This window comes from Rufibacter sp. DG15C (genome assembly GCF_001577755.1).
Taxonomy (GTDB): Bacteria; Bacteroidota; Bacteroidia; order Cytophagales; family Hymenobacteraceae; genus Nibribacter.
Genome location: NZ_CP010776.1, coordinates 288,357 through 403,699, shown reverse-complemented (window position 1 = coordinate 403,699; position 115,343 = coordinate 288,357). Strand labels below are relative to the sequence as shown.

Sequence of the window (115,343 nt, the reverse complement as noted above, 5' to 3'; positions counted from 1 at the left end):
CATTTCTCCGGTATATTCCTTCTCTATTAGACAATCTAGCAGCACAGAGCCTTTCCCGGCTCAGAAGGTTGGATTTGTGTACAACACAGCCACGGTGACGCCGGTAGGTTTTAGAGTGATGTTTGAGAAAATGTACAGAGAAACCGTAGCAGGTAGCACCACTACTGGAATTGACGCTGGTTTCTGGTCTTCTGGACGTTTACCGTACATGGGTATCTTTGACGTAGTGGTGGCTGGTAAAACTGAGCGCGTGTATGTGGTAAACGTGCACACCAAAGCAGGTTCTGCCTCAGGTGACTACACAGACAGACAGTCTGACGTGAAAGTATTGTCAGATTCTTTGAAAGCCCATTATGGCAATGTGAACCTGATTTTGTTAGGTGACTTCAATGATGATGTTTCTAAGTCTACCAGAGGTGCAAGCTTCCCATCTACGTTTGCCCCAATTGTATCTGATGTGGCTAGCTACAAAACCTTGACCTATGAGTTAAGCCAGGCAGGAGCAGTTTCACACCCAACTACCTCTGGTGGTAACTTCTTGGACCATATTGTCATCTCTAATGAGTTAGTGAGCCAGTACATTGACAATTCCATCGTGATTGAAGACCCAAGAACGTATGTCTCAGGGTATATCTCTAACACGTCAGATCACTTGCCAGTTACTGCCCGTTTTGCGTTGACTACTACCCTGGGAATTAGAGATGCAGTGAGCCGCAGCTTTGGCGTGTATCCTAACCCAACGGTTGGTAAGACAACGCTTCAATTGCCAGCCAACGTGGCCAAGCAGTCTAAGTTGAGCTTAACGCTGTACACCTCAAATGGTCAGGTGGTGTTGAGAACCACTGGCACTGAGCAGTCTTTAAGCCAGGAGATAAGCCGCGTGTTGCAGAAATCTGCCACTGGTTTATATTTAATTAAAATCCAGGCTGGTGCTGAGACCTACCAAGCCCGCGTGATTAAGAACTAATCAATCATATACATAAGTAAAAGCCTGCCAGATTTTTCTGGCAGGCTTTTTTTATGCTTCGTATTTCTGTTATTTACAAAAGTAACCAAAAGGGAGGGCAGGCGTTTTTGACCTGTTTTCCGGAAAGTAGCCCAAAAACGACTTTATGAAAAATACATCTAGCACTTCTGTCTTGGTTCTATTGCTATTCCTCTGGACAAGCTGTAGGTCTGTAGAGCAAGAGGCTGCCACCCAGACCAACAAGGGAGCCATAGCCAGCAGAGGCATGGTGGTGAGCGCGCACCCAGAGGCCTCTAAAATTGGTCTGGCTATTCTCCAGAAAGGCGGGAATGCGTATGACGCGGCGGTGGCCACGGAGTTTGCTTTAGCCGTGGCCTACCCAAGGGCGGGCAACATTGGCGGCGGCGGGTTTCTTATCTACCGGAAAAGCACCGGCGAGGTGGGCGCCCTAGACTACCGAGAGAAAGCACCTAAAGCCGCTTCCCGGGACATGTACCTAGATGCACAAGGCAATGTAAAACCCGGACTAAGCACTCTGGGGCACTTGGCGGCTGGCGTACCAGGAACGGTAGAAGGGATGGTCACCATGCACCAGAAGCTGGGAAAGCTTTCTTGGGCCGAAGTAGTGCAACCTTCCATTGACTTGGCAACAAGAGGGGTTCTCCTTACCGAGCGGGAAGCCAAAGGACTTAATGCCGCACAACAAGAGTTTCAGAAGGCTAATAACCATACGTCCCACCTGGTTAAAAGCACCGAATGGCAAAAAGGAGATACGCTTCATTTGAAGGACTTGGCACTGACGCTGACCCGCATCAGAGACAAAGGTCGGGCTGGGTTTTACGAAGGTGCAACCGCTGATTTGATTGTGCAGGAGATGAAGAAAAGCGGCGGCATCATGACGCACCAAGATTTACAAGAGTACCGAGCAATTTGGCGCACGCCGGTCCAAGGCAAGTACAAAGAATACAAGATCATCTCCATGCCGCCTCCCTCCAGCGGTGGTATTGCCCTCTTGCAGTTATTGCAAATGGTGGAGCCCTATGACTTGAAAGCTTGGGGCTGGCAGTCACCCAATACCGTGCACGTCATGGTCGAAGCCGAAAGAAGAGTTTACGCCGACCGCGCCGCTCACTTGGGAGATCCAGAATTCTACAAAGTGCCTTTGAATGGTTTGCTGGAGAAAACGTATCTACAGCAGCGCATGGCATCGTTTAATATGGACAAGGCCACACCCTCGGGACAGATACAGGCGGGCAGCCCACGCCTAGAAAGCGACCAAACTACGCATTACTCTATTGTGGACCAATGGGGCAACGCGGCCTCGGCCACCACCACCCTCAACGGTAATTACGGTTCTAAAGTAGTAGTGCAGGGTGCTGGCTTTCTGCTGAACAATCAGATGGATGATTTCAGTGTAAAGCCCGGAGTGCCCAATATGTTTGGTTTGGTAGGAGGGGAGGCCAATACCATTGCGGCCGGCAAACGCATGCTCAGTTCTATGACGCCTACCATTGTAGAGAAAAACGGAGAACTGTTCATGGTGGTGGGCACGCCCGGCGGTTCTACTATCATCACCTCGGTTTTTCAAACCGTGCTCAACATGCTGGAGCATGGTATGAGTATGCAGGAAGCGGTGGCCGCACCCAGGTTTCACCATCAATGGCTGCCAGACAGGATAGAGCATGAGCCAAGGGCTTTATCTACTACTACCAGACAAGTCTTGCAAAGCCGTGGACATCAATTACAGGAGAGACCACCCTATGGCGCTGTTGAAGGGATTTTGAGGCTGTCTTCTGGTAAATTAGAAGGTGGCGCTGACCCCAGGGGAGATGACACCGCCTTGGGATATTAATATTAGGCTTTGGTCAAGGTGGTTGGAAGGGTGTATGAACTTTAAAACATTTAATAAGGTTGGAGGGTAAATTACTGTATTCAATATTTACCTAAATCCTGAAGATGAAACTGAAACAAGTACTAGCCTTCGCTCTATTTTTAGCCGCTGGCGTGGCACAGGGCCAGAGTTTATCAGAAAGACATCAAACCATCATCCCTAGGTTATACCATCAAAACTACTTTTACTTGAATCCCGCTTTTGCCGGTTCAGAGGGTAGAAAAGAGTTGGGCATTTCTACGCATTTAAATTCCTTGGGGAGCAGCAAAACCTCTTCGGCACCTTTGTCTGTGCTGGCCTACTACCATGGGACCGTGGGTGACACTACGCGTAATGGCGTAGGGGTGGTAGCCTTGTATGACCAGTTTGGTCCTTACTGGCTGGGCAAATTAGGCTTAAGCTATACCAAGCGTTTTAGGTTTGGCACAGAAAGTAGTTTGGGGATTGGGGCAGAATTGTCTGGTAAATACATGAACGTAGACTTAGCCGAATTTTCTATGGTCAACGCCCTTAAGCCCATGGTAGGGCATGACAATGACCTTCGTCCAGATGTTAATGTTGGCCTTTGGCTGAATGTGAAAGACTTCTTTGCGGGGGCTACGTTTGCCAACCTGCTAGAACCTACCTTTAACTTGTCTGGCGCGGCAGAAGTACATGATGAGCGTGAAGTGTTCTTAACCGCTGGTTATAAATTCACACTAACCGAGGACATTGCGCTTACGCCCTCTTTGTTCTTAGATAAACCTTTGAAAGGCGGTCAAATGGCAAAACAATATTCTGCTATGGCTAATTACAAATTCCTGACTCTGGGAGCTACCCACCGGGACGGAAGACGCTTTGAGTTTGAGCAAGCACCCTGGAGCCTTAATGCCGGGGTAAACCTTACCAATGGATTCTCTTTGATGGGTTCTTATGACCTCACGGAAGGGAAGAATGGCTATGAGCCAGACCCGCAGGTGGAGGCCAGCTTGAGGATGAGATTTTAGGTAATATAATACTTTCAATTAGAAAAGGCTTGCCAGTGTTGGCAAGCCTTTTTTATGAGCCAGCACTGGCAAAACCAATTAAGGAATAGGGAGTAAAAAGAGCAGAACCAATTCTGTGACCATGGACCTTTCCTATATCTTGAATGAGTTGGGCGAAGACCGCGCCGCGTATTTTAATGCCGTGGCGCCGCCCATTATCCAGTCCAGCAATTTTGCCTGCCCAACAGTAGAAGACTTCAAGTTTGCCTTGCAACATGAGGCAGAGGTGGACTTTTACACCAGAGGCAATAATCCCACGGTAGATATTCTGGAGAAGAAGATAGCAGCCTTGGAAGGGATGGAGCACGCCATCGCGTTTGGCAGCGGCATTGCGGCGGTGTCGGCGGCGGTCTTGTCGCAGGTGAAGGCTGGTGACCATGTAGTCTGCGTAAACAAACCCTATACTTGGGCCAATGCGCTCATGAAGAAGTTCTTGCCGCGTTTTGGGGTAGAAGTGACCATGGTAGACGGCACTGATCCAGAAAACTATAGGCTGGCTACCAAGGAGAACACGGTGCTGTATTACTTGGAGAGCCCCAACTCCTTTACCTTTGAATTGCAGGACATTGCAGCCATAGCGGCCATTGCCAAGGAGAAAAGCATCTTCACCATTATAGACAACAGCTTTGCCAGTCCATTGTACCAGAATCCCGCAGCCATGGGCATTGACTTGGTGGTACACGCCGCTACCAAATACATAAGCGGGCACAGTGATGTAATGGGCGGCATCATCTGCGGATCTAGGGAAAGAATCAACCGCATCTTTGAACACGAATACATGACCCTGGGCGCGGTCCTTTCTCCGCATGATGCCTGGCTTTTGATTAGGGGCTTGCGTACGCTGCCCGTGCGGATGGAGCGCATTGCGGCCACCACCCGCCAAGTCATTGCTTTCTTAGAACAGCACCCTGAAGTGGCAAAAATTTACTGGCCGTTTTTGCCCAGCAATCCTCAGTATGAACTGGCTAAAAAGCAGATGCGCAACAATACTGGGCAGTTCACCATTCAACTTGCCACGGAAGACGTTCCTGAGATTGAGCGCTTCTGTGACAGCCTTCAGCATTTTTTGATGGCCGCCTCTTGGGGAGGACATGAGTCACTTATCTACCCAACGGTGGCATCCTATAGAGACAGCAACTACAAATCCAACCTGCCTTACAACCTCATCAGATTCTATATTGGTTTGGAAGAACCAGACTACCTGATTAAAGACTTAGAGCAGGCTTTTACTAAGATGAAGGGCTAGCCGTTTTTAGCCTGTTTTCTGGGAAATAAGCAAAAAACGCCGCCTTGTCTAGCAGAGCGGCGTTTTTTATGGGATGACTTTATATGCTGTTTATAACTCGTCTTTCAAGATGGCCACGGCCTCCTGAATATAAAGGTCTTTCTTGGCGTTTCTGGTAAAAGCACTGAAACGGGCCGAGGCAGACGTATCAGCAGCTAATTTGGCTACATCGGCTTTCAAAGTGGCCACATCCAGCTGCGGAATGTTCTTGCGCACGTCTTCCAGTTTCTTGGCTTCGGCTTGGTTCTTCTTCTCTTCGGCCATGTAGGTAGACAGTTTCAAAGAACGAAGTGTAGACTCAGATCTGTCTTTCAAGCGCATGGCACCTTGGTTAATCAAGGAGAAGGTTGAGCTATTGGTGATTCTGGCTTTAGACGAAGCTTTCAGCTTGTCTATTGGTAACGCCGGGCTCTGCCAAGTAGTGAATTTGGCCGCCGGAATCTCATCAAATGGCAAGGCATGCTCTTGTTCCTTCTCACCGTATTTCAAGTAAGAATAGGTGTCAGGTAATTGAATGTCTGGCGTAACACCACGCATTTGGGTAGTACCACCATTGATGCGGTAGTATTTCTGGGTAGTCAATTTCACATGGCCCAGTGGTTTCACGGCATTGAACGTAGCTGGCAACACTTGATCCAGGTTAAAGAACTGTTGAACGGTTCCTTTTCCATACGTTGAGCTACCAACAATCACCCCACGCTTGTAATCCTGAATAGCCGCGGCCATAATCTCAGAGGCAGAGGCGCTGTTTTCATTCACCAACACCACCAATGGCCCAGTAAACTGCACCTGTGGATCACGGTCTTCCAAAACGGCAGGGGCACCCGTGGCAGATTTCACCTGTACCACCGGACCAGACTTGATGAACAATCCTACCATGTCTACCACGTCTTGCAGTGATCCACCGCCGTTGTTGCGTAAATCCAGGATAATGCCTTGGGCGTTTTCCTGCTTTAATTTCTCAATCTCAGTGGCTACGTCATCGCCGCTGTTGCGGCCTCCGGTGCCGTTAAAGTCAGCGTAGAAGGCGGGCAGTTGAATATATCCGATTGGTTTAGGCCCGTTGATCAACAAAGATTTGGCAAAGCCTTCTTCACGCACTACCACGTCTCTAATAATAGAGATGGTTTTGATGGTGCCGTCTACTTTCTTTACCGTTAAGCGAACCTCAGTGCCTTTTTTACCACGCACCAACGTAACTGCTTTGTCTAGGCGCATGCCTTGTACATCTACCGGCTCCTTGTTTCCTTGAGCCACCTTCAAGATCATGTCACCGGCTTTCAAATCGCCTTGCATGTAAGAAGGACTGCCTGGAGTGATTTCAGAGACTTTGATGTAGCCGTCTTTTTCTGTTAAGACCGCGCCAATCCCTTCTAAGGTGCCAGAGAACTCAATGTCAAAGTCTTCTTTCTCCTTAGGGGCGAAGTACTCCGTATGTGGGTCAAATATATTGGCAAACGCATTGAAATAGGTTGAACGCCAGTCATCATTCTCCAATTGGCCCATCCGCTTGAAGAGCTCATCATAGCTTTCCTTTATTTTCTTGCGGGCATCAGCCTCAATCTCAGCCTGGGTTTTGATAGGTTCTTTGTTGCCAGTAGTGTCAGCTTTTTGCTGGCTGTCCATGGCATCAGCTACTCTAATAAGGGCTTGATACTTCAGATACTTACGCCATTCTTCTTTCAAAGCAGCCTGTGAGGTGGCAAACTTGATTTTATCTGGTTTTACCTCAATCGATTCTTCCTTGGTAAAGTCAAAAGGCTTGTCCAGAATCTCTTTGTAATAGCCTTCGGCCTCTTTTAAACGCTTGTTCAAAAGGGTCATGGACAGGTCAAAGAACTTGAAGGAACCGTTCTTGATCTCATCATCCAGCTGGGTCTGGTATTTAGCCAGTTGGTCCACGTCAGATTTGAGTAAGAACTTTTTATTATAGTCCAGACGCTCTAAATAGAGCGCGAAGGCTTTCTTGGAAAGGTTATCGTCCAGGCGCTCAGGCGAGTAGTGGGCAGAGGAAAGCCCCTGCATCAATACCTTGGCCAGTACCTCGTTCTTCTGGATGGCAGTAGGGCCGTCCTTTTCCAGAAGTTTATAGGAGGCAATCCCAAATACCACTGAGGCAGCGGCACCGTAGGCAACCAGTTTTGTTTTCAATGAGAGCATATTACAGTGATAAAGTCAGTAAATATATGCAAAAGTAGTGCCTGTTTCTAGGGGCTTTGCTTTTTCTCTTAAACGTTAGTTTAAAGTTAAAAGGTGTACACCCGTCGGCTTATTTAAACACTTCTGCAAGTGCCATTGTCCATAGCGCTAGCCTGTGTTCTAATAGTAAACAAAGGATTGGAAAGGAATGTTCTATTTTTCAGGAATGTGGCCTTAGTTGGCATGAAAGCCGCAAAATGGCAAGTTGGTGAAAAGTTTTATCAGCTGGTTATGGAAATATAGGAGTTTCTGCATCTAAAGGATATACAACCAAACATCCAATAGCCATGGAAACCAAACACAACCAACCAGAATCTTTAAATGACATGGTCTTTGAAGGCAGAAACAAAGACTATGGCGCCTATCAATTACGCAGGGCCTATCCCAAGCATCTAACCCAAGCCAGTTTCTACGCGGTGGGTTTGTTTGTTTTCCTGTTCACCTTCCCGGCCTTGGTAAATAAAGTAACTGGTAAGCACGAAAATGCATTCCCAATTGTGAAGCCACCTACCAGAGGAACTGTGCTAACTGAGATTAAATTACCGCCATTAGCTGAGGTTAAGCAAATAGAAAAGCCTGCCACTCCGCCGCCAGCCTCTGGTCCTACTATCAAGAATGTGGTTCCCAAGGTAGTGGATAATGCCCAAGCAGCAGAGGAAGACGTCCCAACTCAGGAACAATTGAAACATGCCACCGCTGGACTAACTAGCAATGAAGGAACTGGAGAACCATCAGCCAACGCCTTGCCTTTGGAGGGAGGTGCACCTGAAGGAACTGGCACTGAACCTGCGGAAACTGGTGCCGCCAAGCCAAGCTACTTTATCTCTGTGGAAAGAATGCCCGAGTTTGACGGTGGCATGAACGCCTTGATGAAGTTTGTAGGCAAGAACTTGCGCTACCCACCTGCGGCCCAAAAAAGCGGAATTGAGGGAACCGTGGTGTTAAGTTTTGTGGTAAGCCCTACCGGTGAGATTGGGGGCATTGAAGTTTTGAAAGGCTTAGGCTATGGCACCGAGGAAGAAGTGGTGCGCGTCATAAAGAAAATGCCCCGCTGGAAACCAGGCATGCAGAACGGCAACGCAGTACCGGTAAAGTTCACTTTGCCCATTAGACTACAGATGAACTAACCTTAGATCCGTCTTAAAATAGAAATCCCCGGCACCAAAAGAGGAGCCGGGGATTTCTTATGCTAATTGATGAACTTCTACTATCTGTAGATATGCTCACCACGGTTAGTACGCCACTCGTTTTCAAAGTAGTCAGCGTCTTCAGCAGAGCGAGGAGTTACCCCCATCACAATGTTGCCTTCTTTTACGCCAGACTCATATACTTTGGCGCGGTCTTCAGGAATACCAGAACCTACAAGAGCTCCTAGTAAACCACCTGTTAACCCACCAGCACCAGCACCGGCAAGACCAGCTGCCAATGGACCGGCAATCACCAATCCTAAACCTGGCAAGGCTACTGAAGTACCAATGGCTGCAATGGCACCCACAATAGCACCAAGAGTACCACCAATGGCAGAACCAGCGCCAGCACCTTCTAAGGCTTTGTCACCAAGTTCAGTATCATTGTTATGGCTATCTGAGAAGTGACGCTTGCGGGCGTCATCGCTCATAATTACGTTTACATCATCTTTAGAGTAACCGCGGCTATGCAACGCATTGTACGCACGCTCGGCACTCTCTCTATCTTTGAACATACCCGTCATCATGCGGTTGCTGCTGGTGTTTCCAGTGTGATTTTCCATAGTTCGTTGTTTAATGTTTAGTAAGTGTAACATAAGTAAAACAAATTAGCCGGCCGTTTACCGGCCAATTGATTCTTGTGAATTGATAAACGCAGGTCATCCGTATAAGTTACACTCGCTCACAAAGTCCATTCTTGCTATAATGAAAAAACGCCCGTGGTAGAGCCACGGGCGTTTTGACAGAGTTTCCGGGAAAACACCCGAAAAACAGATAGAATAAAGGGTCTTAGTTGTAGACTTTCACCATGTACACAAAGTCCTGCAATTTCTTCAATTGCTGCGGTCTTGAGGTACCGGCTAAGCTATTTGTCTTTGGCAGGTTCACCGGCTGCGGCAATCTGCTGGCCGGTAATTGCTCCAATAAAGTTAAAAGGTAGGCAGATTTCACTGCGAAGGCCGCTCCATCCACACCCAGCATCTTTCCGCTAATCACGCCAATCATATTGCCTCTGTCATCCAATAATGGACCACCGCTGTTACCAGGGTTCAACGGTATGGAGATTTGGTACGATGACGTGTCTCCGTAAACGCCAGACTTTGAGCTTAAGGTTCCGTCACCAAACACCAGGTCTTCTCTTGGATACCCGAGCGTAAACACGCGTTCGCCTAAATCACTCTCACTAGACTTGAACGAATAAGGCAGTTTACCAAAGCCGTGGAACGCGGTATCTACCACTTGCAACAAGGCCAAATCACGCACCTGGTCAGAGTAGACCTCTACTACCTTAAACTTGTCGCCGGCTTTGTTTTCAATCATCAAAGAGTCTGCGCCTTCTATCACATGATAACTGGTCACAAAGTAGCCGTCTGCCGTCAAAGCGAAGCCAGAACCTGTGAACTGGCCCGGGTTCACTGATGCTCTTGGCGTGGAAGTGGCATCCTGCAACAAGGCGTTTTGCTTGCGCTTAAGGGCGTCCACTTCGCGGCGCAATTCCACGTAACGGGCCGTCTGCTGCTGGTTAGCCGAACGCCACAACTCCATGCCCATCAAGCTGCTGAACACCGTGACAATAGCCACTGTGGCCGCTACCATCATGGTGGCAGAGTACTGTTTTAAGAAAAGACGGATGGCCGGCGTTTTGCGTGCCGGTGTGGCTACGGTGGCTGGTGCCGTTCTCGTTTGAGTTGGATTTTCGGCTTTCCACTCCTGGTGCAGACCTTTCAAGCGCTGGCGTAGCACTTTCTGCTTGCCATGAGACTGCAAGGTGGCGGTCAAGGTCTTAAAATCCTGCACCCGCTGCGCGAAAACCGGATCAGAAGCTATGCGCTCCTCCAACTGGGCCCGCTCAGAAGAGGTGACCTGGTGTTGGTGGTACCGTTCAATCAGTTCGTATAATTCCCGTTCACTCATATAGATGCTCACCCGTTAGGTAGGTGCCTGTATTTCTGATGCACGTCAGGCGGTCACATGGGCGCCTGGTAATCTGTGAAGAAGAGCTTCTTCAAACGCATGAGGCATTTGTACTTCTGGTTCTTGGCAGAGTCTGCATTGGTGTATCCAAACTTCTCTGTAATCTCAGGCATGCCCATGCCTTGAATGTAAAAGTCCTCTAGCAAGGTTTTGCAAGGCTCACCCAGTTGATCTAGGGCAGAGGCCATGGCGGCAAACTTGAGTTCATTCTCCTCTGCCTGGTCTACCTCTTCCTCTACGTGGGCCAGTTCAGACTCAGTATCTTCAATTAAACCTAAACCGTTGCTGAACCTGCTGCTTCTAGAGAGCCTTTTTAACCATAAACGTCTGCATATGGAATATAAGTACGTCTTTATCTGGCAGTTAAGTTCCAGTTGTCCGCTTTTGATCTTCTCGTAGAAGACAATGACTGCTTCCTGGTAAATATCCTTAGCGTCATCCTCAGAACCATTGTTGTTGTATACAAAATGCAGCACCATGGGGAAGTGCATCTTATACAACTGTGAAAGAGCCGATTCGTCTTCTCTCCTGATTCCTTCTATAATGTCGGCATCGGACGCTAGCGCCTTGCTACTCATGCTATGTCAATTAATACAGGTTCAGGGATTTAGTAACCCATCAGAAAAAAATAAAAAAATTTTCTGAAAACGTGGGTTACCTCCCGGGGGGTAGTGGTATGAAGGGTGAAAATTAAAGCTAAAACCCTTTAAAACCCATTAAAATGAAAAAGGTATTTTCTCTTGCCCTAGTTGCTGGTATGTTCGTTTTCGCTTCTTGCGAGTCTAAAACTGCTGAGACTACTGAAACAACTACTACTGAGACTACAACTGAAGCTACTGATGCAACTGCTACTGACGCTGCTGCAACTGACGCTACTACTACTGACACTACAGTAACTACTACTACTGACACTACTGCTACTACTACCACTACTGGTACTACTGCTCAGTAATTAACCGCGTGCCTCTGGTACGCAGTTTAAAAACGTCTCCTGTGCTTTGCATGGGAGACGTTTTTTTTGTGCCTCTTGAAACGTATGGGGCAAAAGAAACCCTCGTTTTTGGCCTGTTTTCCAGAAAACAGGCCAAAAACGAGGGTTTGAATTTTTTTAAGCGTTTTGCTTCTTGCGGCGGGCTCTCTCTTTACTAATGAGGTTGAACTCGCGGCTGCTCTGCCCGGCAATGGCGGTGTTCTCATCTGCACGGCGCAACAGGTAAGGCATCACAGCCTCCACCGGACCATATGGTACGTACTTGGCCACGTTGTACCCAGCATGCGCCAGGTTGTAGGAGAGGTTGTCACTCATGCCTAGCAGCTGCGCAAAGTAGAATCGCTCATCATTGGGCTGGATGCCGTGCTGGGCCATCAATTGCATGAGTACGTAGCAGCTATCCTCGTTGTGGGTACCGGCGCAGATGGCAATCCTGTCTGCATGCTCCACGCAAAATGTAAGAGCGGCGTTGTACAAATCATCCGTGGCTTGCTTGCTGGGGTTGATGGGGTTGCCGTAACCCTGCTGCTGCGCAGTTCTGGCTTCTTTCTCCATGTACGCGCCGCGCACCAACTTGCCGCCTAAGTAATACCCGTCCCGCACCGCATTCTCATAATCGCGTTTGATCACATCCAGCCGGTCGTGGCGGTAGAGTTGGTAGGTATTGTAAACAATAGCGCGCTCTTTATTATAAAGGGCCATCATCTCATAGGTGAGTTGGTCAATGGTCTCCTGAAACCAACTTTCCTCTGCGTCCACAAAAATTCTAACCCCGCGCTCAAAGGCCCGCTGGCAGATGGAGTTGACTCTGGCTCTGGCTTTGTCATACGCCGTCTGCTCTGCCGCAGTCAAAATCTGTCCTTTCTGCACCTTGGTCAGGATAGCGCTGTCTGCCACGCCAGTCACCTTGAAAACGGAGAAGGGAATGTGGGTGGATTTATGCGCCCGCTCAATGGTGGCAATAATCTCTTGGGCGGTATGGTCAAAGCTCTGCTCGCTGCCTTCGCCTTCTACAGAATAGTCCAGGATGGTGCCGATGTTAGACTTGCCCAAGCGCTCAATGGTTGGCGTGCATTCTTCAATGGTTTCGCCGCCGCAGAACTGTTCAAAGATGGTTTTCTTGATGAGGGTTTTTACGGGCAGATGCCACTCCAGCGCTTTCCGCATCATGGTGCCTCCCATTTTCACCAGAGAGTTGTTGTTCATGGCTGCAAACAAGAGGTAGGTCTTGTACAGCTTGGCGTTAGATTGGTCTGCAAACGCAATGGCGGTATTGTCAAATGAAACTTTAGGGTCAGGATTCATTTAATATATGCTAATTTAGACCCACAAAGATAACCAAAAACCGCTCTCTGAAAGGGAATGTTTTGCGTAAACAAAGCACCGTATTTCAGGAAAGAAAGGGTAGACATGGAGAGTAGAAAAGAAGACAATTATTTCCATCAGTTGGGCAAACTGCGCCGCAAACCCTTGGCTATTGCCGGGCCGTGCAGCGCCGAGACCCGGGAACAGGTCCTGGACACCGCCCGCCAACTGAAGGACTTACAAGTAGATATATTTAGGGCCGGGGTCTGGAAGCCCCGTTCCAAGCCCGGCACGTTTGAAGGCGTGGGCCTGGAAGGCATGGCTTGGCTGCAAGAGGTGCGCCATGAATTCGGCCTGCCCGTGGCCACCGAGGTGGCCAAACCCCAGCACATTGAATTCGCGCTCAAGCACAACATAGACGTGCTCTGGATTGGCGCGCGCACTACTGTGAACCCGTTTGCAGTGCAGGAACTAGCTGAGGCCTTGCGCGGTACCAGGGTCCCCGTGATGGTCAAGAATCCCGTGAACCCAGATTTAGCCTTGTGGGCCGGCGCCATTGAACGCCTTTGGGCCGTGGGTGTAACGGATGTAGCCGCCATCCATAGAGGTTTCTCCAGCTATGAGCCCAGCCAATACCGCAACCTTCCGCTGTGGCAGATACCGGTGCAGTTAAAAGCCCAGTATCCTAACCTGCCCATCATTGTAGACCCTAGCCACATTAGCGGCAAACCTGAGTTGATTTATCCATTGTCCCAAAAAGCGTTGGACCTGGACTTTGACGGCGTCATGATTGAGACGCACCCCAACCCTAAGGCCGCTCTTTCTGACGCCGATCAACAGATTACGCCTGCGGTGTTAGGCGAGATTCTGGCCAAACTACAAGTGCGCAGCATGCCCGACCAGGCCTTTGTGTCCCGTGCCGAAGAACTGAGAAAGAAGATTGACCGTGCCGACCGTGAGATTCTGGAAGCCTTGGCCCGCCGCATGCGCGTGGTAGAGCAGATAGGAGAGGACAAGAAAGAAAACAACGTGGCCATTTTGCAACTGGAGCGCTGGAATGAGATTTTTCTGACCCGTCCAGATTGGGCCATCCAGCTAAACCTGCATCCAGAATTCATCCAAGAACTCTACCAACTCATTCACGTGGAGTCCATCAGGATTCAGACGGAGGTGGTAAAAAAAGACAATTAAGCATTGGTCATTTTTGGCCTATTTCCCAGAAAACAAGCCAAAAACGACATTATTAGAAAGAACCGTGACAGAAGAAATTTTCATAGGAAAGGAGTCCCTGCCACAGTGGCAAGCGCTTTTATCTAACAAAGCCCACAAAACTGTGGTGGTGCTGGTAGATGAAAACACGTTGGTGCATTGCTATCCTATGCTCAAACCCTATCTCCCAGAAGGCCACCACCTGGTGCAGATTGCCAGCGGCGAAGAAAATAAGAGCCTGGCTACCTGTGAGCATGTCTGGCGAGAACTCACCAACCTGCAGCTGGACCGCTGGTCCTTGCTGGTGAACCTGGGCGGCGGCGTCCTGACAGATTTGGGCGGTTTTTGCGCCAGTTTGTATAAGCGCGGCATTCGGTTTGTGAACGTACCCACCACGTTGTTGGCGCAGGTAGATGCCAGCGTGGGCGGCAAAACGGGCATAGATTTTATGGGCTTCAAAAATCACTTAGGCGTGTTTAGAGAACCTTTGGCCGTGCTAGTGAATACAGACTTCCTGAGAACCCAGGACCTGCGCCAAACCAAATCTGGCTTCGCCGAAATGATCAAGCACTGGCTGATTGCGGATGCGGATATGTTCAAGGAGCAACGCTACATTGGCCTTTTCACCGAGAATTGGCCGGCGCTGATTGAGCATTCCATCAAGATAAAATCTAAGGTGGTGACGGCAGACCCGCTGGAAAATGACGTGCGCAAAATCCTGAACTTCGGGCACACCATTGGACATGCCGTTGAAAGTTATTTTCTGGAAAAACCCAATCAGCTATTGCTACACGGTGAGGCCATTGCTGTGGGTATGCTCTGTGAAGCCTGGCTGTCTGTCCAGAAAGGTTTGTTGCTTGCAGAAGAACTGGACCAGATAGAGACGTTCATTATGTCTATCTATGAAAAAGTGATTCTGCAGGAGAGCGATTTGCAGGCCATCAGTCAACTGTGCCTGCAAGACAAAAAGAACAGCGGCTCCACCATCAACTGCACCCTGCTGGAGAAGATAGGCAGCGCCGTGTATGATCAACCTATTACCCTGCAAGAGGTGCAGCAAGCCTTGCGCTATTACCATTCTCTATGATTTCTGCTTCTGCTGTGCGTGTCGCTCACCCTACAAAGGTGTTGACGGGGCGCGTTTCTTTGCCTGCCTCTAAAAGTGAAGCCAACCGTGCCTTGATCATTAGGGCATTGAGTGGTCAGGACTTTGCTATCCACAATCTATCAGATGCCAATGACACGGCTTTGCTGAACCGTTTGCTGTCTACACCCGCTGGCCCAGAAGTAAGCGCCGAAGACGCCGGCACCGTCATGCGTTTTTTAACGGCTTACTACGCCATCACCAACCAGGCTGTCACGCTCACAGGCACGGATCGCATGTGCCACCGGCCCATTGGGGTCTTGGTAGATGCTCTGCGTACGCTAGGCGCTAAGATTGACTATGCAGGCCAGGAAGGATTTCCGCCGTTGCAGTTGCAAGGTTTTGAGTCTTCTGGCACCAATCAACTTACAGTGCGCGCAGATGTCAGTAGTCAATATATATCGGCGTTGCTCATGGTGGCGCCTTTGCTGCCACAGGGCCTGGAATTGACCTTAGCAGGGAAAATTGGTTCTGAGCCCTACATTAGGATGACCCTGGCGCAGATGGCGCACTTTGGCGTGCAGGCTGTTTTTGAGGGGAATAAAATTTCTGTGCCGGCGCAAAATTACCAAGCCAAAGAATACACCGTGGAGTCAGACTGGTCGGCGGCCAGTTATTGGTACAGCATGGTGGCATTGGCGCAAGAAGCTGATATCTTCTTGCCAGCCTTGCGCCCAGATTCCCTGCAGGGCGACAGCGTATTGCCTGACCTGATGACGCCGTTTGGGGTGCAGACCACTTTTACGGAGGAAGGCGTTCGCCTAACCAAAGCGCCAGCACATCAAGATATCCACCGAATTGATTTCTCAGCCTGTCCAGATTTGGCGCAGACGGTGGCTGCCTTGGCTGCGGGTTTGCAGTTAGAAGTGGAGATGACGGGTTTGGAGAGCCTCAGGATAAAAGAGACCGACCGTATTCTCGCCATCCAAACCGAGCTGCCCAAACTAGGCGCCACTTTGCAGGAAACTGCACCAGGCGTTTTTAAGGTAATTCCTGGAAACCAGGCCAAAAACGAAGCCCGCATCCACACCTATGAAGACCACCGTATGGCCATGGCTTTCGCACCGCTGGCACTCAAGCAAGAGATTGTCATTGATGAGCCAAACGTGGTTAAGAAATCGTATCCAAGATTTTGGGAAGTTCTAGAGCAGGCTGGCTTTCAGATCAGTCCTGTTTAGCAAATTGCTTTCATAAGGAAATTCCTCCTTTTATAATGCCTTGGTTGCAGGCAAGTAACTGATTTTCTGGTTTATTCTGGTTTGTCCAAAACCTGAGATGAGGCAAAAAGTGAGCGGATATGAAAAGATTTTGAAACGCTTTTCGCTATAAAATTCATCAAAATTTTTATCCAGAAAATTTAAAATTCCAAAGGCTGGAAAGGGTGAAAACCTTCTTTTTTGGGCTTTTAATTCTTAATCCTAGCGGGAAGGTTTTGGCTTGATTTTCCTTAATAATCAAAAAAATCTGCATTTAAATCTCTTATAGGCTACTTATCAATCTAATCTATTGACCATCAATAAAAAGCATGAGGAATTTTAATAGAATAGGAACTATATAGATTGGTTCAATTTGTAACTAAAGTAAGATGGTAGTTGGAATCTGAGGGTTTTTGTGATTAGGTAAATGAACTTTTCCAACATGGCTTCATGTTTACCGTATAAGCAACAAAACTAACCTGAGTATGAAAGCTATGAAAAGATATAACGTATGGATGCTGAATGCCGCATTCTTGTTCGGAAGTGTTTCACTGGTATCATGTGCTAAAGAAGAGACTGCTGCACAGAAGGAAGACACTAAGAAAGTAGCTAAGTTCCTGCAGAAGGCAGTAGAGACAGATAACTTCGGGATTGTGACAGGTATCCTAGCCACAGATAAAAGTAAAGCCGAAGCCGTAGGTGATTACGGAATGACGATCTCTAACGTGCACTCTAAAACCAGCCCGGTTCTTGAGGATTTGGCTAAGAGAAAATATGTGGAGGTAAGCCAGACCTTGCCAGCCGAGAAAAAGACCCTTGTCGCCAACTTGGAGAAGTCAGATTCTCTAGCCTTTGACAAAGAGTTTATTGACGTTCAGATTGCCGCCCAGAAAGAAGCGGTAGCCTTGTATGAAGAAGCTGACAAAGAATTGAAAGATGCTGAAATCCAGTCTTTCATTGACCAAGTGTTACCAGTGCTTAAAGAGCATTTGCAAGAAGCCCAGGAGTTGAAATTGGCCATGGCCACTCCTAAATAAGGCTTTGAATAAATAAAGTGAAAAAGCCCTTCTGCCATCTGGCGGAAGGGCTTTTTTTTTATGCCAAGCGGATAGCGAGCAGATTAAACGCTGCGTATCTCTTCAAGTACTTTCTGCAGATAAGGAACCGCATACTGCAGCCTGCTCCCGTACCAACTAAACATCTCACCATCCACAATCAGCACTTTTGCCTGAGGACAGATCTCCTTAAATTCTTGAATGTGCTTTTCTTGAAACGGAAACGGCTCTGAGGACAGCAGGATAACTTGCGGGTTAAGGGCAGCTAACATGGCTGGTGTTACTTCTGGATAGCGGGGCAGGTGTTGCAAGGCGTTCACCAATCCACAACGAGTGAGAATGTCATCTATAAAGTTGTTTCCGCCCACGGCCATGTAAGGATTCTTCCAGATAAAGTAGGCGGCCGTCACGGGTGGCTGGATAGGCTCAATCTTCTCAAACTGGGTTTTTATAATAGAGGTGAGCTTTCCAGCCTGGGGTTCTGTCCTGGTTATTTTGCCCACTTGCTCCATCATGGCAAACGCATCTTCAAGCGTATAAATGTCGCTCATCCAGACAGGGTATTTCTGCTGGAGCGCCTCAATGCCTTCCTGGTAATTCTCCTCCTTATTACCGATGATCAAATCTGGCTGCAACTGGTCAATTACCTCCGTCTTAAAATTTTTAGTCCCGCCAATCTTGGTTTTACCTTTCACCAACTCCTTGGGGTGAAGACAGAACTTGGTCACGCCTACCACGCGGTCTCCCAAGCCCAAGTCAAACAGCAGCTCGGTCTGCGAAGGCACCAAAGAAACAATGCGTTGGGGTGCCTGCGGTACTAATACCTGATGCCCCATTTGGTCTGTAAACACCATAATTGAAATAAGGATTATCTAGGCTAATTGTCTTACCCTGCACTAGCCACCCAGAAGAAAATTAGCGGGCCAATTAGACAAGGAATGAAAAAGGACGGTCTTTCGTTTTTAGCCTGATTTTCAGAAAACAAGCCAAAAACGAAATTTACTCATGCTCTGCAGCTATCAGTGTAGGATTGGCTAAGCGCCATTCACTCGCCAATACAGCATACACGTAAGAGTCGCACCATTCGCCTTTTATATAAATGTTCTCCTTGAAATGGGCTTCGCGGCGCATGCCTAGTTTTTCCATGACCTTATATGAGCCGGTGTTGCGCGGGTCGCAGTCGGCCCAGATACGGTGCAAGTGTAAATCTGTAAACCCGAAGTTGACCATGGCCTGCGCCGCCTCTGTGACGTAGCCTTTGCCCCAGTAGCTTGGGTGCAGAATGTACCAGAGCGCGGCGTCTTCGGCGTCATAATCTACCTTCATGCCCACGCGGCCCACTAGCATATTGGTTTGCTGTACGACAATGGCCAGGTCAAAGATAGTGCGCGGGTCTTCTTGCGCTTCTTGCAGGCACTGTTCAAGGTATCGCCGGCTTTCTTCGGCGTCCCGTACGTCACTGCTCTGGTACCGCATCACCTCACGGTTGGATTCATAGAGGTTGGTGAAGTGCCAGTCATCTTCCTTGAATTCTCTGAGTAAAAGCCTGGGGGTTTGTAATTCCATGATGAAGGTAAAGGGAAAACCGAAGTCCAAAAATACAAAGACCTGTGAAGTTTGTACGCCTCACAGGTCCAAGTCTCATAATCGTTTTTAGCCTCTTTTCTGGAAAACAGGCCGAAAATGACTATTTCAAATAGCGGAAATCATGGTCTGCTTTTAGTTGCAGCAAGAACTCATAGTAGAGCTTGATGATGTTGTCCACGTCGTCTCTGTGTACGGTCTCTACCGTGGTGTGCATGTACTTGAGCGGCAAGGAGATCAAAGCAGAGGCCACGCCTTCAGAAGAGTAGGCAAAGGCGTCTGTGTCGGTGCCGGTAGCTCTTGTAGCCGCCGCACGCTGGAATGGAATCTCGTTCTTTTCGGCTACCTCAAACAACATATTGAGCAGGTTGTTCTGCACCGCTGGACCATAGGTGAGCACTGGGCCTTTGCCGCAATGCAAGTCACCGTGGGCCTTTTTCTCATAACCCTGTGACTGGGTGTCATGGGTCACGTCTGTGATGATGGCCACGTCTGGCTTAATGCGGTGCGCAATCATTTCGGCGCCGCGTAGGCCAATCTCTTCCTGCACCGCGTTGACAATGTACAAGCCAAACGGAAGCTTCTTCCTGTTTTCCTTGAGCAGACGGGCCACCTCTGCGATCATGAAACCACCAATGCGGTTATCTAAAGCGCGGCCCACGTAGTATTTCTCATTCATCACCCACAACTCGTCATCAAAGGTGATGACACAGCCCACATGGATGCCCAGGTCTTCTACTTCTTGCTTGTTGGTAGCACCGCAGTCTAAGAAGATGGTTTCTACCGTGGGTGCCTTGTCTTGCTCAGGCTTGCGCACATGAATAGCCGGGTAGCCGAACACTGCTTTTACAGGGCCATTTTTGGTGTGGATGTTTACGCGCTTAGAAGGAGCAATGACTGCGTCTGAACCACCGTTGCGGCGCACATAAATGTAGCCTTCGGCGGTGATGTAGTTCACAAACCAGGAAATCTCATCGGCGTGGGCTTCAATGACCACTTTGTAGCTGGCCTCTGGATTAATGACGCCTACCACGGTGCCATAGGTGTCTACAAAATAGTCGTCTATGTAGGGTTTGATATAGTCTAACCACAACTTCTGGCCGGGGGCTTCAAACCCGGTGGGGGCAGCATTGTTGAGGTAGGCGTTTAAAAAGTCAAAAGATTCTTTTCTCATGGTCTAAGTAGAAATCTAGTAGAAAGGGAAAGGGCTGAGGTCAGTTTCCTGCGCTCAGCCCTAAAGGTTATATGGTTTTTACAAAGGAATGTTGCCGTGTTTCTTCTTAGGCAACTGGTCCACTTTGTTTTCTAGCATTTTGAACGCCTTAATCAGCTTGGCTCTGGTCTCAGAAGGATAAATCACCTCATCCACAAACCCGCGGTGTGCCGCTCTGTACGGCGTCGCGAACTTTGACTGGTACTCGGCTACTTTCTCGGCTAGCTTGGCTTCTGGGTCCTCAGAGGCAGCTATCTCACGCTTGAAGATGATCTCAGCGGCCCCTTTAGCACCCATTACGGCAATCTCGGCGGTAGGCCAAGCGTAGTTCAGGTCAGCGCCAATGTGCTTGGAGTTCATCACGTCATAGGCGCCGCCGTAGGCTTTACGGGTAATCACGGTCACGCGCGGTACGGTGGCCTCACAGAAAGCATATAATAACTTAGCCCCGTTGGTGATGATGCCTCTCCACTCTTGGTCGGTGCCTGGCAAGAAGCCCGGTACGTCTTCCAGTACTAATAATGGAATGTTGAACGAGTCACAGAAGCGCACGAAACGAGCGGCTTTGGTAGACGCGTTGATGTCCAATACACCCGCTAAAACTGCTGGCTGGTTGCCCACAATGCCAATGCTACGGCCAGCCAAACGGGCAAAGCCCACTACAATGTTCTCCCCGAAGTTCTTGTGAACCTCTAGGAATGTGCCAGCGTCAATGATACCCTCAATCACCTCGCGCATGTCATAGGGTTGGTTGGGGTTCTCAGGCACAATGGTGTTGAGGACTTCGCGGGTTTCGTCTTTTTTAGCTTCATACGGCACGGCAGGAGGGAGCTCCTCACAGTTCTGTGGCATGTAGCTGAGCAATTGCTTAATGTTCTGGATGCAGACCACCTCATTGGCGCAGGAGAAATGCGTCACGCCGCTTTTGGTGCTGTGCGTGCTGGCACCGCCTAATTCCTCAGAGGTCACGGTCTCATGCGTCACCGTTTTCACCACGTTGGGGCCGGTCACAAACATGTAAGACGTGTCTTCTACCATCAAGATAAAGTCTGTGATGGCTGGAGAATATACGGCACCGCCGGCGCACGGTCCCATGATACCTGATAATTGCGGTACCACGCCAGAAGCCAAGGTGTTTTTGTAGAAGATATCGGCGTATCCGCCCAAAGAAACCACGCCTTCTTGGATGCGGGCTCCGCCAGAGTCATTGAGGCCAATTACGGGGGCACCGTTCTTCATGGCAAGGTCCATGATTTTAACGATCTTCTCCGCGTGGGTTTCAGAAAGGGAACCGCCAAACACGGTGAAATCTTGAGAGAAGACATATACTAAGCGGCCGTTCACGGTACCGTAGCCGGTCACTACGCCGTCACCTAAGTAGTATTCTTTGTCCAGCCCGAAGTCTTTGGAACGGTGCATGACAAACTTGCCAATCTCTTCAAAAGAGCCTTCGTCTAAGAGTAAGTCTATGCGTTCCCGGGCGGTGAGTTTGCCTTTTTTATGTTGAGCATCAATGCGGGCCTGGCCTCCGCCTAAGAGGGCTTCTGCATTTTTGCGGTCTAAAATCTCAAATTTACCTTTTGATGTAGTCTGGTCTGACATTGAAGCAGTTTGATGTTGATATAAGAAATCAAATTTAGGAAAGTATAAGCCACCGCGAAATTTTCACCCCGCTTTTCTTGCTGTCATCACTAGATTCCTGAGCATTCTGACTGACCAAATGCATTTACTTGAATAAAAGCGTGCGTTTTTAGCCTACTTTCTAGAAAACAGCCCAAAAACAAGAAAGGCTGACAGTTTGTCTGTCAGCCTTTCTAATTCATCTATGAATGACTAGTCTTTGGACTTCTCATCAGTGGGTGTCGTCTCCTCAGAAGGTGTTTCTGAGATCTCATCAGACGTGTCGGGCACGTTAGACTTTTCACCTTTGCGATTGCTGAAGGTGAGCTCTTCTTTACCCTCGGCGTAGTCAATGAGAATCACATCTCCCTGGGCCAACTCCGCTTTCAGGATTTCCTCTGCAATAGGGTCCTCCATGTACTTGGTGATGGCACGGTTCAATGGACGGGCACCATACTTGGAGTCATAGCCTTTCTCGGCTACAAAATCCTTGGCGGCGTCTGTGATCTCAATGGAGTAACCCAATGTTTTCACGCGGCTCAACAACTTGGCAAGCGAGATATCAATGATCTTATGGATATCTTGTTTAGCCAATGAGTTGAACACAATCACATCATCCAAACGGTTCAGGAATTCAGGCGAGAACGTTTTCTTCAAGGCAGAAGCAATAGTGCCTTTCATGATCTCGTCCACGTTGTCTGTGCGGGTCTTGGTGGCAAAACCTACCCCAGCCCCAAAGTCCTGCAAATCACGGGCCCCAATGTTGGAGGTCATGATGATGATGGTGTTTCTGAAATCTACCTTACGGCCCAGACCATCTGTCAACACGCCATCATCCAGTACCTGCAACAACAGGTTGTACACGTCTGGGTGCGCTTTCTCAATCTCATCCAAAAGAACCACAGAATATGGCTTACGACGGATTTTCTCTGTCAGCTGACCGCCTTCTTCATAGCCCACGTAGCCCGGAGGGGCTCCCACCAAGCGAGATACACTGAATTTCTCCATGTACTCACTCATATCTATGCGCACCAGAGAATCCTCTTTGTCAAATAAGTAGGTAGCCAGTACTTTGGCCAACTCTGTCTTACCAACCCCGGTAGGACCTAAGAAGACAAACGAACCGATTGGTTTTTTAGGATCTTTCAAGCCCACGCGCGTACGCTGGATGGCTTTCACCAACTGCTTGATGGCTTTCTCCTGACCAATCACTTTGCCGCTCAGCTCTTCACCCATGTTAAGGAGTTTCAAGCTTTCTTTCTGGGCAATACGCTTCACAGGGATGCCGGTCATCATGGCGATTACCTCGGCCACGTTTTCCTCTTTCACGGTGTAACGCTTCTTCTTGGTTTCTTCTTCCCAGTTCTTCTTGGCCGTTTCTAACTGATCCAGTAGTTTTTTCTCTTTGTCACGCAGTTGGGCCGCCTCTTCATATTTCTGGCTTTTCACTACGCGGTTTTTCTCTTCCTTGATGTTCTCAATAGACTCCTCAAGTTTAAGAATATCCTCTGGGACAATGATGTTGTTGATGTGCACGCGGGCACCAGCCTCATCTAAAATGTCAATGGCCTTGTCTGGCAAGAAACGGTCAGACATGTAGCGGTCACTCAGCTTTACACAGGCCTCAATGGCTTTATCTGTGTAGTTAACGTGGTGGTGGTTCTGGTACTTGTCTTTGATGTTGTGCAGGATCTCAATCGTCTCCTCTGGCGTGGTAGGGTCTACCATTACCACCTGGAATCTACGAGCCAATGCACCATCTTTCTCAATGTACTGACGGTACTCATCTAAGGTAGTGGCACCAATACATTGAATCTCACCGCGCGCCAAGGCTGGTTTGAACATGTTAGAAGCATCCAGAGAACCAGAGGCTCCACCGGCACCCACTATCGTGTGCAACTCATCAATGAACAGAATCACGTCAGGAGATTTCTCCAGTTCGTTCATCACGGCCTTCATGCGCTCCTCAAACTGACCGCGGTACTTGGTACCAGCCACCAAAGAGGCAAGGTCCAACGTCACCACACGTTTGCCGAACAACACTCTAGATACCTTTTTCTGGATGATGCGCAGGGCAAGGCCTTCGGCGATGGCTGTTTTACCAACACCTGGCTCCCCAATCAAGATGGGGTTGTTCTTTTTACGGCGGCTCAAGACCTGAGCCACGCGCTCAATCTCTTTCTCGCGGCCTACAATCGGGTCCAGCTTGTCTTCTTCGGCTAGTTTGGTCAAGTCACGCCCAAAGTTGTCCAGTACCGGAGTACGGGACTTCTCGGCGCCTTTCTTGGCCGCGCTGCCGGCTGCTCCCTTAGAAGAAGATCCGAAGAGCTTGTCGTTGTCGTCGTTGTCGTCTGTATCTGAGGATGCGAGTGGGTTGTTAGCATGGTAGTCTAACGAATCCCGGATGGCTTCATAGTTCACGTTGAATTTGGCTAGAGTTTGTGATGAGATATTATCCTCATCCCGCAAAATAGACAACAGTAAGTGCTCAGTGCCAATAATGTCTGACTTGAAGATTTTAGCCTCCAGGTAGGTGATTTTGAGTACTTTCTCTGTCTGCTTTGTGAGCGGAATGCTACCCGTTATATTAGTATTAGGGCTGGCGGTGTTTTTGGTGGCTTGCTCCAATGAATATTTGAGCTCCTCCATGGGCACCCCCAGTTTTTTAAGCAAAGCAATAGCGGTGCCTTCTCCCTCTCTGATCATACCCAGAAGCAAGTGCTCTGTACCAATGTAGTCATGGCCTAAGCGGATTGCTTCCTCGCGACTGAGAGAGATCACCTCTTTCACTCTATTTGAGAATTTGGCTTCCATGTAAGTTCTTGTCTAGTAAATTGTTGTAGTGCTATTTTCTGCACCTGTTGGCGGCAATGGCCACGCTAAAATTTAACAATTAGCAGGGGGCAAATGTTCACAGAAAATCATTGGTTCTGTAAGTAAAGAGATGCCTCTGGCCCAAGGTTGAACAACAAGTCAAGTATACTCAAATTAGGTGCAAATTGTTTGCCAAATACCTGCGCATACTTCTTTATGTCCAAATTGTCAGGCTCCCGCTTGGGATGGAGGACGTTGCGCAGGTCCAGCACCGGGGCAGGGTAGGTCGTCTCATAGCTCTCTGTAAGCCTGACGGGTGTCTTCAGTTTCAGGAACTTGAGGTACAGCCGCAGCAACTCCAGGTTGAGCTGGAACAGATGCGATGGTTTCCTCTCATATACCGCCTGGATGTAGTCTGCGTAAAACTCAAAGAAGGGCGCGTTACCGTACGCAGACCGGATGGTGCGCCAGTGCACATCTACCCAGCGCTGGTCATACTCTATCTCAACGTCCAGCGCCTTGATTTTCTTGTTCCCGTTTTTGACCGGCACGGTGAGGGGCAACACACCCTGCGCGGTAAGGATATGGCAACGGTTGCGATAGCTCTGTTTCTGGTAATGCTCCTGGCTTTCCAGCAGAATCTCATCTGCCTGGACGGCTTTTTGGAACCAGACAATGCTGGGGTGGTAGTGTAGTTCTGTCAGTAACTGCATGCGGTACGCAAAATGGAATGCCTGCAAGTAAAGGAAATAATTGAATGTATTGATTTGCTTAGGGCAGGAAACCGTTTTTTAGGTTTATTTTGGGAAATAGGCCAAAAACAGATTCTCACTGTGTTTGACGTTGTGCACTCGGTTGGCTGTTCCTGAGAAGGTTTCTTTCTTCCGGTGCCCTTATGCTGCCTTGTTTCATTTTCACCGCCAAGCGCTCACGGCCGCGAGGCCCCGTCTTCCCGCCTCGCGCTGTACCAGCTTGCCTCCTTTGCGTAGCACCACCTTTGACCGGCCAACCAATCCTGCCTTGTTTCAACCGCCGTCCTGGCAGTTGCGGCAACCTGCTTAGGCGACTCGACGGAAAGACTGGATCAGATGCGTTTAGTAAAGGCTTTTACCAAACGCTGATTTCTCCCTTGAGGGTGGTGAAGGGGGAGTACACTAGTTGGTGGCACAATTAAGAATTAACAATCAACAATCAGCAATCAAAAAGACTTGCGATTCAGAACTCGCGACTCAGGACTCTTAACGTGGTATCCTTTTAGTAACGGGTGTTTATATACATGGCAGAACTTAAGCCCCGTACTTTTGCCTTATACATGATCACTCGTACAAAGAGGGTGAGTATGATAGATTAGATGTTATGGCGAATAAAAAACTAAGTGATATACCAGTTTCTGTTTTGGATTTGGTGCCCATGCGCGAAGGCCAAACCCCGGCAGACTCTTTTAAAAACACCGTAGAACTGGCCCAGCACGTGGAGCAGTGGGGCTACCAGCGCTACTGGATGGCCGAGCACCACAACTTTGTGGGCATTGCTAGTTCTGCTACGGCAGTCTTGATTGGGCATGTGGCCGGGGCTACTTCCAAAATACGCGTTGGCTCTGGCGGCATCATGCTGCCCAACCACGCGCCCTTGGTAGTAGCCGAGCAGTTCGGGACGCTGGAAAGCCTGTACCCCGGCAGAATAGACTTGGGCTTGGGACGCGCTCCTGGCACCGACCAAGGAACGTCCATGGCCCTGCGGAGAGACCTGCGTGGCACCGTAGACGAATTCCCGAACAACGTAGTGGAGCTGCGCGATTACCTGGGTGACGTAGATCCCAACGCCAAGGTGCGGGCCGTGCCCGGCGAGGGTACGCACGTGCCCATCTGGATATTGGGCTCTAGTACCTTCGGGGCTCAGTTGGCCGGTATTCTGGGCATGCCTTATGCCTTCGCCAGCCATTTCGCGCCCTCTCATTTGAAGGCCGCCCTGCACATGTACCGCGAAAGCTTCCAGCCCATTGGCACCTTGAAAGAGCCTTACGCCATTGCCTGCGTGAACGTGATTGCCGCTGACACATATGAGGAGGCACTGTTCCAATCCACCACTTTGTATCAGTCGTTTCTGAACGTGGTGCGTGGGACCGGCAAGCGCATGCTACCGCCCGTCAAAAGCATGGACGGGTTGTGGGATGCCTCTGAACGCTACGCCGTCCAACAGATGCTGCGCTATTCTTTTGTAGGGAGCCCTGTCACCATTGAGAAAGAACTGCAGACGTTTCTGGATGAGACGCAGGTAGACGAAATCATGGTCGCCTCTAATATTTATGAGCCCAAGGACCGGTTACGGTCTTATGAGATTCTGTCTGGGTTCTTCAAGAAGGCCTAAGGATTTTTAACGAGTCAAGGAAAGGCAACCAGTTGATAAGATTGGTTGCCTTTCCTTTTCCAGGATTCCTGAAATTCGGGAAAGCGCTATTAATGGTGCTTAAAACGAGGAGAGGAGCAATAACCGCCTGTTCCGCTTGTTGATGCGGCGGCTAATCTTTAATTTCGAAGATATTTGAAACCACTAGCCATGGGCGCGCAATCGTTTTTGGCCTCTTTTTCCGGAAGCTTATCAAAACTGAACCTGCTTATACCCAAACTCGGCCTGCGCTCAAGGCCAGTCAATTGCCGCTTTGGTGGTTCTTGAAAGGGATTTCTTTGTTGCCATTCTCTGTCCTGTATGCGCTGTCCACGTTTTTGTATGTGGTGCTGTACCGCATGATTGGCTACCGCAAGAAGGTAGTGCGCCAGAACATTGAGAGGTCTTTCCCGGCCAGAACCCAGCAGGAGCACCGGCAGATTGAGAAGCAGTTCTTCAAAAACCTCTGTGATGTGATTGTAGAGACTCTGAAAATGGTGTCCATTACGCCAGAAGGGCTACAGGAACGGGTACAATTCAAGGGGCATGAACGCGCCGAAGCGTATTTGGCGCAAGGGCAGCAAGTCTTAGGCATGGGCGCCCACCTGGCCAATTGGGAGATTATGTCGGCGGCGGGTAACCTGCGTTTTGACTACCCAATTGACGGGGTGTACAAGCCTTTGAGTAGTTCGTTCTTTGAGGCCTTTATGGTTTTTCTGCGCAGTCGGTTCGGGATAAAGTTGGTGCCCATGAAAGACACGCTTCGGCACATGATCCGGCACAAGAACCAGGCCCGCATCTTTACCATGCTAGCCGACCAGGTTCCGCCGTACGGGCATATTCAGTTCTGGACCAACTTTCTGCACCAAGACACGGCCTTTTATGTGAGCGGAGACCGCCTACGAGAATCCTTTGGCTATCCCGTCTTTTTTGTGGCCATGCGGCACCTGCGCCGGGGTTTTTTTGAGATAGAGTTTATAGAGCTGTTTCCGCCGTTGCAACAGAAGGGAGAGGATGCAAAGAACCCTGTGACGCATGCCTTTGCGCAGCAGTTAGAGAAGTGGATTGAGGCCAATCCCGCAGATTACCTTTGGTCCCATAAACGCTGGAAACACAAGAAGCCGGTAGAGCTGGCAAGTCCTGCATCTTGAAGGGTGTCAGTTTATTAGAAAAATATTCACTAGTTTTTTAAATAAAACATGGCCGTTTTTCTGTTTTCTACGTTAACGCTCCGTTGAGACGAAGCATTTGGAGTCTGGGCTAACCCCATGACCCGATCCCTTCCTTCCCCGCTGCATTACAATGAAAAAATTAGATTTGATTATGGTCGTTGAAGACGACCCTACCGCTACCTTCCTTGCCCACCGCGTCCTAAAGAAGAGTGCCATCGCTGAGAAACTCTGCACCGCCCGAAACGGCAGGCAGGCCCTTACCTTTGTGCAGAGCCACTTCGGCACCGCAGAATATGCCCATGAGCTTCCTTCGGTTCTATTGGTAGACATTAGCATGCCGGTGATGGGCGGGTTTGAGTTTTTAAAAGAACTTGACCAGTTAAAGCTTAACAAAAGGCCCTTGGTGGTGATGTTGTCCTCTTCCAGGAAAAAGGATGACGTAGAGAAAGCCTTCCAACTTAAGGCAGACGGTTACTTTACCAAGCCCTTCAGGATGGAGGATTTGACTGAGTTCTTGGCCACGGTTGAGAATAACCCTATTACCAATTAATTTTGGCCTGATTTCCAGAAAACAAGCCAAAACAGAAGAGCCCGTTTGTTCGCAAACGGGCTCTTCTGCTTTATAAAGGCGCTAACCTAGCGGCTCTTGCCCAGAATTCTATAGAAACTCCTGAATGTCGCCGGCACCTTCGCGCAGGATGTCAAACTCGTCGTTTTCACAATTGACTACGGTAGAGGCAATGTTATTGCCATAGCCGCCGTCAATCACCAAATCCACCAGGTTACGGTACTTCTCATAAATCAACTCGGGGTCAGTGGTGTATTCCACTACTTCGTCCTCGTCATGGATGGAAGTGCTCACTATGGGGTTGCCCAGTTGCTCTACCAAAGACAAGCAGATGGCGTTGTCTGGCACGCGTATGCCCACCGTTTTGCGCCGGATGCCGCCAATCTTAGGCACTTTGCTGCTGGCCTCCAAGACAAACGTGAACGGGCCGGGCAGGGCTTTCTTCATGACTTTGTAGGTCTGGGTAGAGATGCGGGCGTATTCAGAAATATTAGTCAGGTCACTGCAGATAAACGACAGCTGCGCTTTGGCGGGGTTGAGGCCGCGCAGTTGGCAGAGGCGTTCTACGGCGCGCACATTGTGCAAGTCACAGCCTAGGCCATAAATAGTATCTGTGGGGTAAATCACCAGCCCGCCTTTTTTAAGGACGTCCACCACCTGGGCCATGGCCTTGGGCTGCGGGTTGTCAGGGTGAATTTTCAGGAAGGTAGCCTGTGCCATTATATTGTATGATTGAATGAAGGAATGATTGAGAGAATAGGTCTGGCCACATTCGTCTTACTGCAAAGCTATCCAGTTTATGGAGACTATGCTTACAGTTAATGATAACCTTGAGGTGCATACGCCCAAACTTGATTTTGCGTTTTTACCTAAGTTTTCAGAAAACAGCCTAAAAATGATTTCTTCTGTCAGGCTTGCCTTAAATCTGTCTTCATTCTCTCACTCAATCCCTCTCTCAATCACTCATTAAATTTGTACCTTTGTAGTCTATGTCAGAATTAAATACGCCCGCTACGCCTGGACCAAGAAGGTCACGTACGCCCAAGAAAACCAGTAAATGGACATATGCGCTGGTCTTGATCATGTTCCTGTTTGTGTGCTTCTCTTACTACGCGTACCAGATTGTTTACACGCCCAACGTAGAGAACAAGGGAGAGCCCGTGTATGTGCTCATCCCCAAAGGCGCCACCTATGAGCAGGTCATGGATTCCATTGACTCCAAGAAAGTAATCATAGACAAGCTGTCCCTGCGCTTTATGGCCAAACTGATGGACTACCCAGAACTGGTGAAGCCCGGCCGCTATGAGCTCAAGAACGGTTTGACCAACTACCACTTAATTGCCAAGCTCCGCTCCGGTGACCAAGACCCGGTCAAGCTGACGTATACCAACGTGCGCCTCAAGAAAGACCTGGCCCAAAAGCTGAGCGGCTTCATCAATTCTACGCCCGCCGAGATTGACTCTTTGTTGAACAGCCCGTCTTTTACCAAGAAGCTAGGCTTTGACACCACCACCATCCTGACCATGTTCATCCCGAACACCTATGAGATGTACTGGACCACGCCCGCCCCTGAGATGATGGAGCGCATGAAAAAGGAGTACGATATCTTCTGGACCAAGGCCCGCGAAGCCAAAGCCAAAGACCTGGGCCTTTCTAAAACCGAGGTTTCCATTCTAGCCTCTATTGTCCAAGCAGAGCAAAGCATCCACGCCGATGAGCGTCCTAAAATTGCGGGTGTGTACTTGAACCGTTTGGAGCGCAACATGGCCTTGCAAGCTGACCCAACGGTTGTGTACGCCAACGGTGATTTTAGCATACGCCGCGTGTTAAACGTGCATTTGAGAAAGGACTCGCCGTACAACACATATATGTACAAAGGCCTGCCTCCGGGACCAATCAACCTGCCGGCCATTTCTTCTCTAGAGGCAGTCTTGAACCCAGAAGAAACAGAGTATCTGTACTTCTGCGCGAAAGAGGATTTCTCGGGCTACCACGCCTTTGCCGCCACCATGGAAGAGCATTTGCGCAACGCCCGCCGCTACCAGGCCGCCTTGACGCAGCGTAAAATTATGAAATAACCTGTCTTCCGTTTTTGGCTTAGCTTCTGGAAATCAGGCCAAAAACGGAAGTTTTTTTTGCCTATACTTTTGTGCACACGGGTCCGGCGTCTTAATGACCAAATCTGGGAACGGCTGCAGGAAAGGTTATAGGCCAGCACTCGTCAAAACCAACAACTTCCGGCCAATACGTCTGCTTTCATTTGGCGGTAGCACCATTTCTCAATCTTTCTAGTATTATTGTAAACGCCGAAATCGTTTTTAAGCTGTTTTATCAGAAACAGGTTAAAAACGGCAGGGTATTCACCGCTTAAGAAGACAGGAACGTGTTTGAATCAGAGGTACAGATAAGGGTGCGTTACGCCGAAACCGACCAGATGGGCTATGTCTATTACGGCAACTACGGCGCCTACTATGAGGTGGCCCGCACCGAGACGTTCCGCCGCTTGGGCATCCATTACAAAGAGATGGAGGCCGAAGGTGTGATGATGCCCGTACTGGAGATGCGCTGCAAGTACATCAGGCCGGCGCGCTATGATGACATGCTCACCATTAAACTGCTGGTAAAGGAGAAACCCAAAGGTACCCGCATCAAGTTTGAGTACGAGGTCTACAATGAGGCTCAGGAGCTCCTCAACATTGGCGAAACCACCATGGTGTTTGTAGACATGAAGTCTGGGCGGCCCACAGCTATTCCTCACGGAATTCATGACAAGCTAGACTCTTACTTTACGGCATGAACGTCTACCAGACCTTTACCAGCTCACGGCCTTACCGTAAGTTCATCGTCTTCTTAAAGCAACTGCGCTTTTTAGAGGGTCGGGTAAGCGTCTACCATGTCATCAAGGTGATGATTGATGAGCTCAAGCTGGACTCTTTGACCAAGCGCGCGTCGTACATGGCCTTCAATTTTACGCTGGCCATCTTTCCTACCATCATCTTCCTGTTCACGCTCATTCCCTACATTCCGGTGGGGCACCTGGACCAGGACATCCTGCAGTTTCTGGGGGACGTGATGCCGCAGGAGATTTATCTGGCCGCCGCTGAGACCATTGAGGACATTGTGAACACCCCGCGGGGCGGCTTGCTGTCCTTCGGTTTCTTGTTTGCGCTGGTCTTGTCTACCAATGGCATCATGAGCCTCATGGACGCCTTTGACAAGAAGTACAAAACCTTCCGGCGCCGGACCTATCTGCGCAAGCGTTTGATTGCCACGTTGCTGACGGTGGCCCTGGCGGTCATCTTGCTCATCAGCATTAGTGCCATCTTCTTCGGGACGTACATTCTGGACATTCTGGTGTTTTATGAGGTGGTGACAGAGGCCTTTACGTATACCTTGATCGTGATTCTGAAGTACGTGGCAGTGATCCTGCTGTTCTTCCTGGCTACGTCCATGATTTACTACTACGTGCCGGCCATCCATGACAAGTGGCCGTTTGTGAGCGCGGGCTCAGTGGTGGCTACCATCCTCATCTTTCTGGTGTCCATGCTGTTCTCTTTCTACATCAGTAAGTTTGACACCTACAACAAGTTCTACGGCTCTATTGGCGCGCTCATTGGTTTAATGATCTGGCTGGATTTTGTCTGCATGATCCTCATTCTGGGCTTTGAGGTGAACATTAGCATTGACACCATCACTAAGCGGCTGGAGAAAGAGAAGCGCTAAGGATTTGCGTTTTTGGCCTATTTTCCTGAAATCAGGGCAAAAACCGACATCCCGCTCATGGCCCTGCCTAGATTGCCCCTCAAAGAAATTGCCTTAGCCGCCTACCAGACCTTCCTTCGTTTTCCGTTCACCTTGCTTTCTGCCGTGATGGGCACCACCGTGGTGTGGCTCATGATTGAACGGGACAGTAATGAGGAAACCATACTACCTAAACTGGCCATCATTTCGGCGCTGGGATTGATTCTGTTTTTTGTGCTGGAGCTCTATTCTGAGCGAAAAGGCAACAAGCCCGCGTTGCGTTGGGGATTGGTGGCATTGGGTGTTCTGTTGTTAGTGACTTATTACTTTTTTCTGCCTCAGGAACCTGCCTTCAAAGAAATGATGCGGTACCTGCTCTGGATGATTGCCTTGCATTTGGCTGCGTCCTTTGCCGCCTATCTAAACTGGAAGGTGGAGAACGGGTTCTGGCAGTTCAACAAAAGCCTTTTCCTGCGCCTGCTCACGGCGGCGCTTTACACGGTTGTGCTGTTTCTGGGTTTGCTGTTGGCCATCATGGCGTTTGACCAGCTGTTTGACGTGAAGATTGACCAGAAAATCTATCCCAAGCTCTGGATTTTCATGGTAGGCGTTTTCAATACCTGGTTTTTCCTGGCCGGAGTGCCCAACCCCAATGAACTGGAGAACGTGACAGACTACCCGAAGGGCCTGAAACTCTTCACGCAGTTTGTACTCTTGCCGCTGGTCACGCTGTATCTGGTGATTCTGTACGCCTACATGGGTAAGATTCTGGTGCAGTGGGAGTGGCCGCGCGGTTGGGTAAGTTATCTGGTTTTAGGCTTTTCTACGGCCGGTATCTTCTCGCTTCTACTCATCCATCCTGTAAGAGAAGATGAATGCAACCGCTGGATACGCACCTTCGCCAAATGGTTTTACCGTGCCTTGTTTCCCTTGCTGATTCTCTTGTTGTTGGCCATCTGGCGGCGGGTGCGCGACTATGGCATCACCGAGAACCGGTACATCGTCTTAGTCTTGGCGCTGTGGTTGTTGGCGGTGGCTTTGTATTTCTTGTTCAGCCGGCAGAAGAACATCAAGTTCATTCCCATGACTTTGGGCGCGCTTGCTTTTCTAGTGGCCGTTGAACCGTGGGGCGTTTTCTCCGTGTCGCAGAGAAGCCAGACGGGGCGCTTGCAGGAGTTATTGACCCAGCATCAGTTATTGGCGAATGGGCAGATTCAAAAAGTAAAAAAGGCCCTTCCAGATACAGCGGCGGCAGAGATTACGTCTATCGTGGAATACTTAGGAGAGATGCACCAGTATGAGTCAGTGCGAAGTTGGTTTGGGGCACCGTTAGACTCGTTGTTCGCCGAGAAACCACACTTCGGGTCAAAAGCGCCCAATACTAGTGATGTGCTGGCCTTAATGGGCCTGGACTACACGCGAATGCCGCAGACGACAGAAGCCTTGGATGCTACGTACTACGTCTTACATTCTAAGGAGGCAGAAGTAACAGTGATAGATGGATATGATTACCTGATCACCCTTGACGATTATTCTTTTGAGGAAGAACAAAAGGTGGACGAATTTAAAATTGGCCCAGAGGCTATTAAAGTAATTGTCTCAGATCCTAAAAATGAAGTGTTGGTTCAGTTCAGGAAGGAGACCTTGCGATTTGCCTTAGACACCTTGGTACAGAAACATAGAAACCAAACCAAAGCCCATGGTACTCCCAAGCAATTGCCCGCTAACGAGTTGTTTTTCAAGGCAAACAGCAATGGGGTAGAGGCGGCTTTGCAAATAACCAGCCTGCAAGCCGAGAAAGAGAAGGACAGATTTCATTTGAATCTACTGCAGGGGAAACTGTTGATAAAGGTAAAAAAGTGAGATGCTGCTTAAAAAAGTGAGTTTTTTTTAGGCCGGGGCTTGACTCATACCTGTGCAACCCTTACTTTTGTAACACTTTAGAGAGATGGCAGAGTGGTCGAATGCGGCGGTCTTGAAAACCGTTGACCTTTGCGGGTCCGGGGGTTCGAATCCCTCTCTCTCTGCAACAAAAGCCTCGTTGGAAACAACGGGGCTTTCTTGTTTTTAATACTTTTCAGAACCAGGCTGAGAATACCAGTTGCCTATTAGCAAGAGTATCTTCCTGTGACCTATACAAAGGTGTCCATCAAGCAGAAGAGGCGCTCTGGGGCGCCTCTTCTGCTTGATGTGACTATACTGTAGTTGTTGAAGCAGTGAGAATCCTTATCCTACCTTCTCGGCAATGAGCACTTTAATGTCTTCCTCGGTGATGGGTTTGTAAATAAACCCACTGACTAGCGGGTGGTCTTCGGCTTTGGCAGAGTCAGACACATCCAGGGAGGAGGTTAAGATATAGATTTTGCAACGTTTGTGATATTCTTCGCCAACCGGTTCCAGTGCTTCTATGACTTCCCAGCCGCTCATGACAGGCATGTTTAAATCCAGGAGAAGCACGTCTGGGGCCTCGCTCACGGGCCGGTTGAGCAGTGATTGCACCGCTTCCTCGGCATATTGAAACGTTTCAATGTCAGTGATGCCTTCTGCTGCAATCAAGTGCTGGGTCAGAAAAATACTGATAGGATCATCATCCACGATGCAAAACTTCATACCAGGTTACTTTAAGTAAATGAGAAAGGTGGTGCCTTTGTTTACTTCGCTGTAAACCTCTACCTGGCCCCCCATGGATTCTACGTGCGTTTTCACCAGAAAGAGGCCAATCCCCTTGCCGTCAGCGTTTTTATGGAATCTTTTGTAGAGCTTAAATACGTTGTTGCCGGCTTTTTGTAGGTCAAACCCCAGTCCGTTGTCTGAAAATGAAACGGTGATGCCCCCATCCGTATTTTGTTCTGCCTTTACTTCTATGTGCAAGGGCCGGTCTGGTGAGCGGTATTTAATGGAGTTGGCCAACAAGTTGTAAAAGATGCTATACAGGTAGGCCTCATTGCCGCGCACACTAATATCCTCGGGCACCTGTAAAGAGCAAGTGGCATGGCTGGCTTGCAAGGACTCCTTCAGGCTCTCTACGGTTTGGTGGCATTTTTGAGCCAGGTTCACTTTATGCCTTTCAATGGTATTTCTGTGGTCTCTTATAGACAGAATCAGGTTAAGGTCCCTGAGCACACTGTCAATCTGCAAAACGCTGGCCTTCAGGTTGGCCAATGAGGTAGCGTAGACGGTTGAGTCTTTATCTACTACCGGTAGCAGGTTGGAAAGGCCCAAGGCATTGGCCACGGGTGCCCGCAGGTTATGCGAGACAATGTAGGTGAACTGCTGCAAATCTCGGTTTTGTTCATAGAGCTCACGGGTAAGCAGGAGCTGTTCTTTCTCCGCCTCTTTGCGGTAAGAAATATCCGTCTGGATGGCAATGTAACTGGTGACTTGTCCCTCTTCGTTTTTAACCGGAGTGACATCAATCTTTACCCAGAACTCCTCGCCATTTTTCTTGTAGTTTAAAACCTCTTCTGTGAATGGCTGACCAGACCGGTAGCCCGCCGTAATCTGCTTTTGCATTTCTGGGTCTGTGTTGGGGCCATGTAAAAAGTCATTGGGGCGTTTCCCCTTCACTTCTTGCAAGGTGTAGCCATTGATGGAGGTGAATCCCTTGTTGACCCATTCTATCTGCCCTTGTGCGTTCATGATGACAATGCCATTACTGGTCTTGCTGGCAACTAATGACAACTGCTCCAGTTCATGGTTGGCTTGCACACGCTCTGTGATGTCTTTTAGAATGGAGTATACCCCCGTAGTAACCTGCTGGTTGACAACCGGAATCTTGGTCACGTCAAATACCCGCGGGCTAAAGGATTCAATCTCTACCTCTAGCGTAAACGCCACAGTTTTGCCTAACAGAGCTTCTATAAATTTAGCTTGACAGCTGGCCGCAGCCACGGGCGGTAAAAAGTTTGCCAGTTTATATCCAATGATGGAGCTTCTTTCTAAAGAGAAATAGGTCAAGAACGAAGGGTTGGCGTCTGTGATTACCCCCTCTGGGTTTTCAAAGATGATCAGTTCTGGGCTGTTCTCAAACAAGGACCTAAAGTGCTGCTCGCGCTCTTGTAGTTTTAAGCCGGTCAGCACCCGCTCCGTTACGTCTCTGGAGGTAAGGACCAGTCCATTTACATGCGGATTGTCTAACTGATTGCTGGCAGTGGTCTCCAGCCATTTATAGTCGCCTTGGCTGGTTTTAATGCGCAAGTCAGACACCTTGATGGTCTCTTGGCTAGTAGCCAACTGCTCCAGCACCTCTTGGGCTCTTTGGGCGTCCTCTTCATGGAGAATCTCAAAAACGCTTTTGCCTACCAGATCTTGGGGTGCATAGCCTAACACTTTGGCCGTAGACCCGCCACTGTACGTGAAATATGCGTCTTTATCCAACAAAGCCAGCATGTCGGCGCCTTGTTGGGCAAGGGCCCGGTGTACTTCTACTTTTTCATGGAAGACCTGCCTTACCTGGTTTTGCTTGGTGACGTCCCTGCCCACGCAAAAAAGGAAATTCTCTTCTGGTGACCAGGTGGCGGTCCATTCCATAGGAATCACCTGTCCATTTTTATGAACGCACCGGTTTTCAATGATAGGATTTTCAACTGCCTCTGGATGCTCTGCCTCAATAAAGCGCTGTATGGTTTTGGCTGTGCTTTTTACGTCTTCTGGGTGCACAAAATGGCGGTTAGATTTTCCTACCACTTCTTCGGGGCTATACCCTAAAATGAACGTAACGGCCTCATTGATAAAGTAAATGTTGCCCGCCTGGTCTAGCGTGCAGAGAATGTCTCTGGAATGCCTGCTTAGTTTTTCTAAATGAACACTTGGGGGAAGTATCTTCATCTGTGTTTACGTAGACAAGGGTTTAATTTTAGATTTAATATAGGATAAAAGGGTATTATATTTCCAATTTAAAGAATAGCTATTAGATAATTGGTACTACAAGAAAGATTATGCCCGCCCAGGAAAAGATTTATTCCTTCTGTTGGTTACTTCCAGAACGGCCACAAATTTGTCATACGTGATTGACGCTGTAAACTGTTAAAAACAAGATGCTTAGATGACGATGAGTTTATAGCCAAGATTTAGGTCAAGTGCTTCTTAGTTGTAGGAAAAGCTCTAAGGTGACGCTCGCCTCTCTGGACAAATGCTCTTTGGCTTCCTCAGGAGTTAGTTTTTTGGCCTGTTGTAAGGCCAGTTTAAGGATGGCCCAGGTACGGCGGGTGAGTTTGGTGTCTTGGGGTTTGAGCACAAGCCAGTTCTCCAGTAGCGTGGCAGACTCCTCTACATACAGCTCCAAGTCGGTGACCGGATAATGCGTGGCATCATACGCCTCACAAAACTCAGAAAACAACTGGTACAAGGCCTCAAGTAAATATTCTGCGTCCACGGGTATTTTCCAACTTCAAAAGTGGCTTTCATGCTCCTCAATAGCCAGGAAATTGCATACTGGCTTTATGAGAGAAGGGCGTAAACCACTTATTACCTGATTAACTATTGAGGGGAAAGGTAAAACTACCTATATAAGTTCATATTTGAAAACCGGAACTGCTATTTATGTAAACTCTAAACATATAAAGTCCTTAAATGCAATTCTTTTAAATACAGAGAATTAAAACGTCTGCTGTAAATATAGTATAGAAGGGTTTAAGGCGGGTAATTGAATGATTGAGAGGTGGGTGTTAATTTTAAGTTATATTTTGTCTGAGGAATAATCAGGAGGTAATTGTTTTTGGTCTGTTTTATGGAAAGTAGCCTAAAAATGGAAAAGTACCTTTTAATGGATTTGTTCTCTGTTTAGTTATTTGTCTGCTTAGGTAAACAGTAATTTAGGATTTTGCAGTTATCAATTAAATAGATTTAAAATAGCTCTGTCTTGCTGAGCCACTTATGATTTAAACTCCCTTCTGAAAATAAATAATTGGGAAAGTACAAGTATAGGATTGTGTTCATATGACTTAAGTTAATTAAGAATGAGCCTTTAATGGCTAGTTTGGTGGATTTTAATAGTTAAATTTTGTAATTATATCTGAAATGCCCGAGGCGGGTTGTTATAAAAATTAAATTTTCATAAATAGCTTTGGTTATACATTAACGACATGCTTACATGGTAAGCCTACCATGCGTTGAAGTAGTGAGAATGACGGAGAAATGTCTAGTCCAGGCAGACCAATTTTCTGTGGTTTCATTTAACTTCTAAGCTAGGGCTTTTCATTCTTGACCTTCCCTTGGTTACCTGCTGCGCTTAGTTTGCGCAGAGCAGAATGTGATTTGTTTTTAGGGCTACAACATAGGGTAATATCTTATCTGTGGCTATTGGCAAATCAGATACCATGGCAAGAAGTAAGCAGGTAAAACACCTTTATGACATTGCAGAAAAATCCCCCAATCTCAATTTCTCATGATTCTTCCTTTCAAATCATACCTCCAGAAGCCCTGGTGCCAAAAATGGCAGTCTCTTTAGGGCCAGCCGCTCTGGTAGCAGCGCACCTAGGACAGGGCCTGGCGCTATTAAGCACAGAGTTGCGTGTGCAATGGGCCAATGAAGGATTCTTGCAACTAACCCAACTTGACCTTCCTCGGGCAATCGGACAAGGCTTCTTTGGATTGTTGGTGCGTGCAGGCGTAGACCAGGAAGAGGCGCAAAGCCTTAAGGACCAGATACACTTAGCAAAACCAGTTGCGGTAGACATACCGGTGGCAGTAAATAGCCAACAGACCGCTTGGTGGGCCTTGGAAGTTTCTCCTGTACTAGACTCTGAAGGACTGGTAGAGCAGTACGTAGTCTCTGTGCGGGACATCACCTCCAAAAAGAAAGAGGAGTTGGCTTTGGTCAAACTCACCGAAGACCTTTACCGGCAGACCCGTGATTTGCAGCAGTTTACCTACATTGTCTCGCACAACCTGCGGGCGCCGGTGGCCAACGCCTTGGGGCTTTCTAACCTGCTGACCCGGTTAAAGAAGGAAGATGCCGGTTTTGACCCTCTATTAAGCCAGGTACGAGCTTCTGTGTTTCAGTTGGACACCATCATCAAAGACGTCAACCTCATTCTCTCTATAAGGGACAACCAAGACACCGTTGAAAAAGAACCGGTGCGGCTAGGCGATGTATGCCAACAGGTTATCTCCAGTTTACAGGAGTCGCTGCAAAACTGCGGCGGCACCATAGAGGTGCAGATACCCAAAGACTATACGCTGCCCGCCAAAAAGGCCTACCTCTACAGCATTGTCTATAATTTATTGTCAAACGCCATCAAGTACCGGTCAAAGGAGCGCGCTTTGCAGGTTTCTATTCAGTGCAGTGCCACGCCTGCGGGCGGTACTTTGTTTAATTTTTCAGACAACGGTTCTGGCATGGACCTGAACAAAGTGCGGGAGGACGTCTTTACCCTGTACAAGCGCTTTCATAGAAACATTGAGGGCCGGGGCATAGGTCTTTTCCTGGTGAAAACGCACGTAGAGTCTTTGGGCGGCACCATTGATATTGACAGTGAGTTAAATGTGGGTACCACCTTCACGTTACATCTTGATTAACGGGGCATGAAGACGTACTTAATTGACGATGACCACATCAGTATTTTCATTACTGCCCAAACCCTGCGCCTGGAAAATTTTTCTGAGGACATCCAAACCTTCCATTCCGCTGAAGACGCTCTGGATAAACTGGTAGGTGCAACTGGTATAAAGGAAAGCCCCCAAGTCATTTTTCTGGATTTGAACATGCCCGGCATGAACGGTTGGGAGTTCCTGGATACCATCAAGCCGTATGAGAACCAGCTCCTGAACACCTGCCGGATCTATATTCTCACCTCTTCCCTGGATTTCACAGACACCAAGCGCATCAAGGACTACCCCCTGGTGGCAGACCTGTTACACAAGCCTATTGGGCCAGAAGACATCCAAGTGATTATGGCGGAACACGCCGAGGGCTACAGGAAGTAAGTAGAACCTCAAACGCTGTTCATACACCAAGCGCAGGCCGTTTTTAGGCTGTTTTCTGGAAAACAGCCTAAAAACGGATAGCGCATATTAAGCTATGCATTGTCTGCCGCGTGCCATTCGCCGTAGGCATTCTCCGTCTCCCAAAGTTTAAGGCTATGCAAAGTAACATGCTCAGGCAACTGCGGCTGAAGCTGGTCTTTTATGTGCAGCAGCATGTTCTCACAGGTGGGTTGCCATGCGGTGAGCAGCAGTTTGTGGCCTTGCACCTGTAGCAGCTCAATTAGCGCGAGGTCACTGTCTTTTTGTAATATCAAGGCATGGTCAAAGTCTTGCAGCACATAGCTAGAGACCAATTTCTTTAACTCCCCGAAGTCCAGGACCATGCCGTCTTTTGGATGCTCCTCGTCTTGCAAGGGCTTTCCCAAAACAGTCACTTCTAATTTATAGGAGTGGCCGTGAATATGCCGGCAAGCGCCGTCATAATGATCTAAAGCATGGGCAGCTTCAAAAGTAAAGCGGCGGGTTAGTCTAATGAGGATGCTGCTCATCTAATGTACGCGCACCAAGGCGGCCTGTAGTAATTGGTCTTCGGCTTCTAGGAGCTCTTCCAGCATCACCACGCGGCGCTCCAGTTCCTCAGAAGTGAACAGGCTAGGCAGCAGTTGCTTGTAGTAATGAATGCCTTGCTGCAGGTTCTGCCAGAAGGTCTGCAGGTACTTTTCCTGCTTGTCGGTTAAGGATTCCAGTTGCTCGGCCTTTTTATTTTTCCAGAAGTCAATGTACAGTTTGAGTTCATTGATGAACATGTGCGGCCGGTACGCTTGGTTAAGTGCGTTAAACCTGCCGTAGATATGGTCCACCATTTCCTGTAGTTTGAAGATGCCCGAGAAGAAAGCCAGATTAGGACCCGGGCAAATGGCCACAGGTTTGTTGATGGCCTTCTTACCCAGGTTATAGAGCAGAGAAGCCGTGTTGGCCAGGCCTTCGCATAGACATTCTTTGGCCAAGACTTTACCCTTCTCAAGCTCAAACTTGGCAGGAGTGAGTTCTTGTTGGGCCAGTTGTTCTAGTTTGCGACGCTGGTATTTTCTAGAGGCCGTGCACAGTGGCTCCTCGCCGAATTCAGTGTTGGAGACCAGGTGTTTCTTGATGCAGGGACTGCCTGGTTTGTCTTTGTCAATACGGGCATGGGTGAGTTGCTCGCTGGTGGTGCCACGCAAAGCATTGAAGGGTACGCCCAGCGGTGAGATGGGGCTTAGGTACAAATCCTCGGCGCGGGCTTGGGCCAGTTGCGTCAAGGTGGTGGCATCTACGGTGCTAGCTTCGGGGACCAGCAGGAAAGGCGTTCCCCAGCCCGTCGCGTTCAGGCCGTAATGTTCTAACAGGAAGCTATGCTCTGCCGCCGTCCCGATGCCGCCCTGCACCGTGATTCTTTGCTGTGGCGCGGCACTTGTGAATGCAATCCCTTTGTTGCCAAGCGCTTGTTGGCACATGGTCCAGAGCTCGGCCTGCAAGGAGCTTCTATTGGTTTTGAACTCCTCCAGAATTGGTCCCAGCAGTAATCCATCCGTCGCGAAGGCGTGGCCCCCGCAATTCAAGCCAGACTCAATCCTGAACTCAGACACCCAAACACCTTTCTTGGCCAATATCTTACCCTGCACCGCCGCCGACCGGTAATCGCTCACCTTGATAATTACCTGCTTTTCAAACTGCCCCTCGGCGTCTGGTAAAAAACATGGGAACTGCTCCAGGTAACTGAACAGCCTGGGGTTCATGCCCGCCGAGAAAACAATAGAAGAGCGCACCGTACTCTGGGCATACCCGCGCAAAGCCGCTAGCGCATCTGAATATTCAGATGGCAGGGCCGTTCCGTCTGGCGCATAATTGGTCTTGTCCACCTTGGTCATGATGTTCACGTCAATGCTGCCGGGCACCAGCGCCTCGCGCAGTTGGTCTTGCAAGAACTGACGGTACGGCTCATCTGTGGTCTGGAGCATCTGTTGGTATAACACGCGCAAGGCAGAGGCATCTGGCAGCAGCTCAAAATACTTGGTCAGCTGCGTGCCGGGCGCAAACTCTTCTTGCTTCACTTTTTCCAACTGATCCTGCACCAGTGCATCCACTAGATTCAGATAAGCGGTCACCCGTTGGGCGCGGTAGTCTTCCTGCTTCTCAGAGATGGGCGCGTACGGCTTCTGGTAGAGCGCCGCATAGTATTGCCGCATGTCCTCCAGGAGTTTATCATCTGCCAACGACAGCACCGACGAGATGCCATAGCGGGCCACTTTTAAAGGAGAGTCAATGGAGAAGGCCAATCCCATGACCGGGATATGGAAGGAGTGCGGCGAAGAAGTGGCAATCATGATAAAGTAGGCAATAAGTGGTTCAAATAGCTGAAATGCTGCCTGCAAGGTACCCATGTGTATCGTCAGAATTAGATGAGCAGAGATGACGGGTGAGGTGATGCTGGTCATTGCAATAGACGGCAGATTTTATATGCAGCATACATGTGAACCACCCAGAATCTCAAAGGAAGTACTGTACACCCGCCAACCGTTTTTGGCTTGTTTTCCAGAAAATATGCCAAAAACGCCTATTGGGCAAGTCTAGCGTTCCTGCCAGAATTTGAGCTTAGAAAATAAATTTGGATAAAATATACCGATTGGTTTATTTTGCATTCATGAAAGCGCCACTAACTCCTAAAGCCGAACAAACGCGTCAGCGCATCATTGCGCAGGCGGCCGAATTGTTTAATGTAAAAGGCTTCGCGGGGACGTCCTACCAAGATTTGATGGAGGCGACTGGCGTCACCAAAGGCTGTCTGTATGGGCATTTTTCTAGTAAAGAAGAGTTGGCCGTGGAGGCTTTTGAATATGCCGCGCAGGTCTTGATTGACAAAGTAGGAGAGGCCATGGCTCCGTTTGAACATGCCGGCCAAAGACTACGGGCACTCTTGCAGTTTTACCATACCTACCTCACCAAACCCGTACTGGCGGGCGGCTGCCCTGTGCTCAACACCATAGTAGAAGCTGATGACAACCAGCCAGCCCTGCATGCACGGGTACTGGTAGTACTCAACCGCTTGCACAAAGGCATTTACAAACTGTTGGAACTGGGCAAAGAGCAGGGGCATTTCAAGGCATCGGCTAACGCAAATGAGATGGCCACCTTTTTTGTGGCCACGGTAGAGGGCGCCATTCTGCTGGGCAAAGCCTACAATGACTCTAAGCCACTTCAAACAGTATTGCTTCAATTGGAGCGCTGGCTACAACAAGAGCTAGGAGATTTTTAACGAAGAAATTAATTCAAGATAAACTGCTAACACTATGATAAAAGAAACCACGTCCCCCAGACCCGTCCTCCTAGAAAGCCAGACCCGCATTCGGTTTGACCACTGTGATCCATTTGGGCACCTCAATAACAGCGCCTTTCTCAACTACTTCCAGAACGCGCGCGAGGACCAGGTAGAAGAAGCCTATGGCCTGGACATTCACGCCTTTTTCCGGAAGACTGGGAGAGCCTGGGTGGTGGGCCAGAACCAGATAGTGTACCTGCAACCGGCCGTGGTGCGGGAATTGGTGACAATCCAGACCAGCATCATACGGGTGACGGATACCAGCATGTTGGTAGAGCACGTGATGCTGGACGAGAAGAAAGAAAAACTGAAGGCCGTGCTTTGGACCAAGTTTGTGTACATAGACGTGCGCAAAACCGCTAGGGCCACCCATGAGCCAGAACTAATGCAACTGTTTGAAGAAGTAGTCTACAAAGAAGAAACGCCAGACCTTTTTGAGGACCGTGTCAAGCAACTGCGGGCCCAGCACCAACCAGTAGCCTAAGCCCATAAAAAAAGCACCTGTTGGATTGTCAGGTGCTTTTTTGTTGGATTTCTGTTTTTGGCCTGTTTTCTGGAAAACAGGCCAAAAACGACGCAGAATTCGATTAGTTCTGAATGACCAGTTTCTTGGTCACTACTTCTTTGCCTGAGTATAGCTTGACCACATATAGTCCGGCGGCCAGGGTGTCTAAGTTTATTTTGGTGGCTTTGGCCTTGATCTGGAAGCTGCTGACCAATTGACCAGTTGCGGTATAAATCTCCAACTTGTCTACCACGGTTCTGGCTTCTATGCTTACGTCCCCTGAAGTTGGGTTAGGATAGACTTTAGAGAAGCCATCTCCGCTTAAATCGCCTTCCACAGATAATTCTACGGTCACGGGCACAGAAGCATAAGCCCCCGAAATTACTTTGTAGATGAAAGAGACGGGCCCGGTCTTGCCTTCTTCGGGCACGTAGGTGAAACCACCGTCACTGAAGAGGATTAGTTGCCCGGTGGCGGGAGATTTTTCAAGTACTGCCTCCAGGTTGCCACCATCCAAGGCCAAGTCGTTTTTGAGGACGCCTTGGTTGGTCAATACTTGGTTTATTTTATTGGCTTGCACTATGTAACGGTCGCAGCGGGCAATGGGGTTGCCGGGCAGATTACGCAGGTTCTTCTTGGCTATCTCATAAGAGGCTTTGGTGTACTCCTGTACGTCTAGGGTGTGGTTCCAAGGCTCCCAGGTAAATCTGGATGGAGTGGTATGCATACTGCCTTTATAGAAAACGGAAGCCGAAATCCCATCAGAAACGCGCACCTCGCGGCCCCGGGTTGAGCGGTCATCATGCATCACGGTCAAGGTGCTGGGGTCTGTAAAGTTGATGAGCGTCCAGGGAAGCTTGATGTCAATAGAACTCTCGTTTAAAATGACGGCGTCCATGCTGGTACCCGGCAGGCCCAAGCGGTTCACGCGCAAATCTCCAATGAACTGCACTTCCTGCTCCCCAGTATTATTGCGCCATCTCACCAGTTTCCAGGGCTTGCCGTCTGTGGCCGTAGACCTGAACAATTGCTCAGGCGTGGCCGTGTTGTGCCAAATCCCGAACAGGTCATAGGCTTCCGTCACATACAACTCTGCTTTGTATTGAGTGATCATCAACAGGAATTCAGATCTGTTGGTAAGGGTTTTGCCATTAGGTAGTTGAGATTCGCCTAGGTTGGCGTCATACGTATCCAGGGCCACCCAGACGGTGTCCATGAGGCCCAGCGGTTGGCCGGTGTTCAGGCGTAAGTTAAAAAAGGTATAGTCTGCGCCAGCGTCTAGTGAAGGTGCCGGGCAGGTGGCACAGAAGCTTGTCCAAGGCCGTACAGCGGGCCCCGGCTTTTTAAACCCCACCAACCCGAAGTTTTGTTCAGCGGAGGTTACATTGTGCCAGAGGATTCTTCGGTTGATGTCAAAGTCCATCTCATCTGTGATCCAGGTGCGTTTGAACCATTCATCTATCCAAGAGAATTGCATGCCGCCGCCCAGGTTGGTCTGCTCCATGTTCTGTAAAAGACGCAAGTTACTTTCGCCTTGGGCTTGTTCATCAAAGCCCCCGTGGTTCATGCCGCTTTGTGCGTAATGCGCCACGCCCCAGCTGGACGGCACGCCATACTCGGCAATGATTAGGGGGATGTTCTTGTAGTGCTTCTTGAGATCGGAGAGGTAGCCCACGTAAGAGTTCTGGCCCAGATAGTCTTTGGAACCTCCATAGGCAGGGTCCTTGCTTACAAAATCTGGGTAATACGGATAAGCATGGTAACTAGCGAAATAACCGGCCTTGGCCTTAGAAATGTCAATAGTGGACAGGTCTACGGCTGCCGCATCTTCATACTGGTTGGCTTCCTGGGGATGCTTCATGGGGTCTAGCGTGGGCCAACTGGAGAAGCTTACCGGGTGTTGGGTTTTGTAGAGATCCTGTTCCCGGGCCAGAACATTGTCCAGGCGCTTGGTCATCCAGGCCTCGGTGGGTCTGGTGTTTTGGATGGACAGGAAACGGCCTTGGTACTGGGTGTCTTGGGCATGTTTCTCATTGGTATGCAGGACCTCGCCGGGGTGTACTTCACGTCCTATGATGTAGCCCATCAGCCATTTAGAGGCGTCTGTTTTGTAAACACCATGCGCTTTCCCTAACCGGGGAGCAATGGTGCGGTTGCCGTGCACGCAGTCCACGTCTTCTTCAATCTCTTTGTCAAAATAGGGCGTCAGAGAATACAGGTCCTCGTCATAATTAGGAATCTCCTCTTCTAGCCAGATGCCTTGGAAGAAGAACAGGGGACGCTGCGGATTGGCGGTGTTAAATGAGTCCAGCACCTCATAGAACCGCGGATGATGCAAGGTGTACAGCCTGATGGTGTTAAACCCTGCCTCCTGTATCATCTTAAACCAGCGGCCATACTGCGCACGCGTTGCGGCCAACTCACTAGGGTAGGTACCGGGTACGGCCACGCCCAAATTCACGCCTTTAATGAACAGCGGCACGTACTGCTCACCGTTCCACATGGTGAGACTTTTGCTGTTGGTAGAAAAAGGAATGCTATTGGGTAGGTTGCAATCTTCCTGCGCCCGCGCTACCTGTGAGAAAAGCAAAAAGGAAAGCAGGAAGAGTACTGTTGAAACGCGTAGAGATTTCAATGCAATGAATTGATGGTATGAAGGATAGCGGGGATATACCAAGGATAAAGATACAGGTTTGCAACGAATATGTGGCGCTAGTATTTGATGTATAGCAGCTTGAGCCGCCAAAGCGTTACTTAACCTGGTAAAAGTAAAAAGCGTTTTTGGCCTGTTTTCTAGAAAACAGGCCAAAAACGCTTTTTACAAAAGAGAGAAAATTTCTACTCTACAAAGTCAAGTTGCCGGCAATTTCCTTCAGGCCAATTTCGCCTAGCTTGGCTTGGTATTGGGCATTGCTGAAGCGCACGGTGGCATTCACATAGTTGAGCTGGGCCTCTCTAACTTCTACCGTGGTGATGCTTCCCAAACGGTACTTCTCTAGGGTGATGTCCAGGTTCTGGCGGGCAATGCGGCGGTTATTTTCCTCCAGGCGCACCAGAGTTAAGTTGGTCAGGTACGTTTGGTAGGCGGCCGCCAGTTGCGCGGTGACCTGCTGGTTGATTTGCTCTACCTGTAGTTGCGCGCTGTTGATAAGGATGTTCGCGTTCTGCTCGTTCCGGCGCTGGTTAAACCCGTTAAAAATAGGTACAGAGGCAGATACTCCATAGTTCAAGCCATTGCCGGTAGACAAGGTGCTAAAACCAAGGGCTGACCTGTTCCGGTTAAAATTGTAACCCGAGTTAAGGTTAATGGTAGGCAAACGTGCCGCCTGAACTTGCTTGGCTTCTAGTTCAGCTATGCGTCTGTTCAAGATGGCCGCTTTCACGGACGGGTTCTGTTGTTCGGCTAACCCTGCCAGCTGGCCCAAGGTTAGTTGACTGTCAATGTTGAAGTTGTCAGCCACCCTAAACGTAGTGTTCACATCCCGGGCCATGATCTGGTTCAACCGTATCTGGGTGCTTCTGTACAAGTCCTGCTGACGCAAGAGGTTGGTAGTGTCCGTGTTGAAATCAACCTGAGCGTTTAACAATTCAAGTCTTGCAGCTTTCCCGATCTCAAAACGGTTACGGGCGGTTTCTACGCGTAGTCTGGAGATGACAATTGCCGTGTCATAGGCCTGCAACTGGGCTTGCTGTTGAGCCAGTTCAAAATAAGTGCCCATGACATCGCCCACCGTGGTTAGGACCGTCTGTTGAAAATTGGCTTCGCCGAGCTTCTGGAGTTCTTGCAACTGCTCATAGCGCGCAAACATGGCAAAGCCGTCAAACACGGTCCAATTCAAGCCCACGCCATAGTTCAAGGTAGAGCCCTGGCCCCAGCTTACTTCGTTCACCTGCCCGTCTGACCGAGTTTGGGTACTATTTTGGATGGTGTTGTTATTGGTAACGGTGGCATTTACCGCTGGCAACATGCCGGCATTGCCGCGGGTTACGTTGTTTTTGGCAATCTGTATGTCATTGGTAGAAAGCTTGATGTTGAAGTTGCGCTCTAAGGCAATTTTAACGGCTTCTTCCAGCGTGAGGAGTTCTTGGGCTTTGGCTTGTCCCGCCCCCAGAAAACTGAGAAGCAGGGCAAGCGTGAAAGCACCTTTTTTATATAGTCTCATTGAGTGAAATATCATGCAACAATTAATGGGCGACCGCTTTCTCATATTCTTCAATATGATCAAACTCTGGGTGGTGCTTGCGTTCTTTAGACCACATGGCGTAGATGGCCGGAATAATGAACAAAGTCAGTACCAAAGAGAAGATGGTACCACCCACAATCACAATCCCCATGCCCATACGGCTTTGCGCCGCGGCGCCCATGGCCATGGCAATAGGCAAGGCACCCAAGGCAATGGCCAAACTGGTCATTAGGATAGGACGAAGGCGGGCTTCAGAGGCTTCCAGAATGGCTTCCATCTTCGGCTTGCCTTCCTCCCTGAGTTGGTTGGCAAATTCCACAATCAAGATACCGTTCTTGGTCACCAAGCCTATGAGCATGATGGTCCCAATCTGGCTGAAGATGTTCCAGGTCTGGCCAAACAACCACAAGGACAACATAGCCCCGGCCACCGCCATAGGAACCGTCAAGATGATAATGAACGGATCAATGAAGCTTTCAAACTGCGCAGCCAAAATCAAGTAGATTAACAGCAAGGCCAACCCGAAGGCAAACGTAGTATTGGAACCACTTTCCACGAAGTCACGGGACTCACCGCCTAAGTCAGTGGAGAAGGTTTCATCCAAGACTTTCTCTTTGATGGCGTCCATGGCCTCAATACCATCGCCAATGCTTTTACCCGGCGCCAGACCCGCCGACACGGTAGCCGACAGATAGCGGTTGTTATGGTACAATTGCGGCGGACTGCTACGCTCTTCCATGGTCACCAAGTTATCTAACTGGATTAATTGGCCGGTAGAACTACGCACAAATAAGGAGGTCAAGTCCATGGGGTCATCGCGGTCTTGACGGTCAAACTGACCCATGACCTGATACTGACGTCCGTTCATCAAGAAGTAGCCAAACCGCTGACCGCTCAAAGACAATTGCAGGGTCTGGGCTACGTCAATGACAGAAATGCCTAAGCTTTGCGCCTTCTCGCGGTCAATGGTGATGTTAATCTCAGGCTTGTTGAACTTGAGGTTCACGTCAGCCTGTGTAAAGGTTGGGTCCTGGCTCACGGCATCCATAAACTGCGGAATTTTCTCTTGCAGCTTCTCAAAGTTAGGCGCCTGAATGATGTATTGGATGGGCTGCCCCCCTCGTCTGTTCACAGAAATGGTAGGCTGCTGAATCACGTTGGTACGGGCCTCTGGATATTTTTTGGTCAGTTTGGTGAGGTGGTCGGCAATCTCTTTTTGGGAGCGCTTGCGGTCTTCTGGCTGTTTCAAGGCCAAACGCATCATACCGCTGTTGACAGAACCAGAACCACCAAAACCAGGAGAGGTAATCACCAAATTGACTTGTTTCTCTGGGATGGAGTCATCCACCAAGGCAGACAGCTCCGTCATGAAGCGGTCCATGTATTCATAAGAAGCGCCTTCGGGCGCCGTGGCTGAGACGCGCAGCATGCTTCGGTCATCATACGGCGCGGTTTCCTTTTGCAGCACATTGTAGAACAACACGATCAAACCTAAACAGGCGAAGATGATCGGGAAGCTCAACCACTTACGTTTCATGAAGCCTTCCAGCGCCTCGGCGTAGCCTGAGTTCATGCGTTGGAACATGGGTTCGGTCCAGTTGTAGAACTTAGACTTCTTCTGCTCGCCGCCTTTCATCAAATAGGCATTCAGCATTGGCGTCAAGGTCAAAGACACGAACGCCGAGATCAACACCGCCGCACCAATCACCACTCCAAACTCCCTGAACAGTCGGCCCACGAAGCCTTCCAAGAAAATAACGGGTAAGAATACGGCCGCCAACGTGATGGAAATGGAGATAACGGCCATGAAAATCTCATTGGAGCCTTTAATAGCGGCTTCAATAGGCGACATGCCTTCTTCTACTTTTTTGTAGATGTTCTCAGTTACCACAATACCGTCATCCACTACCAGACCGGTAGCCAGTACAATGGCCAGCAAGGTCAACACATTGATGGAGAAGCCGGCCAGGTACATGATAAAGAACGTGGCAATCAAAGACACCGGAATATCAATCAACGGACGGAATGCAATGCCCCAGTCTCTAAAGAACAGGTAGATGATCAGGATCACCAGCACCAAGGCAATTAAGATGGTCTCTGCCACCTCAGTTACAGATTTCTTGATGAACACGGTGTTGTCCATCACAATATCCAGCTGAATATCCTTAGGTAGCTCGGTTTTTAGCTTTTCAAACTGGTCATAGAAGTTGCCGGCAATCTCTAAGTAGTTGGTACCCGGTTGCGGCACAATGGCCATCCCCACCATAGGCGTGCCCGACTCGGTCATCTTTGTCTCTAAGTTCTCTGGACCTAACTCGGCGCGGCCAATGTCACTGAAACGCGTGATGCTGCCACCCGCCGATGAGATGATCAAGTTGTTGAACTGCTCTTGGTTAGACAGGTTGCCTAGCGTTCTGACCGTTAATTCTGTGTTGCTACCAGACACTTTACCTGTAGGCAACTCTACATTCTGGCGGTTGAGGGCCGTGCGTACATCAGACACCGTTAAGCCATAAGAGGCCAGCTTCATAGGGTCCAGCCACAAGCGCATGGCGTAGCGTTTTTGTCCCCAGATCTGCACGCTACTCACCCCTGGTATGGTCTGTAGGCGCTGTGATATTACGTTCTCGGCAAAATCTGACAGTTGCAAGGCGTCACGGGTGGCACTGCGCACCGTCATGGTGATGATAGGCTCAGAGTCCGCATCGGCTTTGGAAACCACTGGAGGGGAGTCAATATCCTCGGGCAGGCTTCTTACCGCCTGGGAGACTTTGTCCCGCACGTCATTGGCGGCCTCTTCCAGGTTTTTCTCCAGGTTGAACTCAATGTTGATGTTGCTTCTACCTTGGTTACTGGAAGAAGAGATGTTCCTGATACCATCAATGGAGTTAATGGCTTTCTCCAGCGGCTCGGTGATCTGGGATTCTATGATGTCTGAGTTGGCGCCAGAGTAGCTGGTGCTCACAGAGACAATGGCCGGGTCAATGGACGGGTACTCGCGTACGCCCAAAAACGTGTACCCAATCACCCCAAACAACATGAGGAGCAAGTTGAGCACGATGGTAAAAACCGGCCGCTTTATACTGGTGGTGGATAAACTCATATGCTAATCTTCAGTCTTTTAGTTCTTGCCAATGGCCACGCGCACGGGGCTTCCAGCTTTCAATGACATTACACCAGTGGTCAACACAGTATCACCTGCGGTCAAACCAGAGGTCACCAGTAGGTCTTTTTCTGTACGGGTAGAGGTCTCAATCATCACTTCTTTGGCTTTGCCGCCTTCAGAGACAAACACTTTTTTACCATTCTGCACCGGTACTACTGCTTCTGTAGGGATAAGAATAGCGTCTGGAATGGTAGTTAAGGGCAATTGTACGTTGGCAAAAGAGCCGGGACGCAGCTCGCCGCTAGGATTGTTGGCTCTGGCGCGCAATTGCAAGGTGCGGGTGGCAGCCTCAATGCCGGGCTCAATGGCGTAGACCGTGGCGGTATATTTCTCATTAGAGCCCGCTACCGTGAATTGAATCTGGGTATTGGTCTTCACGGAGTTGGAATACTTCTCTGGCACTGCAAATGTGATCTTGACAGGGTTGGTGCTCATTAAATTGGCTACCACTGTTTCTGGCGACAAGAATGAACCTACCGAAATGGACCGTAAACCTACCTTGCCGGAGAACGGTGCTTTGATGGTGGTTTTGGCAATCTGGGCCTGAATCAATTGAATCTGGGCTTGGGCTGTGCGTAAATCGGCGCGGGCTACGTCATATTCTTCACGGCTGATGGCTTCTTTCTCTAGCAATAAACGGGCTCGGCGCTCATTCTCTGCCGTGAGGGTACGTCTGGTTTGGGCCTGGGCCAATTGGGCACGCAGTTCAGAATCATCAATCTTCACCAAGGTCTGTCCTTTGCTTACGTTGCTGCCTTCTGTGAACGAGATGCTGCGCACTAGTCCAGATACCTGGCCTCTTATTTCTATCTGCTCATTGGCTTCAATAGAACCTGTCACCGAGAGGGAGTTGGCAAATTCTTTGGGAGTCACCACTACCCCGCTCACGCGCATGGGCATACCACCTCCACCACCGGGACCGCCTTTTCCGCCACCAGGACCACCGGCGCCGGGTTTACCGCCGCCACCGCCAGGGCCGCCTGCCGCTGCTAATTCTTTGTTTGCCGAAATCCGATAATACACCAAGGCTCCAAAACCTAGAATTAAAAGCGTGTAGACAATGTGTTTGATTTTCATATACTAATAAAGAGTGTGATAGGTAGGTCAAAGACGGAGCTTTGAGGTTGTATAGGTGTGTGGTTAAATGATTCTAATCCAGGGAATAGACTGCAACATTAAGAAAAATGGCAAAGGTTCCTCTTTTGTGAATGGCGATTTTTAAAACCAAAGCCGTGCAAAGAAAAGAGGAAAATAGGTAGGGTGTCCTGCCTCGGCGTAGAAAAGAGCCTCTCTGGGCAAAGGGTAATGGAAAGAACTATCTTATTCATAGCGCAAAAATGGGGGCTATATGCGTTTAAATGGAAACGCAGGTCACATGGTACCCTACGTTTCAACGGCTGCTAAGCAATTTATTGTGTCTAGCTCCCGATTAATGTATAGACAACTATTGCGGCACAAGGTTTAACCGGGCAAATAAATTATTCCTGTTCCCCTGTGTCTTGAAATTTACGTACTTAGGCCTCAAACAGTCAAACTATGCCAGTTACAGACGCTGCCCAGCGCAAAGCCAATTTTTTTCAGGATGTGTATGAAGTGGTCAAGCTCATTCCGGTGGGCCGTGTCACCTCTTACGGGGCCATAGCCGCCTACCTAGGTGCAAAGGGATCTGCCAGAATGGTGGGCTGGGCCTTGATTGCCTCGCATGTCCAGCACGGCATACCAGCCTACCGCGTGGTCAACCGCAACGGCATGCTCACCGGCAAGCAACATTTTGACAATCCCAACGGCATGCAGGAAAGTCTGGAAAAGGAGGGCGTACAGGTGAAAGACGACCAGGTGGTGGACTTTGTCACGCGATTTTGGGACCCAGCCAAAGAACTGCTGTAACCTATATGGAAGTAGATAGCAACAACCTCAACAACATCTCCAAGAAAAAGCATTTCTACCCCATCCAGGAACGCTTGCGCAAATACCTGCGCGAGTATGACCGCGAAGCTCCCTTGCCCGTCACCTACCAGGACATGCTGCGCTACGTTGAGTCGTACCCGTTGTATGACCGGCATGGTCATGACACGCTCTGGGAATCTGTGATTTATGACCAGGGTCAGATGCAGGAAATCTTTGACGGCCTCACGCGCATCTACGTGCAGCTCAAAACCGACGGGGATGAAAGCGTCATGGAGCACCTGTCTGTAGAGCGGGTGGACTACTGTTCCTTCGGGAACTCCAACCCGTTCAGGATACGGGTAGTGAACCTGCTCAATGACAACTTTGACTACTTCTACTTCAAGAAGGCAGATGCCTCACGGGTGTATGGCTTGGAACTGGAGCACATCTTGTCGCCTAACCGCATCAGCTACCTGGTGCACGGTGATTCTTTGATTGAAGAGCACATTGCCGGCATTCCAGGAGACGAGTTCATCAAGCATTACCTGGACCGGCCTACGCTCAACAAGGTGCGCATTGCCAAGGAATTTGTGAAGTTCAATGAGCGGTGTTTCTCCGTGCTTTTAGGCGATATGCGCTCCTATAATTATGTTATTGACATCACGCCAGACTTTGAGGAAGAGCAGTACCGCGTGCGGCCCATTGACTTTGACCAGGAGTGCTACGAAGGCCGCAAGACCATGTACCTGCCGCAGTTCTTCAAGGAAAACAACCCCATTGTGGCTCTCTGCACCGAATGGCTTCCCGCCGAGACCATCAAACAGTACCAGAACGAGGAGCGGACACTGCTCTTTAGACGCCTCCGCTCTGACCGCTACCGTCTCAAGGATCTCATTGACTGCATGCGACAAGACACCATCTCCACGCCAGAAAAGGTAGCGCAACTCCGCTCTGAGCTGGCCAAGCACCATCAAAATGATGCCTTTCTGAATTGTAAATCCATGGGCGACATTGTGCGGTTGCAACTAAAAGTCATGGCCCGCCACCGGTAGCCGTTTTTGACCTCTTTTCCAGAAATTAGCCTAAAAACGGCTGCTTACGTATTGCCCCCAAATGATTACACGTTTACCATCGCCCACGTTGCTACAAAGAATTCAGGCCTTTCTCAAGCTTTTAAAAGAAGCCTTTGTGTTGTTCCGGCAAAATGACCCGTTGCGGTTGGCTTCTTCTACGGCGTTCTTCACGTTGTTTGCGCTGCCGCCTATTTTGATTCTGCTTATTTCGGTGCTGGGCATGCTCTTCACGAATGCGTTGATTACCGGGGAGCTGTTTCACAAAATGACTGATGTGGTGGGCGAAAACGTGGCCAGCCAGGTAGAGCTCATCTTGATTAACTTCTTAAACCTGCAAGGCAATGGTTGGGCAGCGGCCTTCAGTTTCCTGTTCCTGACCTTTGTGGCCACTACGCTCTTTGGGGTGGTGCAGAATTCCATCAATCAACTATGGAGCGTGCGCGCCAAGGGCCAGCGCCATTTGAGAGGAGCAGTGCGTAACCGGTTCAGGGCGTTGCTGATCATTTTTTCCAGCGGTATCCTGTTCTTGGGTACGCTGTTCATGGATGCCACCTTTACGTTTATCAATGACCATTATGTACTCTGGGATGCTCATTTTCAGCTGCACCTTGTGCAACTGGCCAACCGGCTGGTAGGTTTGGTGGTGGAGACTATGTGGTTTGCCATCATCTTTAAGTTCCTGCCTTATGCGCACATAGACAAACGCGCCTTGTGGGTAGGGGCTGCTATCACGGCTTTGCTTTTCTTGATAGGAAAACTGATCCTGGTGCAGGTCTTGGTGAAAAGCGGTTTGGGGTCTTTGTATTCAACCTCGGGATCTGTGGTGGTGCTACTGCTGTTCATCTTCTACTCAGCCATGATCTTGTTCTTCGGGGCGGCTTTTACCAAGGTGTATGCCCAGGCAGAGCAACTACCGTTCTTCCCCAAGCACTTTGCCACGTTTTACGAGGTGCGTGAAACAGATCATGCGCCGTTTTAGGGCTGTTTTCTGGAAATCAGGCCAAAAACGAAGCCATAACACCTCCCTGTCCCAGCATCGTATACTGGGGTTAGAAATCATATTGACGGGAGACGCCCGTTTTTCTTTCATGCTTAACATCCTATTCATATGAAAAAAACAGACATGGTATGGCTGGCCAGCGCCCTTGCGGGTGTCATGGCGGCAGGTTGCAGCAAACCGGCAACGGTGGCCCAGACGGCCACCACGGCAGACACCGTAGAAACCACCGCCACTACGCAGCAAGAGGCCAGTGTACCGGGTATTGGCCTGAAGATGGAAAACCTGGACCGGTCCATCTCTCCCTGCGAGGATTTTAACCAATACGCCAACGGCGGATGGCTCAAGAACAATCCCATTCCTTCTTCAGAAAGCCGCTGGGGGAGTTTCAATGAATTGGCAGACCACAACAACGCCGCCTTGCGCGCGGTGGTCAATGAGGCGGTGGCCAGCACCAACGCTGCCAAAGGCTCTAGCCTACAACTGGTAGGTGATTTCTACGCCGCCGGCATGGACTCTGCCGCCATTGAGAAAGCCGGTCTTTCGCCACTCAGAACCGAGCTAACCCGCATCAACGGCATCAAGGACAAGGCAACGCTTATGCAGACCATTGCCTACCTTAAGACCATTGGAACGGGTGGTTTGTTCAGCATGGGTGTGGGGCAGGATGACAAGAACAGCACCCAGAACGTGGTCAACCTGTACCAGGGCGGCTTGGGCTTGCCAGACCGAGACTATTACCTCAACACAGACGCCCGCTCCAAGAACATTAGGGACGAGTACCAGAAGCACGTAGCCAACATGCTGCAGATGATGGGCGACAACCCAGCCATCGCCGCCAAGAATGCAGCCACCATCATGGCCATGGAAACCAGGATGGCCAAAGCGTCCATGACCCGCGTGCAGCAGCGTGATCCGCATGCCACTTACAACAAAATGACGATGGCGCAGCTGCAAAGCCTGGCGCCCAACTTCAACTGGTCTACGTTGCTTAAGAACCTAGGCGTAGGCAGTGCCCAGGAAGTAATTGTAGCGCAGCCAGATTTCTTTAAAGAAGCCAGTGCCATGCTCACGGCAGTGCCTATGGCAGATTGGAAAAACTACTTGCGTTGGAACTTGGCTCGTAGCTATGCCGCCTACTTGCCGCAAGCCTTTGTGCAGGAGAACTTCAATTTCTACAGTAAGTTCTTAAGTGGCGCTAAAACCATGCAACCCCGCTGGAAACGGGTGTTGGGCGTCACGGACCGGAACATCGGCGAAGCCCTGGGGCAAGCCTACGTAGACAAGACGTTCAGCCCCGAAGCCAAGGCCAAAGCCCTGGAGATGGTCAAAAACCTGCAGGCTGCTTTTCAGGAGCACGTGAAAAACCTGGACTGGATGAGCGAAACCACCAAAACCCAGGCCATGAACAAGCTCAATGCCTTTGCCGTGAAGATTGGGTATCCAGACAAATGGAAAGACTACAAAGGCCTGAACGTGGACCGTACTTCTTATGTGCGCAACGTGATGAACGCCAACCAGTGGCGCTTTAATGAAAACACGGCCAAGTTGGGCAAGCCGGTAGACCGTATGGAATGGGGCATGACGCCGCCCACCGTGAATGCCTACTACAACCCCAGCATGAACGAGATCGTGTTTCCGGCCGGAATTCTGCAACCACCCTTCTTTGATCCCAAGGCAGATGACGCCGTGAACTACGGAGGAATGGGCGCCGTGATTGGCCATGAGCTCACGCACGGTTTTGATGACCAGGGCAGCCAATATGACCCACAAGGCAACCTGCGTGACTGGTGGACCGCTGAAGACAAAACCAAATTCAAAGAACGCACCGACATGGTAGACCGTCAATACAGCGCCATGCAACCACTGGACAGCGTCTTTGTGAACGGCAAACTGACCATGGGCGAAAACATAGCCGATATTGGTGGCCTGAACATTGCCTTCACCGCCTTGCAGAAAGCCATCGCCAGCAAAAACGTGGGCAAGATTGACGGTTTCACGCAAGAGCAGCGCTTCTTCCTGGCCTGGGCCCAAATCTGGAGAACCAACGCCACGGAGAGCTTCCTGCGCCAGCAAGTACAGACAGACCCGCACTCACCGGCTTCTTTCAGAATCAACGGCCCTCTGTCCAACATGCCACAGTTCTACAAAGCCTTTAACTGCGGGCCGGGCAACAAAATGTACCGCCCCGAAGCAGAACGCGTGCACATCTGGTAAGCCGTTTTGGCCTGATTTCCAGAAAACAAGCAAAAAACGCCTCCCAGCAATGAGAGGCGTTTTTTATGATGTCTATTGTTTGCAGTTCAGCTACTTTCTTAAAAAGACTTCAACCAATTTTCTGCGGCGGTAGCGTCTTCAAAACCTTGGGCAATGCCCGTTTGTTGCATCATCTCAATGGCTTTCTCAGTGGATAGGTGGCTAAACGTGTTGGTGGAGTAGATGCAAGCATGGTATTCCAAACCTGCAGCTTTGGCCCGGGGATACCAGTCCAAGGCTACCCAATCGGCCAGTTCTGCCCAAAGGCCGCGCACGTCTTTGTGGTTGTCTAAAAGCTTGTGGCAGAAGTTCTTTTTTAAATGCAGGCTGATGCTCTCATAGCCCTGCTTTATCTCCGCATTAGACAAGTTGCCTTTCCAGGTACTGATGAGAATATCATCCACAGCATTGTATTCTAGGTTTAGAAAATCGGTTGAAAGGAGGTGGATGTGCTTCATGCGTAGGGTTCTAAAAACAATGATTTTAGGGCTGGCGAGGGGCTAGATTCCTTAGGACAAGACAAGGAGGCAAACGTTACTTTTCTATTTAATCACCCGCACCTTCATGGTGACGTCCTTCAATGGCCATTTCTGTGGGTCTACCGGCACGGCGGCAATGCTGTCTATCACGGACATCCCTTCCAGAACTTCGCCAATGATGGTGTACTGCTGGTCTAGGTTGGGAGCTCCGCCTTGGGTTTGGTAGATTTTCTTTTGGGCGGGCGTGAGGTTCAGTTTAAACTCCTGGATGTTGGCGGCCAGCTCTTCTGGAGAAAGTGGGTGCCCCTGGACAATGTAGAAGTCACGGGGAGAGGACATGCGTTCTGGGTTCTCCTTGTCGCCGTAACGGGCCATGCCCACCATGCCGCGCTTATGGTAATAGTGCGGGCGTATCTCCTGGGGAATGTTGTACATGCCAATCTTCATGTTGGGTTCGTCTGTCCTGCCACCCTGTATCATAAAGTCTTTCTCTACCCTAAAGAAGACCGTCTTGTCAAAGAAGCCATAATTGGCCAACCGCACAAAGTTGGCGCGGTGCAGGGGCGTGTCTTTGAACAAGCGTACTTTAATGTCGCCTTTAGAGGTGCTAATGAGCACCAGCGTGTCATGGGGATGTGCCTGGCCATACGCGGTTAAGGAGTCCACCACGGTTTCTTGGGTGAGCAGGGTAGGGGTGAAGGGCTCAGCTTTGACTGGCGCTGGCTTCTCTGGAGCTTTTTGCTGGCAGGCAGAAAAAGCAAAGAGGTAGGCAATAGTTACCGGCAATAGGATGTATAACCTAGAAAGAGGAAGACGCATAGGGTTGAATGAATCCGGTCAAGGGTGATGACCAAAACTAGCGATTGCGGCGGTCTTAGACAAGCCTATAGGGAGGGAATAAAGCGACTATGGAAGGCTTGAAAATAGGAGGTGTAAGTTCATAACTGCTTGTATACGAGGTAAATAATTTAAAGATACATGCTTTTGGAGTATCATTTGAATTATGTTTTCCCTAGATTGGTAATGCATTTAACCAAGTGCGAAGACTTTTCAACAACCATCTTTCAAACAAACACTTCTCAGTATGAAAAAGAACTTCACAACCGTGTCACCTGCCAAGTATCTGCTTGGTGCCGCAGTGCTTGCCTTCACATTTCAAAGCTGCGAAAGCACTGAAGAGGTAGTGTCCCCCGCCACAGACATAACCGCTGAAGCCTCTGTCCAAGGAGCGCCTATTGCCGGCAAATACATTGTGGTGTTAAAGAAAGACAATACCCGCAGCCTTCCTGCGCAGGCCACCTACGGCCAACGCCAGAACCAGATGCGCAGCCAGGGCAAGCAAATCTTGCGGGAACGCGGAATTTCTGAAAATGCTCTGGGCCACGCCTATGGCAAAGTTTTGGAAGGCTTCTCTGCTGACCTCACAGAAGCCGATGTTGAGAAACTGCGCCGTGACCCACGGGTAGCCTATATTGAGCAAGATAAAATCATTAGTCTGGGCAAACCGGGCGGTGGCGGTACAGCCCAGCCCGCTCAAACCACGCCATACGGCATTACCAGAGTAGGCTTTGGGGATGGTACTGGCAAAGTAGCGTGGGTAATTGACACGGGTATTGACCTGGACCACCCAGACTTGAATGTAGACGTGACTCGTAGCCGCACCTTTATTACTTCTGGCACAGACGCAAGCAGCGCAGATGATGGCAACGGGCACGGTTCACACGTGGCAGGTACCATTGCCGCAAAAAACAATACCATTGGCGTGATTGGTGTGGCCTACAACGCTACCGTGGTGGCTGTGAAGGTGTTGAATTCCAGAGGCAGCGGGTCTACGTCTGGCGTGATTGCCGGTATTGACTATGTGGCCTCTGTGGGTAAAACCGGTGAAGTGGCCAACATGAGCCTGGGCGGAGGAGTTTCTACCACCCTAGACAATGCCGTGGTGAATGCCGCCAAGGGCGGGGTTATCTTCTGCCTGGCTGCCGGCAATGAGTCTGATGACGCCAACAACCACTCACCCGCCCGCGCCGAAGGTGCCAACATCTACACTATCTCGGCCATGAACAGCTCAGACCTGTGGGCGTCGTTTTCTAACTATGGTTCTCATGTAGACTGGTGCGCGCCTGGCGTAAGCATTAAATCTACCTGGAAAGGCGGCGCCTATAACACCATCAGTGGCACATCCATGGCTACGCCGCACGCAGCTGGGGTCATGTTGTTGAAAGCAGGCAGACCTACCATTAGCGGCTACGTTCAAGGTGACCCAGACGGAAAAGCAGACCCGATCATTCACATCTAGTCTGCCATCACCATTGAAAAAGGGTAGCCATGCAAATGGCTACCCTTTTTCGTTTTTGGGCTGTTTTACCAGAAACAGGCCAAAAACGAGTTTACTCTGTCTCTGGGGTTTCGCAGTTGATGTCTTTGAAGACCTGGTTGATGGCGTCTTCGGCGGTGCGCAGTTTCTGTTTGCACAGCTTGATGAGTTCTGAGGAGCGCTGTACCTTTTGGGTCAGTTCATCCACGTCTACATCATCGTTTTCAATGGCCTTCAAAATGGCCTCTAGTTCTTGGGTGGCTTGCTTATACGTTAAGGTGCTCATGGCTTTTTGTAATTACTAATTATTAATTAATAATTAAGAATTGTAGTTGATAATCAAAATGCTAGGCAGGTTTCTAAATCTTAGTGCCTGGGGCATTATTAATTACTAATTATTAATTCTTAAATAAAAAGGTCTGGTTCTTGAATGTTGGTGACAGTGCTGGTGACGGAGCCAACCAGAAGTCTAGTTTTCAGTTCATCGCCGGGTGTGAGTTGCTCTATGGACCTAAGCAGTTTGCCGTTGACGTAGGTGAGCGTGTAGCCGCGCATTAGCATCACCTCGGGGTCATGAGACCGTATGTCCATGGCCACTAGCTGCAGTTGGTGGCTTTTGGTCTGTAGATGATCTTTGGCCCCGTACAGTAACCGCTGCTGGTTTTTCTGGAACGTGAGCTTGGCTTTCTGTACCCTCTGCTCAGCGGTATGTTGTACGCAGTGCTCCACGTGCGTGAGCTTGCGCTGGCCAGCGGTTACCTTCTGCGTGCTCTCATGCTCCAGGGTCTGGATGTACTGGTGTTGTTTGGCTTCCTTGGCTCTTAGTAATTGTTCTACAGAATGGGTGAGGCGCAACTCTTCACACATGACATGCTTTTGCTCATGTGTGAGATACGTTTTAGGCTTGTCTGAGAGCGTGCGTGTCTGGCACTCCAACTGGAACTGGCGCGTCTGTAAAAAGCTGGTGGTGCGTTGTTGCAGTTGATTGGTCAATTGGGCTACGCGGCGTTCCTCTATAACGGCCAACGCCGTCGCCGACTCGCGGATCTGCAAGAAGATGGTTTCTACTTTGGCCTCAAACTCATTACAACGGTCCACTAGATAAGCCGCTACGGCGGTAGGGGTTTTCAAAGGTGTATGCGCCACTAAATCCGTGATGGACTCATCGCGCTCATGCCCAATGCCCGTTAAAACTGGCAGAGGCATCTGGGCCACGGTAGCCGCCAGTTCATAGCGGTCAAAGCACAGCAAATCTGTCTGAGAACCTCCACCTCTAATGATTACCACCGCGTCAAAGGCGGGTCTTTGTAGGGCCACGCGGTTTAGAGCGGTTTTGATAGAGGCTACGGCCTCAGCACCTTGCACGCTGGCTTCAAACAAGGTGAGTTTGAACGCATATCCAAACGGGTTGTTCTCCAACTGCACCACAAAATCCTGATAGCCCGCTGCGGTAGGCGAAGAGATGATGGCCAACCGTTGCGGAACTTCGGGCAAGATTTGCTTTCGGTTTAAGTCCAGCAATCCTTCCTGTTGCAAGCGAAGAATGGTTTCCTGGCGTTGGCGCGCTAAATCCCCAAGGGTGTAGGTGGGGTCAATGTCATGGATGTCCAAACTGAACCCGTACAGCTCATGGAACCGCGGGCTGGCGTTGAACAGGATTTTAAGCCCGGCCTTTAGCGGATGACCGGTCTGTTCTTCAAAATAAGTGGCAATCTCCTGGTATTGGCGCTTCCAGATGGTGGCTCTGGCCTGGGCCGTGAGGGTGCCTTTGGAGCCGGGTTCTTTGTCAGTGAGGGTGAGGTAGCAGTGGCCGCTGCCGTGGTGCACGCGGGCCTCAGAGATTTCAGCTATAATCCAATACCGGTGGGGCAGGGCATTCTCAATTTCTTCGCGCAGGCGGTGGTTGAACTCATACAAGGTGAGCGGGCGGTTAGTGCTAACCGTCAGCGAAATCTCCTCGCGGTAACTCTGAAAATATGTCCCCATTCCGTGCGCTCCTCTTATTTTCAATCTCCTAAAATTACGCTTTTTGTCTTTGCGGTCAATTGTCTGCTAAAAAAATTACCAAAGTTGCTAAATATAGGTTTTAGTGAAGATAAATTGTTGCAAAAGTGCAAATCCTTATATAGTGTCTGTGCGTTTTAAGAATCATTCCTACCTTTATCTTTTAGGAGCTTTGGCACGTCACAGCACATATACTTTATGTCACACTTGGTACTCTCAGAAATCAACATTTATCCCATCAAGTCTTTAGGCGGCATTTCGCTCACGTCTGCCCAGGTAGAAGAGCGCGGCCTGCAGTATGACCGGCGCTGGATGTTGATAGATGAGAGTGGCATGTTTTTGACTCAGCGCAAGTTGGCTGAGATGGCTTTGCTGGACGTAGCCTTGCACGCAGACCACTTGGAAGTCACGCACCGTACCAAAAACCTGTCGCCCTTGCGCGTGCCCTTAGAAACGAACAGCACTCGTTCTCTGCTGGTAACCGTCTGGGATGACATTTGCTTTGCCTATGTGGTAAGCTCAGAAGCCAACGCCTGGTTTACCGAGGCCCTGGGCATTGACTGCCGCTTGGTTTATATGCCCGAAAATTCAATCAGGCTCATTGACCCCAACTACGCCAAGCACAATGAGAAAGTGAGTTTTGCCGATGGCTATCCATTCCTGATCATTGGCCAGGAGTCTTTGAATGATTTGAACAGCCGTTTAGAGCAACCTGTGCCCATGAACCGGTTCAGGCCCACGTTTGTGTTCACCGGCGGTCTGCCCTATGACGAGGAGAAATGGAAGACCTTTAAAATAGGCGATGTCCTGTTTTACGGCGCCAAGCCCTGCGGCCGCTGCAACGTCACTACCATTGACCAGTTCACCGCCACTACCAGCCAGGAGCCGCTTAGAACCTTGGCCACCTACCGTAAGCAAGGCAACAGCGTTCTGTTTGGCATGAACCTGATTGGCCTTTCTACCGGCACCATCAACGTAGGCGACAAGATCCAGGTCATGGAAGCCGGTAATGTAGACGAAGCCTAATTCCGTTTTTGCCCTATTTTCCAGAAATCAGCCCGAAAACGAGTGGCTTAGTTTCTTTTAAAAGTGACCAAGAAACATGGGAAATAGTACTCCGTTAGTAGTTTTTTAAAGCATTCACTTACTTAAATTTCGCTTACACCCCTATGATTCACACCAGAACAGAGTACGCCATCACCGGGTATGATGAGTTGTTGCAGGGTGTGTTTCTCCGGTTTCTGCGCAAGGGCACCTCTGAGGAATTCAGGGAAGCAAACCAGCGGCTTTTGCAAACCATGCGGGAGTATTCTACCCAGCGCGTCAACCTGGATGTGCTACACCTAGGCCTGGTATCACCTGAGGACCAGCGCTGGATGGCCAATCTTATTATTCCAAGACTGGCAGAACTGGCTCCTAACAATTATCTGTATATTGCAGTGGTGGTGCCAGAGAGCACTTTTACCAGACTGGCCATGAAATCAATTGAGGACATGTCCAATGGCAAAGGCATCTGTGACTACTGTCAATTCCCCAACCTGGTAGAAGCCAAGCAATGGCTTTTCTTGCAACCGTCTGGGGTTCTTGTAAAATAGTTTATCTTGATTTGCACATGACACAGCATACGTTATACATAGTTCAAACGTCTAACGGCGGGGAGCATGACCTTACCCTGGCCAAAGAGATTAGAAGCAACAATCTGTACCCATTTGGGTTGCACAACTACGCCATTTACCGCACCCCAGAAGGCGCGTTTGTAAAAGGAACCAACTCGGGCACCCTGCACCTGATGCTGGACCAATATGAGGAGATTTCTGAGCAGGAGGCACTGGGCTACCAACACCCGCACCGCCGCATAGAAGAAGAGTAACTGCCTGTACCTGAAGCCAAAACTTCAGGAGGCTCGTACATTTTACCCGTTACCCTGCGTTATATACAGCCCGGGTGACGGGTATTTTTTTGACATAACGTATGAGCCGTACCTTCCTCTTTCGCAAGCATTATCAATACATCTTCTGGCTGGCCTTGCTGTGTGCACAAGCTTGTAGCCCCCAAAAGGCGTTACGCGGTGTTTTTAAGAAGCATACGCCCTATGAGCGCTACCAAAAAGGCTTAGAAGAGGCCAAGCTGGACAAGACTGCCTTGGGTCAACAGTGGCTGACGGCTGGCACCAAAGCCTTGGAAAACCCGGTACCTATCACACTACCTTTTAAAGAAACAGGCTACTTTCCAGTAGACAAACCCATAGCGGCGGGGTATCAATTCACGGTCAAAGAAGGCCAGAAGGTGTCTGTGAAAGTGCAGACCAAAGGCACCGACGTTCCAAGGGTATTTCTGGACTTGTTTGAGTCTAATCCAGATAACCCAACAGAGCCGAAGCAGGTAGCCCACGCAGATTCTACCTCACAGGAACTGGAATATGAGGTAGAGGAAGATTTGCCCCATGTAGTCCGGTTGCAACCAGAATTGCTGCGCAGCGGGCAGTACACCGTCACTATTGAGACACAACCCGTGCTAGCGTTCCCGGTGCAGGGCAAAGACGGACGGTCCATTCAGAGTTTCTGGGGGCAGGATAGAGATGCGGGTGCCCGCAAACACGAAGGCATAGACATCTTCGCAGCCAGAAACACGCCCATCATTGCTTCTGCGGAGGGGGTAGTGTCTAGGGTGAGCACCACGCCCATTGGTGGGAAGGTAGTCTGGCTGCAAGACCCTGGTCGTAATCAAAGTCTGTACTACGCACACTTAGACAGCCAGTTGGTACAGCCCGGGCAGCGCGTTTCTATTGGAGACACCTTGGGTTTAATGGGCAATACCGGCAACGCTAAAACCACGGCGCCGCACCTTCACTTCGGTATCTACAAATATGGCCGCGGAGCGGTTGATCCCTTTCCTTATGTGTTCAAGAACAAAGAAAAGCCAGCCCCTTTAAAAGTAAACGAAGAACAGATTGGCGCTTGGACTCGCGTGAGCAAAGACAAGGCCTCTGTGCGCCAGTCTCCCAGCAGCAAAGCCACCGTGCTTACTACCTTAGAGAAGCACCTGCCCGTGCAAGTGCTGGCCGGCACCGCAGACTGGTACCGGGTGCAACTGCCCAACGGCCAGCAGGGGTTTATGGCTGCCTTCTTGTTAGAGCCCTTAGATAAGCCGCTGCACACTCTGCGCCTGCGGCAGACCGCTGACCTATTAGAGACGTCTCATGCCCAGGCGGCGGCTAAACGCACGCTTCCGGCAGACACCAGCGTGCAGGTATTGGCAAAAGAGACCGACTATTGGCTGGTGAAAGTTTCTGGAGGCGCTACTGGTTGGGTCTTGGCAGAACCTACAGAAACAGGCAAAGGAAAATAGCGAAATACGTAAGGCATACGTGTTTATACGTAACGTAAATACGGAAAACCACTAACATTCAAGGCCCTGCCAGCGTACAATTCTAAAGACAACTCCTTTCAATTCAACGCTTCTGTTACTTGTCCAATTTACCGAAGACCTAAAACAGCGTTATCTATGGAATCTACCTGGCATCTTTCACATGCGCATGCGCACATCACTATCTTCTTTGATGAAGAGAAAGATGAAGTTATTGTCAAATGGACTGGCCACATGAACGCCGAGGATGTCTTGATGGCGGCCAAAGCCTATCTGGGCTTGCAGGAGAAATGGAAATGTGGCAAACTGCTCAATGACAAAAGCCATGTAACCGGTGATTGGGAGGACGCTAATAATTGGTTGGAGTATGAGTGGCTACCAGAAGCGGTGCAATTGGGCTTAAGACGGTTTGCCCACGTGCTGTCACCAGATTTTCAGCAGGTGGCCTCGGCTAAAGATATGATAGAGCGGTTTAGTGAGCACTGTGAAGCCGCCTTATTTTGGGACCTGGAGCAAGCCGAAAAATGGTTACATAGACCAGCAGATGCTCCTCAGGACTCATCCAGTGCAACCCAAGAACCAAAACAGAAAGACAAAGTGCACAAGGCTGGTTGATAGGAACCGTTTTTGGCCTGTTTTAAAAGAAACAGGCCAAAAACGGTTTTTCTTTTAATTGTCTTTTATCTGCTGGTGTAAATCCTTCGCGTCTTTTTTGGCTTCCAGGGCAAGGTATTCAGCTTGCAATCCTTTTATCCTGAGTCTATCAGCGGGGCTTAGGTTGTCTTCCAAAGGGTCTTTCTTGATATTCATCTCTCTGTAGACGGCGTCTACATAGTCCCAGTCTGAGGCCGTCCAGGAAGATTGGTGCTGGCGTACGTTTTTGGTGAACGTCTCATATTTGCTGCGCACCTGCGTGGGAATCCAGGTGATGTCCAGCGCGGCACTTGATCCTAACAGCAACGCGGTGATGCTGTCCAGCTTTTCAGGCTGCAAGGGCATGTCACTGCGCTGTTTGTTCTGGGACTGCCAGTTCTCAAATCGGCGTTTGAGCTCTTTGTATTCCTCTTTAGACTCTTCTGACAGGCTGTCCAGGTTGGCTTCCAGTTCAGCGGAGCGCTGTTTGAATTCCTCCTTTACCTGAGGGCCTTTGCGCTCTGCGGTGCTGTCTACGTCCTTGGCTTTGTCCTTGGCCCACTCGCGCAGCTCAGCTAATTCCTGCTCTGCTTTGTTGGTGGTTCTGCGGGCATCGGCCTCCGTCTCAGAAGTGGTCTTGTTGCAGCTGGTGCCAAAACATAGGAATCCTGCGGCCATAATGGGCAGCAGGGAAAAAGAAAACCGGGATTTCATATGACCAATCATTTTTTTGGTACATACGCAATCCCGGCCCGAAAGATAAAGAAATCTCTATACTTGTAAGCGTCTACCGGTTAAAACAACCCGAACAGCTCAATGTTGATGCGCTCAATGATGGCGCCCAAGTCTTCTGGGTTCTGCACAAAGTCCATGTTGTTGACGTCTACCACTAACAATTTTCCCGCGGTGTATCCGCTAATCCACTGGTCGTAGTGCTCGTTTAGGTTCTTGAGGTAGGAGAGGGCAATGTTCTCCTCGTAGTCACGGGCGCGCTTCTGTATCTGACCAATGAGCTTAGGCAAGTCGGCCTTCAGGTACACCAACAGGTCTGGGGCCTTCACCATCTTGGTCATGGACTGGAACAGATTGAAGTAGTTCTGGTAGTCGCGCTCGCTCATCATGCCAGACTGGTGTAGGTTCTTGGCGAAGATGTAAGCGTCCTCATAAATGGTACGGTCCTGTACCACGCCGTTCTTGCGGTCATTGATCTGCAGCACCTGGTTAAAGCGACTGTTCAAAAAGAAGACCTGCAGGTGGAATGCCCAACGCGGCATATCCTCATAGAAGTCCTTCAAATAGGGGTTGTCATCTACGGCTTCCAGGAAAACTTCCCATTGAAAGTGCTGGGCTAACTTAGTGGCCAGAGTGGTTTTGCCGGCTCCTATGTTACCGACGATGGCAATATGCATGATACTGTGGGTGCTTAATAAATGAGGAGGACAAAAGTACAGGATTCACGCTGATTATCATCAGGTGCAAAGGCGATTAGGCATAAAAAATGGGAGGCGTTTTTTGCTTGTTTTCTTAGAAACAGGCCAAAAACGCCTCCCATTTTACGTCAGAAAGGATTAGCGGCTTTTGGTGAGCAGTAAATCTTTTTCTGCCAGTTGGCCTTTCTTCCAGGCTTTCCTTTCGAGCTTGAACTGTTTGATTTCTTCTTTGGTGCGCGGCGCAGAAAGCAGCTTCTCCAAATCAGGCCTTCCGCCGTCTACCCAGCAGGTAAACCAGAAGCTGCCCGTCATCTGCGCTGCCGCCTGCATGCGCTTCTCTACCGTAGTGCCCAGCGCCTGCTGGTAGGCCTTGGCGAAGGCGTCTGAGTAGGTTTTGCGCGTTCTGCCGTTGCGTTCCGTGGTGACAAACTTGGTCTGGTCCGTGAAGTTCTTGCTCACCTCTTTCTCCAGTGCCAGCATGTGGGGCAAATCTTTGTGCGAGGCCCGGATCACCTCCCAGATTTCATGCTCCGGGTTAGCCAGGTATTTGGCTTGTGGGTGTTTCAAGGAATAGCCCTTCAGGCTTTGTTCGGGTAGCTTGGACTCCCAGAGGCTGTGCAGCCCGTGCTGGCCGGTGAGCTGTCCGTCATAGTTGAGGGTGGTGTGCAAGGGCACGTGCGCGTCCTGGATGTAGTGACCCATATCTGCCGAGTAATACAGAATACTGTCCACGTTCTTCTGCTGAAAAGCCCTGGTTAAATGCTTCTGCATGACCACCACATGCCACGGCACCAAGCCGTATTTGGTCAGCGTGTCCACGGGATATTTAGCAGAAGCCGCCGCCCAGCCTTCGGGCATCTCATTTACGGCGTTTGGACCGTAGTAGTCCACGTCTATGAAATGGCGCGGAGCCTCTGTAGAGTCTGTGTTGCGGCGCTCATCAGGCCGTACGGAGGCGTCTACCAGGTACCGCATGTGGCGGTGGTAGAAGGCCTGCATATCTTTAGGCAACCCATAGATGGCCAGCTGCTGGATGACCTTGTGCCCGAAGAAGCCCCAGCCCATGCTCACGGCAGAACAGGCCAGCACCAAGCAGATGGTTAAAGAGAGTTTACGCATTTTATAGATCATTTAAGCGTATCTGGATGTGTATGCTTTGGTGAATGGAAAATCTTAAGTGCTCAGCGGTTTCCGCATGATGTAATCATTCAAGGTATATGGTCCCAGCGGAATGTCCAAGGTTTCATGAATCTGGAAGCCGTGTTTCTGGTAGAAGTTCTTGGCGGGATTCTCGCGGTGCACATTCAGGTCCAGGGCCATGGCGCCTAGTGGCTGAAGGCGGCGCACAATCTCCTCCAGCAGCATCCTGCCAAAGCCTTTGCCCTGTTGCGCCGGATGGATGTAGAGCTTGTTCAACTTGTAAATCTTCTCTTCTGGGTACAGTAAGGAAAATGACGCGAAGGCAGCCGGTTCTCCCTGGTTCTTCAACAACAGAAACGTCTGTCCTTCCTCCATCTGCTCCAGGAGCGAGGCCGGGGTGTAGAACCGGTCCAGCATGTACTGGATTTGTTCAGGGGCCAGAATGTCTTGGTAGGTAGGCGTCCAGGTTTGGTGCGCCAAGTGATGGATGGCCTGCGCGTCCTGGGTTACTTCTATGGAGACGGCAGCACTGTCGGTAGGGTGAACTGACATAGGTTAAAGCGTGATGGGTAATGATTTTGAATTAATTCCTGCAGTGGCAATTTACCGCTTAAACTTAAAAGCTGCGCAGCACAAGCCACCATTTAAAGGCCCTCTGCTTTTATTTAAAAATCACTCGAGGTAATAAATAAAAAAAGCCCCGAATGGTTTTCGAGGCTTTTGAGAAAAACAGGCCAAAAATGACTACAGCTTCACGCCTACAGATACCTGGAAGACATTGTTAGGGTACGTGGCTCCTTTTTCATTGCCATCATTTACATCAGATAACCCTAGGTTGTACCTAGCCGAAATCTGTAATCTAGATACATCATAACCCAATCCCAAGGCTAATGCTCCGTCATACTTGTTCAAATTGTCTGAAAGATCTTCTGTGATGTTCCCACGTTTGCGCTTTGCGTCTAACAGAATACCAAATTGTGGACCCACCTGTAAATGGAAACCGCCAGAAATGGTGCCCTTGAAGATTAAGGGAATGTTCAAGTAATGGTAAGTGTAGGTGAAGTCATCGTTTTTGAAACCCTGCTGAGAGTAAAGTAATTCTGGCTGTATGGCAAAACGCTCAGAGATGGGAGCCGTGGCAAAGAAGCCAGCGTGCACGCCCGTGCGTGGGTCTGTGTTTCTAGCATCGCCGCCAATGTTGGCCACGTTCAAGCCTACTTTTAAACCAAAACTAGTCTGTGCCTGGGCGCCAACTACACTTAAAAGGGCGAAAGCACCCAAAAGGAATAATCTTTTCATACTAAATGTTACGCAGTTAAGAGAGGGCAAAGGTAAGCCAAAAGGCCTTACTCACTTCCCGTTTTTTCTGAATATTTCCTCTAACGGTTCAAACCGTGGTCTATTGCTTGTACACTTTTCCGTCCTTCATGACAAAGGCCACCTGTTGCAAGGTTTTGATGTTCTGCAAAGGATCTCCGTCCACGGCAATGATGTCGGCTAATTTACCTTTCTGAAGTGAGCCCAGCTTATCTGTCGCGCCCACCAATTCTGCCGCGTGCACGGTGGCGGCTTTGATGGCTTCCATGGCGGGCATGCCGGCCTCTACCATGTACTCAAACTCCTTGGCGTTCTTGCCGTGCATAAACACGCCTGCGTCTGTCCCAAACGCAATCTTCACCCCAGATTTATAGGCTTTGCTAAAGGTGTTTTGCAACTGCGGTCCAATGGCCAGGGCTTTGGGCGTAACCAGCGGCGGATAGTAATTGGGAATCTTAGCCGAATCGGCGACCGACTTGCCGGCGGTGATGGTGGGCACGTACCAAGTGCCGTTCTTCTTCATGAGCTTCATGGTTTCCTCGTCCATGAGTGTGCCGTGCTCAATAGAGGTGACCCCCGCCCGAATGGCCCGTTTCATGCCCTCGGCGCCGTGGGCGTGCACCGCCACCTTCATGCCCAAATCCCGGGCGGTTTCTACAATGGCCTTGATTTCTTCCTCGGTGTACTGTGGTCCGGAGCCGTCTTTGGCCACGCTCAGCACGCCGCCCGTAGCCGCAATCTTGATCAGGTCCGCGCCGTTTTTGTATTGGTGCCGTACGGCTTTTCTACACTCCTCCACACCGTTGGCCACGCCTTCAGCCGGACCCGGATCGCCAATTAAATCCTGGCGGTAGCCGTTGGTGGGGTCCATGTGTCCGCCCGTCCCCGAGATGGCCTTACCCACCACGTACATTCTGGGTCCGCGCATGAGACCCTGGTTAATGGCGTTTCGTAACTGGATGTTGATGCCGCTTCCTCCCAGGTCCCGCACGGTGGTAAAGCCAGCCATCAACGTTTTCTCTGCGTAGTTGCCCGCTCTAAAGGCCGTGGTGCCGGGGTTGAGAGAAAGCTTTTCGGCGTATTGGTTGGGGCTGGTCTCGCTTTCAAAGTGCACGTGCATGTCCATGAAGCCGGGCAAGACGGTCTTGTTTTTCAGGTCGATGACCTTGGCGCCCGCCTCTGGGTTGGTATAGCCTTTTTCTACAGAGACAATCTGGTTGCCGTTTACAATGACCGTCATCTCCGTTTGGGCTTTGTCACTGAGGCCGTCTATCAATCTACCGCAGTGCAGGTACGTTTTCTGAGCCATGGTGTGCGAGACAGAGAACGCCAGCAAAGCCATGGTAGCTACTGCGTAAAAGTGTTTCTTCATATAGAGGTTGTTTGTAGAGTAGGTTTGGACTGTCTAAAATAGTGAAAGTTTGCTAGCGATCACGTTAGCTTCTTCCTGAAGCATGGGCTGAAAAGAAATCGCCCTTCGTTTTTGGCCTGTTTCGTGTAAAACAGGCCAAAAACGAAGGGCGATTGTAAGAAAATCAACTACTGGTTAATCCTCTATCTTCTGGAATTTGTTCTTGAAGAAATAGTACACCGGAATGCCAATGCCCACTAAGATCAAACCAGGCCAAGAGTAGGCAGGCTTATAAATCAAAAGAATGATACAGATAAACGAGGCCATAGCAATGTACAAGGCCGGTAGCACCGGGTACCCAATGGCTTTGTACGGTCTTGGCGCATCTGGCATGGTGCGGCGCAAAATAAAGATACCGGCAATGGTCAGGATGTAGAACAGAAGCACTGCAAAAATCACGTAGTCCAGCAAATCGCCGTACTTTCCAGAGAGGCACAGGATGCTGGCCCAAACACACTGGAAGGTCAAGGCCACGCCCGGCACGCTGTTCTTGTTCAGGCGGGCCATGTTGGTGAAGAACAAGCCATCCTTCGCCATGGCGTAGTACACGCGCGGCGCCGATAGAATCACACCGTTGTTACAGCCAAACGTAGAAATCATAATCAAAACGGCAATGGCAATGGTAGCGGTTGAGCCTCCAATGACTTCGGCCACGGCAGTGGCTACCCGGTCATTGCTGGCGAACTGAATGCCACGGGCCATCACATCCGCGCCGGCCTTGTAGCCTTCCAAGGGAAGAATAGTCAAGTACACCACGTTGATGAGAATGTAGAGCACCGTCACAATGGCGGTACCAATGGCCATGCTCAAGACAATGGTGCGCTTGGGGTTCACAATCTCATCGCCAGAGAAGCCAATGTTGTTCCAGGCGTCTGAAGAGAAGAGCGAACCGATCATGGCCGTCCCGATGCCCACCATCAAAGCCCATCCGTGCAAGGGCGCCCTAAACGGCGTACCCGAAACCGGCTCAGTGGTTACCGTCTGGGCATTCCACATGTCGGTGAAGTTGAGTTCAATGACCTCGGCGTTGGTGCCCAGCAGTAAGCCAAACCCGATCAGAGCGAACAGGGCGATGATTTTAGTACTCCCGAAGATGTTCTGGATAAACTTGCCATTCTTGACACCCTGCTGGTTGATGAGCGTAAGCAGGATAATGGAGCCAATGGCCAGCAACTGCACCGTCGTGAACTTCAGGAAGCCTAGATCCAATAGGATGTTGTCCTCTGAGATGACCGGGAACAGCACGCCGGTAAAACGCGCAAATGCCACGGCCACCGCCGCAATGGTTCCGCTCTGGATTACCAGAAACAGCGTCCAGCCATACAAGAACGCCACCATGGGCCCATAAGATTCGCGGAGGTAGACATACTGGCCCCCGGCTCTGGGCATGAGGCTGGTCAGCTCGCCGTAGCTGAGCGCGCCCGCCAGGGTCATCAACCCCGTGAGGCCCCAAACCAGAAGCAAGTAGCCGGCACTCCCCACGGAGCGGGCAATATCTGCGCTCACAATGAAAATACCGGAGCCAATCATAGAACCCGCCACCAACATGACGGCATCAAACAGCTTTATTTCGCGCTTAAACCCTGTAGAAGTTTCAGACATACACCCTTTGGGAATGAAGAATGATTAATGACCAATGATTAATAAAATATTGAATAATGAGTAATGACCAATGATTAATCAATAGTTGACAATTAGCAATCAACAATCATGGCAAAATTCATCACTCGCGACTAGTTAGACCTTTCTTGGCGGCAGGTCAAAGGCCACGGCGTTGTGCTCAAAATGGCCTTTGTGGGCGCCGTCGCAGAAGGGTTTATTGCTAGACAGGCCGCAGCGGCAGAAAGACACTACTTCGCGGCCCTGCAGGTTATACTCGTTGCCTTGCGCGTCTACTACTATAAAATCGCCCTCTACTTTTAGAGAGCCGTTGCTGTTCACGGTAATTTTTGTTTTCATGCTGTTTTGGAAAAAATAGGGCTAAAACGAGGCAAAGGTGGAATGAGTAAAAGGTAATTACCCAGCCTGCGGCGCTCAAAGAGACTTTGCCTCGTTTCAAAGATAGTCTTTTTGGGCAAAGTGCCTGCGTCTATCCCATTTTCCTTTTCGGCTGACTTTAAAATGAGAAGACAATAATGGTCTGTTTTTTGCGATAACTACGTATAGTACATCTACTTAAAATTTGGACCTATGAAAGCATGTGCGTTACAGATTGAACGACTAAAGGTAATCTCTGACCAACTGGAACAGCTACAGGTAGAGGAACAGGCAAACGCCCAGCAACTGGCCTCTTATTTGGCAGACGCCCGCATTTACCTGCATGAGATTTCCATGCGCTGCAAGACCAAGTACCTCAAACTGGTAGAAACCACCTCGCAACAATTAGAACAGTTGCGCAGCGACGGCTTGGTGTTAGAAAGTGCAGAGGGCATTGAACAGGCTTCACAGACCATCAAGGAGTTTCTGGGCCAGACAGAACTGGTTACTTCTGCGCCACAAGAAGAGTAGTAATTCCATTGCCCTACCTAATGCCAAAATAAATCCTACCCGTGACCGAAGCCGGCTTTTCAACTTCTGCGCACTTCCTTGCGTAAGGGTACTAAAAATTATTGCGTCTTTTACGGACTCTAATAACAAGTATCCTTACTATGAAAAAATCAATCATAACGCCTGCCTTGTCTGCTATTCTAGCCTTGGGCTTCATGAGTTCTTGCGTATCTACCAAAAAGTACGAGGCCGCCTTGGCAGAGAACCGCTCACTGGTAGTATTGCAGGATGAATTGAACCGCCAGAAACTAGAACTGGAAAGCGAGCGCGCTAAACTACGCGAAGACCGTGACCGCCTTACCCAAGAAAAAGAGGACTTAGCCAAAGAGAAAGCCTCTACAGAAGCTTCGCTGCGCACCAACCTCAGCAATAAAAGCGAACAAGTCAACCAACTCACCACAGATTTGCAAGCCCGCGAAGCCCGCCTGAAAGAGATGGAACGCATCCTGGCAGAAAAGGACCGTGCGGTGAACGCCCTGCGCAAAACCGTTGGTGACGCCCTGCTAGGTTTCAAAGCCTCTGACCTGACCATTGACGTACGCAACGGCAAGGTGTACGTGTCTCTATCCAACCAATTGCTGTTTAAATCTGGCTCTACCAAAGTAGACGCCAAGGGACAAGAAGCCCTAAAAAAACTGGCCAGTGTGTTGCAGAACCAGCCAGATGTGAACGTGGTGGTAGAAGGCCATACGGATGATGTTCCCATCGCCAAAGGTACCGCCGGCATGCAAGACAACTGGGACCTGAGCGTGATGCGCGCCACAGAAATTACCCGCATTCTCACGGACGCCGGTGTTGCCCCGCAGCGCGTGACGCCATCGGGCCGTTCTAAATACGTGCCGGTAGACCCAGGAACTTCGGCAGACGCCCGCCAAAAGAACCGCCGCACCGAGATCATCCTCACTCCTAAGCTAGACGAACTCTTTCAGATTCTGGAGCAGAACTAAGCAACACCAAGCTTGTGATCTTGAGTTGAAACAATTGAGAAATACTAAAACAGGCCCGTGTCAGTTTATCTGACGCGGGCCTGTTCGTTTTTGGCCTGTTTTCAGGGAAATAGACCAGAAACGCATAGTAATGGATTGTTTCTCTGTTCTATCTACTTTTTTTCTTTTGTCATCCTGAAAGAATCTTGGTGGCGAACTAGATTGGCGTTTAATAATAAGTTCTTACAGCTTGCCCACAAGATCCTTTCAGGATGACAGAAAGGTACATGACAATTGCCTCCAGGATGGACTCTGTTTGCAGATTCTATTAATCACTGGTCAATAATTATTATACTTTACTCTCCAGTCACTAATCCTTGGCTAGCTTTTTGCGGAGGTGGTTTTTAGAAATCTGTATATTTGAGATGCACAACAGTCCCCATTCTATGAAAAACCCGATGATGACTTGGAAAACCTTTGGCTTGGCAATGGCCTTTACAGGTGTCACCCAATTGACCGCCCTCGCACAGGAAGTGAAGTCAGAAACCAGTCAGGAAGTAAAGAAAGAAGCCGGTCAGGAATCAGCCGCCGAGCAGGAATTGAAGCAGTTCAAAGAATGGATGCGTGTGCAGAAAGACAAGGTAGCCACCACCTCGCGCGCCGAGTGGCCCAGTATCAAAAGTGATTTCGCTAGACAGGCAGACAAGATAGAGAGCAGCTTTCAAACGTTGTCAGAGAGCTCCAAGCGGGATTTTCTGGACTTGAAGGCCACGTTTCATGAGATGGAAAACCGGCCGTCCTATGATGAGATTCCGCTGGAGGCAGAAGAAGTGCGCCGCCGCGAAAAGGAGTTGTTGGGCAAGTTCAGCAACGTGCAAACCATCAAAGCCGTGCAGATGCGCGAAGCCTACATTTTCTTTCTGCAGAACGTGCGGGCCAAACGCCAAACATGGATTCCCCGGGACTGGGACTACGCCGAATACATCTTGCAGAATCTGGGCAAACGCAAAGCCGCCGTTGAAAACCAGCTGACCACTCTGGACGAGATCAAAATCAGGTCGTTGGTAGGGGAGTTCTACACCTGGCGTGGCGGCCAGGAGTTCAAGGAAAAGCAGAAAGCCAGAAACGCCACCAAACCCGCTCAAAAGAAATAATTCTAACCTCATAAAAGCAAAGCGCCCGTTTTTGGCCTGATTTCTAGAAATCAGGCCAAAAACGGGCGCTTTGCTGTAAACTAAGTCCTTCTTATTGAACTGAGTCTTTGCCCACGGTCACGTTCTTGGTGGTAGAAGATTTAGAAGTGTTGGTTTCGCCGCGCGTTTCAGAATTGCCCACGTTTTTCTGGGTTTTCTCTGTGGCCGCGGTGCCAGTGGTGTCATTGGGAACGGTGTTCACGGCATCTGCCTGGGCGCCGTCCATGTGTTCAGAGTCTTGGGTAGCCGTGGTGGTGGTACCACCCGTGTTAGAGTCGCAGGAAGTGGCTAAGAAGTTGGTAGTGCCTGCCAGGCAGAGTATTGCAAATAACTTTTTCATAGGGATATGGTTTAACGTGCAGTTTCAAGTTCTCTTAACTAAAGAAAGGCTTAAAAAGTTATGAAAGCCTTTTTACGGTGTTTGCGCAAGCCTAGCCTGTGGCGATTGATATAAAATTGAATAGCTTTACCGTTACGTAGAACGGGCGCGGCAAAAGGGATTGTCGGCTCTTACTTCTTGCTATTTCCATGACCTCTTTTCGTGTGATACTAGGTGCCTGCTTGTCTGCCTGGGTGGCGTTTGCCCCACCCGTGCAGGCCCAGGCCCCCAAGAAACCCAATGCTGCCGACATACGGCTGGCCCTTGAAAAACTGAACGTGCTGGGTAGTGTACTCTACCTAGCCGCGCACCCAGACGATGAAAACACCCGCCTAATTGCCTACCTGGCCAATGAGCGAAAACTGCGCGCCGGCTACCTGTCGCTCACGCGCGGGGACGGCGGACAAAACCTGATTGGCCACGAAATACGCGAAGAACTGGGCCTCATCAGGACGCAGGAACTGTTGCAGGCCCGCCGCCTGGATGGTGGAGAGCAGTTCTTTACCCGCGCCAACGACTTCGGGTTTTCTAAGAACCCGGCAGAAACGTTTACCATCTGGGACCGCGATCAGGTGCTGGCAGACGCCGTTTGGGTGATTAGAAAGTTCAGGCCAGATGTGATTGTGACGCGCTTCTCTCCGGAGCCCGGCAACACGCACGGACACCATACGGCCTCGGCTATGATTGCCCTGGAGGCCTTCACCGCCGCCGCAGACCCCAAACGCTTTCCGGAGCAATTGAAAACCGTAGAGCCATGGCAAGTGAAGCGCGTCTTTTGGAACACCTCCAGCTTTTTTGTAGCCCAGGGCCAGAAGTTTGACGACAGCAACAAGCTCAAGGTAGAGACCGGCGTGTACAATCCGCTGCTGGGCAAGTCTTACAATGAAGTGGCCGCTGAGAGTCGCAGCATGCATAAAAGCCAGGGCTTTGGCAGCAGCGGAAGCCGGGGAGAGGCCATTGAGTACTTTGAATTCCTGAAAGGCGAACCTGCCAAGACTGATTTGCTGGAAGGCGTGAACACTTCCTGGGCCCGCGTGAAAGGCGGCGAATCTGTTTCCAAACTTCTGCAAGACGCGCTTAAACAATACAACCCTGCCCAGCCGTCGGCCATAGTGCCCACCTTACTAAAAGCGAAAACGGCCTTGGACAAACTTCCGGCCAACCCCTATAAAGAAGTAAAGCAGCAGGAACTGGCCAACGTCATCAAAGCCTGTCTGGGATTGTACCTGGAGGCTTCAGCGAGAGACTACACCGCCGTGCCCGGCGACCAGGTAAGCGTGCAGGTAGAAGCCGTGAACCGTTCTTCCGTTCAGGTGACCTTGACCAAGGTGGAATACCTGTTCGGGCAGAAAGACACCACGGTGCAACAACCGCTAGCGATCAGTAAGCCCTGGATGGCCAGAACCAATGTCACTTTGCCCAACACCATGGCTTACTCTCAGCCTTACTGGTTGCAGACGCCAGGCACTACCGGCATGTTCAAAGTAGAAGACGCCGCGTTGATTGGCTTACCAGAAAACCCTGCCGCCGCGCAGGTAAAAATCCATTTGACGGTACAGGGCCTGCCCTTCGCGTTTACCGTGCCCGTGGTCTACAAGCGCACAGACCCCGTGGAAGGCGAACAGTACCGTCCGTTTGAAATCACGCCGCCAGTCTTCGCCAACCTCACAGAGAAGGTCTACGTCTTTGCCGATGCAACTTCTAAACCCGTGACCGTGAAAGTGCGCGCCGGGGACAATAATTTGGATGGTCAACTGACTTTAAGATTACCCCAGGGATGGAAAGCCAGCCCGGCCTCTTTCCCCGTGAAACTTAGCCAGAAAGGTGAAGAACAGCAGTTCACGTTCCAGGTGGTTCCGGGGGCATCCCAAACCGAAAGCATCATTGGCGCGGCCGTCACGGTGCAGGGCAAAACCTACACCCAAGGCCTCAAGACCATTGCCTACAACCACATTCCCACGCAGACCTTGTTCCCAGAGGCGGTTTCAAAAGCAGTCAAACTGGACCTGAAGCGCAATGGCCAGCGCATTGGCTATTTGATGGGCGCAGGAGACGAGGTGCCGGCCAGCTTGCAGCAGATAGGCTACAACGTAGACGTACTGCGCGTAGAGGATCTGTCTGCCGCCAACCTGCAAAAGTATGATGCGGTGGTGACGGGCGTCCGGGCCTACAATACCTTGGACCGTCTTCGGTTTCAGCAGCCGCAGTTGATGGAGTATGTGCGCCAAGGCGGAACTCTGGTTGTGCAGTACAACGTGAGCAACGGCCTGGTCACCGACAAACTGGGGCCTTACTCGCTCAAGCTTTCCTCAGACCGAGTGACCGTGGAGGACGCGCCGGTCAAGTTCCTGAAGCCCAACCATCCCGTTCTCAACACACCCAACAAAATCACCGAAAAGGATTTTGCCGGCTGGGTGCAGGAGCGCGGCTTGTATTTCCCGAGCCAGTGGGCGCCAGAATACGAAGCCATCATCTCCAGCAACGACCCGGGTGAGAGCCCCAAAGACAGCGGCTTATTGGTAGCCAAGTACGGCGAGGGGCACTTCGTCTACACCGGTTACTCCTTCTTTAGGGAATTACCGGCCGGTGTGCCCGGCGCATACCGCCTCTTTGTGAATATCTTGTCCTTGGGCAACTAATCCGTTTTTGGCCTGTTTTCCGGAAATCAGGCCAAAAACGAATGCATAGCAATCAACAATCAGCAACCAACAACCACCGCAAATGAACAAAGGAGATATTGACCCGCCGCCGTTCTTTAAAACCTGGAAAGGCATGTATTGGCTGGTGCTGGGCGTGTTGGCATTTTTGATTGTGTTGTTCTACCTGATGACGGAGGCTTACCAATGAGTTACCTGGATTGGGCCGTACTGGTAGGCACCATTGCGTTTATAGTGTTGTACGGCGTCTGGAAGACCCGCAAGACCAGCCACATGTCTACGTTCCTGAAGGCGGACAACACCGAGCGCTGGTGGATGATGGGCTTGTCCATCATGGCCACGCAGGCCAGCGCCATCACGTTTCTCTCCACGCCGGGTCAGGCGTTTGAGGACGGCATGCGGTTCATTCAATTCTACTTCGGATTGCCGCTGGCCATGGTGGTATTGTCGGCCACGGCCATTCCTATTTATTACCGCCTGAAAGTCTACACCGCCTATGAGTACCTGGAGGGCCGTTTTGACCTGAAGACGCGTTCTCTGGCCGCCTTTTTGTTTCTGTTGCAGCGCGGCCTTTCTACGGGCATTACCATTTATGCGCCGGCCATTATTTTATCGGCTATTCTGGGCTGGAACCTGACCTATACCATTCTGTTCATTGGTGTGGTGGTGACGTTCTACACGGTGGTGGGCGGCTCCAAAGCCGTGAGCCAAACCCAGCGTTTGCAGATGACGGTGATGCTGGGCGGCATGCTGGTAGCGGCCATTGTGGTGGTGCGGCTGTTGCCGGCACAGGTGGGCTTCTCTGATGCCTTGGTGGTGGCCGGTAAGCTGGGAAAGATGAACCTGGTGGACCTGAGCTTTAACCCCAATGACCGCTATAACCTCTGGTCGGGTCTGATAGGCGGGTTCTTCTTAGCGCTCTCGTACTTCGGGACAGACCAGTCACAAGTGGGCCGGTACCTGGGCGGCGAAACCATCGCACAGAGCCGGTTGGGATTGCTCATGAACGGACTGGTGAAGGTGCCCATGCAGTTTCTGATTCTGATGGTGGGGGTGATGGTGTTTGTATTCTACCAGTTCTACCAGCCGCCTTTGTACTTCAACCAGCAGCAGGTGGATAAGGTAACGGCCTCGGCGCAGGCGGGTGAGTGGCAGAAACTGGAAACCGAAGGCACCGCCGCCTTCACCCAAAAGCGCGCAGCGGCCCTTGCCTTGGTAGCCGCCCACCAGGCAAATAATCCCGAAGGCGTGGAAAAAGCCGCCCTACAGGCCCAAGCCGCCGAGGAAAAGCGCAAGGCCCTCCGCAAAGAGGCGAATGCGTTGGTCAACCAGCAGAACGTGGGCGTGGAGGTGAAGGACACGGACTACGTGTTTCTCACGTTCGTGACGCAGCAGTTGCCCCAGGGTTTGATTGGCTTATTGCTGGCAGTGGTTTTGTGCGCGGCCATGTCCAGCACGGCCTCGGCGTTTAGTTCTTTGGCCTCCACCACGGTGGTAGACGTGTACAAGCGCTCTATTGTGAAGAACGCCTCAGAGGCGCATTACATGAGTGCGTCAAGGTGGCTGACCATTGGCTGGGGGGCGGTGTCCATTTTGTTTGCGTTGTTTGCCTCGCAGTTGGAGAACCTGATACAGGCGGTGAACATTCTGGGCTCGCTCTTTTACGGTACTATCTTGGGGGTCTTTCTGGCGGCCTTCTACTGCAAATCTCTGCGCGGGAATGCAGTGTTCTGGTCGGCGGTGCTTACGCAGGGGATCATCTTTACGCTGTACTATACCACGGAGATCGCTTATCTCTGGTATAACCTTATTGGCTGCGGTCTGGTGATTGGAATTGCCTATCTGCTGCAGCCGCTGCTGCCCAAACAGGAAACCTTGATAGGGGAATAAGCCTAACATTTATAAACTCTTTCTAAAAACGAAGCCCCGCCAGAACATCTGGCGGGGCTTCGTTTTTGGCTTGTTTTAGCCAAAAGAGGCCAAAACGTTATTTGTTTTTGATCTCGGCTAAGAGCTTCTCGTTCAAGGCCACGTAGTCAGCGTTTTTGGCTTGCTTAGACATCTCCAAAGACTTCTCGGCAGTGGCTCTGGCGCCTTTGTAGTCCTTCAACTTCACCTGCATTTTGGCCTGGTAGTGCATGTTGTAGAACAATGGGTTGGTGGCGTTGGCCTTCTGCATCCAGGCCAGGGCCTGCTTCAGGTCCTTGTTGTTGTCTGCGTAGTAGTTGGCCGCGGCGGCGTACATGGCGGGCTTCACATCGGTGCCGTTGATGACTTTCTCCTGGATTTGGGCCATCACTTTGGAGTCCACGTCTGTGGTGATTTTTACCGGTACCAGCGTCTTGTCCCACATGATCTGCAGGGTGGCGCCGTTGTTGGTAATGTCATTGAAGCCAATGGTGAAGGTCTCTACTTTGTCATCCAGTTCTTTGGCGTTCACTTTAAAACGTACCAAGTCCTCTTCTTGTTTGTAGTCAGGGCCACCATCTCCCCAGTGTTTTAGGTTTTTGTGGATCACTACAGTCCATTCTTTTTCACCCGGAATAGTGTACAAGGCGTATTGTCCGGCTGGTACCTTGTTGCCTTCCAGCATTACTTCCTCAGAGAAGGTGATTTTGGTTGAGGCGTTGGCGCCTGTTCTCCAAAGTTTGCCATACGGAGCAAGATCCCCAAACACCTTGCGGCCTTTCATGCTGGGTCTAGAATACTCCACGGTCACTTCGCCTAAGCCCACTGTTTGTTTCACGGTGGCGGCTGGGCTGGCGGCCGGCATTTTAATCTGGGCAGAGACTTCTGTGCCCATCAAGATCATGGCCAAGGCGCAAACCAAGGCATAGGTAAATTGAATCTGTTTTTTCATATGTCTTATAAGTGAAGTAATTGGTCCTGTAATATTAGGCAAAATGGCTAGAAAAGACTAGGTCATGTGCTATCAAGCTAAAGGAAGAGAAAAGTGTCGCTTAGCTAAACATAACCTAAAGATTACGGTTAAATAGAATTTTAGTAAGAAAAATATATGAAAAAATTAAACCCTGCTTTATATCTATATACGTACATGTGATATGATGAATAAAAGCACTGCCAAGGAGCAAGACTTTTATTGATGTATAGAGATGAGCTAGCGATCATCTCTCTTGTGATCATTTGATTTGAAAATAAATTACCAACTCTAACAAATGTATATGAAAAGACTTTTGCTCATTTTACTTGTCTTCATCAACATGCTAAGTTTTAGCGCCATGGCGCAGGACAGAACCATCTCGGGCAGGGTAACCTCCTCGGCAGACGGTTCGGCTCTTCCGGGTGTGAGTGTGGTGGTGAAAGGTACTACCAATGGTACCAGTACAGACGCAGACGGCCGGTATACCTTGAGTGTATCCGGTACTCCGGTTTTGGTGTTCAGTTACCTGGGTTTCAACACCAGAGAAGTAACCGCTGGTAGTGGATCTAACCTAGACGTTACCTTAGCTGAGGGCTCCAGAAGTTTAAATGAAGTGGTGGTGATTGGTTATGGTACGCAGGAGCGCCGCGAGGTGACGGGAGCTACTACCCAAGTAACCGCCGCCGCTATTGAGAACGTACCCGTAGCTGGCGTAGACCAAGCTTTGCAAGGCCGTGCCGCGGGGGTGCAAATTTCGCAGAACTCTGGTACACCTGGGGGCGGGGTAACCGTGCGCGTACGTGGCTCCAGTTCCATCTCTGCCAGTAACCAACCATTGTATGTGATTGACGGCGTGCCTATGACCACGGGTGACTATTCTCAGTTGGATTTTGGGGGTCAGTCCATCAATGCGCTCTCAGATTTAAGCCCCTCAGACATTGAGTCTATGGACATCTTGAAGGATGCTTCTGCAGCAGCCATCTACGGTTCAAGAGCGGCCAATGGGGTTATCTTGATTACTACCAAACGCGGTAAGGCCAATAAAACCACCATTAACCTGAATGCCTACACTGGTATCCAGAACATGTGGAAGAAGCCTAGCTATTTGAATGCAGCAGATTACTTACAAGTAATGCGCGAAGCCTTTATCAATGACGGTTACCTGGGAGAAGATGACCCTTGGACCGCTACAGATTTCGGCAATTTCTATTACGGTGGGTTTGACTTTGATCCAGAAGGTGTGGATACTGACTGGATGGATCAAGTAACCGTGAAGGATGCCCGCATTAGTAATTATGAACTTTCTGCCAGCGGTGGGGATGCCAAAACCCGGTACTATGTGTCTGGTAATTACTTTGACCAGAAAGGTATTATCATAGGCAGTGGATATGAAAGGTACAGCGGCCGTTTAAATTTGGATCACTCTTACAGTGACAAGCTTTCTTTTTCTGCTGGGGTACAGTTAAGCCTTTCTGAGAACCAACGCATTGTCAGTGACAACACGGTTATTGGGCCGTTTGCCAACTCTTTGGCGGCTTCGCCGGTGTTCCCGGTGTATTATGAAGATGGCACATATACATACCCAAACTACTTTTATACCAACCCGGTGGCAGAAGGTAGGGAGAATGACAATGAGAGCAAGAACTTACGCGCTATAGGAAACATCTCAGCCAGATACACCATCCTTCCCAAACTGAACCTGAATTTGAAAGCGGGAGCAGACGTATTGAACCTCTCTGAGCGTAGCTATACTGGTGATAACTTTCCGGGTAGCGTAGGGATTGCCACCCAGGGTTCTGCCACTAAAACCACTACATTGGTGAGTAAGCGCTTGCTAGAAGCCACGGCAGATTACCGCTGGGACTTTGGCACCAACAGTTATGTGAATTTACTGGCAGGTACTTCTGCAGAGGAGAATGACATAGACAGAACCTTTGTAACAGGTCAAGGCTTCCCAAGTGAGAGGTTCCGCTACCTAAGCAGTGCTACAAGTGTAAACAGCGGGTCCAACTCCATTACCCCGTATGCATTGCTGTCTTACTTTGGTAGAGCCAACTTCAATATCTCAGACAGATACTTGCTGGGCTTAAACTTTAGAGCAGACGGTTCAACCCGTTTTGGTGAGAACAACCGGTATGGTTACTTCCCATCTGTGTCTGTAGGTTGGAGGGTCTTAGAAGAAAGCTTTATGCCTGAGGTGGCAGCTCTCAGTGAGTTGAAACTACGCGCCAGCTACGGTATTACAGGTAACCAGGAAATTGGTGATTTTACCTTCCTTGGTTTATTTGGCGCTGGTGGTTATGCCAACAGACCGGGTATTGCCTTTTCTCAAATAGAAAACCCAGACTTGAAATGGGAAGAAACCAAGCAGTTTAACATTGGTGCTGACTTAGGCTTGTTCAGCAATAGAGTCAACCTTGCCATAGACTATTACATTAAGACCACAGATGATTTGTTGTATAACCGACCTATTCCTACCCAAAATGGTCTGAGAAGCTATTCTTCTAACATTGGGAGTGTAGAAAATAAAGGTCTTGAGTTTACATTAAGCACCGTCAACTTCACTTCAGACAACAAGGGCTTTACCTGGAACACAGACTTTAATCTGTCATTTAACCGCAACAAAGTATTGGAGTTGTACCAAGGACAGGACATTTTCTACGGGTTTGGCGGGAACTCCTTAGTGCTGCGCGAAGGTGAACCAATTGGTACTTTCTATGGCTTTAAAACCAATGGTATTTTCTCCACCACCCAACAAGTGATTGATGCCGGCCGGTACGTAGATGCCAATGGAGATGATAACATTGATACGCAAGCTGGTGATGTAAACTTTGTTGACATCAATGAAGATGGTGAAATCACAGATGATGACTTAACCATCTTGGGGAATGCCCAGCCTGATTTTGTAGGAGGTTTAACCAACACCTTTAGTTACAAAGGGCTTGACCTCACTGCTTTCTTCCAGTTCTCTGTGGGCAATGACATTGCTAACCCAGCAATGCAGTACCAGCAGCACTTAGGCGCGTATGATGACAACATGCGTGACATTGTGCTGGACCGGTGGAAGAAAGAAGGAGATGTGACCAACACGCCACGTGCCACCTACTTAGATGAGAACGGCAACAACCGTAGCAACCAGGATAGATTCATCTATGATGGTTCTTACGCCCGCCTAAAGAACCTAATGCTGGGCTACACCTTGCCGGGTACCTTAACGCAAAGAGCAAAAATACGCAGCGTCCGTATTTTTGCTCAGGCTCAAAACTTGATAACCTTTACAGACTATCCAGGCTTTGACCCAGAAGTGAACTTTGCTGGTACTTCTAACACCACCATAGGGGTAGACTTTTACACCTTTCCGCAATCAAGAACCTTCACGTTTGGTGTTAACATCGGACTTTAATTTTCAGACATGAAAAAGAGACTTTATATACTTTTTATAAGTGCAGGTTTGAGCGTATTCTCTTCCTGCCAAGATGTGCTGGACGTAGAGCCTACCTCCAGCATAGAGTTTGAGGGCGCCATCACAGATGCCAGGTCAGCAGACAGAGCCTTGCAGGGGGTATACAGCGCCTTTCAAGCAGGTGATTATTATGGGTTGTCTTACCTGTATTACCAAGATCTGTATGCAGACAACCTGACGTTTACAGGTACTTTTACCACCCACAGAGAAGTAGCCAATCGTAATATTAATCCTACCAACCTGCAGATTGCTAATACGTGGGCTACCATCTACACAGCCATTGGTAGAGCCAACCTGGTGATACAAGAAGTAGGGGCTTTGGCCAATATTGAGCAGGAGGAAAAGGATAGAATTGTGGGCGAAGCTCATTTCTTGAGAGGCCTTGCTTATTTTGATCTGGTGAAAGTTTTTGGCGGCGTACCCATTGTCACCAAGCCTACCGTTGATGTAGCTGGTGTGCAAAGCCAAGGCAGAAGTACAGAGGCTGAAGTGTACACCCAGATAATCACTGATTTGACTACGGCAGAAACCAAACTGGTGGGAGATGATGACGATGTTTTCAGCGCCTCAGGATGGGCCGCTACCGCGCTCTTGGCTAGAGTATACCTGCAGCAAGGCAACTATGCCCAAGCCCGTGACAAGGCATCAGAGGTTATTGACAATGGCCCCTTTAGTTTAGAAGAAAACTTTGGCGACGTCTTTAACGGCTCTGGGACAGACAATGCGTCTAGTGAGTCTATTTTTGAGTTGGCCTTTAACGAGGATGACCAAAACGCCTTGGCTAGCTCTTCAAACCCAGCAGTACCCGGCCAAAAATTCTACGTTTCTGCAGGACTCTTTAACCTGCTCTCCAGTGATGGAGGTGAAAGGTTTGCAGAGACTACCGTTCAACAAGGCACGCGCAGAAGAGTGATTAAGTATGATGACGTGGTAAATGGCAGTGACAATGTGGTTATCCTGCGTTTAGCTGAAATGTACTTGATTAGGGCTGAAGCCAACGCTCGGTTAGGGGCTGCTGGTGCTCCACCATCCCTTCAAGTGATCAGTGACATCAACGAGATTCGTAACAGAGCGGGTCTGGGAAGTGTGGTTCCTACTTCTAACGCAGCCGCCTTGACAGAAATCTTATTACAGCGCCGTTTGGAGTTTGCGTTTGAAGGGCTCAGGTTCATGGACTTAAAACGTTTTGGCCAGACCTGTGCAGTTTTGAATTTCTGCCCAGCTACCGCCACTGCGCCAGATAACACCTTCCGTAATCTTTGGCCATTGCCATTCCAACAATTTGAGACCAATCCTAACCTAGGAGCCCAAAACCCGGGCTATTAATCAATGGATTGTCATAGACAAAAAAAGAGGAGGCTTTTAGCCTCCTCTTTTTTTGTCAGTTTGTTTTCAACGTATGCACTTGAATGCCTAATGTAACTTCATTTTGTGCCTATTGCTTTTTCAGTAAGCGCCATGCTTGCTGTAAGTTACTGGAGGCAGGCTTTACAGCATAAGGGTTGGCTTTTATTAAGGTATTCAAATGCTTCAGCCGTTCTGAGGTGAGCGGATGCGAGCTAACTAAGGTAGGCACTTCTGAGGAAGAAGGAGCGGCCTTTTGCAGGCGTTCAAACAGCCTTTGCATGCCTTTGGGGTCTAGTTTATTCGCCTTTAACAAGAAAAATCCTTGAGTATCTGCCTCTTGCTCCAAACTCCGGCTATAGTGGAGGGCATTGAGTTTGTCGGCGTTTTCTAGAATAAGGCCAGACAAACCCGCCACGTCATTTAGCAAGAGGGATAAGAAGACATACGTAGACAATTGACGAGCCATGGAACGTAACGTGTGGCGCTCTTGCACGTGTGCGTACTCATGTCCCAGCAAGGCCGCCAACTCTTCTGGCGTTTGCAATTGGTCCAGTAATCCGGTGAAGATGACCATGTGGCCACCAGGCAAGGCAAACGCATTCACGGTCTTGTCCTGCACCACCGTGATGGCCAACGGGTACTCAGATGTGATGGAAAGCTGTTTTAAGAACCGTTGGGCATGCTGGGTCCTGACGGTGTCAACTTCTTCCTTGTCAACCAGCTGGGCGTAAATCTTTTCGCCTAAAGTGATTTCTGTAGCCACCGGCATCTGCCTGGATAAAAAGTCAGCAGCGGCGGGTAACAGCCAAAAATAACAGGCGGCTAAACCCGCCAAGAACAGCAAAGCCAGCGCATAAAGCCCCGGCCTATGACCTTTGGGAACGGGTTGAGCGTTTCGGTGGAAGATGGCCTCTGGGTACGCGTTTTTGATGGCCTCGGCAAAATCTGGGGAAACCACCTCTAGGGACTGGGCCGGGAAATCTCCATACCTGAGCACAGTTTTGGCCCCATCTCTATAGGCGTTGGGTTTGATGAGGGAGGCTTCCCAAAACAAAGGAGAAGGCGCGTCCTCTTCGCCCGTCAAGGGAGAAAAGGACAGCGCCAAGCCCTGTGGTTGCAAATGAACGTCTACGGTTTTCCCTTGCGAGGAACGACCGTCATAATAGGTGCCTGTATAAGAAGTCATGGAGAACGCTTGCTTATACCCAGCCTATGTCCAGCATTTCTGACATGTCTTCCATCACGGCGTCTTTGTACTCGTCTTCGGTCTGCACCAAGTTGTCTGGGTCAAAGTCACCCATGATGTCTGTGTTGTTGATGATGAACTTAAGCGTCCTGATGGTAGCCCAAGGAGAGCCCAACCCTAAGGTGAACAGCACTATGAACAGATTGCCCATGAGTAACCTGAAGTAGCCAAAACCTGTCACGGTAGAATCAAGGTTAATGTACTTGCCGTTCTGCTCAATCATCATGTTGTTGAGGTAGAAGATGTGCAAGTCACGCATGTACCAGAACAGGTAGATGCCCAGGGTCATAAAAGTTAGAATGGTGCCTTTCAGGTGCAGGATGAAAAGCTCGGCGCCGGTGCCTCTAAAATGAAACTGCACATTGCCCATTCTCAGGTTCTGCACAATGTATTGGCGCAGGTTCACTTCAAGCCAGGCACGGTACAATCCAAAGGTGATGATGGTCAAGAAAACATCCCGGTAAAACAACAAGGAAAGTTCTTTCAAGCTTCCGCGGTAGCCAAAGTGGATCCCTCTCCAAGACGTACGAGACATGCGGTAGCGCATACGGCCATGAATGGCCATTGGCACCAATAAGAAGATAGCCACCGCATAGACCAGCATGGTATAGGTCAGCCATTCTGGATTTTCTGTGATGGTCGCGTAGAGAATGGAGCCATAAAAGATTGCTATTAGGGCAATCACTTTGATATAGCCCAAGAACATTTCCTTGCCCGTGCCATGAAACGCGAAGGAACTGCCAGCGAGCTTGGTTTTGGCATACGTGTAGCGCAAGACGTTGGCCTTGGCCCAAGGGTAGTACAAGCCGAGTGTTAGCGCAGTCAGGACCCAGTTGGCTAGCTGAATCTCAAATAATTGGGAGCCTTTGCCTTTGAACTCCAGGTCAATGTTTTTTTCTGAAGGGTAATAGTTTGCCATAGATGACAGATAGGGTTTAGGTTGGTTAGGTTAGTTGCGTATGGGAACTTACTCAGAATAGAAAAATTAACCAAGCCCCATCAAGACATCATGGCGTTTTTGGCCTGTTTTCCATAAAACAACCCAAAAACGAAGCACACCTTAAGGTAGGAGCAAGGAGCTGTCGCCGTAGCTCAAGAAGCGGTAGTTGTTGGCCAGAGCGTGCCGGTACACCTTCTGCCAAGACGGCCCAATCATGGCCGCTACCAACAAGAGCAACGTACTGTTTGGCTGATGAAAATTGGTGATAATGCCGTTGCAAAGCTTGAACTGGTAGCCCGGGGCAATGAGAATGCGCGTAGTGGCCTGCAAATGCGACAAGCCCTGCTGGTTCAGATAAGTCAAGATGCTTTCCAGTGCCTCCTGCACTGACAGCGACGTGCGTTGGTCATATGGCAGCCATTGGGGCACTAAGAGTTGATCATCTTCTGTTGGCAAAGAACCCATAGACAGCCCAACGCCCAACCAATATAAACTCTCTAAAGTACGCATAGAGGTAGTGCCCACCGGAATGATAGGCTGGCCCAAGTGCCGGAGCAACTGCTCCACCGTCTCGCGGCTAACTGATAGCTGTTCTGGGTGCATGTAATGGTGCTCCATTACCTCAGACTTGACCGGCTTGAACGTGCCGGCACCCACGTGCAAAGTGACAAACGCCGCCTGGTGTTTCTTCTGGTTCAGTTGCTCCAGCACACGCGGTGTGAAATGCAGACCGGCGGTGGGGGCAGCCACGGCGCCCGCGGCATCAGCGTAGATGGTTTGGTAGCGGTTCTGGTCCTCTGGCGCGGCGTCTCGGTTCATGTAGGGCGGCAAAGGCAAGAGACCGGCAATTTCCAGAACCTCAGCAAAAGTGCGCTCTGCCGGCGTCCAAGAGAACCGAATGGCATAGCCTTCCTCGGCGGGGGCCAGGCGCTCAGCAAATAGAATCCCGTCTTCTGGATTGGGACCCAAGGGCATTTCTAGGCGGCCTTCGCGCCAGCGCTTGTTGTTGCCCACCAGACATTTCCAGACAACAGACTGGGTTTGTTGCATGGCTTGCTGTACTTCCCGGATGGGTTCTAAAGGCTCCAGGCAGAAGAGCTCTATAATGCCACCCGTGACCTTCTGGAAACGAAGCCGTGCCTGCACCACTTTGGTGTTGTTGAACACTAAGAGAGAATGCGGCGGCAGGGCGTTGGCCAAGTCTGTGAAGTGCGCATCTGCCATGCGGCCCTGCTGGTACACCAAAAGACGCGACTGGTCCCGTACCTCTAAGGGAAACTGGGCAATACGCTCCTCAGGAAGGTCATAGGTATAATCAGCGATGGAAATCTGCCGGGGATGGGATGCACTCATGAAATATAAATACGATTGGTACTAAAAATAAAGAAGGTAAAGGTAGCTGCCGGGAGGTTAGTTTTTAGGGAAGATTAAGGGAGCCTCGGCTTCTTCCTGCTCCAGGTCGCTCAACTCCAGTTCCAAGGCTTTGACAGAAATCTGGATTTCCCAGAGGGAGATGGCCATGGAGATCATCAATAGCACCAAGCTCATCCCGAAGATGATTTCGCCTACCATCTGCCAGCCTTTGTACAGACTGAACATGCACAACACGCAGGAGAACATACTGCCAATGCCCACCGCCTGCATGTTTCTAATGAGGATCAGGCGCTTGCGCAGGTTCTGTATCTGACCAAACACCAACTGGCTATGTGAGGTCTGGTATCTGTGCTTTAAATCCCGGATGAGCTTAGCCAACGACATAAACCGATTGGTAAATGCCAAAAGTAATAAAGAGAGCGCCGGAAAGAGCAGGGCAGGCGTGGTTAAGGTGATTTCCATGGCAAAACGCTGGAAAGAATCAATTAAGCTAAATCGTCCTCGTCACCGCCGGGTTGTATTTCAAGGTCATGGGCCAGCTCCAGGGCTTCTTCCAAGACCTCATCTGTCTCTTCTTTAGACGAAGACTCCAGCGTGCGCTCAAACAGAGCCAGCACATGTTCGGCCTCGGCGTTCACATACAAGTCTGTGTAGAGTTCTTCAAACAGGTGGCCTTTCTTCTGGATGCGCTTGTCAATCTCATGCACACTGGCGGCCTCCAAGGCATCCTGCAACAAATCACGCACCTCAGAACTGTCCTCATCGCCGCCCAGATCGGTGAGCAATTGCAACAAGGTAATGCCAATGCCCAACCGCAAGCGCTCAAAACTGAAACTCACCAGCTCCTGGCTTAGTTTGCCCGGGCGCGCCTGTTGCAAAGCGTCTTCCAGCTCTTGGTACAAGGGAGAGATTCTTTGTTGCAAAGAGGCTGTCTCTTCAGAGAAAACCTGAGAAAGTAACTGTTGGTAAATGGAGGCGCTCATGGGCAAGAATGCTTTAAAAACAGCAAGTTAGCAAAAGATGTCCTTCACTACTTGCTGTGGCCTTTGTTTTTGGCCTGATTTCCAGAAAACAGGCCAAAAACAGCCTTGCCGCCGCCAAAGGAAGAAGCGCATTGTTGTTAAATATAAGACATGCCTGTAAGCCAAAAAGAAAAACTTCTTTTATAAATATAGCAAGACATATATGTAATTAAGCAGAAGTTGATTATATTACTAGACCTACCAACTGGTACTGCCTTACAAGCTAAAATTGTCCTTACTCATGCAGTTGCGTCATTTCCTGACTTTATGCTTTCTTGTGGCAAGTCCGCTGCTGTTTGCCCAACAGGTAGAGGTGGAGGAGTTCAAGTTCCCGAAGCATAGGAACTCTGTGAAAATCCCATTTAAGCTGGTGCATAACCTAATCGTTATTCCAGTAAACATTAATAGCTCTAAACCCCTCAATTACATTGTAGATACAGGCGTGGAAACAACGCTTATTACAGAGCTAGGGCGACGGGACTCAATAGAGTTAAATAATGTAAGACCCCTTGATTTAAGAGGTTTTGGAAAGGGGGTAGGTATAAAGGCATTAAGCACCTCTGGCAATCGGATCCATTTTTCTGGTATAGAGGCAAGAGGCCAGCAGATGTTGGTGCTCATGGAGAACATCTTCAATCTATCTACCCGTCTTGGCATAGAAGTTCATGGAATTATTGGATATACGCTGTTCAAGAATTTTATAGTAGAGATTGACTATGAACAAAAGGTGTTAATCCTTTATAAAAAAGGCAAATATCCCCAGAGACGCCTTAAGAAATCCAGCTGTATCCCTCTTACAATTGAAGATTCTAAACCTTACGTGGAAGCGGTAATAAGTTCTGAAGATGGTGCCAAACACCCAATAAGGCTGGTAATAGACAGTGGGTTAAGCACAACCATGCTTTTATATTTGCCCACAATCCCAACCATGCAATTACCCAAAAACCACATTGAAGCTTTCCTAGGTCGCGGGTTAAATGGCGAAATCCATGGGCAAATAGGCAGAATTGAAACTCTACAGTTAGGAGATTATGTGCTAAATAGGCCACCGGTCTCTTTTCCCGATTCCGTTTTTATTCAACACGCACTTAACCTTAAAAACCGAAACGGGAATCTAGGGGCAGACATTTTACAACGGTTTAGAGTGGTTTTTGATTACCAGAACGGGCAGATGTTCTTGAAGCGTAATCATAAATATAGCGCGCCATTTTATTTCAATCTAAGCGGCCTTGAGATTGTGACCCCCATTCCTGGGCTTAAATTCTATACCATCTCAGATGTGTTGGCCAACTCTCCAGGTCAAAGAGCGGGTATTCTAAAAGGGGATGCCTTGTTAAATATTGATGGAGTTAATTGTTCTACTAAAACACTAGAGGAAATCTTACACTTATTTCAAAGCAAGCCTGGTCGCAAACTTAAGGTAGAAGTGAAACGAAATGGAGCCACCGTTAAAACTACTTTGCGATTAAGTGACGTTATATAAAGCCTTCTTCGCTTTTGGCCTGTAATCTGGAAAACAGGCCAAAAACGAAGGATAATTTATGGTTGTAAGAAGCCGTAGATAGAAGAAAAATCCTGGTCTGCATAGCCATCTTGTTTGGCTTGGGCATACAGTTCTTTCACGGTTTGCAAAGCGGGCAAGGCCACGCCCTGTTCATAGGCCGTCACGCTGGCCAGATGCAGGTCCTTGTGCATCCATTCTAAAGGAAACTCCGGGGAGAAGTCTTTGGTGTGCAGCTTCTGTTCTTTGAGCTTGAGGAACGGGGCTGCGGCAGGTCCGCCTAATATGGTTTGGCAGAGCATTTCTTCTGAGATACCTAGTGACGTGCCCAACCGCAAGGCTTCGGCAAAGCCCGCCATGATAGTACCCATGAGCATGTTCACGGTCATTTTCATGCTGGCTCCCTGACTGTGACCGCCTACATGGGTAACGTCTTTGCCCATCACGTCCAGCAAAGGCCTGATCTCTTCCACGTCACGCACCTCACCGCCAACCAAGAAAATCAGCTGACCGTTTTGGGCGGGCAGCAAGGATCCGGATACCGGCGCGTCTACAAACCGATGGCCCATCTTTAAAGCCACCTGTGCCATGCGCGCCGTGAACGAAGGATTGACGGTGCTGCAGTCCACCCACAAGGAGTTACCGGGAAGCGCTTTCAAAAAACCGTCTGGGCCAATGGCTACTTCCTCTACCGCCTCTGGCGTGGAGAGCATGGTCAACACCAAGCGGCATTGCTGGCCTACTTCTTCTGGAGACTTTGCCAGATGCGCGCCTTGGGCTACCAGTTCGTCTGCCTTGTTGGCGGTGCGGTTGTAGACGACCAACTCGTGGCCGGCTTTCTGCAGGTTGGCAGCCATGCGGCTCCCCATAATGCCCAATCCTATAAATCCTATCTTCATAAAAATACGCGCTTAGTTGCTAGGATGAAGGTACGGATAAACCAATGACAAGGGCAAAAGAGAAGGCAGCCCGTTTTGGGCTTGTTTTCCAGAAAAGAGCCTAAAAACGATCTAGGCGTCCTTGAATTCGAAGCAAAAGGTGGTGCCCTGGCCCAGTTTGGACTGAACGTGCAGAGTGATGTGGTGGAAACTGGCGATGGTCTGCACAATGGGCAGGCCAAGGCCGTGGCTCTCGCCGTCTGGCGCGTGAAACCGCTTGAACCTGCTGAAGATAAAAGGCAGCTGCTCTTCGGCTATGCCCACGCCGGTGTCAGTGACGCACAGTGAGTAACCCTCTGGTTTGGACTCGCCCCGAAGGATGATGGTGCCGCCCGGTTTGTTGTATTTGATGGCGTTGTTGACCACGTTGAAGAGCATGGTGAACAGCAAGGACTGGTTGGCCTGAGGAATGACGTAGTCTGTGGGCACATGCACCTCCAGAGTGACTTCGCGCACCTCGGCGCGCTCCGTGATTTCCTCACATACTTCGCGTACCAAGGCTTCCAGGCTGACGCTTTCGTCCTTCAGGTACTGCTCATTCTCAATGCGGGAGATCAGCAGCAAGGCCTGGATAATGCCTTTAAGCCGATGCAGCGTGCGCAGGTTGTCTACCAGTTTCTCCAGGAGCGTTTCGGGGGTGTCTGAGTCTGAGAGCAGGTTTTCCAGTCGGTTCTGCATGATGGAGATGGGCGTGAGCAGCTCATGCGACACGTTGCCAATAAACTCCTTCTCCTTCTGGAACGCTTCCTGTATCTGACCCATCATGTCATTGATGGTGTTGTTGAGGTACAGAAAATCATCAGTAGAGGTGTTGAGGCCGTGCGGCTTGAACGTGGTAGGATGCTCCACGCGCTGCAGGCGGCGCACAATCAAGGTGAGCGGTTTAAGAAGCACTTTGTTGTAGGCCAGATCCACGAAGACCGTAATCAAGACTACTGCCACCAGGAAAAAGAGGGCGTAGGTCTGCAGGGTCTGGCTGTTTTCGCCAATGGTCTCAGTGCTGCGGCCAATCTCCAGCAGGTAGCGCTTGTCACCCAGGTCAAAGGTGCTAGACAGCAGGCGGTATTCCACAATATCTCCCTCCACTTTGCGCAGGGCGGTGGCAATGCCGTTGTTGACATTGTCACTAGAGATTTCCTCCAGAGAGACAAATTCCTCCTTAAGCAGGTTGTAACTACCGTAGCTGGTGGTGCCTTCGGGGATGTAGGTTTCAATGCCCTGGTCTTCAATAAGCTGGTAGACAATGGCCTCTTTCTGCTGTAGCCGCACGTCTGCATTGTGCAAGGCCACTTTGTTCACCAACGTAGGCAGCGCCGCAATCAACACCAACAGGATGACCACCTTAGAGGCCGCACTGAACAAGGCTAGTTTTGATTGAAGACGCATGGGTTAATGTGCTAACTAATTTGAAGATGTGGAGATGTGAAGATTTGAAAATGGCTTTTTAAAAGTGTTGTTTTTGGCTTGTTTTGGCGAAAATAAGGTAAAAACGGATTAAGCGGTGAGAATCTTTATTAAGCTATCTGGCTTGTTGGTGATAACACCAACAAGGGCAGCCTTACTCAAGATGCATCATCATTGAAGTAAAATGGAAAAATCATTTCCAAATCTTCACATCTCTAAATTAATTAACACATTAACTAAGCCGTCAGACGGTAGCCAACGCCGCGCACGGTTTCTAACCAGTCAGTAGGGGCGTGGGTGGAGAGTTTCTTGCGCAGGTTCTTGATGTGCACATCTATGTAGTTGGAGTCATAGTCATCCTCCAGAATATTGCCCCAGATGTGCTCTGTGAGTTGCAGTCTGGTCAAGATGCGGTTTCTATGCAGCACTAGGTAATGCAACAGGTCAAACTCCTTTTTGGTGAGTAGAATCTCCTGGTCTTGGTAAGTAACCTTGCGCGAACTGGTATCCAACTCAAACCCTTGAAATGCGACCACTGACGTCTTGAGTTTGAACTTGCGGCGTACCACGGCTTGCATACGTGCCTGCAGCTCTAATAGGGAAAACGGTTTGGGAAGGTAGTCATCGGCGCCTAGGCCCAGGCCTTTTATCCGGTCTTCTAAGGCGCCCCGGGCCGTAAGCACAATCACTGACGGGTCATGGTCCAGCAGCTTGGTTTCGGCCAGCAGGTCCAAGCCGTCATAATCAGGCAGGCCCAGGTCCAGCAGAATGAAATCATAGAGGTTGACGGCAATCTTCTCTGAGGCTTCGCGGCCACTAGACGCCCAGTCACAGGTATAGTGCTCTTTGGTGAGAAAGTGCACTAGCTCATTGGCCAGACCGGCTTCATCTTCTACAATCAATACGTGCATGGCAAGATATTTTTAGGCGAAGATAGCTTAAAACGTGTAGCTCAGGTTCATAGAGTAGAAAGACTGCGGCTTAGACTCATCGCCTTCTACCTTGTTCACCGGAACGGCATAACGGTAGGCCGGCTCAAACTCAAAATTACCCACGCTTACCACCAGCGGCACACGCACCGCGTAATTCAACACCCTGAAGCGCTTGGACACCGAAGTAGTAGTGGTGGTAGTGGTGCCGCCGCTCCCTTTATTGCCCCCCACGGGAATGATGGGATCCAGGACGGTGCCTTTCTTTTTGTTCTGAGTGACGGTGGTATGCGTTTCGGCGAAGTCCTGGGTACCGGCAATCACGCTCACTTTAGGATCTAGACCCACTGAGAATTTGCCTTTCCAGAGAGGATCCAACGCAATGTAGCGCGAGTTGTCCAAGACAGTAAAGATATCATTACTGCCGCCAAACACGTAGCTGGTGGTGAGGCCCGTGTACAGAATCTGCCAGTCATAGTTACCAGAAGCCGTAGCCGCGTTAGAGGTCACGGACTGAATCAAGGGCGTATTCTTGCCAAAGAAGAAGCGCGTGTAGCTCACAGACCCGTCAAAGCGCTCACCTAGCTTAAAATTGTAACCCACTGACAAATCTGTTTCATCAATGACGTCCTCGGTGTCAAACAATTGATAGGACATGGCAGACGCCCAAAGCCCGCTCTTATGGGTATAGGTAAGCGAACCAGCCACGTAAGGATATTGAATGGCGGTGTTACGTCCGTAAAAAGAGGCGTTGTTGGCGCTCTCCAGACCAATGGTCCACCAGCCGGTTTTAGTTTCTGCGGTTGCGGTGGCACCCTCAGAAGAAGCTGTAGAAGAGCCGTTTTTATCAGTTTGCGCGAAGGCCTTGGTGCCTAGGGCAAGAAGAAGACAGAATCCAATCAGGTTTTTCATCTGCATGGTATAGGTTTATGAGTTAAAAAGAAGTCGCCTCTACCAAAGGCAGAAGCGACGGGCACTTTTTGGGGGATATGCTACAAGTGTATTGGGGGATATGCTACAATTAGTTTTTGCCTACTTTGATGATAGAGCCAACGCCTACTTTACCTCCCACTTTTACGGGCTTCACAGCTTTGGCGGCATTGCCTACGGTTTTGGTGGCGGCAGTAGTGGTGCCTTGTACGGCTTTGGCCGCTCCTCTACCTGGGCGGGCAGCAGATTTAGGCGCCTTCACCTCTACATCTACCTCTGCACCAGCTTCTACTTTCTCAGGTTTCTGCTGACGCTTGGCACTGGCTACTTCTTTCACTTCCTGGCCTTTTTCTTTGGTGCCCTCAGTTGCTTCTTGCGCCGCAGCTTTCACTTTCTGGCCGTGGTTTTCCACTTCCTTCTTGGTCTTGTCAGCCTTTTCTTTAGGAGCGTCTTTCTTGTCAGATTTGGCTTTGTCCTTGTCCTGGCCTTTGCCTTGCGCTGACGCAAACAAGACCGTAGAACCGTCAGTGGCTAATGCTCCGTCTTCTAGAGAGGCATCCTGGTTGATTTGAGCGGTAGAAGCAATGGCAGCATCCGTCTCAGATAGTTCCTGCGCCTTTGCTTTGGCGGCTTCTTTTTGCTCTTGCTGTATTTGTTTGGCCTGGGCTTTGGTCTCCTTGGCTAATTCTTTGGCTTCTTTGCTGGCTTCGTCTTTTTTAGAGCGGGCCACGGTGCTTACATATTCTCCTTTACTAGCCGCATCTGCAGAACCCTCTACCGCAACAGAAGTATGTGCGGCGGTACTTACCGTCTTGCCGTGATTGGTAGTGGTCTTCTTGTCTGACGTAGCCTGGGCGTAGGTTGCGTTACCAGTAAAAAGCACAAGGATGATGAAGGTTAACTTTTTCATGGGGGTAGATCAGTTTGGTTGAAGTAGTATGTCAAAAGTACAAGGGCAAGATGAAGAGAACATGAAGATTTCTGTCCTGCCGAAATTTTTTCAATTTTTTTTCAGAGTTCTATACTGGTTATGCTCTGAGAGGTAAAGGATTTGGTTGCTCGGTTGGTTCCTCTTGCAGAAGCAGTATGGTCAAGGGGGCACCATACGCCGGAAATGAAGTCACCAACAAGCTGTTGATTATAAGAAACAAGGCTAGGTAGAGTCTCATAGGAGAAGGTGCTGGATTAGGTGAAAAAAATGGTCACTGCCACCTGCGCGGCAGTGACCGGAATTGGGGGTTATTGTTTCCCTACTTTAAGCGTAGTGGCAGTGTTCACTTTCACCGGACGAATGCCTTTGGTAGACACTCCCGTAGTTACGTTGGCCTTTCTAGAGGCACCGTTGGCTTTCACAGTTCCATCGGCTCCAACTTCCGTGCGGCGGGCGCTGCGTTTTACTTTGGTGGTTTCTTTTTTGGCTGCGGCACTCACGGCTTCGCCTTTGGCAACCCCGGCTTCTGTAGTGGTTTTAGCAGTAGTGCTTACAGTCTGGCCGTGGTTGTCGTGGTTTTCTTTGGTGGCCTTCACTTCTGCGTCGGCTTTCACTTCGGCTTCGGTGCGGGTTTCAGCGGCGGCTTTGCGGGCAGCTTTCTCTTGGGCCTTTAGTTCTTCCTTGCGGGCTTTGGCGGCTTCCACTTCGGCTTTGGTTTTCACCTCTACCTCTGTTTGAGTTTTGGTCGAAGCTTCCTTAACCTTCTCTTTTTTGGCTTTCACTTTGTCTTGCTTGGCCTTCACAGTCTTTTCAGTTTTCTTGGTGGTGGCCTCTTTGGTTTTGGCTACCTCACTCACTACAGCTCCGTGGTTGGTGCCGTCTACCGTGGCCTGACCAGAAACAGAGGTCTTGGCGGCAGTGCTTACCGTTTGACCGTGTGTGGTCTTTACGTTGGTGGTTTGGGTGGCACCAGTGGTAGTAGAAGTAGTCTGGGCAAACGAGGTGGCGGCTACAAATAATGCGGCGGCTACAAGAGTTATCTTTTTCATCTTTTATAGGGGTTTTAAATGATTACTGGCTCAAACCTACTATGTCAAGATGAAGAGAAGATGAAGAACTACTTTTCTTGAAAAAAAATTTAAATATTTTTTCTGACGATGAAGAAATCATCGTTTTTGGCCTGTTTTGGTAGAAACAGCTCAAAAATGACAAGGCCGCTCTCTAAGAAGAAAGCGGCCTTGCAAAATGGAATATGAAGAAAATCTACAGAACCTTCACCTTTAGGTAAGAGGACTGCGTCGGGCTGAAGTACACGCGGTGCGTGGCCTTTTGGAAATCCTCGGCTTTGGCTTTGTAAATATTAGGTACAAACTTTTGTGGGTTTCTATCCACCAGCGGGAACCACGTGCTTTGTACTTGCACCATGATGCGGTGGCCTTTCTTGAAGGTGTGCAACACATCCTGCAAAGGCACATTCACAGCCGTCACTTGGTTAGGCGTGGAAGGCTCTGGCTTCTCATAGCTGTTTCTAAAACGACCGCGCAACACCTCACTGCGCACCATCTGCTGGTAACCGCCCATCTTCACGTTGGCGGGGTTATGCGCATTTTGAGCGGCGGTGTCTGGGTACACATCAATCAGTTTCACTACCCAGTCGGCGTCTGTGCCGGTGGTGGAGATGTTCAAGGCAGAAAGAATGTCTCCGGCCAAGGTGATGTCCTCGGTGAGCACATCGGTTTGGTATACCAATACGTCTGGTCTGCGACCGGCAAAGCGCTGGTCATCGGTCATGTACTCGCGGGTCATACCCACGGTGGTCTCTTCTGAGAACGGCACGGGTTTGTTGGGGTCAGAGATGAACTCGTCATAGCTTGTGCCGGTGGTAGCAGGTTTCTCAAAGCTCAATTTACCGTTCGGCCCGAAATACAGGAAGCGTTCCTGGGTTTCTTTGGGTGGCCAGGCGGCGAACTCGCGCCATTGGTTGGCGCCGGTGTTAAACATGTAGGCTTCGGGCAAGGCTGGTTGTCCTTTGCCGCTGCCTTTCAGGTAATGTCTAAAGAACTTGGCTTCAATCTCGGGGCGGTAGAATTCTGAAGTCTTCTGGGAGAATGAAACTTTGCCCAAGGTCTGGCCATTGGACCGCGACCAACCACCATGGAACCACGGTCCCATCACGATGGTGTTATTCGTCTTGGGGTTGTGCTTCTCAATGGTTTTGTAGGTCTCCAGTACGCCAAAAAGGTTTTCGGCGTCAAACCAGCCGCCTACTACCATTACCGCAGGTTTCACATTTCTTAAGTGCGGCCTGATGTTCATGGCCTGCCAGAAGCTGTCATAGTTAGGATGCTCAATGATGTCATTCCAGAAAGACACCTGGTTTTTGAGGTAGAGGTCATTGGCGTTGCTCAACGGCCCCATGCGCAGGAAGAAGTCATAACCGTCTGGCGTACCGTGGTTGAAACGCGGACCGCCGGTAGGAGAGGGCTGCGGTCTAGGTTGCCCGAAGCTAGACAAGAAGTTAAACGCGTGCGGCAAGAAAAACGCGCCGTGGTGGTGAAAGTCATCCCAGAACCAGTCGGTCACGGGTGCCTGTGGCGAGGCGGCTTTCAAGGCTGGGTGGCTGTTCACCAAACCTACGCTGGTGTAGTAACCTGGGTATGACACGCCCCATTGGCCCACGCGCCCGTTGTTGTTGGGCACGTTCTTCACCAACCAGGCAATGGCGTCATAGGTATCGGTGCTTTCGTCAAAGTCCTTTTTGCCTTTCTTGGTTTTGATGGGCGCCATGTTCACAAACTCGCCTTCGCTCATGTACTTGCCGCGCACGTCCTGGTAGGCAAAAATGTAGCCTTCTCTGAGCATGTCTGAAGACGGCCCCATGCTGGTCTTATACTTATCAGCGCCATACGGCCCCACCGAATACGGCGTGCGGCTCATCATGATGGGGTACTTCTGGCTTTTGTCTTTGGGCGCATACACCACCGTGAACAGCTTGGTGCCGTCCCGCATGGGAACTTGGTGCTCTGTCTTAGTATAGTTTTCTCTGATGTACGCCGAGTCTGAGAGCGTCTGCGCCTGAGCCAGACTGCTGGAGGCCAATAGTACCAGCAGCAAGAAGCGCCAAAGGATTAGTTTCATATGTTAGTGGAGTTGGTTGGTGTTGACCCCGGAAATTAGAGAATTCTGCCGTAGCCAGCAAGCGTTTCGTTTTTAGCCTGATTTCTAGAAACCAAGCCAAAAACGAAGTTGGGCTTTTCAGACCATCATTTCTTTAGGTAGCCGTGGGCATCTGCATTCGTTAAAAAAAGAAAGCCCGCCTCTTGGGAAGAGACGGGCTTTGATGAAAGTGGCGCTAACTACTTATTTGCAGTCATAGGTTACTTTAGAATTCAACACAGTGCCGCTTTGCAGGGTTTGCGTAAACTCTGTAGGGTAGTTGTCTGAGTTGTATTTGTAAACATTGGAATAAGACTCCTCCTGAAACACAGTGCCGTCTGCTCCTTTGGTAATAGCCGTCAAGATGTTATTAGGAGAACTCACGCCACGAATTAACTTCTCCAAGGCGTTGGCGGGGTTTACATAGCTGTCATAGGTATAGTCAATGGTATAATCCAGGTCACCGGCGCCAGTGCCTGTGTACACAGACTCTTTCTGGATGTTGCCTTTGCTGTCATAAGTGAAGGTAGAATACTCGGTTTGGGTCATGCCAGATCCTGTAAATGGATTGGCCTGCGACGTGATGATCTTAGAAACCTGGCCCGCGCCGTTGTACTCTAAGGTATATCTAATGACAGGGCTGCTGCCAAACAAAGAGCTTAAGATGTTCATCTGGGTTAATTGGCCCGTGCTGTTGTAGGTGTACTCAATTGAACCCGGTCCTAAATCGCTTTCAGTTACGGTGAACTTAGATGGCTTGCTATTGCTGTAGGCCACAGTACCCGTCAGCGCGCCGTCGCCCTCAATCATAACAGAAGAAATTTGGCGGTCATTGTTATACCCAATGGTGGTTTTGTTGGTAGCGCCGCCTTCAGTGGTGGTCACTAGGGTAGGCACGCAGTCTTTTAGGGCGCCGTTGTTGGTGTCATCGTCATCATCTGAACAGCTGGAAGCCAACATGGACACACTGGCCAAGAAAAGGAAAAGTACTTTTGTTAATTTCATAGTGAATGGATTTGTAGTGAATGAATATGTGATTAGCAATTGGAATGACCCTGTATACGAGCGCCATGCATCATCTAGACAAATGACAATTGGGTTTCCCCTAACAGGTACCGTTATTTTTTGCGATACGTAAGAAGTCCGTTTCTTTATTACGATGACTACTGGTGGCGCAAACCTCATGGAAGCATAAAGGAGACAGTGTCGTTTTTGGCCTGTTTTACGTAAAAGAGCCCAAAAACGACGGTTGGTGGTCTGCTGAATTTTTCGGACTTTGGAGCTTTGTTTTATTCCCTGATTTCTACACTACCTTTTCCAAACCTATGATAAATTTCCGCAGCAAGTGTGGGTTGTTGCTCGCCTTGTTTCTGTGCTGGGCGCAGCTAAGCAGTGCCCAAACCATGCAAACCCCTGAGCAGTTTCTGGGCTACAAGCTAGGCGACCAGTTTACCTTCCACAGCCGTCTGGTGGACTACGTGACGCATCTGGCCGCGCAGAATCCAGCCAAGATGAGGTTGCAGACCTACGGTAAAACCTATGAGAATAGACCATTGCTGTTGGCAACCATATCATCACCAGCCAACATGCAGCGCCTGGAGGAGATTAGAACTAACAACTTGAAGAATGCTGGGCTTATGCCTGGTCAGCCTACGGGTGGCAAGCAGCCGGCCATTGTGTGGTTGAGTTACAATATCCATGGCAATGAGTCAGTGAGTTCTGAGGCGGTGCTGCAGGTGTTGCATGACTTGCTGGATCCTAACAACGCCCAGACCCAGAAGTGGCTGGAGAACACCGTGGTCATCCTGGACCCATGCGTGAATCCAGACGGCCGTGAGCGCTACGCGCAGTGGTACAACCGCGTAAGAAACCAACAGCCCAATGCCTCGCCGTGGGCCTGGGAGCACAATGAACCGTGGCCCGGCGGACGACCTAACCATTACTACTTTGACCTGAACCGCGACTGGGCTTGGCAGACGCAAATTGAATCTAAGCAGCGTGGCGTAGTCTATAACCAATGGATGCCGCAATTGCACGCAGACTTCCATGAGCAGGGCGTTGACAACCCATATTACTTCGCGCCGTCGGCTAAGCCCTACCATGACGCCATCACCAAATGGCAGCGTGAGTTCCAGAACGTGATGGGCGAATACAACCGCAAATACTTTGACAAAAACAACTGGCTGTATTTTACCCGCGAGAGCTTTGACCTTTTCTACCCAAGCTATGGCGACACTTGGCCCACCTACCAGGGCGCCATTGCCATGACCTATGAGCAAGGAGGTTCTGGCCGGGCAGGCGTGGTCATTCAGAAATCTGACGGAGACAGCCTGACTTTGGGCCAGCGCATTGCCCACCATTACACCGCCAGCTTAGCCACCGTAGAGGCCATGTCTGACAAGCACGACCAAGTGGTGAAGGAATTCAAAAAGTTCTTCTCTGAGAGTCAGACTAAGCCGTTTGGCACCTACCGCAGCTATGTGTTTAAGATGAAAGGCGAAGAAGGGCGTTTGCGTGATTTCACGGATTACCTAGACCGTCAACAGATTAAATATGGGTACGCCAGCAGTTCTGGAAGTGCCAAAGGATTCAACTACCAAAACGGAAAAACGGAGAGCGTCAAATATGAGGCCGGTGATTTGGTCATTAGCAGCTACCAACCTAAATCTACCTTGCTCAACGTCTTGTTTGACCCCAACGCGCGGTTAGAGGATTCTGTGACCTATGACATCACGGCCTGGGCCTTACCCTATGCCTATGGCTTAAAAGGCGCGGCCTTTACCTCAAGAGTTAGCATGAAGGACGCAAAGCCAGCCACGGCAGTCACCAATACCGTCACCAACGGCGCGTATGCGTACCTGGCCCATTGGAACGGTATGCAAGACATGAAATTCCTGGCGGCCTTGCTCAAAGCGAAGATACGCGTTCGCTATTCTGAGGTGCCGTTTGTCCTGAACAATGAAACTTACGCACCAGGCTCTTTAATTATCACCAGAACCGGCAATGAAAACTTAGGCACTGCCTTCGACCAGCGTGTCACCAAAGCCGCCGATTCTCTGGGCATCAAAGTTACCGCCAGCACCACCGGGTTTGTGACCAGCGGCGGGGACTTCGGGTCTAGCAAGATCAGGTACATCAAAGCCCCAAGAGTAGCCTTATTGACCGGAGAGGGCGTGAGTCCTTACGGTTTTGGGGAGATCTGGCATTTCTTTGAGCAGCAGTTGGGCTATCCGGTGACGGTGCTGGGCAATGACTACTTCGGTAATGTGCCGTTGCATGAGTTTGACGTGCTCATCTTACCAACCGGCAACTACGGCCGTATTCTGGAAGAGAGGAACCTCAACAAAGTTAAAGACTGGGTGCGCGCCGGCGGCAGATTGATTGCCCTGGAGAACGCCGCCAATTTCTTAGCCGACAAACCAGACTTCTCGCTTAAGAAAAAAGCCGCGGATTCAACGGCTGCCAAAAAAGCGCCTACAGAGGCCGATTTGAAAAAGTACGCCAACCGGGAGCGTGAGTCCATCTCTGAAGAAGTGCAAGGTTCTGTATTTAGAGTGGCCCTGGACAATACCCATCCACTGGCCTTCGGCTACGGAAGTATTTACAATGCACTGGTACGCACCAACAGCTTGCCGCACTTTATGAAAGACGGCTGGAACGTAGGCGTAGTCAAAGAGCCAACCTCAGCCTCAGGGTTTGTGGGCGCTAACGTCACCGATAAACTTGAAAACAGCCTGGTGCTGGGCGTGCAGGAAATGGGCCGCGGCCAAGTTGTTTATCTGCTGGACAACCCACTGTTCAGAGGCTTCTGGCAGGGAGGTAAGCTCATGTTCGGGAATGCCGTGTTTATGGTAGGCCAGTAAGTGGTGGAATCAAGACAAAAGTTGTAAGTCCTAGGACTAGAAAAATAAAAAGGCTCACCAAACTTGGTGAGCCTTTTTTATGGGTTATCGTTTTTGGCTTGTTTTCTGCGAATGAGGCTAAAAATGGCTATTCAACTTAAGCAGGCGCTTTGGCGGGCATTTCTACGTAGACGCCGTCTTCTCTAATCTCCAGTGCATATCTTTTTAAGGGCTGGGTGCGGCCGCGGCATTCTTCGCCGGTTTGCAGATGGAAGCGGTAGCTGTGCCAGGGGCAGATGATCTCATTGAGGTAGTTGGTGGTGCCGCGGCTGAGGGCATCACCTAGGTGCGGACAGACGTTGTCTACGGCAAACAAACCGGCGGCGGTGTGGGCTACGCAAATCTCCCGGCCCTGCACTACCACGGCTCTGGCTTTGGTAAAGGGAATAGTGGCCTTGGCACTGGCCTCACTGTCAAAGATTTTAATCCATTCCATACACAGGGTACGCCCAACGGGTAGACTTGTTTTTAGGCTAGTTTACAGAAAAGAGGCCAAAAACGGAAATGGAAAGGAGGGAGGGAGAAGATGGATGAAACCGAAAGGCTGTAAAATGAATAAGCCCGGACAAAATCCGGGCTCCTCACACCAAACTAACAAACAAAACTCTAAAAACCTTAATTTTTTATACTGTATAAGCCAGTAACCAATCTGTGAGCAAGCCTTGAAGAGGGAATTCAGTGACGTTGTTCCTGATTGATGATACAAAGATGCAGGGTCCAAACGCGTTACACAACCCAAAGCAGAAGAAGCGGGCCATTACCTGACTGAACCGAGACTAAACCGGAGTGAACCGGATATATCTGGCGTGAACCGGACAAGAAGTTTTAGGTAGTAGGAGTAAGAAAGGCCGGAAGCACGATCAATTTCACAGGTGGTCAGCGTAATCAGCTAAGGGGGAGATGATGGACTTTGCTATAGAGGCAGCCGATTGGAGAGGGCAAAAAAATAGCTTAAAAGTAGTCTAAGCCAGAGCGCAAGCGGATAGCAAATGACTACTTTTAAGCTGAAATAGAGTGTGAATGTCTCTGTTTTACGCGCGCTAAAACGCTAAGGTTTAAGACGATAAACAAATAACTCAAAAAAATTCTGAAACCTTATTTTGCGCGCTCTAAAAGCACAATTTTCAAAATGTTAGAACCAGTGTTCACATTTTGGAAATAGGTAAGGTCTGACCAAAGGCGGTCGCCGGCTTTTACTTTTATTTCCTTCTGGGCCCCATCGCTATCCACCACGGTCAAGGTACCGGCAGAGGCGGCGTAAGCTTCCTGCTCAGGCGAAGCGTGGAACTCCAATTGCTCACCTGGCGCCAACTCCAAAGAAAGAATACGTAGGTTGTCTGTTTTTAAAACCTGCTGGAAGGCTTTGGTAGAACGGGTGTTGGTGCCGTTAGGAGTTGTGCCAGCAAAAGATGGGGCAAGGTTCATTCCAAGACAAACGGCCAGACAGGCAACAAAAGAGGTAAGTGAAGTTTTCATAGTGCAATACGTTATAATGGGTTAAAAAAAATTCTGTAGAAGTGGCCCCGCGTGCGGAAGCGTTTCTGATTATATAGATGCAAATTTCAGAAAAACGTTGCATATCAAGAAGTTAAGGAAATGTTAAAAGCCGTATTTCAGGATGAGGACGGACAAGGGCAGGATAAGAGGCAAAAAAAGGCAGATGAACTGGAATCGTTTTTGGGCTATTTTCCAGAAAACAGGCCTAAAACGGTAAAATGAAGACCTATCTAAGAATATTTCTAAGCTAAAAAGTGCGCCGTCACTCTACATTCTGGAGTGGGAATGCAAGACTGGGGAGATAACTGTCTGAAAAGCTGGGACAAAGGTTTTTGGCTTACGCCGGATCCACGTCAATGACTACGCGCGTGTTCTTGAACTCCTTATTCTGCACTACTTGGAAGACTGCTTCTTGTATTTGCTGTTTGGTCACCTTTAAGTTGCCGCTGTCCCGGTCCAGCTTAATATGGATTTCCTGCAAGAACTGATTCCTGATTTTGAAGATGTGAGGCGCCTCGGGTCCAAGCACAGATTTAGGTCCTAGGCGGTCTGTGAGTTCCTTGGCCAAGGCAATGGCAGCATTCTCAGCCGGACGGGCCTCTGGGTGCTTAATGGTGAGCATGATCATGCGCACAAACGGCGGATACCGGAACTTCTGACGCTCGGCAATCTCCTGGGTGTACAAGCCCATGTAGTCGTTCTCCATCACCTTCTGGAAGATGGGTTGGTTGGGATTGGCGGTCTGAATCAATACTTTGCCCGCCTTTCCTTTTCTTCCGGCCCGGCCACTCACCTGCACAAACAACTGGAACGCTCGCTCATGCGCCCTGAAGTCCGGGAAATGGATGATGCTGTCGGCGCTCAGGATGCCCACCAAGCTCACGTGCTCAAAGTCCAGGCCCTTGGTTACCATCTGGGTGCCCACCAGCACATCGGTACGGAGGTTCTCAAAGTCCTCAATGATCTGTTGGTGGCTATTCTTCTTTTTGGTGGTGTCCAGGTCCATGCGCTGGATGCGGGCCTGGGGAAGCAACAGCTTCAGTTCGTCCTCAATCTTCTCCGTCCCAAAACCTACTGTCTTCAGCATAGTAGAGCCGCAGGCCGGGCAGTCGTTGGGTTTGCGTTCTGTGTAGCCGCAATAATGGCACCGCAGCTCATTGGAGAACTTGTGGTAAGAAAGACTCACGGCGCAGTTCCGGCACTTGGGAATCCAGGCGCACTCGTTGCAATCTATGAAAGGGGCGTAGCCTCTTCGGTTCTGGAACAGGATGACCTGCTCTTTCTTGTGCAAGGTGTCTTCAATGGCATGGACCAGCTTCTGGGAGAAATGGCTGAGCATGTTCTTCTTCAGGCCTTCTTGGCGCACGTCCACCAGCTCAATCTGCGGCAACGTCGCCTCCCCGAAACGCTCTGACAAGGTCACCAGCCCCCAGCGGCCGCTCAGGCTATGGTAGTAGCTCTCTATGGACGGCGTGGCCGAACCCAACAGCGTTTTAGCGCCGTGATACTGCGCCATGATCAAGGCCACCTCACGGGCGTTGTAACGGGGCGCCGGCTCATGCTGTTTGTAAGAAGGCTCATGCTCCTCATCCACAATAATCAGGGACAGCCCATGGAACGGCAGGAACACCGAAGACCTCACGCCAATCACCACCTGAAAGCGCCCCGACAGAATCCCGTTCCAAACCTCCACGCGCTCATTGTCTGAGAACTTGGAATGGTACACGCCCAACCTGTCGCCAAACACGCGCTTAAGCCGGGTTACAATCTGGGCGGTCAAGGCAATCTCGGGTAACAGGTACAAGACCTGGCCACCGGCCTCTACGGCTTTCTGGATAAGGTCAATGTAAATCTCAGTCTTGCCACTGCCTGTGATGCCATGCAACAAAACCGTGTCCTTGTCCCCGAAATACTCCAATACTGAATCTCTAGCCGCGGCTTGCGCAGAGGAAAGCTCGGGCATGACGTAAGGCCCACGCTCCAGCATCGGGAACCGGCTCACCACGGTATCAAACTGCTCCAGCACACCGTTTTTGATCAGCGTATTGATGGCCGAGAGGGACAGGTGCGGATTGGAAGTGATGAGGTTTTTCTCAAGGCCCGCTTCGTTCAGACTCAAGTCCTGCAAAAGCGGCACCAGTTGGATGTACTTTAACAGCACGTCCAGTTGCTTGGGCTTGGCGGCCAGTTGGTTGAAGAGTTCCTCTAGCGTGGCCTCATCTGTGGTGAATGCTGGCGATAGCCTTATTTTCTTGACTACCTTGGGCGCATACTTTTCGGCTATCTCCTCAAAGATGATGATGATCTCCTTGAGCAGGAGTGACTTGATGATTTTATGGAAGCTGGTGAGCTGCAACAGGATACTCACCTCTGTGAAGGTGAGGTGCGGCTTCTGCTTTAGGGCAAAGATAATGTTGGCCTCATGAGTAGACAGCGGCCACTCGTTGGTCTCTTCCTTGAAATTGGGGTGTAGTTGAATCTTGGACTCACTGCTTAGCTTCAACGCCGAGGGCAAGGCCGCATTGATGACCTCCCCCAAAGTGCAGAGGTAATAGTCGGCCATCCACATGAACAGCTTGAGCTGGGGCTCTGTGACCACGGGCTTCTCATCAATGACTTCCAGCAGGTACTTGGCCTGGTACTCAGCGGGTGGTTGTTCATGAATGCGGGCCACCACGCAACTCAATACCCGCTTAGACCCAAACTGCACCAACACCCGTGCGCCCACCAAGACCTCGTCGTTCATCTGGTAGGGGATGCGGTAGGTGTAAAGCTTGGGCAGGGGCAAAGGCAAAATGACGTCCACGAACAGGGTAACCCGTTCAGGGACGTCATCTATAGGTACTTGAAATTCTAGTTCTGGGGTCAAAGCGGGCTCTTTGGGACAAAGGTCGTAAAAAGCGCCGGTAAATAGAAGTTGATTAGTCTACCAAGACTTTAAAGTCTTCCACCATCAAAGTCATCTGGCGGTAATCTTCCTTCTCTGGGTTCTGTAGAACAGAGGTATACAACAAGACTGGCTCGTCTTTCTCCAACTCCAACTGCAATTGCTCTACCATGATGGTTTTCATAGGCAACCAAAGCTCCTGCCCATCAGAGATGAAAAGAATCTCGTACTTGTAGGCTTTCAATTGGCCTTTCTTGATACCTTGGCTTTCTAGCAATAACAGATTGTCAGCGCTGATGGCTCTAAACTGCCCGTTGTATTTAACAGACAGACGGTAGCCGGCCACGTTCTGGTCTTTTGCCTTGGACTTAGTATTCAAGATGGTCTTTAAGTTGGCCTCTGGATGCGTGCGGTTTAAACGCTCCCAGTAGTCATTTCCATCATTAGAGAAAGCGGTTACGGCACATGACAGCCACAAACCACCCAACAACATTAGCTTCTTCATTTTTAAAGGGTTTGTAGGTAGATAAAATGTTGAATAGCAGACCAGATTGTAAGTCTGTTTTAGTTTTACAAAAGTCGGAATAATACTACTACAGTGCAACGCCCTAATAGAGATGGAAAGCTAAAAACGCTTATAATGAGGGTTTAAGATGAAAATTCTTTAATGATTATTATTAGGTTCTTTTTAAAGTGATAAACTATTTTTTTTCAGACCAGTAGGGGGAGGTAGTAAGATGGGCTTTTAGCTTGATTTTGTATCTTTTAGGGAAAAGAAGCCTAACTATGGGCTAGTCTTAGCTGAGAGATGAAGGATTTACCGGTACCGTTTTTGGCCTGTTTTCGGGAAAATAAGTCAAAAATGGTGTAAGGATTATATTAACTGGCTTTTGACAGATGCTATTTCTTTTTGCACATCTACCTGTGAAGAGATAGACTGTAACTTTGTTAGCAATTGGTGCAGAAATTTCTGGTGACTAGCGCTTTCCGGTGAAAAAGGGCGGTGGGCCAAGTCCCGCTGGACCTGTTGCCATACCTGCAAGAATTGAGTGAAGTCCTCAGCTAGATAAGCTGCCGCAAACTTGTCCCAGATATATTCTTCGGCCATGGTGGACGGGTGCAGCAAATCTGAGCTGTAGAACCTGTAATCCCTTAAATCATCTAACAGTAATTCATGCGCCGGGAAATAAGAGACTTGGGTGTTTTGCTCTTGGAGTATATGGCTAGCCAACCGAAGCGTGCTCTTACTCACGCTGTTCAGTTCCAGGGTGTCTTTGAGATGTCTGACCGGGCTAACCGTCAGAACCACCTGCATGGCAGGAAAATGGGAATACAACAAATCTAAGGTTTCCTGTAGGTCTTGCGTGATCTCTGTTACAGACAAGAGCCTTTTGTTGAATTGCTTTTGCGGCACTTTGTGACAGTTAGACACAGATTGCCCTGTGTCTTGCCGTTCATACACAAAAGCGGTGCCCCACGTGAGCAGCAGGTGCTGGGTGTCCTGTAAAAAAGCATGCGCGTCACTAATGGCCTTCTCTAATAGCTGGAGTAATGCCTCTGGCTGGCTTGAGGTAAAGGAGGAGTGGAAATCATAGTGAAACCATTGCCCTTGGCGCTCCAACAACCCTCCTTGTAAACCTTCTACATTCTGGGTGATGATCCTTCTTAGTAAGCTATGGGCAGACAACGGGTTGAAGATTGTCCCGAATGGGTTCACTAATACCTTGGCCTTATGACCAAGAAGCCTTTGACCAATCACTTCGGCAAAACAGGAGCCCAGCGTAAGTATGCCATGCCCCAGAGAGATAGGAGTGGGGCTTTGAGAGACGGAAAGTTCTGTCCTGAACTGCATAGGCCTTTACATGATGGTTAGTGCAAAATACACAAACCTATTGAGTGGTGGGCATTATCACCGGCAGTAAATCATGGAGACTAGCAATGGTGTGCTTGGGTTTTTCTTGCAGGCAAAGCGCAGTATTGCCGTAACCGTAGCGGGCCCAACAGGAATCTATCCTGGCGTTGTTGGCAAAGCCCAGGTCCACGTGGGTATCACCAACCATAAGAAACTGTTCACGTGAAACACCAGCATAGTGCGGAATTATCACCTCTTGGAAAGCCATGGGGTGTGGCTTCTTTTGGAGTGGCAGATCTGGGTTGTCGCCAATGACCAAGTCAAAGTGATGGGCAATGCTAAAATGAGAAAGAGCTTCTTCAATGGCGCGCTGCCCCTTGTTACTGATAACTACGTTTCTAATGCCAGCATCTTTTGCAGCGTCTAACATCTGCTCAGTGCCTTCAAAGAGAGTGGTGAATTGTCCTGCTTCTGTGGAGTAGATGTGTCTGTAAGTGTGTACCCACTCCGTTGCCTCTTGTTTGGAGAGGGAAGGGTGGAGGCCGGGAAGAAGTTCTGGTAGGCTTCCGCCGGTGCTCACAGCCTCCATGATCTGCTTTGGAGTAGGCGCTTCTGTCTTAAAGTGGGCAAAAGTCCTTTGGAAGCTGTAGAGAATGGAGTCTTGCGTGGCGCAAAGCGTGCCGTCAAAGTCAAAGATGAGGACTTTATAAAGAGACATGGCAGTAAGGAATAGGCATTAAAAACAAGACCTCCTGCCGCAGAACGACAGGAGGTCTATACTATCTAAAGAAAGCAGGTCTTAGGCCTCAACTACGTTGAAACGGATTTGGTGCTTCACTTCTTTGTGTAGGTTCAAGGTAGCTGTGTACTCGCCTAAAGACTTCACCTCTTGGTCAAAGTCAATACGCTTGCGGTCTACGTCATAACCAAGGGCCTTAAGGGCCTCAGAAACTTGCAGAGAGGTAACAGCACCAAAGATTTTACCAGTCTCGCCAGCCTTTGCAGGGATAGAAAGAACGGTGGTACCAATACGGTTAGCCAGGTCCTGGGCATCGTTCTGAATCTTTTCAGCTTTGTGCGCAACCTGTCGAACGTTCTCAGCTACTACTTTGCGGGCCGAAGGAGTTGCCATCACAGCAAGACCTTGAGGGATCAAGTAGTTACGGCCAAAACCTGGCTTTACTACTACGATATCATTTTTATAGCCAACGCCTTTTACGTCATCTTTTAGAATAACTTCCATCGTGATTTACCTTCCTATTTTAAAGAGTCAGTTACATAAGGTAGAATAGCCAGGTGACGGGCACGGGCTACTGCTTGTGATACACGACGCTGGAATTTCAAGCTGGTACCAGTTAAACGACGTGGCAACAACTTGCCTTGCTCGTTTACAAATTTCAACAAGAAGTTACCGTCTTTGTAGTCGATATACTGGATACCGTTCTTCTTGAAACGGCAGTATTTCTTGCGTGTGTCTTGCTTGTGGATTTTTTCGTTTACTAAACTCATGACGCTTGAGGAGCCTCCTTCTCTTTTTTAGCTGATTTGAATTCGCCGTTTCTGCGGCGCTCGTTGTAAGCAACTGCGTGCTTATCTAGGGCTGTAGTCAAGAAGCGGATGATCTTCTCGTCGCGGCGGTACGCCAGCTCTAAGATGTCAACCACAGTGCCAGGGGCAGTGAACTCTACCAAGTGATAGAAACCGGTGTTCTTTTTCTGGATTGGGTAAGCCAGTTTTTTAAGTCCCCAGTTTTCTTCATGGATGATGTCGGCGCCATTTTCCTTAAGCACCTGTCTGAACTTCTCGACCGTTTCCTGCATCTGCACCTCGTTCAACAACGGGGTCATGATGAAGAGCGTTTCGTAATTTTTTAAAGCCATTCTTTTAAGAAATAGTTTTTGGTTCGAGGTGCAAAGTTACTCAGCTTTTCATTATTATACAAACCAACCTGATGAACAAGTAGGTGCGTTGACTATTAGCCAGAGAAACCGCTTCATACACTATATATATAAGTGTACTTACTGGTCCTCCGTTTTTGGCCTGTTTCCTAGGAAACAGGCCAAAAACGGAGGGATGCTTATAAGTCGATAGAAAGTTACCATTAAGGAAGGAGGGAATGAGACCAAAATGGCATGAAGGAAGAGGTAGTAGGTTGGAGGCAGAGAAACGATGGAATAAGGCCCATATATTGTGCATGGACACCTATATATAAGTCTCGATATTAATTTATATACTTTCTAAATAGCTAAATTCTGGCCTAAACCGGTGGTTTTTAGCCTTTAATAAGTGGCCAGTATCGTAAGCGTAACCAGATGTCAAAAATAAGGCATGTGAAGTTTGATTAATGCCCTTCGGGTAGTAAGTTTGTGCCCGTAATGTACTTTCACCATACTTAACACTACATTTTAGCTATGATTAGCTGCAAAAAGAGAGCAAAATATACCTTCTTACTCCCTTTTATCTTCTTCTTCTTTGTCTTAAGTACTGCGTTTGCGCAGGACCAGGCAAACGTAGCTGATAAAGGAGTGACGCCAGGTTCGGCGGCTCCGGCCGCAGGTGCCGCTAATGCAGGCGCTCTGCCCACAGAAGATGCAGGGGTAATTGATGCTGGTTCTACCTTGTTCAAGAATAACTGTGCGCAATGTCACTCAGTTACTGAAGAAGTAGTAGTAGGCCCAGGATTGAAAAATGTTCACACTAAGAGAGCATTGCCTTGGCTACAGAAATGGATCAAGAACTCCAGCGCCTTAATCCAGAGCGGAGACAAAGATGCAGTCGCTATTTATGAGCAGTATGCGAAGCAGCAAATGCCTTCTTTTGCTTTCTCTGATGAGGAAATCAACTCTATTGTAGCTTACATCAAAAAGGAAAGCGCCGCTCCTGCAGCTGTTGCTGCCGGTACAGAAGGTGTGCCAGGTGCAACTCCAGGCGGGCAAGTTGGTGAGAATGCTCCAGGTAGCATTGGTAGCCATTTGGACATTGTACTTGTAGCTTTAGTAGTTGTCCTTATCGTATTGGTGATTACCTTGTTGATCATTGCCTCTGTTCTTAAAGGCTACCTGAAGAACAAAGCTGACTTAACCGGTGCTGAGCAGGAGATGCTAGAGCAGCGCACCAACTTTGCCAATATCTATAAGTCAAAAGCCGTACGTGTCATTGTAGGTTTGATCCTAGCCGTAGTGGTATTGGACTTGACCATTGACAAAGTAATGGGAATTGGTATCCAGCAGGGGTATGCTCCTAAGCAACCAATTGCCTTCTCTCACAAATTGCACGCTGGTGATCACCAGATCAACTGTAACTATTGCCACACGTCAGTTTACAAGAGCCGTAGCGCGAATATTCCTTCGGCTAACATCTGTATGAACTGCCATAGCCAGATTAAGAAAGAGTCTCCAGAGATTCAGAAAATCTACCGCGCTATTGAAAACAACAAGCCTATTGAGTGGGTGCGTGTTCACAACTTACCT

99 protein-coding genes and 1 tRNA gene (2 of these 100 cut by a window edge) are annotated in these 115,343 nt (G+C 49.7%); 43 read left to right on the top strand and 57 right to left on the bottom strand.

Annotated elements, in window-relative coordinates:
* From TH61_RS01755 to TH61_RS01740, 4 genes are all read left to right on the top strand, one after another.
* Positions 1-967 carry the 3' portion of an Ig-like domain-containing protein gene (locus tag TH61_RS01755; RefSeq protein WP_197464079.1) on the top strand. 1,700 nt of this gene lie to the left of the window's left edge, so the window shows 967 of its 2,667 coding nt (coding positions 1,701-2,667); the start codon falls outside the window, past its left edge; its stop codon occupies positions 965-967.
* A gap of 145 nt (positions 968-1,112) precedes the next feature.
* Complete coding sequence (ggt, locus tag TH61_RS01750) at positions 1,113-2,819, top strand: gamma-glutamyltransferase (protein ID WP_066505071.1); 1,707 nt, start codon at positions 1,113-1,115, stop codon at positions 2,817-2,819.
* A 104-nt stretch (positions 2,820-2,923) separates the two neighbouring features.
* Entirely contained in the window at positions 2,924-3,844 is a 921-nt protein-coding gene (locus TH61_RS01745; protein WP_066505070.1) for a PorP/SprF family type IX secretion system membrane protein, read from the top strand.
* A gap of 121 nt (positions 3,845-3,965) precedes the next feature.
* On the top strand, positions 3,966-5,129 hold the full coding sequence (locus tag TH61_RS01740) for a PLP-dependent aspartate aminotransferase family protein (RefSeq protein ID WP_066505068.1): 1,164 nt from the start codon (positions 3,966-3,968) through the stop codon (positions 5,127-5,129).
* A 90-nt stretch (positions 5,130-5,219) separates the two neighbouring features.
* On the opposite strand, the gene TH61_RS01735 is transcribed toward TH61_RS01740, so the two are convergent.
* Positions 5,220-7,328, bottom strand: coding sequence for a carboxy terminal-processing peptidase (locus TH61_RS01735; RefSeq protein WP_066505066.1), 2,109 nt, complete (start codon positions 7,326-7,328; stop codon positions 5,220-5,222).
* A 326-nt stretch (positions 7,329-7,654) separates the two neighbouring features.
* On the opposite strand from TH61_RS01735, the gene TH61_RS01730 reads away from it, so the two are divergent.
* Complete coding sequence (locus TH61_RS01730) at positions 7,655-8,494, top strand: energy transducer TonB (protein WP_066505062.1); 840 nt, start codon at positions 7,655-7,657, stop codon at positions 8,492-8,494.
* A gap of 80 nt (positions 8,495-8,574) precedes the next feature.
* Here the strand turns inward: TH61_RS01730 and TH61_RS01725 are convergent, their stop codons facing one another.
* The 3 genes from TH61_RS01725 to TH61_RS01715 form a co-directional block, all read right to left on the bottom strand.
* Entirely contained in the window at positions 8,575-9,117 is a 543-nt protein-coding gene (locus tag TH61_RS01725) for a hypothetical protein (RefSeq protein WP_066505060.1), read from the bottom strand.
* A 226-nt stretch (positions 9,118-9,343) separates the two neighbouring features.
* A complete protein-coding gene (locus TH61_RS01720) occupies positions 9,344-10,468 on the bottom strand; it encodes a serine protease (protein ID WP_066505059.1) in 1,125 nt (374 codons plus the stop codon).
* Between the two features lie 53 nt (positions 10,469-10,521).
* Entirely contained in the window at positions 10,522-11,106 is a 585-nt protein-coding gene (locus TH61_RS01715; RefSeq protein ID WP_066505058.1) for an RNA polymerase sigma factor, read from the bottom strand.
* Positions 11,107-11,249: 143 nt separating this feature from the next.
* Between TH61_RS01715 and TH61_RS01710 the strand changes: the two genes are divergently transcribed.
* On the top strand, positions 11,250-11,480 hold the full coding sequence (locus TH61_RS01710) for a hypothetical protein (RefSeq protein ID WP_066505050.1): 231 nt from the start codon (positions 11,250-11,252) through the stop codon (positions 11,478-11,480).
* A gap of 156 nt (positions 11,481-11,636) precedes the next feature.
* Here the strand turns inward: TH61_RS01710 and TH61_RS01705 are convergent, their stop codons facing one another.
* Positions 11,637-12,824 carry a proline dehydrogenase family protein gene (locus tag TH61_RS01705; RefSeq protein WP_066505048.1) on the bottom strand — a complete coding sequence of 396 codons (1,188 nt, stop codon included), beginning with the start codon at positions 12,822-12,824 and terminating at the stop codon, positions 11,637-11,639.
* Positions 12,825-12,929: 105 nt separating this feature from the next.
* On the opposite strand from TH61_RS01705, the gene TH61_RS01700 reads away from it, so the two are divergent.
* The 4 genes from TH61_RS01700 (at position 12,930) to TH61_RS01685 (ending at position 17,410) form a co-directional block, all read left to right on the top strand.
* The gene (locus TH61_RS01700; RefSeq protein WP_066512417.1) at positions 12,930-14,015 is read left to right on the top strand and encodes a bifunctional 3-deoxy-7-phosphoheptulonate synthase/chorismate mutase type II; all 1,086 of its coding nucleotides are present in this window, start codon (positions 12,930-12,932) and stop codon (positions 14,013-14,015) included.
* A gap of 64 nt (positions 14,016-14,079) precedes the next feature.
* Positions 14,080-15,120, top strand: a complete 1,041-nt coding sequence (gene aroB / locus TH61_RS01695; RefSeq protein WP_066512414.1) for a 3-dehydroquinate synthase — start codon at positions 14,080-14,082, stop codon at positions 15,118-15,120.
* Positions 15,117-16,355, top strand: a complete 1,239-nt coding sequence (gene aroA / locus TH61_RS01690) for a 3-phosphoshikimate 1-carboxyvinyltransferase (protein WP_066505046.1) — start codon at positions 15,117-15,119, stop codon at positions 16,353-16,355. Before aroB ends, aroA begins: the two co-directional genes overlap by 4 nt.
* Positions 16,356-16,867: 512 nt before the next feature.
* Complete coding sequence (locus TH61_RS01685; protein ID WP_197464078.1) at positions 16,868-17,410, top strand: DUF4142 domain-containing protein; 543 nt, start codon at positions 16,868-16,870, stop codon at positions 17,408-17,410.
* Positions 17,411-17,493: 83 nt separating this feature from the next.
* Here the strand turns inward: TH61_RS01685 and TH61_RS01680 are convergent, their stop codons facing one another.
* The 6 genes from TH61_RS01680 to TH61_RS01655 all read right to left on the bottom strand — a co-directional run bounded on the left by TH61_RS01680 (position 17,494) and on the right by TH61_RS01655 (position 25,372).
* A complete protein-coding gene (locus TH61_RS01680) occupies positions 17,494-18,264 on the bottom strand; it encodes an ABC transporter substrate-binding protein (protein ID WP_082780436.1) in 771 nt (256 codons plus the stop codon).
* A 163-nt stretch (positions 18,265-18,427) separates the two neighbouring features.
* Positions 18,428-18,994: a GNAT family N-acetyltransferase gene (locus TH61_RS01675; RefSeq protein ID WP_066512411.1), complete on the bottom strand. Its 567-nt coding sequence runs from the start codon at positions 18,992-18,994 to the stop codon at positions 18,428-18,430.
* A gap of 121 nt (positions 18,995-19,115) precedes the next feature.
* Positions 19,116-20,186 carry a M42 family metallopeptidase gene (locus TH61_RS01670; RefSeq protein ID WP_066505039.1) on the bottom strand — a complete coding sequence of 357 codons (1,071 nt, stop codon included), beginning with the start codon at positions 20,184-20,186 and terminating at the stop codon, positions 19,116-19,118.
* Positions 20,187-20,264: 78 nt separating this feature from the next.
* On the bottom strand, positions 20,265-21,827 hold the full coding sequence (locus tag TH61_RS01665) for an acyl-CoA carboxylase subunit beta (protein WP_066505035.1): 1,563 nt from the start codon (positions 21,825-21,827) through the stop codon (positions 20,265-20,267).
* A 231-nt stretch (positions 21,828-22,058) separates the two neighbouring features.
* Entirely contained in the window at positions 22,059-24,659 is a 2,601-nt protein-coding gene (locus TH61_RS01660) for an ATP-dependent Clp protease ATP-binding subunit (RefSeq protein ID WP_066505033.1), read from the bottom strand.
* Between the two features lie 107 nt (positions 24,660-24,766).
* Positions 24,767-25,372 (bottom strand): WbqC family protein, encoded by a 606-nt coding sequence (locus TH61_RS01655; protein WP_066512409.1) that lies wholly within the window; start codon positions 25,370-25,372, stop codon positions 24,767-24,769.
* Positions 25,373-26,015: 643 nt separating this feature from the next.
* Between TH61_RS01655 and TH61_RS01650 the strand changes: the two genes are divergently transcribed.
* The 3 genes from TH61_RS01650 to TH61_RS01640 all read left to right on the top strand — a co-directional run bounded on the left by TH61_RS01650 (position 26,016) and on the right by TH61_RS01640 (position 28,766).
* The gene (locus tag TH61_RS01650) at positions 26,016-27,026 is read left to right on the top strand and encodes an LLM class flavin-dependent oxidoreductase (RefSeq protein ID WP_066505030.1); all 1,011 of its coding nucleotides are present in this window, start codon (positions 26,016-26,018) and stop codon (positions 27,024-27,026) included.
* 302 nt (positions 27,027-27,328) lie between these two features.
* Entirely contained in the window at positions 27,329-28,195 is an 867-nt protein-coding gene (locus TH61_RS01645; RefSeq protein ID WP_071887877.1) for a lysophospholipid acyltransferase family protein, read from the top strand.
* A 151-nt stretch (positions 28,196-28,346) separates the two neighbouring features.
* A complete protein-coding gene (locus tag TH61_RS01640) occupies positions 28,347-28,766 on the top strand; it encodes a response regulator (RefSeq protein ID WP_066505027.1) in 420 nt (139 codons plus the stop codon).
* A 108-nt stretch (positions 28,767-28,874) separates the two neighbouring features.
* Here the strand turns inward: TH61_RS01640 and TH61_RS01635 are convergent, their stop codons facing one another.
* Positions 28,875-29,504, bottom strand: coding sequence for an L-threonylcarbamoyladenylate synthase (locus TH61_RS01635; RefSeq protein WP_066505025.1), 630 nt, complete (start codon positions 29,502-29,504; stop codon positions 28,875-28,877).
* Positions 29,505-29,773: 269 nt separating this feature from the next.
* Between TH61_RS01635 and mltG the strand changes: the two genes are divergently transcribed.
* The 5 genes from mltG to TH61_RS01610 all read left to right on the top strand — a co-directional run bounded on the left by mltG (position 29,774) and on the right by TH61_RS01610 (position 34,552).
* Complete coding sequence (gene mltG, locus TH61_RS01630) at positions 29,774-30,862, top strand: endolytic transglycosylase MltG (protein ID WP_082780272.1); 1,089 nt, start codon at positions 29,774-29,776, stop codon at positions 30,860-30,862.
* Positions 30,863-31,167: 305 nt separating this feature from the next.
* Positions 31,168-31,581: a thioesterase family protein gene (locus TH61_RS01625; protein ID WP_066505017.1), complete on the top strand. Its 414-nt coding sequence runs from the start codon at positions 31,168-31,170 to the stop codon at positions 31,579-31,581.
* Positions 31,578-32,507: a YihY/virulence factor BrkB family protein gene (locus tag TH61_RS01620; protein WP_066505015.1), complete on the top strand. Its 930-nt coding sequence runs from the start codon at positions 31,578-31,580 to the stop codon at positions 32,505-32,507. Before TH61_RS01625 ends, TH61_RS01620 begins: the two co-directional genes overlap by 4 nt.
* 12 nt (positions 32,508-32,519) lie before the next feature.
* The gene (locus TH61_RS01615) at positions 32,520-34,388 is read left to right on the top strand and encodes a DUF4153 domain-containing protein (protein ID WP_066505014.1); all 1,869 of its coding nucleotides are present in this window, start codon (positions 32,520-32,522) and stop codon (positions 34,386-34,388) included.
* 79 nt (positions 34,389-34,467) lie between these two features.
* A tRNA-Ser gene (locus TH61_RS01610) sits at positions 34,468-34,552 on the top strand.
* Between the two features lie 199 nt (positions 34,553-34,751).
* On the opposite strand, the gene TH61_RS01605 is transcribed toward TH61_RS01610, so the two are convergent.
* The 3 genes from TH61_RS01605 to TH61_RS01595 form a co-directional block, all read right to left on the bottom strand.
* Entirely contained in the window at positions 34,752-35,135 is a 384-nt protein-coding gene (locus tag TH61_RS01605; RefSeq protein ID WP_066505011.1) for a response regulator, read from the bottom strand.
* 6 nt (positions 35,136-35,141) lie between these two features.
* Positions 35,142-37,352, bottom strand: a complete 2,211-nt coding sequence (locus TH61_RS01600; RefSeq protein WP_066505009.1) for a PAS domain-containing sensor histidine kinase — start codon at positions 37,350-37,352, stop codon at positions 35,142-35,144.
* A 247-nt stretch (positions 37,353-37,599) separates the two neighbouring features.
* Positions 37,600-37,899, bottom strand: coding sequence for a hypothetical protein (locus TH61_RS01595; protein WP_066505005.1), 300 nt, complete (start codon positions 37,897-37,899; stop codon positions 37,600-37,602).
* Positions 37,900-38,957: 1,058 nt separating this feature from the next.
* On the opposite strand from TH61_RS01595, the gene TH61_RS01590 reads away from it, so the two are divergent.
* Both TH61_RS01590 and TH61_RS01585 read left to right on the top strand, forming a co-directional pair.
* A complete protein-coding gene (locus TH61_RS01590; protein WP_197464077.1) occupies positions 38,958-40,043 on the top strand; it encodes an ATP-binding protein in 1,086 nt (361 codons plus the stop codon).
* 6 nt (positions 40,044-40,049) lie between these two features.
* Complete coding sequence (locus tag TH61_RS01585; protein WP_066505001.1) at positions 40,050-40,451, top strand: two-component system response regulator; 402 nt, start codon at positions 40,050-40,052, stop codon at positions 40,449-40,451.
* A 92-nt stretch (positions 40,452-40,543) separates the two neighbouring features.
* On the opposite strand, the gene TH61_RS01580 is transcribed toward TH61_RS01585, so the two are convergent.
* On the bottom strand, positions 40,544-40,999 hold the full coding sequence (locus TH61_RS01580) for a 6-carboxytetrahydropterin synthase (protein WP_066504998.1): 456 nt from the start codon (positions 40,997-40,999) through the stop codon (positions 40,544-40,546).
* On the bottom strand, positions 41,000-42,925 hold the full coding sequence (locus TH61_RS01575) for a hypothetical protein (RefSeq protein ID WP_369796914.1): 1,926 nt from the start codon (positions 42,923-42,925) through the stop codon (positions 41,000-41,002). It abuts the gene before it with no gap.
* A 206-nt stretch (positions 42,926-43,131) separates the two neighbouring features.
* Here TH61_RS01575 and TH61_RS01570 point away from each other — a divergent pair, with 206 nt between their 5' ends.
* Positions 43,132-43,743 (top strand): TetR/AcrR family transcriptional regulator, encoded by a 612-nt coding sequence (locus TH61_RS01570; RefSeq protein WP_066504995.1) that lies wholly within the window; start codon positions 43,132-43,134, stop codon positions 43,741-43,743.
* Between the two features lie 34 nt (positions 43,744-43,777).
* A complete protein-coding gene (locus TH61_RS01565) occupies positions 43,778-44,290 on the top strand; it encodes a thioesterase family protein (RefSeq protein ID WP_066504992.1) in 513 nt (170 codons plus the stop codon).
* Between the two features lie 103 nt (positions 44,291-44,393).
* Here TH61_RS01565 and TH61_RS01560 read toward each other — a convergent pair whose 3' ends face one another.
* From TH61_RS01560 to TH61_RS01545, 4 genes are all read right to left on the bottom strand, one after another.
* Entirely contained in the window at positions 44,394-46,946 is a 2,553-nt protein-coding gene (locus TH61_RS01560; RefSeq protein WP_157600481.1) for a T9SS type A sorting domain-containing protein, read from the bottom strand.
* 208 nt (positions 46,947-47,154) lie between these two features.
* Positions 47,155-48,474: a TolC family protein gene (locus TH61_RS01555; protein ID WP_066504981.1), complete on the bottom strand. Its 1,320-nt coding sequence runs from the start codon at positions 48,472-48,474 to the stop codon at positions 47,155-47,157.
* A gap of 22 nt (positions 48,475-48,496) precedes the next feature.
* Positions 48,497-51,598: an efflux RND transporter permease subunit gene (locus tag TH61_RS01550; RefSeq protein WP_066504980.1), complete on the bottom strand. Its 3,102-nt coding sequence runs from the start codon at positions 51,596-51,598 to the stop codon at positions 48,497-48,499.
* An 18-nt stretch (positions 51,599-51,616) separates the two neighbouring features.
* Positions 51,617-52,738 carry an efflux RND transporter periplasmic adaptor subunit gene (locus TH61_RS01545; protein WP_066504978.1) on the bottom strand — a complete coding sequence of 374 codons (1,122 nt, stop codon included), beginning with the start codon at positions 52,736-52,738 and terminating at the stop codon, positions 51,617-51,619.
* Between the two features lie 459 nt (positions 52,739-53,197).
* Between TH61_RS01545 and TH61_RS01540 the strand changes: the two genes are divergently transcribed.
* The 4 genes from TH61_RS01540 (at position 53,198) to TH61_RS01525 (ending at position 57,835) form a co-directional block, all read left to right on the top strand.
* On the top strand, positions 53,198-53,548 hold the full coding sequence (locus tag TH61_RS01540) for an MGMT family protein (protein WP_066504976.1): 351 nt from the start codon (positions 53,198-53,200) through the stop codon (positions 53,546-53,548).
* 5 nt (positions 53,549-53,553) lie between these two features.
* Complete coding sequence (locus TH61_RS01535; protein WP_066504968.1) at positions 53,554-54,600, top strand: hypothetical protein; 1,047 nt, start codon at positions 53,554-53,556, stop codon at positions 54,598-54,600.
* Between the two features lie 61 nt (positions 54,601-54,661).
* On the top strand, positions 54,662-55,600 hold the full coding sequence (locus TH61_RS01530) for a YihY/virulence factor BrkB family protein (protein WP_066504966.1): 939 nt from the start codon (positions 54,662-54,664) through the stop codon (positions 55,598-55,600).
* A 129-nt stretch (positions 55,601-55,729) separates the two neighbouring features.
* A complete protein-coding gene (locus tag TH61_RS01525) occupies positions 55,730-57,835 on the top strand; it encodes a M13 family metallopeptidase (RefSeq protein WP_066504964.1) in 2,106 nt (701 codons plus the stop codon).
* A gap of 98 nt (positions 57,836-57,933) precedes the next feature.
* Here the strand turns inward: TH61_RS01525 and TH61_RS01520 are convergent, their stop codons facing one another.
* Both TH61_RS01520 and TH61_RS01515 read right to left on the bottom strand, forming a co-directional pair.
* Positions 57,934-58,332, bottom strand: coding sequence for a hypothetical protein (locus tag TH61_RS01520; RefSeq protein ID WP_066504961.1), 399 nt, complete (start codon positions 58,330-58,332; stop codon positions 57,934-57,936).
* 84 nt (positions 58,333-58,416) lie between these two features.
* Positions 58,417-59,172, bottom strand: coding sequence for a peptidylprolyl isomerase (locus TH61_RS01515; RefSeq protein WP_082780271.1), 756 nt, complete (start codon positions 59,170-59,172; stop codon positions 58,417-58,419).
* Between the two features lie 265 nt (positions 59,173-59,437).
* On the opposite strand from TH61_RS01515, the gene TH61_RS01510 reads away from it, so the two are divergent.
* The gene (locus TH61_RS01510) at positions 59,438-60,652 is read left to right on the top strand and encodes a S8 family peptidase (protein WP_066504958.1); all 1,215 of its coding nucleotides are present in this window, start codon (positions 59,438-59,440) and stop codon (positions 60,650-60,652) included.
* 91 nt (positions 60,653-60,743) lie between these two features.
* Here TH61_RS01510 and xseB read toward each other — a convergent pair whose 3' ends face one another.
* Both xseB and xseA read right to left on the bottom strand, forming a co-directional pair.
* Positions 60,744-60,956 carry an exodeoxyribonuclease VII small subunit gene (gene xseB / locus TH61_RS01505; RefSeq protein ID WP_066504955.1) on the bottom strand — a complete coding sequence of 71 codons (213 nt, stop codon included), beginning with the start codon at positions 60,954-60,956 and terminating at the stop codon, positions 60,744-60,746.
* 119 nt (positions 60,957-61,075) lie between these two features.
* The gene (xseA, locus tag TH61_RS01500; RefSeq protein WP_066504952.1) at positions 61,076-62,656 is read right to left on the bottom strand and encodes an exodeoxyribonuclease VII large subunit; all 1,581 of its coding nucleotides are present in this window, start codon (positions 62,654-62,656) and stop codon (positions 61,076-61,078) included.
* Positions 62,657-62,872: 216 nt separating this feature from the next.
* Here xseA and TH61_RS01495 point away from each other — a divergent pair, with 216 nt between their 5' ends.
* From TH61_RS01495 to TH61_RS01475, 5 genes are all read left to right on the top strand, one after another.
* A complete protein-coding gene (locus TH61_RS01495; protein WP_066504949.1) occupies positions 62,873-63,700 on the top strand; it encodes an MOSC domain-containing protein in 828 nt (275 codons plus the stop codon).
* A gap of 143 nt (positions 63,701-63,843) precedes the next feature.
* On the top strand, positions 63,844-64,269 hold the full coding sequence (locus tag TH61_RS01490; RefSeq protein ID WP_066504946.1) for a hypothetical protein: 426 nt from the start codon (positions 63,844-63,846) through the stop codon (positions 64,267-64,269).
* Positions 64,270-64,286: 17 nt separating this feature from the next.
* Entirely contained in the window at positions 64,287-64,544 is a 258-nt protein-coding gene (locus TH61_RS01485) for a hypothetical protein (RefSeq protein WP_066504944.1), read from the top strand.
* Positions 64,545-64,645: 101 nt separating this feature from the next.
* Positions 64,646-66,022 (top strand): peptidoglycan DD-metalloendopeptidase family protein, encoded by a 1,377-nt coding sequence (locus TH61_RS01480; RefSeq protein ID WP_066504942.1) that lies wholly within the window; start codon positions 64,646-64,648, stop codon positions 66,020-66,022.
* 156 nt (positions 66,023-66,178) lie between these two features.
* Complete coding sequence (locus TH61_RS01475) at positions 66,179-66,655, top strand: hypothetical protein (RefSeq protein WP_066504934.1); 477 nt, start codon at positions 66,179-66,181, stop codon at positions 66,653-66,655.
* 54 nt (positions 66,656-66,709) lie between these two features.
* Here TH61_RS01475 and TH61_RS01470 read toward each other — a convergent pair whose 3' ends face one another.
* The 8 genes from TH61_RS01470 to TH61_RS01435 all read right to left on the bottom strand — a co-directional run bounded on the left by TH61_RS01470 (position 66,710) and on the right by TH61_RS01435 (position 73,930).
* Positions 66,710-67,387, bottom strand: coding sequence for a hypothetical protein (locus TH61_RS01470; protein ID WP_066504931.1), 678 nt, complete (start codon positions 67,385-67,387; stop codon positions 66,710-66,712).
* A gap of 80 nt (positions 67,388-67,467) precedes the next feature.
* On the bottom strand, positions 67,468-68,082 hold the full coding sequence (locus TH61_RS01465; protein WP_066504928.1) for a deoxynucleoside kinase: 615 nt from the start codon (positions 68,080-68,082) through the stop codon (positions 67,468-67,470).
* A 159-nt stretch (positions 68,083-68,241) separates the two neighbouring features.
* Positions 68,242-69,222 carry a zinc dependent phospholipase C family protein gene (locus tag TH61_RS01460; protein ID WP_066512402.1) on the bottom strand — a complete coding sequence of 327 codons (981 nt, stop codon included), beginning with the start codon at positions 69,220-69,222 and terminating at the stop codon, positions 68,242-68,244.
* A gap of 54 nt (positions 69,223-69,276) precedes the next feature.
* Entirely contained in the window at positions 69,277-69,795 is a 519-nt protein-coding gene (locus TH61_RS01455; RefSeq protein WP_071887752.1) for a GNAT family N-acetyltransferase, read from the bottom strand.
* A gap of 192 nt (positions 69,796-69,987) precedes the next feature.
* Complete coding sequence (locus TH61_RS01450) at positions 69,988-70,542, bottom strand: porin family protein (RefSeq protein ID WP_082780269.1); 555 nt, start codon at positions 70,540-70,542, stop codon at positions 69,988-69,990.
* Positions 70,543-70,642: 100 nt separating this feature from the next.
* On the bottom strand, positions 70,643-71,932 hold the full coding sequence (locus TH61_RS01445) for an amidohydrolase family protein (protein ID WP_066504924.1): 1,290 nt from the start codon (positions 71,930-71,932) through the stop codon (positions 70,643-70,645).
* Positions 71,933-72,106: 174 nt separating this feature from the next.
* Positions 72,107-73,573, bottom strand: coding sequence for an APC family permease (locus TH61_RS01440; protein ID WP_066504922.1), 1,467 nt, complete (start codon positions 73,571-73,573; stop codon positions 72,107-72,109).
* Between the two features lie 135 nt (positions 73,574-73,708).
* On the bottom strand, positions 73,709-73,930 hold the full coding sequence (locus TH61_RS01435; RefSeq protein WP_066504919.1) for a CDGSH iron-sulfur domain-containing protein: 222 nt from the start codon (positions 73,928-73,930) through the stop codon (positions 73,709-73,711).
* A gap of 231 nt (positions 73,931-74,161) precedes the next feature.
* On the opposite strand from TH61_RS01435, the gene TH61_RS01430 reads away from it, so the two are divergent.
* The 3 genes from TH61_RS01430 to TH61_RS01420 all read left to right on the top strand — a co-directional run bounded on the left by TH61_RS01430 (position 74,162) and on the right by TH61_RS01420 (position 76,598).
* A complete protein-coding gene (locus TH61_RS01430) occupies positions 74,162-74,479 on the top strand; it encodes a hypothetical protein (protein ID WP_066504917.1) in 318 nt (105 codons plus the stop codon).
* Positions 74,480-74,619: 140 nt separating this feature from the next.
* The gene (locus TH61_RS01425; RefSeq protein ID WP_066504915.1) at positions 74,620-75,465 is read left to right on the top strand and encodes an OmpA family protein; all 846 of its coding nucleotides are present in this window, start codon (positions 74,620-74,622) and stop codon (positions 75,463-75,465) included.
* A gap of 437 nt (positions 75,466-75,902) precedes the next feature.
* Entirely contained in the window at positions 75,903-76,598 is a 696-nt protein-coding gene (locus TH61_RS01420; protein WP_157600478.1) for a hypothetical protein, read from the top strand.
* A 91-nt stretch (positions 76,599-76,689) separates the two neighbouring features.
* On the opposite strand, the gene TH61_RS01415 is transcribed toward TH61_RS01420, so the two are convergent.
* Complete coding sequence (locus tag TH61_RS01415; protein ID WP_066504912.1) at positions 76,690-76,977, bottom strand: hypothetical protein; 288 nt, start codon at positions 76,975-76,977, stop codon at positions 76,690-76,692.
* Positions 76,978-77,165: 188 nt separating this feature from the next.
* Between TH61_RS01415 and TH61_RS01410 the strand changes: the two genes are divergently transcribed.
* From TH61_RS01410 to TH61_RS01405, 3 genes are all read left to right on the top strand, one after another.
* Positions 77,166-79,655 carry a PIG-L family deacetylase gene (locus TH61_RS01410; RefSeq protein WP_066504910.1) on the top strand — a complete coding sequence of 830 codons (2,490 nt, stop codon included), beginning with the start codon at positions 77,166-77,168 and terminating at the stop codon, positions 79,653-79,655.
* Between the two features lie 82 nt (positions 79,656-79,737).
* A complete protein-coding gene (locus TH61_RS18415) occupies positions 79,738-79,863 on the top strand; it encodes a hypothetical protein (RefSeq protein ID WP_255360000.1) in 126 nt (41 codons plus the stop codon).
* Positions 79,860-81,563, top strand: a complete 1,704-nt coding sequence (locus TH61_RS01405; protein WP_066504907.1) for a sodium:solute symporter — start codon at positions 79,860-79,862, stop codon at positions 81,561-81,563. The genes TH61_RS18415 and TH61_RS01405 overlap by 4 nt, the downstream gene beginning before the upstream one ends.
* Positions 81,564-81,660: 97 nt before the next feature.
* On the opposite strand, the gene TH61_RS01400 is transcribed toward TH61_RS01405, so the two are convergent.
* A complete protein-coding gene (locus tag TH61_RS01400; RefSeq protein WP_066504904.1) occupies positions 81,661-82,533 on the bottom strand; it encodes a DUF2911 domain-containing protein in 873 nt (290 codons plus the stop codon).
* 322 nt (positions 82,534-82,855) lie between these two features.
* Between TH61_RS01400 and TH61_RS01395 the strand changes: the two genes are divergently transcribed.
* On the top strand, positions 82,856-85,957 hold the full coding sequence (locus TH61_RS01395; protein WP_066504901.1) for a TonB-dependent receptor: 3,102 nt from the start codon (positions 82,856-82,858) through the stop codon (positions 85,955-85,957).
* 9 nt (positions 85,958-85,966) lie between these two features.
* A complete protein-coding gene (locus TH61_RS01390; RefSeq protein WP_071887751.1) occupies positions 85,967-87,343 on the top strand; it encodes a RagB/SusD family nutrient uptake outer membrane protein in 1,377 nt (458 codons plus the stop codon).
* A gap of 109 nt (positions 87,344-87,452) precedes the next feature.
* Here TH61_RS01390 and TH61_RS01385 read toward each other — a convergent pair whose 3' ends face one another.
* From TH61_RS01385 to TH61_RS01365, 5 genes are all read right to left on the bottom strand, one after another.
* A complete protein-coding gene (locus tag TH61_RS01385) occupies positions 87,453-88,550 on the bottom strand; it encodes a M48 family metallopeptidase (protein WP_066504896.1) in 1,098 nt (365 codons plus the stop codon).
* A 13-nt stretch (positions 88,551-88,563) separates the two neighbouring features.
* Complete coding sequence (locus tag TH61_RS01380) at positions 88,564-89,529, bottom strand: YjgN family protein (RefSeq protein ID WP_066504894.1); 966 nt, start codon at positions 89,527-89,529, stop codon at positions 88,564-88,566.
* 141 nt (positions 89,530-89,670) lie between these two features.
* Entirely contained in the window at positions 89,671-90,903 is a 1,233-nt protein-coding gene (locus tag TH61_RS01375; protein ID WP_066504891.1) for an S-adenosylmethionine:tRNA ribosyltransferase-isomerase, read from the bottom strand.
* 57 nt (positions 90,904-90,960) lie between these two features.
* On the bottom strand, positions 90,961-91,386 hold the full coding sequence (locus TH61_RS01370; protein ID WP_066504885.1) for a DUF2721 domain-containing protein: 426 nt from the start codon (positions 91,384-91,386) through the stop codon (positions 90,961-90,963).
* A gap of 23 nt (positions 91,387-91,409) precedes the next feature.
* The gene (locus tag TH61_RS01365; protein ID WP_066504883.1) at positions 91,410-91,907 is read right to left on the bottom strand and encodes a hypothetical protein; all 498 of its coding nucleotides are present in this window, start codon (positions 91,905-91,907) and stop codon (positions 91,410-91,412) included.
* A 280-nt stretch (positions 91,908-92,187) separates the two neighbouring features.
* On the opposite strand from TH61_RS01365, the gene TH61_RS01360 reads away from it, so the two are divergent.
* The gene (locus tag TH61_RS01360; protein WP_066504879.1) at positions 92,188-93,429 is read left to right on the top strand and encodes a PDZ domain-containing protein; all 1,242 of its coding nucleotides are present in this window, start codon (positions 92,188-92,190) and stop codon (positions 93,427-93,429) included.
* Between the two features lie 56 nt (positions 93,430-93,485).
* Here TH61_RS01360 and TH61_RS01355 read toward each other — a convergent pair whose 3' ends face one another.
* From TH61_RS01355 to TH61_RS01320, 8 genes are all read right to left on the bottom strand, one after another.
* Entirely contained in the window at positions 93,486-94,346 is an 861-nt protein-coding gene (locus TH61_RS01355) for an NAD(P)-dependent oxidoreductase (RefSeq protein ID WP_066504876.1), read from the bottom strand.
* A 111-nt stretch (positions 94,347-94,457) separates the two neighbouring features.
* A complete protein-coding gene (locus TH61_RS01350; protein ID WP_066504874.1) occupies positions 94,458-95,771 on the bottom strand; it encodes a HAMP domain-containing sensor histidine kinase in 1,314 nt (437 codons plus the stop codon).
* A 254-nt stretch (positions 95,772-96,025) separates the two neighbouring features.
* Positions 96,026-96,700: a response regulator transcription factor gene (locus tag TH61_RS01345; RefSeq protein ID WP_066504872.1), complete on the bottom strand. Its 675-nt coding sequence runs from the start codon at positions 96,698-96,700 to the stop codon at positions 96,026-96,028.
* A gap of 27 nt (positions 96,701-96,727) precedes the next feature.
* Entirely contained in the window at positions 96,728-97,636 is a 909-nt protein-coding gene (locus TH61_RS01340; protein WP_066504869.1) for a hypothetical protein, read from the bottom strand.
* Between the two features lie 103 nt (positions 97,637-97,739).
* The gene (locus TH61_RS01335) at positions 97,740-98,558 is read right to left on the bottom strand and encodes a hypothetical protein (protein ID WP_066504867.1); all 819 of its coding nucleotides are present in this window, start codon (positions 98,556-98,558) and stop codon (positions 97,740-97,742) included.
* A 329-nt stretch (positions 98,559-98,887) separates the two neighbouring features.
* Positions 98,888-99,628 carry a hypothetical protein gene (locus TH61_RS01330; RefSeq protein WP_066504864.1) on the bottom strand — a complete coding sequence of 247 codons (741 nt, stop codon included), beginning with the start codon at positions 99,626-99,628 and terminating at the stop codon, positions 98,888-98,890.
* A 214-nt stretch (positions 99,629-99,842) separates the two neighbouring features.
* Positions 99,843-101,717, bottom strand: coding sequence for a CocE/NonD family hydrolase (locus TH61_RS01325; protein ID WP_066504862.1), 1,875 nt, complete (start codon positions 101,715-101,717; stop codon positions 99,843-99,845).
* 222 nt (positions 101,718-101,939) lie between these two features.
* A complete protein-coding gene (locus TH61_RS01320) occupies positions 101,940-102,740 on the bottom strand; it encodes a hypothetical protein (RefSeq protein ID WP_066504860.1) in 801 nt (266 codons plus the stop codon).
* A gap of 320 nt (positions 102,741-103,060) precedes the next feature.
* On the opposite strand from TH61_RS01320, the gene TH61_RS01315 reads away from it, so the two are divergent.
* Positions 103,061-105,598: a M14 family metallopeptidase gene (locus TH61_RS01315; protein ID WP_066512399.1), complete on the top strand. Its 2,538-nt coding sequence runs from the start codon at positions 103,061-103,063 to the stop codon at positions 105,596-105,598.
* A gap of 136 nt (positions 105,599-105,734) precedes the next feature.
* On the opposite strand, the gene TH61_RS01310 is transcribed toward TH61_RS01315, so the two are convergent.
* From TH61_RS01310 to rpsF, 9 genes are all read right to left on the bottom strand, one after another.
* Entirely contained in the window at positions 105,735-106,073 is a 339-nt protein-coding gene (locus tag TH61_RS01310) for a nitrite reductase (NAD(P)H) small subunit (RefSeq protein ID WP_066504859.1), read from the bottom strand.
* Between the two features lie 659 nt (positions 106,074-106,732).
* Entirely contained in the window at positions 106,733-107,113 is a 381-nt protein-coding gene (locus tag TH61_RS01305; RefSeq protein ID WP_066504857.1) for a hypothetical protein, read from the bottom strand.
* A 358-nt stretch (positions 107,114-107,471) separates the two neighbouring features.
* The gene (gene priA, locus TH61_RS01300) at positions 107,472-110,003 is read right to left on the bottom strand and encodes a primosomal protein N' (RefSeq protein WP_066504854.1); all 2,532 of its coding nucleotides are present in this window, start codon (positions 110,001-110,003) and stop codon (positions 107,472-107,474) included.
* 52 nt (positions 110,004-110,055) lie between these two features.
* A complete protein-coding gene (locus tag TH61_RS01295) occupies positions 110,056-110,526 on the bottom strand; it encodes a hypothetical protein (RefSeq protein ID WP_157600476.1) in 471 nt (156 codons plus the stop codon).
* 369 nt (positions 110,527-110,895) lie between these two features.
* Positions 110,896-111,873 (bottom strand): GSCFA domain-containing protein, encoded by a 978-nt coding sequence (locus TH61_RS01290; RefSeq protein WP_066504849.1) that lies wholly within the window; start codon positions 111,871-111,873, stop codon positions 110,896-110,898.
* A gap of 37 nt (positions 111,874-111,910) precedes the next feature.
* A complete protein-coding gene (locus TH61_RS01285; RefSeq protein ID WP_066504847.1) occupies positions 111,911-112,591 on the bottom strand; it encodes an HAD family hydrolase in 681 nt (226 codons plus the stop codon).
* 81 nt (positions 112,592-112,672) lie between these two features.
* Entirely contained in the window at positions 112,673-113,116 is a 444-nt protein-coding gene (gene rplI, locus TH61_RS01280; RefSeq protein ID WP_066504841.1) for a 50S ribosomal protein L9, read from the bottom strand.
* A gap of 14 nt (positions 113,117-113,130) precedes the next feature.
* The gene (gene rpsR, locus TH61_RS01275; RefSeq protein ID WP_048921044.1) at positions 113,131-113,382 is read right to left on the bottom strand and encodes a 30S ribosomal protein S18; all 252 of its coding nucleotides are present in this window, start codon (positions 113,380-113,382) and stop codon (positions 113,131-113,133) included.
* Complete coding sequence (gene rpsF, locus TH61_RS01270; protein WP_066504838.1) at positions 113,379-113,753, bottom strand: 30S ribosomal protein S6; 375 nt, start codon at positions 113,751-113,753, stop codon at positions 113,379-113,381. Before rpsF ends, rpsR begins: the two co-directional genes overlap by 4 nt.
* 531 nt (positions 113,754-114,284) lie before the next feature.
* Between rpsF and TH61_RS01265 the strand changes: the two genes are divergently transcribed.
* Positions 114,285-115,343, top strand: partial view of a c-type cytochrome gene (locus TH61_RS01265; RefSeq protein WP_082780267.1) — the 5' portion only. The gene runs 270 nt beyond the window's last position; 1,059 of the gene's 1,329 nt are visible here — the first part of the coding sequence; the start codon lies at positions 114,285-114,287; its stop codon lies off the right edge, out of view.

Bases quoted from the DNA above. Each gene is read 5' to 3' on its own strand.
- TH61_RS01735 (WP_066505066.1), bottom strand. From the start codon at position 7,328: ATGCTCTCATTGAAAACAAAACTGGTTGCCTACGGTGCCGCTGCCTCA.
- TH61_RS01415 (WP_066504912.1), bottom strand. From the start codon at position 76,977: ATGAAAAAGTTATTTGCAATACTCTGCCTGGCAGGCACTACCAACTTC.
- TH61_RS01635 (WP_066505025.1), bottom strand. From the start codon at position 29,504: ATGGCACAGGCTACCTTCCTGAAAATTCACCCTGACAACCCGCAGCCC.
- TH61_RS01670 (WP_066505039.1), bottom strand. From the start codon at position 20,186: ATGAGAAAAGAATCTTTTGACTTTTTAAACGCCTACCTCAACAATGCT.
- rpsR (WP_048921044.1), bottom strand. From the start codon at position 113,382: ATGAGTTTAGTAAACGAAAAAATCCACAAGCAAGACACACGCAAGAAA.
- TH61_RS01330 (WP_066504864.1), bottom strand. From the start codon at position 99,628: ATGAAAAAGATAACTCTTGTAGCCGCCGCATTATTTGTAGCCGCCACC.
- TH61_RS01430 (WP_066504917.1), top strand. From the start codon at position 74,162: ATGAAAGCATGTGCGTTACAGATTGAACGACTAAAGGTAATCTCTGAC.
- TH61_RS01405 (WP_066504907.1), top strand. From the start codon at position 79,860: ATGAGTTACCTGGATTGGGCCGTACTGGTAGGCACCATTGCGTTTATA.
- TH61_RS01310 (WP_066504859.1), bottom strand. From the start codon at position 106,073: ATGGAATGGATTAAAATCTTTGACAGTGAGGCCAGTGCCAAGGCCACT.
- aroA (WP_066505046.1), top strand. From the start codon at position 15,117: ATGATTTCTGCTTCTGCTGTGCGTGTCGCTCACCCTACAAAGGTGTTG.
- TH61_RS01705 (WP_066505048.1), bottom strand. From the start codon at position 12,824: ATGAATCCTGACCCTAAAGTTTCATTTGACAATACCGCCATTGCGTTT.
- TH61_RS01710 (WP_066505050.1), top strand. From the start codon at position 11,250: ATGAAAAAGGTATTTTCTCTTGCCCTAGTTGCTGGTATGTTCGTTTTC.
- TH61_RS01435 (WP_066504919.1), bottom strand. From the start codon at position 73,930: ATGAAAACAAAAATTACCGTGAACAGCAACGGCTCTCTAAAAGTAGAG.
- TH61_RS01370 (WP_066504885.1), bottom strand. From the start codon at position 91,386: ATGGAAATCACCTTAACCACGCCTGCCCTGCTCTTTCCGGCGCTCTCT.
- TH61_RS01485 (WP_066504944.1), top strand. From the start codon at position 64,287: ATGACACAGCATACGTTATACATAGTTCAAACGTCTAACGGCGGGGAG.
- TH61_RS01520 (WP_066504961.1), bottom strand. From the start codon at position 58,332: ATGAAGCACATCCACCTCCTTTCAACCGATTTTCTAAACCTAGAATAC.
- TH61_RS01400 (WP_066504904.1), bottom strand. From the start codon at position 82,533: ATGAAAAAACAGATTCAATTTACCTATGCCTTGGTTTGCGCCTTGGCC.
- TH61_RS01685 (WP_197464078.1), top strand. From the start codon at position 16,868: ATGAAAAGATATAACGTATGGATGCTGAATGCCGCATTCTTGTTCGGA.
- mltG (WP_082780272.1), top strand. From the start codon at position 29,774: ATGTCAGAATTAAATACGCCCGCTACGCCTGGACCAAGAAGGTCACGT.
- TH61_RS01525 (WP_066504964.1), top strand. From the start codon at position 55,730: ATGAAAAAAACAGACATGGTATGGCTGGCCAGCGCCCTTGCGGGTGTC.
- xseB (WP_066504955.1), bottom strand. From the start codon at position 60,956: ATGAGCACCTTAACGTATAAGCAAGCCACCCAAGAACTAGAGGCCATT.
- TH61_RS01480 (WP_066504942.1), top strand. From the start codon at position 64,646: ATGAGCCGTACCTTCCTCTTTCGCAAGCATTATCAATACATCTTCTGG.
- TH61_RS01640 (WP_066505027.1), top strand. From the start codon at position 28,347: ATGAAAAAATTAGATTTGATTATGGTCGTTGAAGACGACCCTACCGCT.
- TH61_RS01720 (WP_066505059.1), bottom strand. From the start codon at position 10,468: ATGAGTGAACGGGAATTATACGAACTGATTGAACGGTACCACCAACAC.
- TH61_RS01740 (WP_066505068.1), top strand. From the start codon at position 3,966: ATGGACCTTTCCTATATCTTGAATGAGTTGGGCGAAGACCGCGCCGCG.
- TH61_RS01585 (WP_066505001.1), top strand. From the start codon at position 40,050: ATGAAGACGTACTTAATTGACGATGACCACATCAGTATTTTCATTACT.
- TH61_RS01320 (WP_066504860.1), bottom strand. From the start codon at position 102,740: ATGAAATTAACAAAAGTACTTTTCCTTTTCTTGGCCAGTGTGTCCATG.
- TH61_RS01425 (WP_066504915.1), top strand. From the start codon at position 74,620: ATGAAAAAATCAATCATAACGCCTGCCTTGTCTGCTATTCTAGCCTTG.
- TH61_RS01715 (WP_066505058.1), bottom strand. From the start codon at position 11,106: ATGAGTAGCAAGGCGCTAGCGTCCGATGCCGACATTATAGAAGGAATC.
- TH61_RS01285 (WP_066504847.1), bottom strand. From the start codon at position 112,591: ATGTCTCTTTATAAAGTCCTCATCTTTGACTTTGACGGCACGCTTTGC.
- TH61_RS01295 (WP_157600476.1), bottom strand. From the start codon at position 110,526: ATGAAGAAGCTAATGTTGTTGGGTGGTTTGTGGCTGTCATGTGCCGTA.
- TH61_RS01315 (WP_066512399.1), top strand. From the start codon at position 103,061: ATGATAAATTTCCGCAGCAAGTGTGGGTTGTTGCTCGCCTTGTTTCTG.
- TH61_RS01675 (WP_066512411.1), bottom strand. From the start codon at position 18,994: ATGGAATTACAAACCCCCAGGCTTTTACTCAGAGAATTCAAGGAAGAT.
- TH61_RS01725 (WP_066505060.1), bottom strand. From the start codon at position 9,117: ATGGAAAATCACACTGGAAACACCAGCAGCAACCGCATGATGACGGGT.
- ggt (WP_066505071.1), top strand. From the start codon at position 1,113: ATGAAAAATACATCTAGCACTTCTGTCTTGGTTCTATTGCTATTCCTC.
- TH61_RS01410 (WP_066504910.1), top strand. From the start codon at position 77,166: ATGACCTCTTTTCGTGTGATACTAGGTGCCTGCTTGTCTGCCTGGGTG.
- TH61_RS01345 (WP_066504872.1), bottom strand. From the start codon at position 96,700: ATGCACGTATTGATTGTAGAAGATGAAGCCGGTCTGGCCAATGAGCTA.
- TH61_RS01730 (WP_066505062.1), top strand. From the start codon at position 7,655: ATGGAAACCAAACACAACCAACCAGAATCTTTAAATGACATGGTCTTT.
- TH61_RS01620 (WP_066505015.1), top strand. From the start codon at position 31,578: ATGAACGTCTACCAGACCTTTACCAGCTCACGGCCTTACCGTAAGTTC.
- TH61_RS01680 (WP_082780436.1), bottom strand. From the start codon at position 18,264: ATGGGGCATCAGGTATTAGTACCGCAGGCACCCCAACGCATTGTTTCT.
- TH61_RS01575 (WP_369796914.1), bottom strand. From the start codon at position 42,925: ATGACCAGCATCACCTCACCCGTCATCTCTGCTCATCTAATTCTGACG.
- TH61_RS01570 (WP_066504995.1), top strand. From the start codon at position 43,132: ATGAAAGCGCCACTAACTCCTAAAGCCGAACAAACGCGTCAGCGCATC.
- TH61_RS01365 (WP_066504883.1), bottom strand. From the start codon at position 91,907: ATGAGCGCCTCCATTTACCAACAGTTACTTTCTCAGGTTTTCTCTGAA.
- TH61_RS01535 (WP_066504968.1), top strand. From the start codon at position 53,554: ATGGAAGTAGATAGCAACAACCTCAACAACATCTCCAAGAAAAAGCAT.
- TH61_RS01340 (WP_066504869.1), bottom strand. From the start codon at position 97,636: ATGCAGATGAAAAACCTGATTGGATTCTGTCTTCTTCTTGCCCTAGGC.
- TH61_RS01565 (WP_066504992.1), top strand. From the start codon at position 43,778: ATGATAAAAGAAACCACGTCCCCCAGACCCGTCCTCCTAGAAAGCCAG.
- TH61_RS01545 (WP_066504978.1), bottom strand. From the start codon at position 52,738: ATGAAAATCAAACACATTGTCTACACGCTTTTAATTCTAGGTTTTGGA.
- TH61_RS01375 (WP_066504891.1), bottom strand. From the start codon at position 90,903: ATGAGTGCATCCCATCCCCGGCAGATTTCCATCGCTGATTATACCTAT.
- TH61_RS01390 (WP_071887751.1), top strand. From the start codon at position 85,967: ATGAAAAAGAGACTTTATATACTTTTTATAAGTGCAGGTTTGAGCGTA.
- TH61_RS01665 (WP_066505035.1), bottom strand. From the start codon at position 21,827: ATGTCAGACCAGACTACATCAAAAGGTAAATTTGAGATTTTAGACCGC.
- TH61_RS01530 (WP_066504966.1), top strand. From the start codon at position 54,662: ATGATTACACGTTTACCATCGCCCACGTTGCTACAAAGAATTCAGGCC.
- TH61_RS01515 (WP_082780271.1), bottom strand. From the start codon at position 59,172: ATGCGTCTTCCTCTTTCTAGGTTATACATCCTATTGCCGGTAACTATT.
- TH61_RS01460 (WP_066512402.1), bottom strand. From the start codon at position 69,222: ATGCGTAAACTCTCTTTAACCATCTGCTTGGTGCTGGCCTGTTCTGCC.
- TH61_RS01355 (WP_066504876.1), bottom strand. From the start codon at position 94,346: ATGAAGATAGGATTTATAGGATTGGGCATTATGGGGAGCCGCATGGCT.
- xseA (WP_066504952.1), bottom strand. From the start codon at position 62,656: ATGGGGACATATTTTCAGAGTTACCGCGAGGAGATTTCGCTGACGGTT.
- TH61_RS01325 (WP_066504862.1), bottom strand. From the start codon at position 101,717: ATGAAACTAATCCTTTGGCGCTTCTTGCTGCTGGTACTATTGGCCTCC.
- TH61_RS01380 (WP_066504894.1), bottom strand. From the start codon at position 89,529: ATGGCAAACTATTACCCTTCAGAAAAAAACATTGACCTGGAGTTCAAA.
- TH61_RS01600 (WP_066505009.1), bottom strand. From the start codon at position 37,352: ATGAAGATACTTCCCCCAAGTGTTCATTTAGAAAAACTAAGCAGGCAT.
- TH61_RS01555 (WP_066504981.1), bottom strand. From the start codon at position 48,474: ATGAGACTATATAAAAAAGGTGCTTTCACGCTTGCCCTGCTTCTCAGT.
- TH61_RS01475 (WP_066504934.1), top strand. From the start codon at position 66,179: ATGGAATCTACCTGGCATCTTTCACATGCGCATGCGCACATCACTATC.
- TH61_RS01700 (WP_066512417.1), top strand. From the start codon at position 12,930: ATGGAGAGTAGAAAAGAAGACAATTATTTCCATCAGTTGGGCAAACTG.
- TH61_RS01450 (WP_082780269.1), bottom strand. From the start codon at position 70,542: ATGAAAAGATTATTCCTTTTGGGTGCTTTCGCCCTTTTAAGTGTAGTT.
- TH61_RS01510 (WP_066504958.1), top strand. From the start codon at position 59,438: ATGAAAAAGAACTTCACAACCGTGTCACCTGCCAAGTATCTGCTTGGT.
- TH61_RS01550 (WP_066504980.1), bottom strand. From the start codon at position 51,598: ATGAGTTTATCCACCACCAGTATAAAGCGGCCGGTTTTTACCATCGTG.
- TH61_RS01650 (WP_066505030.1), top strand. From the start codon at position 26,016: ATGGCGAATAAAAAACTAAGTGATATACCAGTTTCTGTTTTGGATTTG.
- TH61_RS01290 (WP_066504849.1), bottom strand. From the start codon at position 111,873: ATGCAGTTCAGGACAGAACTTTCCGTCTCTCAAAGCCCCACTCCTATC.
- TH61_RS01660 (WP_066505033.1), bottom strand. From the start codon at position 24,659: ATGGAAGCCAAATTCTCAAATAGAGTGAAAGAGGTGATCTCTCTCAGT.
- TH61_RS01470 (WP_066504931.1), bottom strand. From the start codon at position 67,387: ATGAAATCCCGGTTTTCTTTTTCCCTGCTGCCCATTATGGCCGCAGGA.
- TH61_RS01455 (WP_071887752.1), bottom strand. From the start codon at position 69,795: ATGTCAGTTCACCCTACCGACAGTGCTGCCGTCTCCATAGAAGTAACC.
- rpsF (WP_066504838.1), bottom strand. From the start codon at position 113,753: ATGGCTTTAAAAAATTACGAAACGCTCTTCATCATGACCCCGTTGTTG.
- TH61_RS01440 (WP_066504922.1), bottom strand. From the start codon at position 73,573: ATGTCTGAAACTTCTACAGGGTTTAAGCGCGAAATAAAGCTGTTTGAT.
- TH61_RS18415 (WP_255360000.1), top strand. From the start codon at position 79,738: ATGAACAAAGGAGATATTGACCCGCCGCCGTTCTTTAAAACCTGGAAA.
- TH61_RS01420 (WP_157600478.1), top strand. From the start codon at position 75,903: ATGATGACTTGGAAAACCTTTGGCTTGGCAATGGCCTTTACAGGTGTC.
- TH61_RS01495 (WP_066504949.1), top strand. From the start codon at position 62,873: ATGTCACACTTGGTACTCTCAGAAATCAACATTTATCCCATCAAGTCT.
- TH61_RS01745 (WP_066505070.1), top strand. From the start codon at position 2,924: ATGAAACTGAAACAAGTACTAGCCTTCGCTCTATTTTTAGCCGCTGGC.
- TH61_RS01305 (WP_066504857.1), bottom strand. From the start codon at position 107,113: ATGAAAACTTCACTTACCTCTTTTGTTGCCTGTCTGGCCGTTTGTCTT.
- TH61_RS01350 (WP_066504874.1), bottom strand. From the start codon at position 95,771: ATGCGTCTTCAATCAAAACTAGCCTTGTTCAGTGCGGCCTCTAAGGTG.
- TH61_RS01385 (WP_066504896.1), bottom strand. From the start codon at position 88,550: ATGACTTCTTATACAGGCACCTATTATGACGGTCGTTCCTCGCAAGGG.
- TH61_RS01360 (WP_066504879.1), top strand. From the start codon at position 92,188: ATGCAGTTGCGTCATTTCCTGACTTTATGCTTTCTTGTGGCAAGTCCG.
- TH61_RS01655 (WP_066512409.1), bottom strand. From the start codon at position 25,372: ATGCAGTTACTGACAGAACTACACTACCACCCCAGCATTGTCTGGTTC.
- rplI (WP_066504841.1), bottom strand. From the start codon at position 113,116: ATGGAAGTTATTCTAAAAGATGACGTAAAAGGCGTTGGCTATAAAAAT.
- TH61_RS01395 (WP_066504901.1), top strand. From the start codon at position 82,856: ATGAAAAGACTTTTGCTCATTTTACTTGTCTTCATCAACATGCTAAGT.
- TH61_RS01605 (WP_066505011.1), bottom strand. From the start codon at position 35,135: ATGAAGTTTTGCATCGTGGATGATGATCCTATCAGTATTTTTCTGACC.
- TH61_RS01580 (WP_066504998.1), bottom strand. From the start codon at position 40,999: ATGAGCAGCATCCTCATTAGACTAACCCGCCGCTTTACTTTTGAAGCT.
- TH61_RS01465 (WP_066504928.1), bottom strand. From the start codon at position 68,082: ATGCATATTGCCATCGTCGGTAACATAGGAGCCGGCAAAACCACTCTG.
- TH61_RS01445 (WP_066504924.1), bottom strand. From the start codon at position 71,932: ATGAAGAAACACTTTTACGCAGTAGCTACCATGGCTTTGCTGGCGTTC.
- TH61_RS01590 (WP_197464077.1), top strand. From the start codon at position 38,958: ATGGCAGTCTCTTTAGGGCCAGCCGCTCTGGTAGCAGCGCACCTAGGA.
- TH61_RS01540 (WP_066504976.1), top strand. From the start codon at position 53,198: ATGCCAGTTACAGACGCTGCCCAGCGCAAAGCCAATTTTTTTCAGGAT.
- TH61_RS01490 (WP_066504946.1), top strand. From the start codon at position 63,844: ATGATTCACACCAGAACAGAGTACGCCATCACCGGGTATGATGAGTTG.
- TH61_RS01335 (WP_066504867.1), bottom strand. From the start codon at position 98,558: ATGAAAAAGTTAACCTTCATCATCCTTGTGCTTTTTACTGGTAACGCA.